This window comes from Neobacillus rhizosphaerae (assembly GCF_050477885.1).
In the GTDB taxonomy this organism is placed as follows: domain Bacteria; phylum Bacillota; class Bacilli; order Bacillales; family Cytobacillaceae; genus Neobacillus; species Neobacillus rhizosphaerae_A.
In genome coordinates this window covers 1-96948 of sequence record NZ_JBCNAC010000148.1, presented here as the reverse complement: position 1 = coordinate 96948, position 96948 = coordinate 1, and the positions used below count along the sequence as shown (strand labels likewise).

The window sequence follows — 96948 nt, the reverse complement described above, 5'->3', positions numbered from 1 at the left end:
AATCAACAGGGTGTAAAAATTAAACTGTTCTTTAATAAGCCATAGTTTTTTAAAAAGGCTAACTTACGAGAGAAATACTCCGCCATATATTAGTGCACAAAGAATTAATAAAGAGGGATGAATTTTGAATCTCATTAAAGCAAAATAACTGACCCCAGCCAAGAAGAGTAAATGGAAAATCCCACTATTTTCAAATGCTGTTAAAAAGAACTGATAAGCCATAATGGCAAGTAAGATGGCAATTATAGGCTGTACTGCTCTTGTCATTAAGGTTACCTTTGGAGATCCTTTAAATAGATTTACAAATTTAAATAATAAGATGACAGCAATTGCAGAAGGTAGTATGGTAGCAATCAGTGCAATAATGGCCCCAAAAAATCCTCCTAACTGAAAACCAATATATCCCCCCATCTTCGTTGCAATTGGACCAGGCAAGGCATTCGCTATTGCTAAAACATCGCCAAACTCTGATAAGGTCATCCAATGGTAATGATTAACCACTTCATTTTGAATTAGAGGAATGGTCGCAGGCCCCCCTCCGTAACCTAGTAAATTAGCAATAAAAAAAGACCAAAAGATGTGCCAATAAATCATGAGCTTTTTTCCTTTCTCTGAATAAGTACCTCAGTGGTGCCTGCAGCAGCTTTTTCTTTTCGATCAGCTATCAAGTAAGCAACCATTAGAAAAATAGCTATTAAGATTCCAGGATGTAACCCAAGGAACTGAACAAAAACCAAAGATACTACTGAAAGAGTAGCCATTTTTTGTAACCCTAACCCTTTACGACCATTTTGGAAAAATCGATATGCCATCTCGACTAACATAAAGCCGATAACAGGAGTAACTCCTTGGACCATTCCGCTGACAATTGGCGATTCCTTGTAAGAATAAAGAACACTTAATAAAGCGATCATTGCAATAATAGAAGGGAGAATGTGAGTTAGGATGGCTACTACTGCCCCAACAGCTCCTTTAACTTTATATCCGATATACGCCGCCATTTTAGTGGCGATCGGGCCTGGCATGGTATTGGCTAAGGCTAAAATCTCAACAAACTCTTCTTCTGTCATCCATTTATACTTTTTGACAGCCTCAAACTCAATTAACGGTATGGTCGAGGGGCCGCCTCCGTAACCGGTAACACCAGTGCGGGCAAATCCAATTGCTAACTCCAGATAGGCTTTCAGTTTACTCTCCCCCTTTTTATACCTATTCATTTCATTAAATAGAGAGTAGTAGTTTGAAGACCCCATTCAGACATCACACATCCCCTGAATGAGGTCCTAATACTATTATTTTTTTATATCCGCCGACGTGATTACCTCGAGTCCAGCACTAGCTACATAGCTTTGTAAGGCTTGTAATGCAGCCGTTCCTACAGCCGTATCTTGCTCACCGTTTCCACCACTTACACCAATTCCACCTACTACTTCTCCATTTACAACAATAGGAAACCCACCTACAAAAATAGCGAATTTTCCAGGGAGCATCATTTGAATTCCAAATGCTTCATTTCCTGGTAGTGCAGGGCCATTAGGTTCTTTGTTAAATAAATGAGTGGAGCGTTTATGTCCTGCAGCAGTGTAGGCTTTAGCAATTGCAATTTCTGGTCCTGTAATTCGTGCTCCATTCATTCGTTCAAGAGCAAGTAGATTCCCCCCGTCATCACAAATAGCAATTGTTTCGAGGACATTGATTTCTTCTGACCTCTTTTTCGCTGCCTCAATCATTACTTTAGCTTCTTCTAATTCTAATTTTAGAACTGATTTCATGTATGATCTCCTCACAATAATAATTATTTAAAAGCCCATATAGACAGTTTTTAATTGAGTAAAGAATTCTAAACCAACTCTTCCTGACTCCCGGAAGGTGGACGTACTTGATTTTTTTAGACCTCCAAAAGGTGCATTCATTAAATTTCCGGTTGTCGTGCGATTCACCTTTACTGTCCCTGCTTGTATATCCTTTGTAAATTGGTTTGCAATTCTTAGATTATTCGTCACGATCGAGGCAGACAAGCCATACTCGACATCATTAGCAATGGCGATAGCTTCTTCATATGTATCTACTTCTATCACAGCCACAACCGGACCAAAGATCTCTTCCTTCGCAATTCTGGAATTGGAGTTAACATTTGTAAAAATTGCTGGTTTCACATAGTATCCCTTTTGGTATTCACCAAAAGTTAAATGGTCACCACCGTATTCCAATGTCGCTCCATCTTGTTTTCCATATTCCACATATTTCAAGACATTTTTCAATTGCTTTTCATTAGCAAGCGGCCCAATTTTAACACCAGGCTCGAAACCATGTCCTATTTTAAGGGCACTTGTTTTTTCTACAAGTTTTTGAACAAATTCATCTTTAACATCTCTTAAAACAATGACCCTGCTCGTTCCTGTACATGCTTGCCCCGTCAAGGAAAATCCTCCGTTAACAACCAACGTAGCTGCTAAATTGAGGTCGGCATCATCCATGACAATTAATGGATTTTTCCCTCCAAGCTCCATTTGTGTACGCGTCGTAAATCCTGCCTTTTTATGAATATCTTCCCCAGCAGCTGTTGAACCTGTAAAAGTAACTGCACGGACAGCTGGATGAGTCACCAACAAGTCACCCACGTCAGATGCTTTTCCTGTTACAAAGTTAATTACACCCTTAGGAATACCAGCCTTATCTAAAGCTTCGACTAAACGTAAGGCAATCAGTGGAGTATCAGAAGAAGGTTTAAATACTACCGTATTTCCTGTGATTAAAGCAGGAGCAATTTTTCTAGCAGGAATAGAAAGTGGAAAATTCCAAGGAGTAATTACACTCACCACTCCAAGCGGTTCTCTTTCGGTTGAAACTTTCATATTTGAGTCATCATTTGGATAGGTTTCCCCTGTAAAGCTTTGACCTTCTACTGCATAATACCGAAGAGTTTGCGCGGAACGTATCACTTCATTCTTCGCATCATCGACGTGCTTACCTTCTTCTCTAGTTAACTCTTCAGCAAGGGCTTGAACATTTTGTTCTAAAATGCTTGCCGCTTGATTTAAGATGGACGCCCGTTTTGATGGTGCGGTTTGAGACCAGCCGGGAAATGCCTTTTGGGCAGATTCAATTGCTAATTGAACATCTTGTTCGTTTGATGCTTGGAATCTACCGACAATATCTTCATTATTGGCTGGGTTCACACTATTAAACGTTTTATTGCCTACTGATTCTTTCCATTCTCCATTTACATAATTATTGAAGGTTGCTACTTTTGTTGTAAGCACTACGATCACCTTTTTCATAATTAATTTAATCCTATAAAACAAGGGTTATTTTATAAAAATGGCCGTCAATTAAACCTTTAAACTACAAGATTATAATGACGGCCTGTCAAATAGGGACGGATTCAGAGTGATTCAGTTAAATCCGTTATATACGATTATTATTTCGCTTCTACTAATGCTCCTAAATCTTGTTCTAAATACTCTCTCCAAAGCCCATCCATGTACATACGGCGCATTTTTGCTCCAGTCCGGACAACTTCTAGGCAGCGTTGCTGCAATTCAGGAGTATCTGCATGATCTAAAACAATTTTGTATCCACGCTCACCATGGATCTCATCAGAAACGATGTGTAAGTCGAAGAACTCAATTTCTTCATCCGTAAATCCATATTGTTCACGTAATGCTGGAGTCTGCTTTCTATAGATATCAGGAACTTGAGATTCTAACCCTACAACTAATGCTGCTGTTGCTACAACGAAATTTTCCCTCGCGGCAACCGCGTAGCACCAGCTTTGCAACCCTAAAGTAGTTGGCGCCATATTGGCTGGATCGATAATGCGTTCTCTTGTTGTACCACATGCTTCAGCAAAACGAATTAATAAATCTGTATGGCGATCTGCTGCAATTTCTTCTTCATACATATTTTGTAATGTGAAGTCTTTTGCCGCTTCGAATTTTGGATCGCTTGGAGTATTGTGATAAATATAGGCTAAGTAATCTGCAAACGGTCCTACATAATGGTAATGATTTTCAGCCCATCTAGCAAAATGTTTTCTTTCAAGTCTTCCCTCGGCCCAAGCTACTGTAAATGGAGCCTTCTGGCTATGATTTCCTTTAATAGCATCTTCTAATTCCTTGCGAAATTCATCTTTTGATAATAATTCTGTCAACTGAAACTCCTCCTCTTTTTTATGTAGGTACCCAAGTTTCTTCTTGGTATTTGATATTTTGTATACCATATTAGTTTAAAAATAAAAAGATTGTTGATTTATTCACTGTCCAACAGCCTTTTAATCTATGAAACTATCCATTTGGTATACCTTGATTTAATACTATCAAGAAGTTGTTTATTTGTAAATATAATTTTTAGAATTTTTTAAAGATTATTTATATTTACGTTCGCACATCTACTTTAATATCGATTAATTTATAAAGTTCTATTGTAAGTTGATCTAATGCCTCTTCCACAATCTGGCGTCCTATATCCCAGCTTGCTTTTGTTCCATCGCCAATACAACCATTATTGGTCATTTCTTCGTAGAAATAAAACCCTTGAATTGCTTTACCAGGTCTAAGTTGCTTCCATCTTCCTCCTTCATGAATATCACCTTTCTCTAATTGTTCCGGACGGACAAGTTCTGGTGCTAAATAGAGTGCTTCTGATACTTCTCTTTCGCAACTATGGCCAAATAGTGTGGATGTCACATGCTCTTTAATTGCCTCTTTTGCAGAAGCTGTTGTTTTGGCATAATAAACTTCAACATTCAATTCTTGTGTTATTATCATTGAAGCAACATTAAGCGTCGATTGGTTTCCGCCGTGAGAATTTAATAATAAAAACTTTTTCACACCATGATGCTTTAAAGATGAAATGACATCCTTCAAGATGGCTATTAACGTCGTTGGCTGCAACGATATGGTTCCCGGAAAATTCAAATGATGTGGTGAAACACCCATATTAATTGTAGGAGTAACTAGCGCATAAGGAAACATTCGCTCACCTAGTTTCTTCGCCATTCTTTCTGCTAAAACTGCATCACAGCTTTCTACCATATGTGGTCCATGCTGTTCATGTGCCCCAATTGGAATAATAGCAAACTTAATAGTCTTTAGTGATTCTTCTACTTCCTTCCATGTCATGGCTGTAAGATCATAACTATTCAACAATCATTCACCTACCTATATAGATTGTATTTTGTATACCATTATTTCTTTAAAAAAAAGCAAATTATGCTTGGGATGCTGATTTTTTCTTTGGAGCTTGGATCGCAATATTTTCTTGAGAGATTTCAATATCTTGTTGAATCGTTAATTGACATGTTAGACGGTATCCCTCATTTACTTTTTCACCTAGCATTTTTTCTTCTTTCCAATTTGGTGGTGCTAATGACTCTGCTCCGCTTATAACAATACACGTACATTTGGTACATCGTCCCATACCACATCCATATTTTAATTTTGGCAATTGGCGTGTTCCCGCTAGCACCACTAAATTGGCATTATCTTTTACTTCTTGTTCAATTGTTGTCCCATCTACATGAAGAATTACTTTAGGCATAAGATTTCCCCTTTCCATTTATTCTAAAAATTTCGAAACCTTTTCTGAAGTATACAATCTTTTTGTGAGAGAAGCAAACTGGATTTTGTAATTTTATCAATTATTTAAATATTTAGAATATAACTTGAACAATTTATCTGTTTAAGATAAAATATACACAAGCACTTTGGTATACAATGTTCCACAAAGGGGTGGTAAAAACATTTTTTTAATCATTATACTTAGTTACAAATGGATTAATACTTACTTAAGGGGTGTTTTTTATGGGGAAATATATTGTACTAACGAATAAGGAAACGTTTCAAACCATTCTCGACAATGATGGTTTAGAGCCAGTTGAAACCTATCATTTCTATTTCTTTGATAAGTTAAAGGCGAAATACACAATTGCAAAAGTACTTGATGAGAATATGAAAATTCAACTATTTGAAAACTATGAAGGAAAAGAATACGTAAATCATATAGCTGTAAAGTTTTTTGAACGATTTGATACGATTGAAGCCGCTCGAGAAGAATTAAGCGAGATTGTTAAAGCATCTGGTAACAGTGAAGATTCTGTAAATTCTAAGCTAGTAAAATCAGATGAAGTAGCCATTTAACAAAATAGCCATAAAAGAACTTCTTTATATGAAAAATCCGGAGAGAAAAGCGGTGTCTCTCCTTTTTTTTATATATTGTTCATAATAAATGAAAAAACCGCCACATAATGTGACGATTTGTAATAGAAGTTTTTAGAACTTTAATGTTTTTTTAAGTGATGCTAATTTCTTCTCAGCTTTCTCCGCAGCTTTTTTAGATCCAAATAGAAAGTTAAACATATTAAGTCCCCCTGTAACATTATTTATTTGATACTGTAATTGTATTATGTGATTAAAAATAAAACAACATTTTTGTATACCAAATACCAAAAAAATAATTTAAAATATGGCAAAAACGTGACAAATACCCACTTAAAAAACACACTTGGTATACAATTTTAAAAAGTTAGGGTGAAAATATGCTGAGATTTATGCTGTTTTCTGTTATATTATTGTATTTATTCAATGTTCTATTGCCTATGTTCCATATTGGCCCAGTAATTTCCTGTTTAAGTCTTGTTATAGTCCTATGGACATTATTTCAAGCGAAACGATTTGTCCAACTATTGGGAAGTACATTTTTGATACTCGGTTCTGTATTATTGTGGTCAAGCGGAGCCTCTTGGCAGCACTATATCCTTTCCTTCGGTCCAATGCTGGACTTGCTAACTATGTTCACATTGATTCCAATTTTAGGAATACCGATTAAATTAGGAGGATACAGCGGAGGTATACAAACGATTATTCAAAAGAAAGTGAAAACCTCTGGACAACTTTATATGATTACATCAGGAATTTCCTATTTTTTTAGTATCTTTATGAATCTTGCCACCTTACCAATGACTTACTATTCAATAAGACCTGCATTAGATATCATTCCAGTAAAAAATAAAGAACGCTTCATGAGCAGAGCCATTACGCGTGGATTCGCAATGCCTTTACTGTGGGCCCCTGTTACCCCTATTGTCGGTATTGTCATTACAATGACGGACGTAAGCTGGGTATCAATTTTGCCTTATGTTGTTCCCTTAAGTATCTTTGGTATAGGGATGGACTGGTATATTGGTTCTCGTAAAGCAAAAATTATGGCCCCTAATCAAAAAAACACGGCCATCCATGAGACTGCTGCTACGATAGAGTCTAGTCAGCCCCCTCGTTCTGGTAGAGTCATTCAAATTTTTCTAGCGATTATTATTTTTAATGTTGTTATTTCATTAGTAGAAACTAAGTTTCCTTATCCGTTTTTAATTCTAATATCCTTGATGGTCATTCCTTTTGCTCTTACTTGGTCTTTATTCTTAAAAAAGGGTAAAGAGTTTTGTTCACACTTAATTAAGCATTTTCAATCCTTTTCTGTAAGTATGAAGGACCAATTCTTTATATATCTATCAGCAGGTTTTTTTATTTCAACTATCAACGTTTCACATACCAATGTCTGGTTGGACGCGATAGTCAATCATTTTATTAGTTTTGCAGGTGTGGAAATCTTTTTACTTTTACTGCCCTTGATCCCTTTGGTTTTTGCTTTCCTAGGACTTCATCCTGCTGTTTCTCTTGCATTAATGCTAGAAGGCTTAAATCCAACAGTCATTGGGATATCTCCTCATATATTAACTGTAGCTATGTTAGCAGGAGCAGTTTCATCCTTTCTTGTTGGACCATATAACGCGACGTTAGGCCTCATGTCAAACATTGTAAAGGAGAGTTCCTACAAAGTGTCCAATTGGAATTTATCCTTCACTGGGCTTTATATTGCATGCGTTATGTTGTATTTAATTGTGTTACAATTGTTCTTCGGGTAAGAGCATCAAAAAAAGGTGTCAGTCAAATGACACCTTTTTTTACGTATTCTTCTCATTCTCTTCTTTTATTTCTTTCACAATTTCTTTGGCAAAATGTCCAAGACTCCCCTCACCATACGAACGGATCACTTCAGGAGCAAGGGATGTTAATGCTCTTTGTAGATACTCTGTTGGTAGCCCCTTTTTTGCAAATTCATTTTCTAAATCTATTGCAGTTTTAAGTGCGTAAAAAGTTGCTATTTTATTTACTTGCGTTAAGCAATCTTCACTGTCCACTACTATCTTTCCAAGAAAATTAAAATATTCTTCTACAATGGGGGGTAAAACGGTTTCTGAAATAAACAAGCCATTTCCATGTTTTAACAAATCTCTCGCATGCCCCATATATTTTATTCCATGCACATTTAATGTTGAATACATGTTCCTAATATCAAACGTAGAGAGGTTTGTAGCCATATTAATGATATAGGGTAAATGTTGCGTCTTACTTTGGATGTTTAATCTTGATATGAATGGGATTACCTCCATCGCAGGAAGGGCTAGGATTAACACATCTAATTCCGATAAATCTTCTTCCTTCAAAAGATAGCTAGTTTGATAATGCTGAACACATTGTTCTGCTTTCGTTCGATTAGGGTGGTAGAGACCTATTGAAATTCTTTGTTGATGCCAATGAGTTAGCATGGCAGTGCCTAACTTACCAAGTCCTACTAAACCGACTTTTTTTCGATTCATTTTGTACCTCCTCTTTTTTCTATCATCCTATGAAAACCGTCCCACTAAAATAACTACTGCATCTTCCTTCATGAAAATAAGGGCCTCCTATTAATCAGTATTACTGACATTTAGGATAGCCCCCTATTTATAGATACTGGTTTATTATTTATTTTACCAAATGATTACCGCTATTATTGTAGCAAGAATAAGACCTGTCATAACTGGAATAAAGTTCTTTCTGGCAAGCTCTATTGGTGAGATTTGTAGGAAGCCGGCTACTGCTACTAATGATGACCAAGCAATAATTGTGCCCCCACCTCCCCAGATAGCACCCATTTGTCCAATAGCTGCCATAGTAGAAGCATCTAGTCCGCTACCACTAGCTAACGCTCCAGATAAAGCTCCTGTTAAAGGAAGCCCCGAGAATCCAGAGCCATCTAATCCAGTAACTAATCCTACGATCAAGATACCAAGTCCTGCAAAAAACGGGTTATGCGGGATAAAATCTTGGCCAGCTTGAATCATATCAAATAAAAAAGCAGGCTTTGCGGCATCTTCCCCTAACGACAGAATCGCCGGTGTAAAATCACTGCTACCCATAAAGAAGAACCCTGCAATCGGAATTACGGGAGCCATTGCCTTAAAAGCAAAGACAAAACCTTCTGTAATATGGTCGCTTATTTTATCGAGAGAATGCAATCTGTTAAATGCAATTGTAGCTAATAGTAACAGAATGGTTGCGACACCACCTATAAATGCAGCTCCATCTGTACCTTCAAATCCGGATCCGCCACCTAATTTGGTCTGGAACATAAATACCATTACAGCTAACATAGATAGAGGAACAATAATCGAAAATACTTTGCCCCATGTTTGTTTTCTTTTGAGAATCTCTTCACTATCTACTGCTGTAGCGGCAAGCTCATCTGCTACCTCGAAAAATGCCTTTTCACCTTGATTAAATCCAATTCCTGTTTCTGATGTAGATTTTTTTGTAATCGTTTTGCGCTGCTGTAAATACACCATTGTTAGTGCACTAACCCCTGTAATAACTGAGAGGATTAATCCCTTATCTGCAACTGCAGCTTTATCAATTCCTGCTGCCTTCGCACTTAGCATAGGTGCAACCTGCATAATATAATCGGAAGAAAGTGCCATACCTTGACCTGCAATAACAATAACCATTGCTGCCGTCATTGGTTGTAGACCTGCACTTACTGCAGCCGGTACTAGCAGAGCACAAATGAGCGGTACAGCAGGGGTTGGCCAGAAAAAGAGTGAAATCACATACGTAGTAACCATTAGCACTAAATAAGAAACATGTCCATTCACCATAATTTTTTGTATAGGAACAACCATTTTTTTATCCGCGCCGATATCTTTTAAAGAGTTAAGAAGACCAATCATAATAGATATAATGAGGAAAATACTAAATAGTTCCTTAGCAGCTACAAGGTTCGCGTTAAATACTGCTTGAAAGCCAGCTATTAAACTACCTTTATAGACGACTGCCACTAAAAAGGTTCCAATGATAATAGGTAAAACAACACCTTTTCTAAAAAGCATGGTGACGATGACAGCTAAAGTTACAATTAAATAAATCCAATGAGCTGCAGTTAATTCCATAGTTCCCCTCCGTTATCTTAAATAATTTAAAACAATACGAAAGTCTTCCATAATTTCATGGAAAGGAGTGCAGGAGAGGAATTAGTTTAATAATGCTTCTTTACTCTTGGTGTTTTCCTCTACTTTATACTTTATAAATCTTTTGTCACCTTAGAGCTTAACAAGTGCTATTTTCATTATTTAGAGATACTACAAAAGAAATATTTTGTATTTTGTGGATTGTATACCATGGTTTTATAAAGAAAAATACATAATACCCTATTTCATTCTACTTTGTATGAAATAACTTATAACCAATCATTCATACCATCCTAAAGAATTCTTTCCACCAACAAACTAATAGTAAAAGATGTTTTGGTAGTATGATCCCAGGAAAATGGCCACTCTCCCCTCCTTTTTACACTATGTAGACCTTGTTAACTGTAAGGTTGAAATAAATATAACATTATTCTTTTTATTTTGCAAAACAATTTTGAAAATTTAGAAGTTTATATATATTCATAATTTAAACCTTGATTTCAAGACATGTTTTCGATAGAATAAAGAAAATTATTGGTATACGGTATACAAAATGCGACCGTATAAAGATTCATTGTTTAAAAAATTTATAGTTTGTTAAAATTTAGACAAGAGGAGAATAAATATGCTTAGAGCTGGTATTATAGGTTTTGGCACACTTGGTAGAAGTATTAGCGAATTAATTGCTTCCGGACAGGCAGGAAATGTAAAACTTCAAGCCATTTTAGTTAGAACCCCATTAACCCATACTGATACTCCCCCCGTACATTGTACTGTTACAACGGAGGAAGAAGTTTTTTTCAAAGAAAATTTAGATATCATTATTGAAGCGGCTGGCCATCACGCCCTCCAGCTTTACGGTGAAAAAGCCCTTACATCAGGGAGTAACCTAGTTATACTTTCCGTCGGTGCCCTTGCAAATATTGACTTCTATGAGTCATTGATGAAAACAGCCACTACCCAAAACAAACAACTGATAATCCCCTCTGCGGCTATTGCTGGCTTAGACCGAATAGCTGCAGGTATTTTAGGTGAGATTGATGAAATAAGACTAATTACGAGGAAACCACCAAAAAGTTGGTATGGAACAATAGCAGAGGAAAAAGTAAATCTTGAAACAATTCAGGAGCCCTATTGCATTTTTGATGGCAATGCTAGAGACGCCGCTAAATTATTTCCAGAAAATGTAAATGTCTCCGCTGCATTAAGTCTTGCTGGGATAGGGTTTGAGGAAACCAAAGTTCAAGTGTATGTAGACCCAACAATCAATAAAAACACACATACAATCCTAGCAAAAGGCTATTTTGGTCAGGTGGAAATTTCGGTGCAAAACAATCCCTATATTCAAAACCCAAAATCTAGCCCCATTGTTTCAATGAGTGTAGCAAAGGTTTTAAAAAATCTTACCTCTTCTCTTGTCATTGGGGTATAAAAAACAAAAAAGTGAAACTCCATCCGGTGATGAAGTTTCACTTTTTATTTGTTTTTCTTTCCTAAATTAACAGCTTCAATATACGCTTTACGTGAATTTTCGATATGAATTTTGGTTAAATATTCAGCCATCTCCACTTCTTGATTTACAATGGCTTCCATAATTCTTAAATGTTCTTCCATAGACTGTTTTGGGCGGCCTGGATTTTTATATCCCGTTTTTGCAAATGCCCTAATATAATCAGACAATCCACTCAGCATTTCATATAACTTGTTATTTTTAGCAGAGCTGTAAAGGAGATGATTCAATTCACCATGTAGATGAGAGAAATCCGGGTCATTTTCATCCTTGAGACAGTCTTCAATCTTTCTACTGTATTCAATAAATTTACTTTTCGTATCATCATCTAACTTTTGAGCTGCTAATTTTGCTGCCAATACTTCAAGGGACGAAAGAATTGTAAATACTTCTATAATTTCCTTCTCAGAAATATCTGCAACGATTACACCTTTCCTAGGAACTGTTTTTACAAACCCTTGTGATTCTAATCTAAATAGCGCTTCACGAATAGGTGTTCTACTTATATTCAACCGTTCAGCCAGTTCACGCTCCACTAAACGATCTCCTGTTTTAAATTCACCTTCTAAAATCAAGTCTTTTATGTGTATATAGACCCTTTCGCGCAAAGATATTAGGTCTTCCTCTACCCAATTATTCCCCACTTTTTCTCCTTCTTTCTCCGTATACATTGTACCAATTATATCGTAATCTATTTGTAAACATCAACTTCTATGGATGAATTTTCCACGATTAAATTTCTTGCATTTGCCCTAAGTATAGCTTAATTAGGCACACTAGATTCATCAAAGACAGCATCCGTAATCATCTTTGTCATCATTTCAGCTAGTCTCATAACGACAAACAACCTTGTATTATTAAGTGATTGGGCGGGTGATAGCGGGTCCAGGTAATTAACTATTGCTTTCAAATGATAATCCCCAACATTAGGTAATGATTTGTTTAAAGCCATTCCCGGTATAAACGGACCTTCTTTTAGCAAGATGTATCCTATTTGCCTTTCATCACCCAAACAGGCATCAATACCCAATATAAATGGCTCATGATGAGTTTGAAAAATATCCTTCATTATTTTCTTTATATTTAATGCATGCACTGGTTCTTCTAATGTTCCATAAACAGGATAAGGAATTTTTCTATCTTTTAACATCGTACCCACAAGTGGCCCGAGTGAGTCTCCTGTTGAGCGATCGGAACCCACACACAAAATAATGAAGGGATTGGAGGTGTGAGATAACAATTCTTTCAATTTATTAACCATTTCTTGAAACTCAATTCCTTCAGTGGTCTGTTTAAGGGAATAATAATATGGCCTTTCATCCCTTACAAACTTCTTTTTCTTGCTATCAAAAGGCCACATACCCATCCACCTCAGTTCTAGTTTTGTTTTCTCTTCCTTAACAAATGCACATTTTTCACTACATCGGTATTGTATATTCTTTATTTTATGATAAGTATGACAAAACCTGCTATATTCGTGTTAATAATAATCACTTAAAAACACTTGTTCGTTCACAGCTTTGTAACATTTATAGTCTTATATTGAACTGAACAATCCATTTTGCCAAGCTACCTCTTCACTAACTGGTCCCAAAAGCAGAAAAGTCAGATTTTTATTTAAGAATCTGTTATACTATTAGTATCCCCAAAAATCAAGTAGGGAAAATACTTATTTGCTCTTGTTCCCCCTATGTTCTTTTTTATGAGATCTATATTTCATTGCAGGAGGTTTGCTATGTACAAGATTAAAGAAAAAGAAAAAATATTTATTTACACTGGACCAGATGGCTCTGGAAGAAAAACCATCGCCAAAATGGTGGCAACTGCGTTTGATATGGAAACTGTGCTCTCCTACACTACTCGTCCTCCCCGTCATTATGAGCAAAATGGTGAAGACTACCATTTTATAAATGAAGAAGATTTCAAAAAAATGCAAGAAAACCATGAGTTTCTAGAAAGTGTAGAAATAGATGGATTCTATTATGGTATTTGTGAACAGGACATTGTAAAGGCATTCGAGAATCATAATCTTGTTTATTTAACTTTAAATCCTGAAGGTACAGAAAAATTGAAGAAGTTATATGGAGACCGAGTCATGCGTTTCTTCATTTATGCAGATCGAGATACAGTTGTTGAAAGACAAAAAGAACGCCAAGATAATATAGCCGATATCAATCGTCATATGAGCCATTATGATGAAATTATGTCCTATAAATCTAGTTGTGAACATGCCTTTGAAAACTATGACTTACCACAAGCTTCTTTTCAGATTAGTGAAGTCATCGAAGCTTTTCTTGAAAGAGGTTTTGAAGTAACCGATTATTAAGCAAATATCACATAGGACCCTTGAGCAGGATATATGTATCCCATTATTCAAGGTCCTATTTTACATGGATCGATTTTCCATTAAACCCATTTCATTGATTTTCAACTTTAGTAAATACTATACTTATTTTTAATAATTACAAGGAGGCAACAGATATGAAAAGCTTACACGATACAACCACATTACATAATGGAGTTAAAATGCCATGGTTTGGACTTGGTGTTTATAAAGTCCGCCAAGGAGAAGAAGCACTTCATGCAGTAAAACATGCTCTAAAGGCAGGCTACAAAAACATTGATACTGCTGCACTTTATGATAATGAAGAAAGTGTAGGACAAGCCATTAAAGAGGCAGGTATTCCACGGGAAGAGTTGTTTATAACTACTAAAGTGTGGAATTCAGATCAGCGGAATGATACCGTCCTTGAAGCATTTGAAACAAGCTTAAGTAAACTTGGTCTTGATTATGTTGATTTATATCTGGTTCACTGGCCTGTAAAGGAAAAGTATAAAGAAACTTGGAAGGTTCTAGAAACATTATATAAAGAGGGCCGTGTGAGAGCGATTGGTGTCAGCAATTTTAATATCCACCATCTTGAAGATTTAATGTCTGTTGCTGAGATCAAACCAATGGTCAATCAGGTGGAATTACATCCCCTATTAGCACAGCCAGAATTGCGAGAATTTTGCACGAAGCATGAGATACAAATTGAGGCTTGGGCTCCTCTAGGACAAGGACGTCTACTTGATCACCCTGTATTACAGGAAATTGCTTCAGCTCACCATAAATCAATCGCGCAAGTTATCTTGCGCTGGGATCTACAAAATAGAATTGTAACCATTCCAAAGTCAATAAAAGAAAGCAGAATTATTGAAAATGCTAATATTTTTGACTTTACGTTAAATGAAAGTGACATGGAGAAAATTAATGCACTTAACGAGAACAAGCGATTTGGAGCAAATCCGGACAATTTTGATTTTTAAAAGATAAAAAGAGGCTGACTGAGTCGGCCTCTTTTTGAATGACTTCAGCTTTTTTTATTTCATTGAAATCATATTGGGATTAGTTGATGAAAACGTTTTTGTTGCTCGACTTATGAGGATGTTAGCTGCAAGAAGCCCTAAAATAATTGCAACTACAATTGTAACAATAGAACCAATCATAGTTAATTTTACTGTCATTAAAAACAGAATTGAGATCGTTAGCATCGTCATTATCAAAACAGAATTCCATAGAATTCGATCTCTCACTTTTTCCAACAATCCCGCTGACGGGATTAACTCCGTCTCAACTATGGCACCATTTAGAATTGACTTTAACTTGCGCAAATTAATTATTGGCCCCATAAATGTCATAATAAGCAACAAAGCTAACGAAATGTCTACCCATGCATTCCCCCATCCCCACGAAGTAAATACCAAGTATAGACCTGGGACTAAAATCAAAATCACGCTGAATGGAAGTAAGCCATCCAACTTAACCGCTAAGGCAGCCCAATTTCGCAATCCTTCCGTTTTTGTAGAATAAAGCATCGAAATCATAGCCAATAAGGTAAAAGCAACGGCTACAAACATGATAACAGCCCCTAAAATATGTATAAATAATACAATATTATATAACAAAACTCCTATTCCCTCCTTTTGATTTTCTAATTTTAACATATAGATATTGAAAATAGAGGTAAAATGTCCTACTTTTTTTAAAAAATGTAAACTATGCGGATTCATTAAAGTAGATTAGGTACCTAACTAATGATTTATTAGGAATTGGCTAAAACTAGGATTATTATGGCTCATATTTATTTTCTGGAACGAAGCCAAACAATTGAAATAAAGGTTTTAAAGGAGGAACTATGAAAGTAACGGACGTACTCGTACATTGCTTAGAAAATGAAGGTGTGGAATATGTATTTGGCATCGTTGGTAAGGAATCGCTTGATCTAGCTGATTCGTTATCAAAATCAAAACAAATTAAGTTCATAAATGTCAGGCACGAACAAGGTGCTGCATTTATGGCGGATGTATATGGCCGACTGTCAAAAAAAGTGGGTGTTTGTTTAGCGACATTGGGCCCAGGGGCTACAAATTTATTGACGGGTATTGCTAGCGCACAGCTTGATCATTCACCTATGGTGGCATTAATTGGACAAGCTGGAGTGGAACGTCATCATAATGAATCTCATCAATATTTAGATATAGTAAAAATAGTAGAGCCCACAACCAAGTGGAGCACTCAAATTAAGGAAGCTGTGTCTGTACCTGTCGTTATTCGGAAAGCTTTCAGAATCGCAAAAATGGAGAAACCGGGTTCGGTAGCTATTATATTGCCTGAGAACTTTTCTCCCCAAATGATTCACAATACTCCCTTGCCGGTGACGCCTCTACCTGAAAGTATCCCTTTTTTAGAAGCAATCAAATCAGCTAAAACTTATATTCAAAAACATAGAAAACCCTTTATTATTATCGGCAACGGAGTAATTAGGCAAAACGCAATCTCAGAGCTACAAACGTTTATCAATACCCTTCAATCCCCAGTTTCTCACAGCTTTATGGCAAAAGGTGCGTTAGATAAAGAAAACCCACTAAATTTTTTTACATTTGGATTTAAAGAAAACGATAAGGTTTTACAAGGCATTAATGAAGCTGACCTCCTAATTGTAATAGGTTTTGACTTTGTAGAAAAGCTGCCCAAGGATTGGAATGCTAACAAACTTCCCGTTTTACATATCGACAGCCTCCCTGCTGAAATAAATGAATTTTATCCAGTAGATTGTGAATTGGTCGGAAATATACAGAAAACTCTTCAGTTACTGAATCAAATGGAAATTCCAGCTAAATCATGGGTGCCTTCTGGCAATCTTAAGGAAGAAATTAAAAAAGCATACCAAATAAGTAATAAACCTGAAAATCCTATTACCGAGCCTTTAACCATTGAAAATGTTCTTCATATCATTGAAAGACATACTTTGGTTAACACGATTGTAATTTCAGATGTCGGGTCTCATAAAGTTTCAATTGCTCGTACCTATCAACCTAAAAAGCCAAATAGATGTATCATCTCAAACGGTCTTGCTTCAATGGGAATTGCATTACCAGGTTCAATAGGAGCCAAACTTGCTTGTCCATCTGATCCCGTAATCTGTATTACCGGCGATGGTGGTGTGCTTATGAATTTTGCAGAAATTGAGACGGCTAAACGCCTTGGTCTCTCCTTTATCATCATTGTTTTAAATGACTCGATGTTAAAACTTGAGGTGCAACAGATGGAAAAAATGTTTGGAAAAAGTTATGGAGTAACCTTCAAGAATCCAGACTTTGTCCAATTAGCAGAAAGCTTTGGAATAAAAGGAAGAAGAGCAAGTAACCTCATTGAATTTGAGACGATACTCAAAGAAGAATTACAGTCTTTAGAGGGAATTGTCTTAATCGATATTGTCATGTAAGGTTACCAGGCTTTAGTTTTCTTAAGTCGTTTAAAACAAAATAAGCCAACTTCTACCCAAATCCAATTATAAAGGAAGGAAAATAAGAAAATACCACTTGTTATAAAAAATGAAAAAGATTTAGATACAATTGGACCAAGAACGGGGAAATGAAAAACATATAAAAGGCTAAGAATTCCTAACGTTAGGACAATAGCACCAGTTATAATGATGGTCAGTCTCATCTTAAAAAAATGAAAAGCAGCCCCGACACTAAGCCCTAACAAGCCAGTTGTGAAAGGAAATACCATTAATTCACTTGTTTGAAGGATGAGTAATAATAGATTTGTTAGAATATAGGACAAAACTCCAAGTGGAAATGAAAGCATGGCGCAGAGTAGGATGGGTGCTGTTGCAAATGGACTTATAAAATATCCCACTCCAGGTAAAAGACCGCCCGCTGCTTGGAGAACAGCTGCCAAACTGGCGAATAGTGCACCAAAAACAAACTGTCTTGTTTTTGATTGCTTATGGAAGGTCAATTGGCTAGGTGTAACCTCATCAGAAATTAATTTTAAAAAATACATAGGTTCCACCTCACTTTTACTACAATATATTATAGTATGAGTGGAACCTATGACTACCCATCTCTTTTTAAAATTGAAAATCTTTGGGCAGGTACTGTCCTTTATTCATTTATAAAATTGACAAATCGTTCAATGACAACATCAAGAAATGAAAGTGTTGCTTCATCTACTAACTTTCCTGTTTCTTCATCAAACTTTGCAGATGCTTGATTAATTAGAATCTCGTTGCCAACTGGCGACAAAAGTTTTACCTGTAAAGCAGTCAAGATTTGACGCAAATGGAGCTGTGCACGAAGTGTACCCATAAGTCCAGTAGCAGCCCCCGCTGTCATTACTGGTTTTCCAATTAGCACCTTATCAACTCGGGATAGCCAATCTAATGCATTTTTTAATACGCCTGGAATAGACCAATTGTATTCTGGAGTAATGATGATTACCCCGTCCGCCTCTTTTACCTTCCTCTTAAAATTGCTTACAGATTCAGGAGGATTATTTTCAATATCCTGATCAAAATGTGGAAGCAAACCAACGTCCAAAATTTCTAAATCAAATGTTTGACCGTTTCGCTCCTTAATAGTGGCTGCTAATTGCTTATTATATGAGCTTTTCCGCAAACTTCCTACAATCGCTACTAATTTCATAATCTGCTCACACCTTTGTATAAAATCATATTATGTAACACTACGATTATAGAAAGAAAAAAATGAATATTCAATAAATGTGCCTACCTCTTAATTTGGACACTTGCTATTTCTTATTGAAAGCCTCTACAGATATAAATAAATCACTATAAAATGATTCAATTTTTTTTATTACAATACCCTGCGCTTGTAATAACTCCAGGGTATTCCGATTTAAACAACAGCCATCACAGACTTTTTTCCAGGCTGGAGTTAACCATTCCTGGAGAGCACCTAAATACTGATTTTTCATTTTCACATGTTCAAATAGTAGTATACTCCCATCTGGTTTGCAGACTCGCTGCAGTTCTAACAGAGCTTTCTCTGGATTGGGAATCGTACAAAAGACAAGCGTTGCTACAACAGTATCAAAAGTATTATCTGCAAATGGCAATTCCTCTGCACTTTCCTGGACTATTTCAATAGGAACAACTGCCTGCATCATTTTCATTGCTGAACGTTTGACCATATACGGACTTGGCTCGATAGCAGTTACCTTATCTACGTCCTTATATAATGGAAAATTAATTCCTGTTCCTGCTCCTAATTCCAAGACATTTCCTCTAGCCTTTGAAATAAGTTCGTTTCGAATCCGTTTAAACTTCTTTTTCTCTAGTGGGTTCATAAAAAAGTCATACCATTTAGCAAATAAACGACTCAAATAACTCAACTCCAAAAATGTAAAATGTAATTCTATTATACTGTTTTTATATTTAAATGACTGACTTAATGTTTTAATAACTGACTCGAGTTAACAATATATCCCTTGTGACAATAAGTATGCTATCTTTAGTAAGATGAAATAGATATGTGAGGTGTTCATCCTTTGTTTCGCAAGGAAAAAGCAGTAATAATTGGTGGAGGGATATCTGGAAAATTAGCAGCACGTGTATTGTCTGATTTTTTCCAAGAGGTACTCATCATAGAACGTGATCAAGAACCAGAGGGACCTTTCCCAAGAAAAGGTGCTCCTCAAGGAGAGCATATACACGCTCTACTACATGCTGGTGAAGCTGGACTCGAGTCTCTATTTCCTGGTATTACTGAAAAATTTTACTCCAGTGGTGCGATAAAAATAAATTCGACTAAAGATCTTGCATGGTTTCATCATGGTGTTTGGAAGCTCCGATTTGATGGGGAGTTCTCCACAATTCTTCAAACACGTCCGCACCTAGAATGGCATATAGATCAATATATTAAGAGTATTCCTAATGTAACAGTACAGTATAACCAAGTGGTGCGCGACTATATTTGTAAGGAAACAGAAAATATAATTGCTGGTGTTGAAGTTGTAGATGGGAGTGGTCATGCAGAAAACATTTTAGCAGACTTAGTAGTAGATGCAAGTGGAGCCAGCAGTATTACATCGAAGTGGCTTGAAAAACGAGAAATACATATACCCGATAAAAAGGCCAAAATAGGCTTAAGTTATATTAGTAAAACCTTTCAACTTGCTAAAAATGAAGACAGAGACTGGGCGATAAAGATTGTATACCCAAACCCGCCTGTCGAGAAAATGGGAGGAACCATCTCAAAGGTAGAGGGAAATCGGTACCTTGTTACAATTAATGGGTACCATAATGTAATAAATGAAAAAGAAGCACTTCTTAACGATAAAAGCTTTCTAGAGCTAGCAAAAAAATTGCCAAAACTAGACATCTATCAAGAAATTAAGGATGCACCCCCCTTAACTGGTACCTCCATTTACCGGGTACCACAAATTACTTGGAGGCAATTTCAAAAGGTTAATCTACCAGATGGACTTTTACTGATTGGTGATACGATTTGTAGAATTGACCCTGTTTTTGGACAAGGCATGAGTATTGCAGTTTTAGAAGCTCTTGCACTGCAACGACTTTTCCAGAAGAGTGACCATTCTATTAAAAAAATCACAACTACGTTTCATAAAAAGGCAGCGAAAATCATTTCTCCTATCTGGAACATGGTTATTATTGAGGATTTTCGTTATCCAGAAACAACGGGAAAAAAGCCGTTAGGACTCTTCATCCAACAATGGTACGCAAAAAATATCTTTCTTATATCATCGCAGGATCAACATGTTTATAACTCGTTATTTAAAGTAATGAACCTTATTCATTCAATGACAACACTCATGCACCCTAGAATACTAAAAACTGTCTTGAAGCGGACTTTTCTTAAATAGTAAATGCTGCAGCCTGATACCAGACTGCAGCACTTTTAACTTTTCCATACCGGAGCTAAAGTACTTTCTCCATATAATAGCGATCTTCCCCTATTCCAAATTCAGAGTATCTTGTTTCTTTAATTTCAAATCCTTCTCTTTCATATAGCTTTACGGCAGGAAGGTTTTTTACACTAACCGTTAGGCAAACTACAGCAATCCCGTCATTTTTTAGAATAGAACTTACTTCCTGCAAGAACATTTTTCCGACTCCCTTGCCTTTATAATCGGAACGAACATAGTAGCCAAAGATATAGGCTTTATTAGGATAATTATAATCTCTCATACACTCGCAAACTGCCACAGGGCGATCATCACTCGGTTGTTTATATAAAATAAGTTTTCCATATCGAGCTAACGGCACAAGTGTCTGTTCATCAACGGCACCCGTACCAGGAAATGCATCAACTTCTAGCTCCATCATCATTTTTTGTTCTTCCGGTGTTAATTTCTTGGGAATATTAATATAAAAATTCTTTTCAATAACTGTCATATCTTATACCTCCATAAATTCAGTATAATCTATATCTTTAAGCGGCCAGATTTCATCTGGGATATGTTTATAAGAAAAATTCTTTAAATCATTTGATGCCACTCCTGGTGCATCTACATAAATGACCTTACTAATTAAAGGATCAAAAGCGGCCCGAAAGTGATTTTTTACTTTTAACCCTAAAATAGAATAGGAGGTTGGCTCAATACCAATATGTCGAAACATTTCTGGGTCATTGGCTGACATAGGACGGCCGATGAGAAGAATATCAACTTCTCCTGCTGTTATATAAGCTGCAGCCTTCACATCCACTCGTAAATGCTGGTTAAAAGGACCGCTATTGTAAAAAACTCCATCTGAAAGAGCCTTCACCTTTGCATTTACATGAACAGGTCTTCCAAACTCAGGAGAAATTTTACCTCCTAGTTCAAGCATGACCATATTTCCAACTCCAGCCTTCCTACATCTTTCAATCGATTCCGGATCAGTCAATCCGCCAAATAACGTGTTCGGTTGATTCGTGCAAATAAACTCTTCTAATAAAAGGGTCGTATCTCCGCTTCCACAGCTTAAAGGATTATCAGAGATATCAGCCAAAACAATAGGTTTATCTTCCTTTAATGACAAAGCTTGCTTGATTCCCTCTTTAACTGTCGGGAGCTGCATTATGAAATCATTACGAAGCTCCCAAAATTGATTGGCTAACATTTTTGCTACTCTATCTGCATTGATTTGATCCCTTCCAATAACAAGAACACTAGCCCCCACCATTGGAATATCGGAATACGGAAATCCGCCAAATACTGAAGCATTTATAATAGAAGGTTCTCCTTCAAGTTTTAAAGCTAGTTCAATCAAATGATGCATGGGCCCTTCTTCTGTTCGCATGTTAATAGAAGGTGGCATCATTGGTAGCTTGATGAAAGAAGCGACATATTTTTTTTGTTCTAATAAGACCTCGATGAGTAATTTAGCTGCATTAACTCCTTGATTATACATATCAACGTGGGGATAGGTTTTAAATCCAAAATGATAAGGTGTATGCTCTAACATAATCGCACTTACATTTGCATGCATATCTAAAGTCGTTGCAATCGGAATATCCTTCCCTATGACTTTTCTGATTTCCCTTAACAGCTTCTCTTCAGGGTCAAAGAGGTCTTCTACGACCATTGCGCCATGTAGAGCTATTAACAAACCGTCTAAATTGTCGGCCTTCTCTAATTCCGTAAGCATTTCTTTTTCTATTAGCTGATAGGCTTCATTCGTTACCGGTCCTGCAGGTGTTGCCGCTGCACATAGAAGTGGAACCACTTCAATTTGCTCTTCCTTTCTAAGTACATCCAAAAAACCGCCTACTTCTGTTTTCGTTGCTGTATAGGCTGAAAAGATTTCGTCTCCTTTAAAAAATCCTTCATTATAAAATGCTTCGATATCCGTTTTAAGAGGAGCGAAACTGTGAGATTCATGATAGAAAAAAGCAATTCCAATTCGAAGCTTTTTCATTAGACATCTCCCTTATAATAATAAGTAATGCACTAAATATATGAAACTATTTTTGAAGACCTCAATTGTTCATACAATCTAATAGGTCGTATAAATTGATTTCCACTCTGTCATCACATCAAAAGCATGATGGGATACCTCTCGATGTCCGTTTCCAGATTGTTTAGTTCCACCGAAGGCAACTCCAAGTTCCGCATTGGAAGTACCATTATTGATATAAACTAACCCGCTTTCAATTTCTTTTGCTCCCCGATTCGCATAGTAAAGGCTGTTTGTAAATAATGAAGTCGAAAGCCCATAAATGGTGTCATTATTTACTTCAATCGCTTCTTCAAAGCTATTCACTTCGATAAAAGCTAAAACTGGCCCAAAGATTTCTTCCTGAGCAACCGCAGCCCCTTTTTTTACATTACTTAAGATCGTAGGCTCATAAAAGAAACCTCTCTCACATGCGAATCGTTTACCGCCACATTCAATTACTGCCCCTTGTTCAACAGCTAAGGCTACATATTTTTCAACAGTTTCAAGTTGCTGTTTATTGGTTAGAGGCCCAATATCTATATCTGGTTCGAGACCATTACCTGCTTTTAGTTGTTTGGTAAGGGAAACAACCCGGTTTAGTAATTCTTCCTTTACTTCTGATTCAACAATAACCCTGCTCGCCGCTGTACATCTTTGCCCCGTTGTTGTAAACGCAGCCTTTACAATGGCTTCTGCTGCTAGTTTCAGATCTGCATCCTTCAATACGATAACAGCATTTTTTCCGCCAAGCTCTAAAGCTACTCTTTTTAATGTCTTGGCGGCTGTTTCGGATAACTTAATTCCCACTTCCGTTGAGCCAGTAAATGAGATGACTTTTACATCCTTATGTTCAGCGAGCTTAGCTCCAACCTTACTTCCTGAACCCGTAATTAAGTTTAATACACCTTTTGGAAGTCCAATCTCATGGAAAATATCTGTAAAAATCTGGGCCGAAAGAGCAACTTCTGAGGCCGGCTTCCATACAACGGTATTTCCACTAATTAGGGCTGCCAAAATTTTATAACCTGCCAATGAAACTGGAAAATTCCAAGGTGTTATACAAGCGACAACCCCTACCGGTTCACGAACCATCATTATATGACGGTTTTCAGCACCCGCACCGACTGTTTCACCGAATAGTCTTCTTCCTTCTCCCGCCATATATTTGCAGGTTTCAATGACGACTCCAACTTCTCCAAGTGATTCAGTTACTACCTTACCCATTTCCTGTGTCATCATTTGAGCTAAAAATTCCTTTTTCTCTTCAAAAGCCTTAGCTGCTTTCCAAAGAAATTGCGCCCTTTCTGGGAGTGTAGTGTTCTTCCACTTTTTAAAAGCCAATCTAGCACTTTCTACCGCATCATCAACTTGTGATGTAGTAGCAGCCGCACAGTAGCCAACTACTTCCTCTGTCGCAGGATTGATACTTTTAAAAAATTCCTGTTCTTCTTGTTGAACCCAAGAACCATTTATATACAATCCTTTTTTTTCAGCTTGTTGGATCATACCTTTCCCTCCTTAAAGCGTTTCTTTAATAACCTCTTCCAAAATAGACAATCCCTGATTTAAATCTTCTTCATTTATATTGAGCGGAAGCATTAACCTAATTGTTTGTCCCTGTACACCGCAATTCATAATTAGAAGTTTTTGTTCTAAACACTTTTGCTTAATAATGGGAACAGCGTGGCTAGCAAAATCTTCATGAAATTCGATACCAATCATCATTCCTATTCCGCGAACTTCCTTAATTCCAGGTAATCCACCTAGAGATTCCTTTAATCGGACTACAATGTTTGCTCCTAAATCCCTGCTTCGGTCGACTAGTTTTTCCTCTTCAATCACAGTAATATTCGCCAATGCTGCTGCACAGGAAATTGGATTACCTCCAAAAGTCGACCCATGTCCTCCAACTGGCCATTTTTCGTGAAGCTCTCTACCCGCTACAATCGCACCAAGAGGCATTCCGCCTGAAAGCGCTTTTGCTAAAACCATAATGTCAGGAGTTACACTAGAATGCTCAGCAGCAAACATTTTTCCTGTTCGTCCAAAACCAGTTTGCACCTCGTCAAAGATTAAGAGAATGCCATGTTTTTCTGTCATTTTTCTCAGTTCTTGGAGAAATTCAGCCGGGGCTGGGTAGTATCCTCCTTCACCAATCACAGGTTCAATCACAATAGCTGCCACTCGGGATGGATCAATCCGTAATTCAAAGATTTTTTGAAGCTGATGTAAACAATAAGGAATAATCTCTTCTTCGTTCACACCCTTTATTTGTGATGGATAGGGATAGGGAGCATGATACACCTCTCCTAAAATAGGTTCATAGTATTTCCGATATTTAGAGCTAGAAGCAGTAATAGCGGTTGCTCCTAGTGTTCTTCCATGGAACGACCCTTCAAAGGCAATAATCCCTGGTCTTCCAGTAGCTGCCCGAGCCAGTTTTAACGCTCCATCAATAGCTTCACCACCAGAATTCGCAAAGAACACAGTATCTAAATTGCCTGGTGTAATTTCAGCAAGTTTTTCTGCAAGGTTAGCAGCTGATTCATAGTAACCATAGTTCAGACCGAAGTGAATAAATGACTCTGCCTGTTTCTTAATGGCTTGAACCATTGCATTATTGGCGTGACCAACAGCATTTACAGCCACACCGGATACAAAGTCAATGTATTCCTCTCCATCTACAGTCCAAAATCTTGCTCCTTTTGCTTTATCTACAACTAGATCTGTTACCCTCGTTAAAACTGGAGATAAATGTTTTTTTGCTTTTTCTTTAATTTCATCTGATTTATTTTGTAATTTCATACGTTTCTTCCTCCTTTAATTCTTCTATAAAAATCTTCAACGAATTTTCAAGAATTCTTACCATTTCGTCGACCTCATCCGTTGTAACAGTCAGTGGTGGAGAAATTAATAAATGGTCTCCTAGATAACCGTTAATCGATCCACTTCCTGGATAAAACACAGCACCTAGCCCCATTGCGATACTATTAATCCGTTCGGAAGCATGTAGTTTTTCTGGGAAAGGACTACCCTTCTCTCCATCAAAAGCTAATTCAATTCCAACTAAAAGACCCTCTCCACGAACATCAAATATTATTGGATAGTGTTTTTTCAGAGCCAGCAATTGTTCTTTTAGATAATCTCCAGTAACTTGAACGTTGTTTACAATCCCTTCACGTTCATAAATAGTTAATGCAGAAAGTCCAGCTGCAACAGAAACGGGATGGCCGCTGTATGTATAGCCATGAACAAACTTTCCCTTACTGTTTTCTATTAGACTCTCAACCATTCGATCATGTACAACCATACCCGCTAAGGGAGCATAACCAGCAGAAACTCCCTTTCCAAACGTCATAATGTCAGGAGATATTCCGAAGTGTTGAATACCAAAATCTTTCCCCGTTCGTCCAAAGCCTGTCATTACTTCATCCACTATGAGGACAATATTGTACTGATCGCAAATCTTTCGAATCTCTTTAAAATAGACCTCAGGGGGACTGACAGCCCCTAGCTGACTCCCTACAATGGGTTCAGCAATAAAGGCAGAAATATTTTCTGGCCCAAGTTCCAAGATAACGCTTTCAACAGCGCGAACACAGGACCAATTTTTCTTAAAATCACAGTCCTCTTTCTCTCTTTGATATGGACATCTCTTACAATTAGGGGAATGAACATGGCTGAAATTTATTAGGTTTGGTGTATAAACCTGACGACGTTTAATATCTCCACCTGCTGAAAGTGAACCAAACGTGTTTCCGTGATAGGATTGCCATCTGCCAATTACAATGTGTTTTTCAGGTCTTCCTGCATCCTTATGAAATTGCCTAGCTAGCTTGATAGCACTTTCATTTGCTTCCGACCCACCACTTGTAAAATAAACCTTATTCAAAGAATGAGGTGCTAGCTTTGCAATTTTTTCAGCAAGTTGGAACAAAACCTCGGTTTCAAATCTCATCGTGTGTACGAAGGCTGCCTTCTTTGCTTGAAAAGCCATGGCCTCAGCTATTTCTTCCACACCATGGCCTAAGTTTGCGGCGACTGCTCCTGAGCAGGCATCCATGTACCTTTTTCCAGTCTCATCATATAGAAAGATCCCCTTACCATGCGTGATAATAGGATACGTTTTTGAAAAGTCCCTATGGAACACATAGTCTTCTTCTATTTGCTCTCTCATGATCCTTCCACCACCAATTTTTTATGCCTTTATAAAATTATTCTATAAACCCTTCAAACTTAAAGCATCTATCTGAACCAAGCTGTTCTGAAATACGACTAGCTGTCTCGAGTAGAAAACGTTTGAATTCTATTTGTTTTTCCTCAACATAATGATGTTCAGGGCCTGAAAGAGATATACCAGCAACGACTTCGTTCGAATAATCGTAGATAGGTGCAGCAATTGCAGCTTCCCCTATGGTTAGTTCTCCCCAAGATTCTGCATAACCTTGGTGTCGGATTTTTTCAAGTTCTTTTATTAATAAGTCTCGGTGTGATATCGTTTGTGGTGTAAAGGATGGTAAATCATGTGAGATGAGGGATGAAATTAAGTCTGTAGGTAGATGAGCTAAGATGACTTTTGATAATGCCCCTCCGTATACGGGAAGGCTCTGTCCCACTTTAATTCCCATAAAATAACTTTTAAAGGATTCTATATTGATTAGACATAGGATCTTTCCTTGATCATATATACTTAGGTTGCAATTCTGTGAGGTTTTATTGGAGAGTTCTTGAAGATAGGGCATCGCTATATGAACGAGATCTAGTCCTCTTACAACTATTCCGCCTAATCGAACAAATTGCTTACTTAGTTTGTACCTACTAGAAATAGGATCTTGTTCAATATACCCTCTCGCCATCATCGTTTGAATAAATCGATGGATAGTGGCTAATGATAAAGAGGTTTTTGCCGAAATCTCTGTTAGAGTTAATTCCGAATATTCCAGTGTAAATGCTTCAATAATATCGAATGCTCTATCCAATGCACGGATATTTTGATTTTTTTCTTTTTCTATTTTTGATACCTCCCTAATTTTTATATCACGTTTAAACTTTCACCTAGTGGAAATATTGTTTTCATTTATAAAACCATTATATTATTAGGAAAAATTAATAGTCAATATTTTTTAAAAATTATAAAAAGTCGGCATTTTTGCCGACTTTCATTAATTAACGTATGTAAATGGTCTTATTGCTATATATAATTTGAGACTTCAATTAGATTTCCTTCAGGATCTCGAAAGTAAACTGATAATATTTTCCCTACAGCACCTGTTCGAAAAACAGGGCCTTCTAAAACAGAAACATTAGTTTTTTCCAAGTGTTCCATTACTTTTTCTAAAGGAGTATCTGTTATAAAGCATAGATCCCCTGAACCTGGTGTAGGTTTAAGAGCTTTCGGCTCAAACTCCTTTCCAAAAACATGGAGATTTATTTTCTGCTGACCAAATTGAAGCGCCTTTCTACCCTCACCAAAGGTTTGCAGCTTCATTCCCATGACTGTTGTATAAAACTTACATGTTGCCTCTATGTCATGCACAGTTAAAACGAAATGATCCAAATTTTTTACTTGCATCACTATCTCATCCTTTTATTACCTATCTTTATATTTTTGTTAGTAATAATAACCCACTTTCAATAGGCAATTTCATTGTTTTAAAGTTTGCATTCTTTGACACCAATTCATAGAAATCTTGTAATTCCACAGAATGTGAAATGACATTGTCAACAACAATTAGTCCATTTCTTTTTAAAATTCTACTTAAATCCCCCCACCACTCCTTATTCAAATAATCATCTCCCCATAAAAACTACTATTGATTAAAAATTTAAATTCAGTCCATATTACTATAGTATCATCCTTTTTATACCAAAAGGGGAAATATTCCTTATAATGTATCTATTATTGGGAATATTAAACATGAAAAAATGCATATTTTAGTAAAGAGGTGAACGTGTCAATGGATCAAGATTTCACGGTCGAGCATAGTCAAATGCCTTCTTTTAAAAGCCATGAAGAAGCTAGAGAGTGGTTTAAAGCACAGTTTGGAGATCGTTTTTTACTAAGAATGACTGATATGAAAGATGGAAAAAGAGTGAACTTTTATCATCTCGTTAAAAATCCTGAAGTTTATCAGCCTTATATGGAAAGCTTTGCAAGCTCGGTTAAGCATGAGATCACGAATATGGATGTTTTTAAAAGTTATACCACCATAGAAATTGATGAGAATGGCCAGGTGGAATTCAAGGATTAGATTTTGTAAGAAAAAGGCTGACCTCATATCAATTGAGTCAGCCTTTGCATTTATCCATTTGGATTTGTTCTTAATAATCCTTGAGGGTTATAATCATCCTATTAATTTGTAAAAAGGATTTTGATTTCAGCCTCTGCCTCAATCATCCTTCCAAATCGATATCCTTCTATCAGGACATGACGTTCGTGTTCGCTTAAACGACGATTCCATTTTGATTCTAAATAGTAGATTACTTCATTATAGAAAATTTCTGGATAATTAAATGGTTGATCCATCATCATTTCCTCCTTATTAATCGCCCCATCTCTTAATGTTTTATCCAATTTACTCGATATTTAAAAAGAAGACTGAAAGATTTAATACAAATGTACTCTTTATTTTAAGATATGTAATAAGCTTTTAGCTGGGGAATGTCAAAGGGAGGGCATGGAGGATTTACAGTGAATTTTTTTGGGAACCACTCCTCCTACTCCGACTTTTATGGAACAATCCGTGGTGGGGTGACCGTCTCCTCTTCAAGCACATGAATTCCTCCGAATACTTCATAACCTGAACCTATAGATACAAGTAAATCCCCTGTTATTGCCAGTTTTTGTTGTTGGGACAATTTTAATAAGTCAGTTTCATTTATTTGTTTTGAAACAGACACAGCTTCCATTATTTGGCCAATCGTTCTCAACCAAACACCCGTTAGAATTTGTTCTTCACCAACTGTATTTTCATCCTCCCTCACCTGCAAAATTTCTGATAAGGCTATTAATTCAATAATTTGACCAACCACTTGAATCCAAAGGCCGAATGCAACCTCTTTTTCTAGAGCTAAGATTTTCTTGCTTTTTTCATCACTAAAGCCTTTGCTTTGTTGTTTTAGCATATCCATAAATATCAACCCCGGAGCTAAATTTTTCATTATTGTATGTAAAACACAGGCAATGGTGCTTCTAAAATTGAAGCCTATCTAATATCAATCTTTAAGCGGAACAATAAAAATAGAGGGGCGGCCTCCTCCCCTCCTTCATCATTCTTCATTCCAATCGAATTCCGCTCTTATAAATTTTATCAATAATATGCATAACCTTCTTAGCTTGTTCGACGGTACACTCCTCGACTGTATCATGTAGAATGCTATCAAGAAAAGATTGTACTTCTATTATATGTGAGTCATCATCATAGATAATTGGTTTTATATCGACCAATTTTCCATTAAGTTCACCATAAACTTCGATAGATTTCCCGTCTGTTTTCACTCCAGCATTTGTACCAAAGAGTTCAATTTGAAGCTGATCTTCCTTTATATTCGCTGCCCAAGAAGTTTCTATATAAAGGGTAGAATTATTATCAAATTTAATTAACGCGATTGCCATATCCTCTACATCAACAATTCGATCAGATTTAGATTTTGGAATTGAGTCAATTGCCCATGCCCCACGATTTTGCTGTTCATCCAAATGAGAAAAATGGGCATAAGTTTGCCCGGTAATATGAATCGGATTAGGAAATTCTAGTAAATACATTGAAAGATCAATCAAGTGAACTCCCAAGTCAATGAGGGGGCCCCCACCTGCTAATTTACGGTTGGTAAACCATCCACCTAATCCTGGTATTCCTCTTCTTCGATTCCAAATCGCCTTAATATGATAAACTTCACCCATTTGACCCTTAGTCAGTAATTCTTTTAAGTATTTTATCGCAGTATTAAACCTATAATTCATGCCTACGAAGATCTTTACACCATGGTCTTGGTTTAACAATAGGATACGCTCTGCCTCTTGTTCATTTAAGACTAATGGTTTTTCACAATGAATGTGGACATGATTTTTGATAGCAGCTTCAATCATCGGGAGATGGAGCGCATTAGGGCTACAGATACTGACAATGTCTAATTGGCATTGCCTAAACATTTTTTCATAGTTATCAAATACAAATGGAATTTGATACTTCTCCGCAAGTAATTGTGCCCGTTCGATTTGATGGTTACAGATAGCAACCAATTCAATATTGGGAAATTGAGCATAAGTCTTTAAATGTTTTCGATCTGCTACCCATCCTGCCCCAATAACACCGTATCTAAGCTTTTTCACTATTTGATCCCTCCCCCTATATTGGAAAGTTTACTTTTACAAACCTAAGTTTTTCTTCAGGAGAATGGTCTGGAAAAAACTCGAGGCCTAGTCCACCAAGATATCCGGTATGCTTAAGTGAATCGAATATATAATGATAATTTAATTCGCCAGTACCAGGTTCTTTTCTTCCTGGATTGTCAGCTATATGAATATGGCCAATATAGTTATTATATTGTTCTAACCGTCTTGTGATATTACCTTCAGTTATTTGTTGATGGTACACATCAAATAACATTTTAATATGCGGGTTATTAATCTGGGCAATCAGTTCAGCAGCCTCATCCGACGAAGAAAGAAAATACCCAGGGTGGTCTATTGTTATATTTAAGGGCTCTATTACAAGCATCATATCTGCCCTTTCCAGTATAGAAATACAGGCCATTAATCCATCTTTCAAATTCTTCAGCTGTTTACTTCTAGAAAAGTCAAGCTCATTTCCCGTTTGAGAGATTAATGTTTTCACTCCTAGACGTTTAGCAGCTTCTATACTTTCCATTAAGCCTTGCTGATAGTGCGTTCGTTCCTTTTTATCTACTAAAGAAATAAAACGCGTACACATGGCTGATATTATAAGACCTTCCTCTTTCACCACTCTCTCTAATAAATCAAGATCCTTATCCCACCAGCTCCAAAATTCAAAATGTTTATATCCAGTATTCTTCACTGCTAGGATTTGGTCATTTAGATTAACAGAACGGTTAAAGAAAATAGCGTCAATGCAGGGTGATAAATACATATTCTCACCTCAATTCAGTCTTACCATTAGATTTTCAGGCAACTTACTGGCAGCACCTTCATCTAATACAATGGTAGCATTGCTATGTAGTTGAAGAAACGAGGCTGGAACTCGAGTGGTAACTGGCCCAAGCAATGCTTGTGCAACGATGTCTGCCTTTTTTTCTCCTACCGCTGCAAGCAAAACAGACCCAGCCCCAATAACAGTGCCTAGACCGACTGTAATTGCATGAGTAATGATTTTTTCAGAACCCAAGTCTATCAGTCGAGGACAATTCACTTCCTCCAATTTAACAACATAGGTTGTAGCGGGAATAGAATCCGCTGGTTCAATAAAGGCGATATGACCATTCAATCCTAACCCCATTAGTTGCCAATCAATTCCTCCTAGTTCTTTCAATTGAAACTCAAATAGGCAACACTCTTCTTCAGGATCCATAGTCCCCCCATTGGGGATGAAAGCTCGTTCGTTGGAAACCCCAATTTGTGAGAATAAATGCTTTCTCATGTACATTCGGTACGTTTCAGGGTGATTCTTAGGCAAGCCCACCAACTCATCAGGATTCACAAATGTAGCTTTTGAAAAGTCTATTTCTCCATTGTTTGCCCGCTTTACCCATTCCTGATAGATTCCTAATGTTAACGGAGTGGATCCTGTTGTCATACCTAGCACCGAAGTAGGTTTTTTGTATAACTGTCGCTTTAACGCATCAGTAATAAAGCCAGCTATTTGTTGCGCTGCCAAAACAATTATCTTCATTAAGATCCCCCTTCACTTAATTCCATTTAAATTATTGTGATTTTACAAGGAGAGATAGGAGACAGTATGCCATTATCGTGAACTCCTTGAGCGAAAAATCCCTAACTGGGGGTCAAACCGCCCTCCAATTCCTGGAACAAATTCAATTCGATTTACTCCACCTACCTCCGCATTCAATGCATCCTGAACAGTGTAAGCAATCAGTTCTATTAACAAATTAGTCCTTCATAACAAAGCATCGGCTTTGATCTAATAGATAGGGATGCAGAATAGCTTGGCAATTGGATAGAGGAAGGACTTCGTCTGATATACGGATCCCTAACGTTTCAATCATGAATCTTCTTCTTTGCTTAATCCTTGAATAGGTCTCGGGGTAGTTTACCTGGAGTTGTTCCCTTAATGTCCTATCCGCTAAAATAACACCGTCCTCTAGAATTGCCTGACAAAAGGGATTTTGAGTTGAAGCAATGATATCGCATTGTAAATAATGCCCTGAAACCATGGGGATATCAGAATTCTCATAAACAGGTGATTGGGGCCACTCATCTAAGGAAATGAGATGTCCTGGATTTAGATAGATTCCAAACTTTTCAGAATCACCTAAAATCCCCATTACCTTGTTAAAGGTCTCTCCATACATTCTTCCGATAGCTAGGCTTTCATACCAATCCACAATTGCCCGAAAATAAGGTTTGTAGAAATTCTCTATGAATGTATCAACACCGTTTTTAGTTAAGGTTGCAAATCCGGACCTGGCAATTAAAGAGCCGCGTAACCCATAACATATGGTTATCATTTCTCCTTTTTCAAGCTTTCGATTGTTTGGGCTCCTCAATCCTAACTGAACATGTTTTTCTCCAAAGTTTATTATCGGGAACATGCTGATTGGGAATGCATCATATCCAACTAAACGGGAAGCCTCTAATTCACCCATTCCAGGTTTTAATTCTTTTAATAAACGAATAATTCCATTTGAAGCTCGATGAGAAACTGCTTCATAATAAGCAATTTCTGTCGCTGTCCTTAACTTCATGCGTATTCCTTCAGTAGGATGGGTCATACGATCTGTATAATTGATGACGTTTTGCCACTCGGCAATTTTCAATAGTTCCTCTAGAATATATGCCGGAATGTCCACTTTGTGTAAATGAGCACCGATATGCTCTTTTTCAAAATACTTATGACCAATAATACCCACTTTTGACAAATGGTTTATGCCTGCATCCTGAAAAATTTCACAAAGAGAGACAAGCTTTTCTCTCGGTTGACCCTGCAAGCTAAAATTTTGATAGAGAACTTGGCGCAATGGCAAAGGACTAATTTCTGAATAAGCTATGCATTCATTACCAACAATAAGTGTCAATTTACCTACATGAGATACAATAAGAAGGGATTCCTCAAAACGAGGTTCAAAACCGGTAAGATATTGCATATTCGCAAAGTGCTCTCTATCAGCAAAAACTAGGCAATACGTCATATCGTCCTGTTCCATTTTTTCGACCAGTAGCCGAATTCTTTGTTCATATTCTTCCTTTGTTATTTCAGGTATCGGAACATCCTGATTTAAATCTAACCCATCATAGGGGTTAATAGTTTCTATGTGTACATTTCTCAAATCAATTTCTCTCCCATCCAACCTTATTCTTTTACTGACCCTGCAGTTAGCCCCGCCACAATATACTTCTGTATAAACATAAACATAATCGCAACAGGTATGAGTGAGATAATACCCCAAGCGGTCATTTGACCCCAATTGACGTCAAATTTCTGAACAAAATTATTTAATCCAACTGGGATAGTTGCAGAATTTCCACCGTTCAAGAACATAATTCCAAAGAACAATTCATTCCATGCACCTGTAAAAGCAAACACGAAGGTAGCGATAACTCCCGGCAGCATGACAGGCAGGATGACTTTATAAACGGCTTGGAATCGATTGCATCCATCCATAATTGCAGCTTCCTCTAGTGTCACAGGAATTCGTTGAAAGAAGCTCGACATAGTTAGCAAACAAAATGGAATATTTATAACAGTATAAAGGATAATTAACGAAGCTAAATTGTTAATGAGGCCTATCTTACTAAATAAAATAAACAGAGGAACGAGCATAATCATTGTGGGAACCATTTGAGTAACCAAAAAAGCAATCAGTGTTACTTTTTTCCCCTTGAACTGGAATCTCGCCAGGCTATAGCCGCCCATTACAGAAATGATTAATACAATAACTGAGCTAACCAGCGTCACTATTAAACTATTAAGGAAATAAAGGCTAAAGTCCGCATCTGTAAATGCCGACAAGTAGTTATCAAAAGTTAAATCCTTAGGCCAGAGAGTCAATTCACTTCCGTAAATTTCTTGCCTGGTCTTTAATGAGGTGACAACCATCCAAAGAAATGGGACTAGAACCATTAGCAAAAACATAAATAGGATAAATCGCCGAGAAAGCCCAGCAAAAAAACTTTCCCTCATCAGAAATCACCAGCCTTATCAAACTTTGTAACCTTTAAAAATATGACCGAATAAATAACCAGTAAAACAATCATGATCACACCAGCTGCTGAAGCTTGCCCAAAGTCCATTGTATAAAAAACTGTGCTAAATATATAAGATGGGAGGTTATGTGAGGTATTCGCAGGACCTCCATTTGTCATAATGTAAATAATATCGGCAGAATTGAATACCCAAATGACCCGTAATAAAGTAGTAATAATAAGTGTCTTTTTGATGTACGGAATAGTAATTTTAGTTAACTTTTTAAAACCTCCAGCACCATCAAGAGCAGCAGCCTCATGAACCTCCTGCGGAATCGATTGAAGCGCAGCTAAAACCATAATGGCGAAAAACGGTACACCATACCAAATCATCGCAACAACAGCAGTAAAAATAGAAACATTGGGAAGAGCAAGGAATGGAATGCTATGATCAATGATGCCAAGGGATTTTAGTACATAATTAATTAAGCCATTATGTTCATTAAACATCCATTTAAAGATCATCCCAATCAGGAAACCTGAAACAGCCCAAGGCAGAAACACAATTGCTTGATACAGATTTTTCCCTCTAAAGTTTTTCGAAAGAGCCAATGCAAGTGCAAATCCTAAGACTAATTGGAGCCCAACACTAGCTACTACCCAGATGATTGAATTTTTAAGAACAAGTAGGAAGTTTCCATCCTTTAGTAACTCTTTAAAATTCTCCAACCCGCTAAAAAAAATATTTCCAGGCTCCGTCAAAACATAATGATAGAAAGCGAGGCGCAGTCCGTCGATAATGGGATACCCGAAGAATAATAGAATCAATAAGAAAGCGGGAAAAAGTAAAAGGTATGGCTCCTTTCCCTTCATCCTTTGCTTCTGTACTTTTTGGTCTGTGTTTTCTTTTTGATTGCGACTCATGACTTCACCTACTAATCTTTGAAATATCATGAGACTGACCCTTGGAGTTAAGTCAGTCTCATGTTTCTACTGGTTACTTCCCTTCTTCTTTTTCATATCTTTGTTGTGCTTTTTCCAAGAAGTCATTTAAATTTTTCAAAGTTTCTTCTGCGGACTGCTTATTAAGTAGGTAATTTTGAACCTGTTCTACAGCATATGTTCCTATAAATTGAGATTGTTCCTTTAAGTAATCAGCCCAATTCACATAAACAATCTCTGGGTCTGCCATTTGCTCAGCAAATCCTTTTATTGCACCTTCACTAAAGAAAGGATCCTTATAAGATTCAGTATAGATTGGCAGCATACCATTTCGTTTGGAATATTCAAGGTTCATTTCAGGTGAACTCATAAATTCAATAAACTTCCATGCGGCTTCATTCTGTTTGGACTTTGACGAAATAGCATAAGCAGCAGTAGAACCAAAGTGATTGAAATTTTTTCCACTTGGTGATTTCGGAATAGGGATTATTTCATAGGTTCCTTTTTTCATATCTTTTTCCACTGGAATAATAACTTCTGCAGTTTGATTTAAAATACCAGCTTGCCCATTTAGGAATCCCTGCACCATTTCTTTATAACCCCAGTTAATAGATTCCTTTGGAGCATATCCATTTTTATAGACTCCATAAAACTTTTTAAATGCTTCAAGTGCTTCTGGCTTGCTAGTGATCGGTTTTCCGTTCTCATCAAACCATCCTGGTGTTTCAGTTAGCGATGCGAGATACTCCATAAACCGAACAACTCCATTTGGTCCACCACGGAAGGAAATTCCATATTGTCCTTTAGATGGATCGGTTAGCATTTTCCCATATTCAAAATATTGATCCCAAGTGTCAATCCTTGGTGTAAGACCTTTCTCCTGGAACCAGTCAGATCGAATGAACAATGCCTGTAACATAAAAGCATCTGGGATGGCATAGAAATGACCTTTGTATTTAGATGGCCATTTTTCAACAGCTTTTATCAGTTTATCCTTCTGATCCCACTTATCGTAGTTTGATTGTAAATCCTGTAAATATCCTGCAGAAGCCATTGAGGTAAACATGGATTCATCCACATTAAAAACATCTGGAAGTGTACCGGATGCTCCCATAGCCATTAACTTCTTATATGATTCTTCAAAACCAACCGAACTATATTCAACTTTAATTCCTGGATTTTTTTCTTCGAATTTAGCAATCATTTCCTTTAGTAGAGCTGTTCGCTCTGGGCTTGGGATATTGTCCAAGTAGGTGATTTTCACAGGATCATCTTTTGTCCCCTTCCCACCATTACCCGAATCTTTCGAACAACCTGTTACCATCAAACAAAGGATTAAAGATATCGTAAAAAACCAACCACTCAGCCTTTTCACTCTTATTCCCTCCTCGTATTTTCTTTTCTTTGAAGTTGAAGAAATTATTATTCCCAGTTGGTCACCTCCCTAAAAAACTTGTTTAAGCGTAAATGACAATTTGTTTTCTCCAACAATTTTTTGATTATCATTAACGACAAACCGTGTCGCTAAATCATACATACGTTCAATAGTTTCTTTATTTTCGTAGTGTATTTGTTCCAAAATACCAGCCACAATTAAGGGCCAGCTTTCCTCTGAGCCATCTTCTATCTTAAGAGATATCCCCAACCGTTCTTCTTTGAGACCGATGCAGTAGACTCCTTTCGCCCCACCCTTTGCCACAATGTTTCGATCCTGAAGCAATGTAGAGCAAATCTGCTTACTTCCACCAATCATAAGATGGTGGTCATTCATCAGCTGACAAACTTTTCGAATGGCAGCTTCTAGTTCTGCATCTTCCATTAAGTCGGGGCAGGCCAAGCGAACATAAGAAATAGCCATATGTTTAAGTGGTAAAGCATAAACAGGCACTCCACAGCCGTCCACTCCACAGTTAATTTTGTCCATTGGATAATCGGATAATAATGATAGGTATTGAAGAATTTCTTTTTGGACGGGATGTGATCTTTCCCAATAATTTTCAGTTGAAACAGCTAAGAGTTTGGCCAAAGCCATCATGCCAAAATGTTTTCCAGAACAATTGTGGTACAATCGACGAGCCGGTTGATTCATCCAAATTAATTCCGTTTTTGCATCAGGATTTAATGGGTATGTAGGCATACAAAGCAAATCCTGTTCAGTACATTCAATCTTTTTCGCTAAGGTTTGAAGGGCTTCCACGTGGAAATGTTCCCCACGATGGGATGCAGCTAATAATGTACTTTCAATGGGAGTTAAATGAAAAGCAACATCCACTCCTCTACGAAAAGCCGGGATGGCTTGAATTGGCTTGGCTGCTGAGCGATAAAACGTAATAGCATCTGGATTACCGTGACTATAGCGAACCCTGCCCTGATCATCTACAATACAAATCGAACCTCTATGAATATTTTCTAATACATCCCCGCGGTACTCTTTTACTAGAATGTCAGACATGTCTTTTCCCCCCTGCTATCTTTTTTTATTGGATTTGAAAACTCTTGTTTAATGCCATAATTGCTGAGCCTAATACCCTTGAGACCCCTTTCAGTTCAGATAAACATAGTCGAAATGTATGCTCATACGGTTCCCAAATAATCTTTGTTAAATGTTCCTCTACAAGAGGAAATAGCTCTGGATGATTATCGAATAAACTTCCACATAAGATGACTGTGTCAGGATTATACATACATAAAATATTACTAATCGTAATCCCCATATAAATCGTCGCCCGTTGAATTATATTTTGTGCCCATAATTCTTGCCTTTTTGAACTTGTCAAAATATCTTGTATTCCATTAATTTTTGCTACCTTTTGTGCCTCTTGAATTAGAGCCCAATCAGCTGTATATGTTTGGAGGCATCCCCGTCTTCCACATTCACAAAGAATCCCAAAAGGATCGATCGTTGTATGGCCAATTTCACCTGCACGGTTGCTACCTCCTTGAAAAATCTCCCCATTTTTCACTAAAACGGAACCAACTCCACTACCAAAATTAATCATTGCAGTCCATTTAGAGTCCTTAGCGGAACCATAGAAATATTCAGCCAATGCCATCACTTTTAAATCATTTTCTACCACAGTTGGGATTAGAACCCTTTTTTCAATCATTGATGCAAATTCAATATTTCTCCAAGCAAGCTGTGAGGAAAATACGACGATTCCATTCTCTGAATCAATTACCCCTGGTACAGAGACACCGATTGATATAATCTTCTCCCGATCAATTCTGATATCATCAACAATCTTTTCAATCAATTTACAAACCATATTCGCCGTTACTACGGGGTCATAATCTGATTCGAAATATCCCACCTTTTCACTCTTTACTACATTCGAACAAAAATCCATTAAGCCAATCTTAATAAAATTTTTATCAATCTCCACTCCGATGCTATACACCGATACAGGATTAACATCTAGAATAACTGCTTTCCTTCCTACCCCACTTGAAGATGTGTTGGTTTCTTGAATATAACCGTCTTCACACAGTTCCCCTACAATTCTACTAATTGATGTTGGACTCATTTTGGTAATTCGAGAAATATCTGACCTTGAAATTGGCCTCTGCGTCCTAATAATATCTAAGATCATTTTCTTGTTATGCTGTTTGATTGTATCTTGATCTTGTTTCATCTTCAGTCCCCATTTTTCCAGTGGAATTAATAAAGAATGTATATTTAATTAAAATATAGTGGGACTTATAGGTGAAAAGACCAATTTTTTTATTTATTTCACCACTGGAGTAATTAATGTTTTACATAAATAAAAAAGGTAGAAAACTCATTAGAGCTTTCCACCTTAAAATTTATAAATATATATAATTCCAGTAAAAAATTTCTTATTCTACTAAAGGAATTCTGTCCCCTTATTGCTTCTTACAAAATATCGTCTGTATACTCTCGTTGTCAACTTCTTCAAAAAAGTGAACCTTCCAATCTCCAAATTCAGTTAACAACTCTTTAGGATGCAGCTTATACTGATTCGACACTCCCTGATTCTCGGTTTGTGGGGACTGGTAAAAGGTTTCCATAAAAAAATAACCTCCCTCTTTTACGAGGTTCTTAACTAAGGGAAATAACGAGCGATCAAGGAAATATGTGATGACTACTAAATCAAAAGATTGGTTACGCCAATGTTGATTGTTTAATTCCGTAAGGTCACAAACTTTTGGGTGAATTGTGAGATTATCTCTTGAAACCTGTTCTTGAATATAGTGGATAGCGACCTCCGAAATATCAATAGCTTCAACCTCATAGTTCAATCTTGTAAGAAAAAAACTGTTACCCCCAAGACCACAAGCAAGATCAAGGGCCCTGCCACCAGTTAAATAGGCAGACAGATTCTTTAATCTAGGATTTGGTTCAGGTGGCCTCTGTTGATTCAGGCGCTCTTTATGTTTTGAGTTCCATTTTATCCTTGAATTCATTTTCATACTCCATCTCTATATCCTTTTTTCCACAAATCATAAATAACCTCTTTAAAAAGTTCATTCAATCTTGCCCTTTTTTGATTCTTTAGCCATTCAACCTGGTCAATGGGGAGCTTTAATTTTATACTAAATTCTTCATCAGGCATTTCCACTTTTCTTATATCCTCTATTGTGATACCTTCTTCAATATTAGGAAACCATGAATCATTTTCGCTCACCCGATCAAAATCCCTATACTCCTCAATGTCATCCAGTTCGCAGAATAAATTAAGCTGTGGCAATCCACCTGATAGGATTTTCACCTGCATGATAGACTGTATGACTCTACCATCTTCTAGTTCTATCTCAATAATGAGGGTCTCTACTTTTTTATATTTTTTTACAACAACCTCACTTACAATTAAATTCAGCTCCAAGGTAAAGCTCGTACCTGCTTCAAAAATATAGATTGCACTATTAAATACATGGATGCTCTCACCATCAATTTTCACCGATTTTACCACTACCATAAACCGTTCCCCCATACAGTTGTTCCATCTATAAATCATAAATGCACGAAAACCATTCTTTCAATACTCCTATCCATTGTATATCCTTTTTAAAATTTCTGCCACAGCCCATATTGTATTGGACATTCACCCCCCTTATCTCAACATGAATATACTGTATAAGCCATTAGGAGGTGATTATTATAAGCAAACTATTCAAAGATGCCCCCGCATCACGAAACCAACTCCAACAATGGAAAAAAACTGCATTAGAGAAATTCGAAGAGAAAATGAAAGATAAAGAATGTCTATTTCCATGCATACCTGCGACCATTGGGTATTCAACAAACCAATTACGATACGGATTTGTCGGTGACCCAAGGCGTTCACCTACGATTTATGAGGTTGCTTTGTTATTAAGCGACTACACGAAATCTTCTAAAGAGTATGGTGATTTTACATCTCTTATCATTTTTTATGAGACGCCGAACGATTTAAAGGAAACACATAATGTAGAAAAGTTTGAACAATTGTTCTGGGAACAGTTGAGTGGTTTAAGTGACAAAGACGATATAAATTGGCCCAATCAAATTCCTCGTGAACCGCATAATCCTATTTGGGAGTTTTGTTACAACGGAGAACAGTATTTTATGTATTGTGCAACACCTGCCCATGTAAATAGAAGGAGCAGACATTTTGACTACTTCATGTTAGCTATCACCCCAAGATGGGTATTGCAGGAATTTAATAAGAACGAAACTTTTGCAAATAGTATAAAATCTCAGATTCGAAAAAGACTGAAAAACTATGATACCATCCATATCCACCCTGATTTAAACAGTTATGGACAGGAAGACAATTATGAGTGGAGGCAATATTTTTTACGCGATGATGACTCCTCTTTATCAAAATGTCCTTTTCATCAATTTATAAAAAAAAGTGTTGAATAGCCAACTACATGTGAAAAGCGCAAGTATCAATCTTGCGCTTAATTAAAAAGTTGTGTAATAAATTCATCTGTGGCCAATATAGTAGCAAACTCTTTATTTAGTGTAGCTAATTCTATTTTGTGTATTTCATCTGCGGAATGTTTAACCCCTTTGTGATCTGTAATCTCAAATGCAGCAATAGCGTCTTCAATCAAGAAAGTATCAAAACCTAAGTTCGCACTCATTCGAGTAGTAGTTGAAACACAATGTTGCGTAGAAAGTCCTGTGATCACAACTGATTTTATTTGTTGGTTATGTAAATAGGTTTCCAGTTGAGTTCCAATAAATGCACTATTAACATTTTTTTGTAAAACCATTTCTCCTGCTATTGGTCGAATATTCGCTTTAAACTCCGTTCCACTCTTATTCTTATAGTTAAGTGGTGAATCAGGCAAAAGAGATAAATGTTGTGAATAGATGACCGGCCATTTCTGCATTCGCCATTCTGTTAGCAACCTTTGGATATTGTCCTCCGCCTGCAAATTATTGCGTTTCCCCCAATAGGGTTCATCAAAACCTACTTGAACATCCAGAACTAAAAGTGCTGGTGGTTTTAAAAAGTTTTGCATCAAGTATCTCCTTATCTTAAATCTAGTTTTAATCAAATTTAATTTGTGTTAAAAGAAACTTCTGTATTCATAGATAAGTACTGCATTGAAAAGGGTAAGTGCGATTTGCACTTACCCTTTTCTTTCAATCTATTTATTTGTTTGCTTACCTTCTGCATCACGTTCTACCTTCATCTTTGTTACAGGTAAATATCCTTGATCTTTTAATAGATTGTTTTGGATATCATCTGACATCATGTAATCCAGAAATGATTTTGCAAGATCGGTAGCTTCACCTTTTGTATAAGAATGTTGGTACGCCCACACTGGGAATTTACCAGATTGCACGTTTTCTGCAGTTGGTTCTACACCATCAATGGCAAGAGGGGTGACAGAATCATCAGTAAAGTATGAGAATGCTAGATAACCAATGGCACCATCAGTTTCGTTAATAATCTTCTTCACTGTGTTAGAAGAATCTTCGGTGATTCCTTCTGCAGGTGTTGCACCATCAAGAGCGAACTTATTGAATATTGCACGTGTACCAGAAGAGTCTGGACGGTTAACAAGAACAATTTTTTGATCTTTTCCGCCAAGATCTTTCCAGTTGGTGATTTTTCCAGTGAATACTTTAATTAAATCTTCTTTTTTAATATCTTTGATTCCAACTTTAGGATTAACAGCAGCAGTCATGCCAACTACGGCTACTTTATGGTCAACAAGCTGATTAGCTGGGATTCCTTCTTTTTCTTCAGCAAAAACGTCCGAGTTCCCAATTTGAACAGATCCTTCAGCCACTTGAGATAAACCAGTACCTGAACCACCAGCATTTACTTGAATATCTACCTTTGGATTTTCTGACATAAATTCTTCAGCGGCTGCTGCAACTAATGGCTGCATCGCAGACGAACCAGAAATAACTAATGAACCAGAAAGTTCTTTCTTATCTTCAGTTTTTGCTGTTTCTTTTTCTGTGTTTCCTGCTGTTTTGTCTGTAGAAGTGCCGCCTCCACAAGCAGCCATGAATACCATTAATGCTGCAAATAATGTAAGTAGGCTAAGTTTCTTCAAGCTTTTCATGTACCTTGTTTCCCCCTAAAGAGTTAATTTTTAATTTTCCTTACAGATATAACTATAGGACGAAAGTATTAACTCAGTTTAAATGGAGCGTAAAGGTTTTGTAAATAAATGTTATGGAATTATTAACTAACAGGGCACAAATATTATACCAAATTAAAAAATCCCTATAAAAAGGGATTCTTAGAAAACAATCGTTTTATTTTGATGAACAATAATACGGTCTTCTATATGCCATTTTACCGCTCGAGCTAATACGCTTCTTTCAATTTTCCTACCAATTTTTTTAAGGCTTTCAACATTATCGTGGTGATCGACACGACTAATATCCTGTTCAATAATCGGTCCTTCATCAAGGTCATTGGTAACATAATGAGAAGTCGCTCCTATTAATTTTACACCGCGATTAAATGCTCTCTCATAAGGCCTTGCACCAACAAAGGCCGGTAAAAAAGAGTGGTGAATATTAATAATTTTATTTGGATTTTCCTCTACAAATTTCGGTGATAAGATCTGCATATAACGTGCTAATACAACGAAATCAATTTCATACTCTCTTAGTAGTTGAAGTTGTCTTTCTTCGGCTTCCCCACGAATTTCTTTATTTGCTGGAACATAATAAAACGGGATATTCAACCCCTCGACAACCTCTCTTGCATCTTCATGATTGCTTATGACAAGTGCGATGTCAGCCATTAAATCTCCACTTTGCCATTCCCATAAAAGCTCAAGCAAACAATGCAGTTCTTTTGAAACAAAGATTGCGGCTTTTTTCACATGATATACATGAGTAAAATTCCATTCCATTGAGAATTTATCAACAATTTCAGCAAACTGTTTTTCCATTTCTTTCGCTTTTCCATTTAGACCCGGGCATTCAAATTCAATTCGGATGAAAAATGTGCCTCCCTCAGGATTGGTTGAATACTGACTGGATTCAATAATATTTGCATTATATGAAAACAAGAATTTTGATATAGCTGAAACAATACCTGGTTGATCGGGGCAACTAACTAATAGACAACCACGATTCTGATTCTTTTCTTGAAATAATTCGATTTGATTTTTAATATATGAGTTCATGGGCTTGTACCTCTCTATCATTGTTTAAAACATTATACATTAGTTGCCCTTAATAGTTAAATAATTATTTGAAAATTCTTAACTAAAGATATTTAAGCAAAACGGTAGTAAATCAATAAAAAGGTCGCTAGAACAAAAATGAAGTTTAAAAATACAAAGATAAATTGATCTGTTTTTGTTTTATGCATTTTAATTGGCGGGTTATAGAATGAAACACCCTCAATAATGAAGATGACTAAAACAATATGAATCATAAAATGGCCGATCACTTCTGTCATTCCAAAGAGCATCGTTGTTGAAATAAAAATCCCTGTTACCACAAAACCTAGCACACGATTTAAAATACCGACAACTAATAAATAACCTACGACAAATTCGATAAAAGCTGCCATAACAACAAATAACCCTGGTTCAAAGCCAAATGTAGGCACATGATGGTTAGCGACAATATCTAATGCCATACCTGGATATACCCATTTTTCAACGGCAACCCAGCTAAGCGATAATCCTGTACCTAGATAGAGAAATGGGAACCCCGCTTTCTCGAGCCTTGTACTTCCCACTAATAGAACACCAATGATTGCTACATAAAATCCGTAGTCTAGCATATAGAAAATTCCATGATGGATGGTTACATAAATAAATAAACCTAAGAGAATAGAAGCACCAATTTTAGTTGAGATATGATGCGGAATCAATAAAAATCCAATGGTCACCCACGTTATAACGGTAATGAATGTATTACTGACATGGAACTCAGGAGCAAATAGTGTTCCATTTATCATTTGAATCATTAGCGCAATGGCAGTTCCGTATTTTAATAAATATCGAGAATACTTTCTTAAACTAGAAAGACGATCCTCCATTTTTTTCACTGGGCCCCATTCACCCATTTTTGGAATAATCAATGTTAATGTGGCCAAAACAACAGCTGCAAGTAATGTTAAAAATAAAAACATCGGTGAAAGTATATGTTCAATAGACTCTTTATGCGGAGCAACATTTGTGAACCACTTCACATGAGCTTGTGCAAAAAAAGGTGTCATAATAAGTCCTGCTACCAATAATATCTGAAATATCTTTTTCATCAGTAATCCCCCTAGTTATATAAACAATGTGACTATAGTGTTAATATACAGGATAAATCAGTTTCATATCTAGCCTATTATTGAACGTTTTGTGAAATTATTCACATGAAGTATTATCGTGTTTGGTTTTTGAAGATGAAGTTGATTGATAGAATTATCATTCTCTTTAAGAGATAACTCCAATCATAAATTATATCTTTACTTTACAAAAAAAACGCCCCGAAGGACGTTCTTGTAATAAATCTAGGAGTTTTGCTGTGCCCTCATTGATAGAGGTATTTTTAGCAAGCTGGCCTATTTCAAAGCTGTAGCAACAGAGACTTCGGGTGATGTTACCTTATCATAAAAATCTACGAATTTATCACGATCAACGCTATCGCGGTAAGCCATGGCAACACGTGGATGTTCATTAAGTACACCAGAAATCATATAAGGAATGATATATCCCCATTCCCACTTTTGACGCATTTCAAGCATGTGCTTTTCAATTACGCCAAGAACAGGTTTTATCTCATAACTTGATTTCTGTATGTAGCTAACGAGCAGCTCAGTGTTACAGTTACCAGCCGCACGACCCATGCCATAAACAGAAGAATCAAGAAATGTAACCCCATTTCGGATCGCAGTTAATGTATTAGCGAACGCTAACTGCATGTTATTATGTGTATGAATTCCAAGTTGTTTGTTTGGTAGCATCGTTTTGAACTTTTTCACTTGGTGTTCAATATCTACAGGGTCTAGGCTTCCAAAAGAATCAACGATATATACAACATCAACAGGACTTTCCTTCACTAATTCAAACGCTTTAATAAGCTGTTGTTCAGGGACACTTGATAAAGCCATAATGTTTAGTGAAGTTTCATATCCCAAATCATGAAACATTTGTACAAGTTCTAAGCCCTTATCTACTTCTCGAATATAGCAAGCAACTCGAATCATGTCTAAAACACTATGCTCACGAGGTAATATGTCATTGGGATCAACTCGCCCAATATCTACAAGTGCCGATAGCTTCGTGAACTTTTTCACAGGGATAATTTCTTTAAGAAAGTTATCATCAAGAAATCTCCATGGATTGGGTTCAGTTGCTTTAAGAAGCTTAGGAGAATTCTTGTAGCCAATCTCCATGTATTCCACACCCGATTCACTTAGACCATTATACAAATCTTGAACAAATTCAATGCTGAAATCCCAATTGTTAACTAAGCCTCCGTCACGAATGGTACAGTCTAAAATTTTGGTATGATTGTCCATGATAATAAATCCCCCTGTTTGTCCCATTTTTATCAATATTATCTTTTACGCTTTTAAGTACTAAAATATCTTATTGTGTTTATATCACGGTTGTTTACCAGAGTCAATCTTTTTCCGAAAATTCGACTTATTAAAAGTAAACCTTTTTAACTGGGATGTTGATTTCTAATCCAAACAACCTATAAAATCAACATTGGCCTTTAGCATAGTCAATTAAGTAAAAAAAGCGGGGCAGGCTGTAGACAAAAGGTTTATCGTCAGCCTGTCCTGCTTTTTAATTTAAAATTTAGTATGATAGTTATCGATTTCCCACGCATGAACTGCCGTACGGTAGCTATCCCATTCAGCTTTCTTCATAGAAACATACTCACTATATACGTGCTGACCTAATGTTTTTGAAGCAATCTCTCCTGATTCTAATGCTTTTAATGCATCAGCTAAACTTCCTGGCAGGTTATCAATGCCTAAGAAAGCTCTTTCTTCTTCTGTCATGTGGAAGATATCTTCATTAATTGGAGCTGACACTTGTAATCCTTTTTCAATTCCATCCAATCCTGCAGAAGCAATGACTGCAAATGTTAAGTAAGGATTTGATGAAGGATCTGGACAGCGTAATTCTACACGTGTAGCAAGACCTTTCTTTGCTGGAATACGAATAAGTGCTGAACGATTTGAAGCAGACCATGCAATATAACAAGGCGCTTCATAGCCCGGTACTAATCGCTTATAGGAGTTTACTAGCGGATTTGTTACTGCTGTAAAGCTCTTTACATTTTCTAGTACACCTGCAATAAACTGATACGCTTTTTCCGATAATTGTAACTCATCTGAAGGATCATAGAATGCATTTTCGCTTCCTTCAAAGAAAGACATATTAACATGCATACCTGAACCGTTAATTCCAAAAACTGGTTTCGGCATAAACGTAGCGTGTAATCCAAATTTCTTAGCAACGGTCTTTACAACCCACTTATATGTCGTTGCAAGGTCTGCTGCCGTAAGTACATCTGCATATTTAAAGTTAATTTCATGCTGCCCTTCCGCTACTTCGTGGTGAGATGCCTCAATGGTAAAGCCCATTGCTTTTAGCGCACGGTAAATTTCTAAACGGACGCGTTCGCCCAGATCATGTGGTGAAGGTTCGAAATAGCCTGCCTTATCACTGATTTCTTGCGTTGCATACCCATTTTCATCAGTTTTAAAAAGAAAAAACTCTAATTCAGGGCCAACTGAGATGGTATACCCATGATCAGCCGCACGATCAACCGTTTTCTTTAGAACATTTCTTGTATCCCCATCAAAAGGTGTTCCGTCTGGATTGTTAATAGAGCATAAGAATCGACCTTCCGCATAACCCGATTCAACTGTCCAAGGTAGAACAGCAAACGTGGCTAGATCTGGTTGAAGGTAAAGGTCTGATTTATTTATAGGTGAAAAACCTTTAATTGAGGAACCATCAAACATCATTTTACCTTCCACTACATCCTCTAATTGTTCACTTGTAACTGTGATGTGCTTTAGAATCCCTTCGATATCGACGAATTGCAAATGTAGTAGTTCAACGCTTTTTTCTTTGATCGTTTCTTTAATTTGTTCTAAAGTTGTTGCATCTACAGGTGCCTTTGAAATAAGTGTTTTAGCCACGTTAAATTACCTCTCATTTTCATGTTAGATTTTATGACATCATTAATTAATACTATGATTATAGTTAAAAAAAGATAGTTTGACAATCTTTTTTAACTATATTTTTTGAATATTTATACGGAAATTTCAGTAAGCGTTTTCATATTTTTTTGTTAGATATTAATAACTATACTAAATTTGAAAATTAATAAATATACAATAAAATGCAATAATATTTATATTTTAGACGGCATAACGGCAGTAGCCCAATCCACTCTAATTAAAAAAAATGCTTGGATTGATCGACAATCCAAGCATTTTCTTATTGCAATATTAATTAGGTGATTCAATTTTTCTATTGTCCATTTGAATCGTACCATCATGTAGAAATTGTTCTATTTTTTCTTGTTGGTAACCAAGTTTTTCTAATATTTCTTTCGAATTCTCTCCAAGTTTAGGCGGAGCCTGGTGAATCGCTACAGGTGAGTTGCTGAGTTCAAACGGTAGTCTTGGCAGTTTAAAGTCTTGAATAGTGGCATGTGGGACATCGGTCCACATCTCGATAGCTTCTGACTGTTGATCCTGGACTACCTCTGATATTTTTTTCACTTTCGAACTTGGAACTCCCGCATCTGCTAAAAGCTGAACCCATTCGTCAGCTGTCTTTGCTTGAAGAATGTTTTCAATAGCCACACGTAAAACTTCTCTATTCTGAACTCGCTCAGGGTTATTTTTGTAGCGCGGATCCTCTACCCATCCTTCCTTACCCAGCACTTTACATAGTCGCTTAAATAATGAATTATTTGAAATACCAATGATGACGGGTGCATCATTTGCCTGGAAGGCTCCATATGGCGCAAAGGCTGTATGACCTGCACCGTTTTTCTTGGGCTCGACCCCAGTCGCCAACCATGATAACATATGATAGCCAACCCAGAAGACGCCTGTTTCATATAGGGACGTGGTGACTAATTGTCCTTCACCGGTCTTTTGTTGATGGAACAAGGCGGAAATGACTCCAATCGCTCCCCACATTGCACTGCCTTGATCTAATACAGATACTGGCACACGGGCAATTTCCGCTCCTTCCGCTCCTTCCGCTCCATTAATCCCAATAATCCCAGAATCTGCCTGGGCAATAGCATCATATCCGGGTCGATCACAAAGCGGACCATTTTGGCCATAAGCAGATAAGGAGCAATACACCAGGGAGGGATTGAGTTGTTTTAACCTCTCATACCCAAGCCCCATTTTTTCCGCTTTTTGATAGCGGAAGTTTTCTACAAATACATCTGCCTTCTTGACGAGATCATAGACAATCTCACGGCCGCTTTCTTTTTTTAAATCTATAACAATTGATTGTTTATTCCGGTTAATATGAAGGAAATAGACCCCTTCCCCTTCCCAAAATGGGCCCATCCCTCGTGAATCATCACCAATATCAGGCCTTTCAATTTTAATGATTTCTGCCCCTAAATCAGCTAGAATCATCGTTAAACTGGGACCTGAAATATTTGTCGTCACATCCACTACTCGGATTCCGTTTAATGGTCCTGGCATTTTGGCTCCCCCTTTTCCAAGAAAGGACCTATTTCTCTAGGCCCTTCAGATTGTCGATATTAGAATGACCGTGGTAATCCAAGGACATGTTGTCCAACATAGCTTACAACCAGGTTATTGGTAATCGGTGCTACAATAAACAAGCGGGCTTCCCTAAATTTTCTTTCGATATTGTATTCTTTTGCAAAACCATAGCCACCGTATGTGTCCATCGCTGCATTTGCTGCACGCCAGGTAGCTTCTGATGCAAGGTATTTTGCCATGTTCGCTTCTGCACCGCATTCTATTCCTACATCAAACATCTCAGCCGCCTTATCTCTCATCAACTTGGCCGCTTGAATATCCATATAGCCTCTGGCAATTGGGAATTGAACCCCTTGGTTCTGCCCTATAGAACGCCCAAATACGACCCGTTCATTTGCATATTGGACGGACTTATCGACAAAGTACATACCGTCCCCGATGGATTCAGAGGAGATGAGAATTCTCTCAGCATTCATCCCGCCTAAGACATAACGGAAACCTTTTCCTTCTTCCCCGATCAAGTTTTCAATCGGGATTTCAGCCCCTTCAAAAAACACTTCAGTTGTTGCATGATTGATCATTGTATCAATCGGGCGAATATCAATTTTATCCGCTTGCTCTTTCATGTCTAAAATAAACAAACTCAAGCCGTCTGTTTTCTTCGCTACCTGTTCTTTCGGTGTCGTTCTCGCCAATAACATCATTAAATCGGAATGCTCTGCTCTTGAGGTCCAAATCTTTTGCCCATGCACAACATACTTGTCTCCAACTCTTTCGGCATACGTTTGTATGCTAGTTGTATCACTTCCTGCAGTAGGTTCTGTGATACCAAAGGCTTGGAGACGAAGTTCGCCGCTTGCAATTTTCGGTAGAAATCTTTGTTTTTGATCCTCATTTCCATAGCGAAGCAGGGCACCCATTGTATACATTTGAGCATGACATGCACCAGCGTTGCCGCCTGAACGGTTAATTTCCTCTAGAATGATACAGGCTTCCTTCATGCCTAGTCCTGCGCCGCCGTATTCTTCAGGAATTAGGACAGACAGCCATCCTTCTTCTGTTAATGCTTGAACAAATGCCGTTGGATAGGCGTTTTTGTCATCTAATTCGCGCCAGTAATCTTCAGGAAAACGCTCACATAAAGATCCAACGCTTTTCCGAATCATTTCATGTTCAGTGTTTTCCATCATTTTTGTATTAGCCATTTTCATCTTCCCTCCAAATATGTTTCTATGCAAAAAGTTAAATTTGACTCTTTAACCCTTATCGTCCTTTCCACTCCGGCAAGCGCTTTTCGTTAAACGCATAAATGCCTTCAAGCCGATCTTCTGAAATGGCGCATGTATAGTAAGCTTCTAATTCTAAGACAAGCCCCGTAGATAAGTCTGTCTCCGTTCCTTTATTAACAGCCTTCTTTAACGCTTTTAATGAAAGCGGTGCATTATTTGCGATAGTTTCAGCCAAGATCATTGTTTCATCTAATAATGCCTCTCTTTTAAACAGATGATTAATGAGCCCCCACTGCTTTCCTTCTTCTGCGGTAATTCGTTTTCCGGTGTATAACATTTCCTTCGCCAGCCCAATTGGTAGAATACGAGAAAGTAATTGAGAACCTCCGATTCCAGGAATTAACCCCAGTTTTGCTTCTGGAAGACCTAATCCAACACGTTCCGCAGCGGTTCGAATGTCACAACTAAGCGCGATCTCCAGCCCCCCTCCTAGTGCATAACCGTTAATAGCTGCAATCACAGGATAAGGGAATTCTCGGATACTCTCTGTTACCTTTTCAAAAGCATCATGCTGCTTCTTCCAATCTTTTTGAGACATACCATTCCGCTCTTTTAAATCCGCTCCCACACAGAAGCTCTTCTCTCCTGAGCTGGTAATAACCAGAACACGGACCGTTTCGTCATATTTTAATTCCTCAAAGGCTTCGATTAATTCCAACGCCATTTTTGTATTCATGGCATTCATCGATTCAGGTCGGTTTAATGTTACCAAAACAATTCCTTTATGGCCGACGGCACTTTCAACTTTAATGGTTTCATAGGTTTTGACAATCACGCTTTCTCATCCCCTAACTTATTTTATTTGGTACAGGATACAAGCGAGAGCTTTTCCCTGCTTTTGCTACTTGGCCTGGCAATTCATGTTCTAATAATTCTTTCAGCCTGTGGGAGGCTGCAATAAGATCATCTAGATTAATAGACGTATCGACACCCATTTCTTCTAACATGTGAACCACATCCTCCGTACAAACATTGCCTGTTGCTCCTGGAGCAAATGGACAGCCTCCAATCCCGCCTAGGGAAGCATCGAAAATCGTGATTCCTGCCTCTAAACCAGCCAAAATATTGGTAAGCCCCATGCCTCTTGTATTATGAAAATGGCAGCCAAATTCAATATTATGCCATTCATTTACGACTTTTTTCGTTAAATTGTAGACTTGCTTAGGATTGGCCATCCCTGTTGTATCTGCGAGAGTAATTCGTTTGATGTTATGTAAGAGAAGTTTTTCAATGAGAATCATGATGCGTTGTGGTGGGACCGTCCCCTCAAAGGGACAGCCAAATGAGGTAGCAACTGTAACGTTTAAAATTATGTCGTTAGCTGATGCAAATTGAGATAGATACTTAAAGTTTTCCAATGACTGTTCAGTAGTTTGTCGAACATTTTGTTCGTTATGTGTATCGCTTGCTGAAAAAACATAATTGACAGACTTTACTCCAATTTGTTTTGCCAATTCAAGACCTTTTAAATTAGGAACAAGGGCAACAAGCCGCATCTTATCGTATCTCATGAGATGGGAATAAAACGATGCGGTATTCGCCATTTGCGGAACGAGTTTTGGATGGACAAAGGAGCCAAATTCAATTTCTGACACATTTGCCTTTTGCAACATAGAAAAGATCTCTATCTTCTCGTCTACCGTTAGTATTTTTGATTCTAACTGAAGACCATCCCGCAAACCGACTTCATAAATTGTAACTGTATCAGCTAAATTCATCGTATATGATTCCTCCATCTGAAAAATGATTTTCTTTATAATTAGGATACTGTATCCAAAATACAAATTCAATAGATTTTTGAATTTTCATAAATTTATTACTATTTAAATAAAAGACCACCGAACTTAAAAAAATAAGGCTTTCCGATATCTCAATCGGCACCTTGCCCATAATATTGATCCTGAAATTGTTGCTTTCCAAGTTGGTACCAATCATTTCCCTCGCCATCGATGATGACCACGGCTGGAAAGTCTTTAATCGTTAACTTATAGATGGCTTCTGGGCCTAAGTCTCCATAGGCGATGACCTCAACAGATTGAATCGTTCGTGCTAGAAGCGCTCCCGAACCGCCAATTGCAGCAAAATAGATCGCTTTATTTTTCTTTATCGATTCAATGACTTCGCCGCTACGGAACCCTTTCCCGATCATACCTTTCAGACCGAGTTCCAATAAAGCCGGAGTATACTTATCCATCCGACCACTTGTAGTGGGACCAGCTGAACCAATAACATGTCCAGGCTTTGCCGGAGTGGGCCCGACATAGTAAATTGTTTGTCCATCCACATTAAAAGGAAGTTTTTCTCCTTTTTCCAGCGTTTCTATCATTCTTTTATGGGCCGCATCTCTAGCCGTATAGATTGTTCCACTTAATAAAACTCTATCACCCGCTTTTAATTTTGCTATTTCGTCTTCGGTTATTGGATTCGTTATATGAGCTACTGACATCGATGCTGCCTCCTATATTCTGACTTCTTTATGTCTGCTTGCATGGCAGTTCAAATTCACGGCTACAGGCAGAGCTGCGATATGACAAGGTTCAATCTCGACTTTTACATCCAGTGCCGTTGTATTCCCACCCATTCCCTGTGGTCCAATGCCTAGCTCATTGATTTTTTCCATAAGATCCTGTTCGAGCTCCGCGATTTCGCGCAAGTCACTGCGATGTCCAATTGGCCGAAATAACGATTTCTTTGCCAAATAAGCGCACCGTTCAAAATTCCCGCCGATTCCAACACCAACAACTAACGGTGGACATGCATTCGGTCCCGCTTGAGCTACGATACTTAAGATAAAATCTTTAATCCCGTATAATCCGTCAGCAGGTTTTAACATCTTTAAGGCGCTCATATTTTCACTGCCGCCGCCTTTAGCTGACATATGGATCACTAACTCATTTCCGGGTACGAGCTCAATATGAATAATCGAAGGGGTGTTATAACCCTTACTTTTTTCTCTTGTTATCGGATGGTCGACAATGGAATGCCTTAAATACCCCTCTTCGTACCCTTTCTTGACTCCTTCATTTATCGCATCGTAAAGACTGCCGCCGGAAATATGGCAATCTTGACCGACCTTTACGATAAAAACAGAGACTCCTGTATCCTGGCACATAGGAACACGCTCTGAACGGGCGATATCAGCATTTAGTAACAATTGTTCTAAAATGTCTCTACCCGTTTCCGAGGTTTCTTTTTTTAACGCAGATTGAAAGGCTTGAATCACATCTTGCCCCAGTTCAAAATTTGCCTCTTGACACATTTCTGCCACCCGGTTCACAATCTCTTCATAGAAAATTGTTCGCAAAGCCATCTTCTCCTTTAAGCTTGAATTTCACTGATTGTTTGTTTCGTGAATTGAATGGTTTTCCTGTGAATGGTAAGGTTACCTTGCCATTCCTTCTTTTCCGTCTTTACATTTTGCAGGATATGGGCTCCTCTGCTTTCCCTCCTCATGGCTCCGGCGAAAGCTGCTGCCCATGCTGTACGGACTTTATCCTGCAGCTGTAATGCAAGGACTCCTTTTTCTTCCTTTAACTGAATCCCCAAGAGGTTTAATTCTTTTGCTGCCTGTTCCAAAGAATCGGATGTTCTTTCAATACCGACATGGTTCCACATAATTTCTTTTATTCGCTGAGACACTTCCAGTGCTTTTTCTTGCTGTATGGTATTTACGCCAAAAGGTGGAACCTCGATTAGTTTTGAAACCGACGCTCCTTCTAGTGCAGCCATTTTACCTGTGCGTTGTCCAAAAACGAGTGCTTCTGTTAAGGAACCGCCTCCCAGCCGGTTTGCACCGTGGAGGCCGCCGGTTGTTTCCCCGCACGCGTACAACCCTTGTATATTCGTTCTACCCCATTCATCTACTTTAACCCCGCCCATACAATAATGCTGAACAGGGTACATCTTCCATTCACCTTGATATCCTTTTTTGACCAGTCGATATACATACGGACTGTCCTTCGCCAAATCATCTTCGATAACGTCCGAAAAGTCCAGGTATACATTCGTTTGATTAAACATTTCATAGCTTAGAATGTCTCTCGTTTCCAGTTCTTTTCTTGGAAAATTGTCCATAAAGCGTTGGGAAGCCTCGTTTAACAATATGGCCCCTTTTCCAAATATTCTTGTCATGACATCGATATTAGCAGGATGCTGTAAACGATACGGATAAAACTGGACAAATTCCATATCCACAAGCTCGGCTCCATGCCTCCAAGCCATGCCAATGCCTTCTCCGGATACATCCCTCGGATTATCAGTAGAATCATAGAGCCCCCCGAATCCACCTGTAGCTAGGATGGTAGAAGGTGCATAAATAGCAATTAATTCAGCTGACCTTTCAACGATTACACCTGCAATGACTTGATCTACCTTAATTAAATCAATCAGGGTAGATTGTTCATACAATTCAACTCCGATCTCAACAGCATTTTGCCTTAGGACCTTCGTTGTGTTTTTTCCGAGACCGTTTGCGGCATACACCCTCCGTGGGAACGAGTGTCCTGGGGTACATATTTTCCGCTCACGTTCCAGTTCAATTCCATATTTACTTTCCAATTCATTGACCCTCATGGAACATTCCTCGGCTAGGATTTGAGCTAATTTAAGATTAGAGAGATACCTGCCGCCTCGTAGAATATCTTGATAGAAATTTTCAGTCGAGTCTCCAGCTGAAAAAATTGCCGATTGAACACCATCTGAAATAACGGATGAACCGCCAAATCCTGCTTTCCCTTTTGTAATTAAGGCAACATGTCCCCCTTCTTCTCTTGCTGAAATCGCTGCAGCAAGGGCTGCTTGACCCCCGCCAACGACTATGACGTCATAATTCATGGGCATTATTTTTTTCCAACTCCCCATTTTATTTGTTCGATAAGAATCAGAGAATTCTTGTTTCTTATTAATAATGTAATTGGCCAATATGTTGTTTTCTAAGCCATTCTCTCGTTTTGATTTTATCTAATTTAAATATCGCTTCTACCTCTTCTTCAGGGTCGGCAAGTTTGTCTATGGTCAGCGAGATAAACTTCTGAATGAGTTCGTCTTTACTAGCCATTTTTTCTGGGTCTCCCTTTGGATAGTCGGTTCCTTTTTCAAATATCTTCCCGTTTTCAAGGGTAATCTCCACTTTTGCTCCCCATTTTTCCGGGTATGCTTTTTCATAATAGGAATCAACGATTACATCTACTTTTTTCATTAAATTCTCTATCTCAGGGTTTCGTAAGCTTTCATTAGTAAAATCTCGTATTGAAGCAGAGCCCTTTACAGCAGCCAAGCTGGCACAAAACTGACTGCTAAACTTACAAGCATAGACACTGTCTGGATTTGGTTTGTCGGTAATATTTAAAACGGTTTGATACGTCCTAATTGTCATTCGCTTAATTTGTTGAAACGATATGGAGTGTTCATTCATGATGTCGAGGATACAATCGATGGCTGGATGCGTATGGCGGCATGAGGCATGGATTTTAAAGCTATTTTCTGTTATCTTCCACTCATTCCCAAGATTATTGGTGATTTTTAAAGGGTCAGCTGTTTCAGCCATTGCTTCAAAGAACCCTCTTTTTCCTTCTAATATTTTGGTTGCAGACGTGAAGTTCTTTTTTGCGAGCAGGGCAGCGAGAGTCCCGTTATAGGCTGCTTTTGCAGTGTGTAATTGTTTGGTGTTGCCTCCATCTTCGATAAACTCCCACAAGCCTGCCGCCTGGCTGCCTGCATTTCCTAATGCGTACATAGTTTGCTCCACATTTAAGTTTAATAGTTTTGCAACGGCTGCTGCTGAACCAAATGTACCGCAAGTAGCTGTATTATGCCAAAAATAATAGTGAGACGGTGAAACAGCCTCCCCGATTCGGTAACAGACTTCATAACCGACAGCAACTGCAGTAATTAATTCTTTCCCGCTAAGGTCATATGCTTCTGCAGCTGCCACTGCTGCAGGAATGACTACTGTACCAGCATGTATAATAGAAGATTTATGAATATCGTCCAGTTCAACGATATGACTAGAGGCGGCATTGACCAAGACCGCATTGCTGAGGGATGATTTTCCTCCCGTAACAAGACTCGCCTGTTCATGACCACCCCATTCTTCCACAAGCTCTTTGATTGCTTGGATGGGCGGCAGATCTTTTCCAGCTAAGGCAGAACCATACCAATCTAAGATACAAATTTTCGTAAACTCCACAACATGTTCAGGTAAATCTTGAAAACTCGTTTGGTAAACATATTCAGCCAACCTTTTTGATAATGTCATTTTACTTCCCCCACTTTCTTTCCTACTACGGTTTTAAAAACATCAATAATGTCATCGTACTGTTCGACTACAATGGCTCCTGCATGACTAAGCGCTTTCATTTTTAGGGATGGGCGCCCCACATCGCCGGAAATCATTGCACCTGCATGACCAAAAACAGTTCCTTCAGGTAGAATTTCCGTAAATTTTCCAGATACAAATGAAATAAGCGGCTTGGAAAATCCTCCGTCTTTCATAAATTCTGCTGCCTCTTCCTCAAAGGTTGTTCCAGGTTCAGAGAAAGTAACCACGGCTTCTGTTTCTTCATCCTTTTCAAAAAGTGCTAATAAATCTTTAATGGTTGTTCCTATTAAACTATCTCCGCCAATTCCAATACTGGTAGTGACACCAAATCCTGCCCGTTTTATCATCCAGGAAGTTTCAGCCGTCATGCCCCCGCTTCTGGAAATGACACCTACATTTCCTGGAACAAAACAGCGATCAGGCCGGTCACCTCCAATAGATCCCATTTTAATTCTATCCTTGGGGTTAATCATCCCGACTGTGTTTGGACCAATAATGGTCACTCCTTCTTTCCGTGCCACATGCAATAACTTAATAGCATCGTGCTGTGGAATGTTTTCGGTGGTCACAACGATTAATTTAATCCCTTGCTGAATGGATTCGAGTACTGCATCAAGTGCAAACCCTGGTGGCACGATGATAAGACTTGCATTTATCTGATGTTTCTGAACGGCCTCTGCCACCGTATCGTAAACAGGTATTCCTTGGACAAACTGGCCGCCCTTTCCAGGTGTGACGCCTGCATAAATTTTTGTCCCATATGCAAGCGTATGACTGACTACCATTGAGGCTTCTCTTCCGGTAATACCCTGAACGACCAAACGAGTATCTTGATCTATAAGAATAGCCATCTTAGCAAACCTCCTTCATTTTTTTAACCATCTCGGCCGCTGCTTCTTCAATGGTCCGATCTTCTCCAAAATAAGTAATACCTGCCTCTACAAAAATCCGCTTTCCTTCCTCATCATTCACCCCTGCCTGCCGAACGACGATTGGAAAACTAGTTAGGTCGATTTCTAATTCCTTTAAAGCCCTGACGATTCCTTTAGCCATTACATCTATTTGTGTATTGTTAGTGATGTTTTGTGAGACAAAAAGCCCCTCGATACCCTCTTTGGAGAGAATTCCTTTTGTCAGGCGATAAACTTTTTCTTCCGATGGGTTTCCACCTGTTTCTGTATAATTGGCGGGTTCTACACCTAATCGAGTCAATGCGTCAAAACTCAACAGACTCCCGCCCCCGCCTCCGCACATAAATCCAATATTTCCTCCCTCCATTTCCGTATAGCGTGCTGTACCTCGGTAATCGGAATCATTTACCTTTACCATTTCTTTCTCTAACATTGTTAGCGGTCTCCATGACCGTTCACTTCCAGACTCTACTTTCCCAGTAAGCTCAGGCTGACGATAGAGCGCCGAGTCATCTATCCCCATAACCGAAGCAGCAGCCACTACGTTATCATCCTTTGTCAGAACAAGCGGGTTAATCTCTAAAATATAACAATCATATTTTGTAAAAATATCATAGAGCTTACATAATACCGTAGTTGCTTTTACTAAAGGCTTCCCCGTTACTCCCAGCTTGCTCCAAATTTCCTTTGCTTGAAAAGGATATAACGGATGAAAGGGGTCCATATGGTGAACCACCACTTTATTCGGTGCTTCTTTCACCAGCTCTTCCACCTCAACTCCACCTATGGTTGTGGCGATAATAACGGGAAGTTGTTTTTGACGATCAATGGATATCGAGACATACCATTCTTGATTTATATCAATCTTCTCTTCTACTAGAAGCTTTTCGACTGGATATTTTTTGACAGTCATCTTAAGTAGCTTCTCTGCCTTCACCTTTGCCTCCTCAACGGTTTCTGCAAACTGAATCGCTCCCGCTTTACCTCTTTTTCCTACCGGCACAAGTGCTTTAAGTACACAGGGATTCTCGAGATATTGTTCAGTTATTTGATCTGAAGAAGATATAACCCAGTGGTTTGGAGCGGGAACTCCATTTTGTTTTAAAATGGTTTTACTGGCGTCTTCCAACATTCTACCCATCTGAGCACCGCCTTTTTTGGATATTGGATACAAATTTTATTAAAAAAGAGGGGGACTATTTCCCCTCTTTTTTTAAACTCTTAACTAGCATATTACCCGTGCGAGAAATATGGTTAGAAACCAGGTTAGCAGCTGTTTCTTTATCCTTATTTATTACTGCATTTAAGATACTTCGATGCTCGATATTCGAAGTGTCTTTTTGGCCATTTAAAATATGAGGTGTTTGTTGAGGGAGGCCATTCCATAATGTACTGATAAACGAATTGAGGCGCTCCCAGGTACATCGTTTAATTAACAGACGGTGAAATTCGATATTATAGTTGATAAACTCATCCACATCTTCGCTTAATTCCATCTGCTCCACCAAAGCAGTTAATTGCTTTATGTCCTCATCTGTTAAATGCTCGATACTTTGGTATACAGCCATTTTTTCTAGTTCCGCCCGGAGTGCATATATCTCCTCAATATCCCCTACATGTATTGACTTTACTACTGCACCTTTATGCGGTTCCAGCTTGATGAGTCCCTCCGCTTCAAGCTTTTGAAACGCTTCACGAATAGGCATGCGGCTTACACCCATCGCATCGGCAAGATCCGCTTGTTTAAGCCGTTCACCCGGTTTAAAATCTCCTTTTAAAATCGCTTGTCGTATTAAATTGCATACTCTTAGATGTAATGTGTCTCTATTTTCAATCATGAGTCCATTCTTTTCCATAAATTTAACTACCTCACATTATCCCATTTTGGATAGGATACAAAATCCAATTTAAATTGTCTATAGATACTGGCAACTTATCGAAAATATTTCTTAAAGTAGCCCAATCCAATTCCACCACGTAACTGCTGTCAAAAGTACTACGGCACTCATCAGAAATGTTAACAACAGACCTGGCATTAAAAACTCCTTTTGCTTAATCCGACCAGAACTATGAACAATAATATTCGGAGTGGCCTCTACAACAAGAATATACCCATGTAAACATGCTATCGAAGCTGTTAGACAAATAAGCACAGGGTCTGCACCGGCTTTCGTAGATAATCCAATAAAAATGGGGATAAGAGTCACGACTGCAGTCGACACATTTGCTACTGCTAGATGTAGAATATGAGTAATCAAAAGTACTGCAATAACTGCTACAACAGGTGAGTGAAAAAAATAAAGAATCCAGTCCGCACTTAAACTATCGCCAACCAGCTTGGCGGCTCCAGACTTATTAAAGGCATAACCGAGTGAAAGCGTGACACCCATTAGCATAACCGTATCAAAATTGATTTTCACTAAATTATCCCATTTGGTACAGCCAATCCCCGGTAAGGCCATTAATACAACACCTATTAAAGCCGGAACACTTGGATGCAGTCCGTGCAAGGACTCTGTAAACCATAAAGCTACGATCATCAATAGAATCGCTAAACACTTTTTCTCCTGGATATTTAATTTACCTAATTCCTCTAATTTATGTTCCAGTTCTTCTTTTACATGGGGAAAATGTTTCTCTTCCTCTGTTAAGGGAAACCTTTTTAATAACGTAAACCAGACAACCGGAATTAAGATGAGCCATATCGGGAAAGTATAGGTAAACCACTGAATATACGTTATTTTTATCCCTACAAATTCTTTTAGTAATTCAACCGTTAATATATTCCCAATAGCAGCTGTCATTACTGCAGTCCCACTTACCGTTCCACCAAAAGCAACAGCTAACAAAATCATTTTTTCCAGATTTCCTTTTGCTTTTTCCCCAATGGTATCAAGTGACATTGTTGCAATCGGAAGCATTAAGGTTGCCCGGACAGCCGCCGCTGGAATAAAAAACGACTGAATTTGCGGAATGATTAATATGCTCGCGAGCAGCCCTTTTGCATTTCCTCCCCATTTCGATAAGAAAAGATAGGCAATTCTTTTAGTAAGGGTCGTATCATTAACCCCTTTTGCAAGCATCATGCCGCCGATAATGAGAAACACCGCTGGTGAAGCAAATCCACTATATACCACGTCTGTTGTCACCACATGGAACACCAACATTAATACAAGTAAAATTACGGCAGTTAAACCAATAGGAATGGGCTCAAATGTCCAATAAAAGACACTAAGAACTAAGAATGCCAGCATGATTCTTGCTGAATCCGTTTGGTTTGCAGGTAATATAAAATAGACACCCGCCATTAACGCAATGCCAACGATCAAGGTGATGATTCTTTTTAATTCCAAAAAAGACCGTTCCTTAGGTTTTGATACTACATTTACTTTCACCCTTGTATTTGGGAAAGCCATATTTCTCTCCTTTTTTCCGATGAAATAGTATGTTCACTTTAGGAACCTTAAAGTTGATTGGCTGTTTTCTTTGGCTGGCATAGCTGAAAGAACGCAGTTAGATCTTCCACTTCTTCGATGCGCTTGACCAGATTAATCAATTCATTTTTTGCCTCCATGCTGATGATGTCTCCTGTTACATCGATGAATTTCTCTTTAATCTGCTCATCTGTCATCGGAGTATCAGCACTACCAATCGCATGTTCCACAAAGTAAGAAACCTCACTGCCATCCGTTAATTTTACAATTAGATAAACTTGGTCTTCTTTAATCTTCTCATCAATCACTAGTGAAATTTTGTCGCGAAGTTTTTGTACAGCAGGTTCATTCACATATTCATCTGTGAATTCGTAAACACCAGCCTTAAGATTAAAGAACCCGGCAGCGACACAATGATAAACACTGAATTTTCCTTCGAGGCCTGTAGTAATATCGGTTTTCCCAGTAAGCTCTTTAACTAGCGGATGAGCAGTGATGATGATGGATTCTACTTGTTCCGCTTTAAGCATGTGCTCCTTTTGAATCGAAATTATTGCATCGATGGCAGGATGGGTAACAATTCCGCTTGCAAACGGCTTGTAGCTGTTCTTCTCCACTTCCCACTTTTCGCCCCACTTTTCAGTAACAAGTTCAACCTTATTTTCTTCTGATAACACGTTTAGGAATCCTCGCTTAGCTTCAAGAGGCTTTTTGGAAGATGTGAACCCTTGCGCGCCGACCAGTGCAGCTAATAGACCGTTCATCGCCGCTTTCCCTGGGTGATAAGGCTTTGTCATTGTGCCGAACATTTCACGTAATCCCGTCGGATCGGTTGCCGCAATCCCAAGGGCATAGATGGTATTCTCCACATCAAGGCCCATCAGCTTACTAATCGCAGCAGCTGCTCCAATTCCACCCACACTTCCTGTAATATGCCAGCCCCGCCAGTAATGAGACGGATAAACACTTAACGCAAGCCTAGCTTCAACCTCGCAGCCAATGATAAACGCTTCAAGGACATCCCTACCAGTTTTCCTTTGATTCTCTGCATAAGCCAAAATGGCTGGAAAAACAGGTGCCGAGGGGTGCAAGACAGTTTCTAATAAGGTATCGTCAAAATCATAGATATGAGAAGACATTCCATTTAAAAGGCTCGCAAACAGCATATCTACTTTTTCATTTCTTCCTAGCACGGTTGCCTGTGGTTGGCTTGCTGTTAGTTTTGCTACGTTTAACACCATATCCATAGATTCATGGTTAGCAGCGCCAATTGCTACCCCAAGCCAATTTAAAAGACTTCGTTTCGCTTCTCTAACAGCATTTTGATTAAAATGCTCATAAGAAGTATTGGTAATATGTAATGCTAGTTTATCTGTTACCATTCGAATTCCCTCCATTATTCTATTTTTCTATTCATTAAAGTCCAGCTGACTGTAAAAGTGCCTTTGCTTTTTTATAAACCGGATAATCTACTAGTTTGTTACCTACTGCAATTGAGGCAATTCCTTCCTGCTCTGCTGCTTCAAATGCAAGAACAATTTCTAACGCAGCGTCCATTTCTTTTTGATTTGGCGAGAAAATTTCGTGAATCGGGTGTAATTGCTTAGGATGGATAGCGAGTTTTGCATTGAAACCTAGCCTCCTGGCTCTATGTGACTCATTGATTAACCCCGGCTCATTTCCAAGGTCTGGGTATACAGAGTCAATTGGGCTGCCAATCCCCGCTGCTTTCGAGGCATTGACCACTTGTGACCTTGCATAGAGAAGTTCTGTCCCTTCCTCCGTTAATTCACAATTGACATCCAATGAGTAATCAATCGATCCAAATACTAATCTTTTAATCAAATAATGAGCTGATGCAATTTCATAAGCAAATTGTACCCCTCTTGCTGTTTCAATTAGAGGAAGAACAACAAAAGAATTAAGACCTCTATTCATTCTTTCTAAACTTATAAGCGTTGTTTCGCATAAAATCTTCATACTAATGGCACTTTCAGCCTTTGGAACAATTACGCCACTAGCTCCTGCCCTAATAGCAGCCTCCAAATCCTCACGCCAAAAGGTAGTACTCACATCGTTAATTCTGATTAGTATATCTTTACTAGGTTGATTGTTTACAAGAAAATTCTTAGCACGTTCTCTTGCCTCTTGTTTTTCAGAGATGGCAACGGCATCTTCCAAATCAAAGATGATACAATCTGCCTCACTTGATAGAGCTTTTTCAAACATCCTGGTGGATGTTGCTGGAACAAATAAATAAGATCGTTTCAAATTCATAGAACTCCTCCAATTAGGATATTGGATCCACTTGCTGAAAAAGAACAGCTTACTCTAGTAAGCGAGTAAGCGAATACTGGTCAGATTATTTCGCTAAAAATAATGATACCTGTGGGAAAATGACAACGATAACTAGAGCGAGAATCATGAGAGCAAAAAAAGGCAAAACTCCTTTTACTACTTCTCCTACTTTTTCCCGCGTGATTCCACTGACAACAAAAAGATTCAGCCCAACTGGAGGTGAGATCATTGCCAACTCCATATTAATGGTCATAATGATGGCAAAATGAATCACATTAATATCAAAAATTGCTAGAACAGGTAATAAAATTGGCAAAGTGATTAGAATGATGGCTACAGAGTCAAGGAACATCCCTAAAATAAAGAACATAATGTTGACGCCAATCATAAAGATCCATTTATTTGTTGTACTGGTTTCAATCCATGTCGCAAATTCCTGCGGTACCTGTTCTGTTGTCAGGAACATACCGAATATCATAGCCGATGCAATAACTAGAAAAATCATCGAAGTAATATTGATGGACTCCTTCATAACTTCTCTAAATTTAGAAAAGGACATTTCTTTGTATATAAAGACAGAAACGATTAAACCGTAAAAACATGATACAAATGCAGCCTCTGTTGGGGTAACCGCACCAGAATAAATTCCACCGAGAATAAGGACTGGGAGCAAAAATCCCCAAAGAGCCTTTGCTGTCTTTTTCCATCTTTCCTCCATCGACTGTTTTGGCAATTTACCATAGTTATGGATTCTGGCATGAATAATGGCAGAGACTAAAAGAATTCCTCCTAACAATAAACCAGGAATAATTCCAGCTGAGAAAAGTTTTCCTATCGATTCTTCAGCAACCGTTCCATAAATGATCAATGGAATCGAAGGTGGGATCAAAATTCCTAGTGTACCTGATGCGGCTACAAGACCCATTGCATATCTTTTACTGTATCCTGCCTTCACCATCCCAGGGATCATAATACTTCCGACAGCAGCTGCAGTTGCTGGGCTTGAACCTGAAATAGCAGCAAATATCATACAAGCTAGGATAGTGATGACAGCCAGCCCTCCACGTATATGCCCTACCCATGATTTTAAAGCCTCAATTAAATAGTAAGAGATACCGCCTTTTGACATTATAATTCCAGCAAATACAAAACCCGGGATGGCCATTAATGTCGCAGAATTTAAGGAATTAAACATTTTCTGAATAACTGTATAAAGGGTAAAATCCGCCATTGATAAAGCGATTACACTAGATAATCCCAAACTAACAGCGATCGGTACACGAATTAAACATAGTACCGCAAAAATTAAAAACAGCATTAAAACTGGATTCATGCTCCTACCCCTTTCCCATCTGAGCTTCCTTCCGTATTTTGCATCGAATCATATAACTGTTCAATCTCGCCAACAAGCTCACTTTGATCGCCCTTCATTGCTTTGTAAGCCTTTACAAAAAAGTAAAGCCCTAACAGCCCCATTCCGATTGGGAGTACCAGATATGAGATCCAAATTGGAATGCCTACATCAATCGTTTTAATTCCTTGTTCTTTTGAAATCGTTATTAATTCTATTGAAGAATAAGCAAGGTAAAAGGAAAAGCCTCCTCCGATTAAATTACTAATCGTAGCGACAATTCTTTTTAAACTTTTTGGTAACATGTCAAATAGAATTTCTACTTGGATGTGTCGGTTGTCCTTCAGTGCTAGTCCAAAACCAATAAAAATGGACCAAGTAAGGAGAAACTCAAAAATCTCTGTAATCCATGTTTCTGGTGCATTGAGAATATACCTTGTAAAAACTCCGTACAAACTTACGACTACTCCTCCAATAAATAGCACTCCTGCTAATCCTTCTTCGATGTGATCAAGCCATTTAAAGAGTTTCTTCATAAAAATCAACTCCTTATACTGTGGATTGTATCCAATCTACAACTGGACCTAATTTAAAATATACAAGATAGTACAAAGAAAATAAACAGAAAATTTTATTTATTTTATATTTTTTGTGTATTCACAATATTTACCGTTTTTGTTATAGTGGTACTATCAACATTTAGTGAAGACAACTCGGCAGTAGATTGTATCCAAAATCCATAATAATGAGGAGGTAAAAGATGGAATTAGAAATAAGAAAAATTGTGACCATCTCTGATGAAACCTTTATTGAAGGTTTCAAAAAGGCAGATAAGCCTGTTCGGGTAGCTGCTGCCTTAGCCGTCATTAAGAATCCTTATGCAGGCAAATATGTAGAAGATCTTCTTCCGCTCATTAAAGCCTGTTCCGAACAACTCGGTGAGCTTTTGCCAAAGAAGGCTATGGAAGCTTTAGGCGCTTCAGGAGATGAAGTAGAAGGTTATGGGAAAGGAGCACTGGTAGGACTTGACGGAGAAATAGAACATGGATCTGCCATTATTCATACCCTAACCTTTGGAAATCCGTTCCGATCACTTTGCGGTGAGGCGGAAACACTCCTCCCTTCTGCCGAGAAAAGAGGTGCTGCTGGCAGTAGTCTGGATTTAGCAATTAAACACAAGATGGATCCAAAGATTCGCAGCCACCACATGACGTTTGAGACTAGGATTCCTGATGCACCCAGAAATGATGAGATCGTCATCGCGGCCGTCGTCACCACGAGCGGTCGGGCGCACCCACGAATTGGCTCTTTACATAAAGAGCTTGAAGGAATTTTCCCTTCATGATTGATAATATAGGTTTTATTGGGCTTGGTAAGATGGGAATGCCTATGGCAAAAAACCTATTAAAAAGCGGATATAATGTTTTTGGCAGCGACGTAAATGAATCCGCTATCAATGAATTCCAGAGCCTCGGTGGGAAATCAGGTAAACTGTTGGATTGGATTCACAACGTACAAACTATTATTCTCATGCTTCCCTCATCAAAGATCGTAAATCAAGTTATTTACGAAATTATTGACCTTTACGCCTCGGACCAACACTCTCACCAAGATCATTTAGTCATCATTGATATGAGTAGCTCTTACCCTGATGAAACGAGAAGGAATTTTAACAAGCTTGAAAAAAAGAACATTGACTTTTTAGACGCACCTGTTAGCGGAGGAGTCAAGAAAGCTGTTTCTGCAACATTAACAATTATGATTGGCGGCAAGATTGAGACATTCACCAAATGTAAGCGTTTGCTAGGTTCAATTGGCAGTAACCTCTTTCATGTAGGCCCGATTGGAAGCGGTCACTTAATAAAGGCGATTAATAACTATCTCTCTGCCACACATCTATTAGCTAGTTGTGAGGCAGTCCAATTGCTACAAAGTTTTGAGGTGGAACCGGAGTCAGCTATTCATGTATTTAACCAAAGTACAGGACGCAGTGGTTCAACCGAGTATAAGTTTCCATCCTTCATCCTAACTGAAAGTTTTGATTCAGGTTTTAGTCTAGAGCTGATAAGGAAAGATTTAGAGATGGCTAAGCATCTTTTTTCTCACGCTGGGGCCATGACAAACCTACCACAGCTTGTTTTTGACAGATTCGATAATGCCTCTCATAAACTTGATCAGGATGCAGACCATACAGAAATATATAAATTTGTATCAAGCTATTTATTAAAAAGGGGGAAATCAAATGAAAAAGATTCAGAAATTATTTGTGGTAGCAGTAACTCTTCTATTAGTTTTTAGCCTTGCAGCCTGCGGCTCTTCCTCAAAAGAAACAAGCGGCAGCTCAGCTAGTGGTGAAAAGGGCAAATCTAGCGACGGTATTCAAGAAATTACGATTAAAATCTCCCATGTTGTGGCAGAAACCACACCTAAGCAAGCCGGTGCGATTGCGATGAAAGAGTATATTGAGAAAGAATCCGGCGGTAAAATCAAGGTTCAGGTTTATCCTAATAGCCAGCTTTTTGGTGATAAAGATGAATATCAGAACTTAGTAGCCAATAACGTCCAGTTCATTATTCCTGATATGTCTAAGTTAGTAGGTAATGACCCTGGTTTTAATGTTCCTGCTATGCCATTCTTGTTTAAAGATGATGCAGCCGCAAACGCATTCTGGGATGGTGAAAAAGGAAAAGAAATCTTTAAGCGTTTAGAAAAGGACGGCGTCCTTGGTCTGGCGATGTGGCCAAATGGTGCAAAACACATGACTAATAATAAGAAAGCCATTACGAAACCGGAAGATTTAAAAGGATTAAAGATTCGTACCCAAGGCGGCCAATTACTTGAAGAAATTTACGATAAGCTTAATGCTGGTTCCGTATCCATTCCATTTAACGAACTTTACACTGCCCTACAGCAAGGTACAGTTGATGGAGAAGAAAATACTTACAGTAATATCGAATCAAAGAAATTTGACGAAGTACAGAAGTATACAACTGTAATGGGTCATACTCGAGTAGACTACGCTTTATTAACAAATACGAAATTCTGGGATAGTTTAAATGATGCAACGAAAGCCATTGTCCAAAAAGGTGTAGAAGAAGGAACAAAGGTTGCACGTGACTCTGCCGAAAAGCTAAATAATGAATCTTTGAAAAAGTTAAAAGATCGCGGTCAAACCAAGATTAATGAGCTTACTCCAGAACAAATTGAGGTATTCAAAAAAGCACTAGAGCCAGTTTACCAAGAGTGGGCTAAGAAGATCGGTGAAGATATCATTAAAGATGCTGAGAGTAAAAATAAGTAAGGTTCGCAAACCCCTAATCTATGTATTTTCAAAGATTAGGGGTTTTTCATTTACAAGCCCCATCCTCTTGTAACTATAATAGGCAGTAAAAAGAGGCTGCTCAAAATCGTTGTCGCGTCGTCGCGTCACACACAACATTTTGAGACAGCCTCTTATATTTGGATTATTTATTTAGGATACGGAGCAAACCTTTTTCAAACGGTTGCAGATAGCTTCCCCCACCTCAGTGGTTGAGGCTGTTCCGCCGATATCAGGTGTTTTAATTCCGTCGTTTGTTACCTCTTCTACTACATCCAAAAGCTTTTGTCCTAGTTCATACTCCCCGAAATGATCAAGCATCATTTTTGCAGTCCAAATCTGACCAATAGGGTTTGCAACTCCTTTGCCATAAATATCTGGCGCCGAACCATGTACAGGTTCAAACATAGATGGGTATTTTCCATTTAAATTAATATTGGCGGCAGGAGCAATCCCGATACTACCCATGATTGCTCCGCCAATATCGGTTAAAATATCACCAAATAAATTACTTGCGACAATCACATCAAAGATTTGCGGCCTTGTCACGAAAAAGGCTGCTAACGCATCGATATGGTAGGAAGCTGTTTGAATATCTGCATAGTCCCCTTTAACTTCATTAAATACCTCATCCCAAAATGGCATTGAGTGGAAAATGCCGTTTGACTTTGTCGCAGAAGTGACATGGCCTCTTCTCTTTTTAGCAAGTTCAAAGGCATACCGCATCGCACGTTCTGTGCCCTTTTTTGTAAATATAGCATTTTGAATGGCGAGCTCATCTTCGCCACGGTGAATTCTTCCGCCCACTTCACTATATTCACCTTCACTATTTTCCCTCACAACTATTAAATCAAAGTCATTTGGATTGATTAGTGGTGATTTCAAGCCTTTAAAAAATTTAGCTGGGCGAATATTAATGGATTGTTCGAATTCTCTGCGAATTTTAATCAAGAGTCCCCATAACGATACATGATCTGGAACAAGCTGAGGATTCCCAATAGCTCCAAGAAAAATTGCTTGGAAGTTTTTTAGGATATTCAAACCGTCTTCCGGCAGCATTTTACCATGCTCCATGTAGTAGTCACAGCTCCACGGGAACTCTTGGTACTCAAATTTTAAACCACCGTGAATTTCAGCTACTGTATCTAAAACTTTAGTCGCAACTGGTACGACTTCTTTCCCAATTCCATCCCCCGGAATTACAGCAATTTCTAGTTTCTTCATATTATATACCTACTCCCTTATTGGCATTATTATTAAAATTCTCATACTTGGCAATTTCTTGTTCATACAAATCTTGACCGTGTGCGTCATAGGCAACCAGTAAAGGAAAATCTTCTACCAGAAGCCGTCTGATTGCTTCAGGTCCTAGATCTTCATAAGCAACTATCTCAACTTCTTTTACTCTTCTGCTTAAAATCGTCGAGAGGCCTCCGACTGCTGCAAAGGAAATGGCCCCAAACTGACTACAGGCTTGCTTTACCATGTCTCTTCTCGGCCCCTTTCCAATCGTGCCTTTTACCCCGTATTCATACATAGCAGGAGCATAAGGATCCATTCGGTAGGCTGTTGTCGGCGCAACTGGGCCGATTATTTGCCCGGGTTTTGGAGGACATGGGCCGGCATAGAAAATAATTTCTCCTCTTAAATCGACTGGCAAAGGCTGATTGACTTCTAGAAGATCTACCATTCTTTTATGTGCGGCATCGCGTGCCATATAGATGGTCCCTGTTAAGAGAACTTGGTCCCCAATTTGCAGTTTTTGAATATCCTCATCTGTTAGCGGTGTAGTTATTCGATATTCTGCCATCTCTTCCCCTCCTATAAAATAGCCGTCTTTTTACGGGCAGCGTGACATTGAATGTTTACCGCAACCGGTAATGCGGTTATATGACAGGCATAAGTTTCAATTGGCACCCATAGCGCAGTATTCGTCCCGCCTAAGCCTTGTGGACCAATACCTGTGTTGTTTATTTCCTCTAGAAGTTCATTTTCTAGCTGGGCAATATGAGGTTCGTGATGATGAACACCGATTTCCCTCAGTACAGCATGCTTCGCAAGTGAGGTTACTTTATCAAAGCTTCCTCCGATGCCAACACCGACTACTACAGGCGGACATGCTTTTCCTCCTGCTTCCTTAATCGTTTGTAAAACAAAATTTTTAACCCCTTGCATCCCTTCCCCTGGAAGTAGGAATTTCATCGCACTCATATTTTCACTGCCCCCACCTTTAGGTAGTACCGTGAATTTGATTTGATCACCAGGAATGATTTCAGTGTGAACGACTGCTGGTGTATTATCCCCTGTGTTTACACGAATGAGAGGGTCTCCAACCACAGATTTTCTCAAATAACCTTCTCGATACCCTGTTCGAACCCCTTCTTGTATAGAATCTAAAAAGTTCCCTCCTGTAATATGGACATCTTGACCTACCTCGACAAACACAACGGCCATTCCTGTATCATGACAATAAGGCATATGATTCACCTTTGCTTCTTCAGCATTTTCAAGAAGCTGTTGCAAGATGGTTTTTCCTATTGGAGAAGCTTCGGTCTTTTCAGCACGTCTAAATCCTGCTACTACATCTTCAGGTAAGTAATAGCATGCCTCCCAGCAAAGTTTGGCAACGGTTTCAATAATTTGATCTACATGAACAATCCGCAAAATTTATCACTCCTCTAAATGTTCAATAATATGAACCAAATTTATTAAATCCTCTTGCGTATGCTCTCGTAATCTATCAGCTGCTTTTTTCGGATCTCTATCTTTTAATGCTTGGTAAATGTCCATATGCCCTTTTAAAATCGTATTCACTCTGTCTTCTCCTTGAATATTTAAAACACGGTAATAATAGATTAAACCATTTAAATCCTCAACAAGCTTCATTAATCTGGCGTTTCCACTGAATTGGATAAGTTGTTCGTGAAAACGTGCATTACATGCGACAATACTATCTGATTTTGATTCTTTTATGGCTTCGGCGGTTTCTGCTAACGTCTTTTCCAGCTCTTGCATTTGCTCCTCTGTTGCTCGTTCCGCTGTAAGTTCTACTGCTTTAGATTCTAAAGAAATCCTGCATTCGTAAATATCTCGAACATCTTGTAAATTTGGTTTGTAAACGGATATTTGTGACTTTTCATCCATTACCAGCAAACCCTCAATTACGAGTCCACGAATTGCTTCTCGTACAGGGCTTCTGCTAATATTGTAAAGCTTCGCAATTTGGGCTTCATATAATCGATCCCCTGGTTTGTAAACACCATTAAAGATACTCTCTTTTAAGGATTGTTGGATTTGTTGGTAATACGGTAAAGGCTTTTGCAATGGACTGTAATCAAACATATAATCACCTCTTTTTACGTTTTTATATTATGTAAAGTTCTTTGTAGTCAGTTTTCATTCGTGTCGGCTGCCGACACGATACATGTTTATTATAATAATAATAGTCAGATATTTCAAATTATTTATTTGTCGTATTATATCATCTTTGGGATTAAATTATTAACCTTATCAATAAAACTGGCATCATCCAATGTAGACGACGCCAGTTTTATTGAAGAAACCATACTAAAAGCTAATACCAGATTTTTGTGAACATATTGCAACCGATTGATTAGTGTTCATTTTCAGCCATTGATAAATGGCTAGGGACAAGCAAATATAGGATTTACGTACAAATAAAAAAACGCCTGTTGGCGCTTCCTACTTGTACTTCGGACCAGATTGATTCTGGTCTTTACCATTTTTCCCTTTATCTATTTCTTGCTTACTCATTTTATTTTTCCATTGTTCATAGGTGATTCTAGAATATCCTTCATCATTCAAGTATTGGATATAATCTTTACCATAAGGATAGATCAATTACATCACCTCCAGTGCTTATTAATAAATGTATGCGCTTACATATTAATAAAACACTGTGTTTACTAAATATTTCTTTAGATCAATATTACATCCTTTACGTCAATTTCCTTCTTTTTTCGATTATTTCTCCAAAAAAATAACATACTTTTCATTTCCTACTAATATATTTAAAAAGAAAAAGATGAAGGGTGGAGACTAATAAATGGAGAACAATTCGCATGTTTTTTACAATGGCAAGAGATATGTAATCCTTTATAAGTATACTTCAGGTTACTGCGAGATTAAGGAAGTCGGAAGCTTATATTCTATTGAATTGGTACATATAACAGAATTAATGGATGTACCATAGATAATTCAGCTGGAAATAAAAAAAGCAGTTCAATCTAGTCTAATAGAATGAACCGCTTTTTGAATGTAAACTCAAATTGGGATATTAATAAATTTCCGGTTTACGGTTATTTAGACATGGAAGCTGCCGTCTTAATTTATTAATATATTCTTTGTTTACCTCAGCAACAATAAAACCCTCAACATCAGATGCTCTAGCTATTACAATTCCCCAAGGATCAATAATCATTGAACTTCCAAAGGTAGTTTGACCTTCTTCAAATGAGCCTATTTGCCCTGCAGCTATAATATAACATTGATTTTCTATTGCTCTAGCTTTTAGTAGTGTTTCCCAGTGATGAATACCAGTTCTTTGATTAAATGCTGCCGGAACAACAATGATTTCAGAGCCTTGGAGCATTAATTTCCGGTATAATTCAGGAAATCTAAGATCATAACAAATACTAAATCCAATTTTGCCAACAGTAGTATCTGCAGTGACAATCTCTTCCCCAGCCTTAATCAAATTGGACTCTTTATATGAAGCTACCCCTTCAACATCGATATCAAACAAATGTATTTTCCGATACTTTGCTTCCATTTCTCCTTGATCATTAATTAAAACACTTGTATTAAAGGCTTGCTCATTATTATAGCTTTCTAACATACTACCACAATGAATAAATACATTCAGTTCCTTTGCTATTTTCATTAATCGATCAGTAGTCGGCCCAGGAATTGTTTCTGCATATTCTAAGGCTGCTCTTTTACTGCTAATGTAATTCATGTATTCAGGTAGGACAATTAGCTTTGCTCCTGCAGAAGCAGCTTTTTCAATAAAATAAATTGCCTTTGTTATATTCTCTTCCTTATTTTGTTTGGAATTTAATTGAACAGCCGATACTAACATTTTAAAACACCACCTGGATATAAATTTACTTACCTAGCGATTCGATTTCCTTATAAATTTCTTCACCAAAAATCTCAGTTGCCAGTTTTTTCGTTGTTTCACGTGATTTATCTTTAAAGCTACTAATATCTGTCTTTACGAATTTCATCCCTTTTTCTTTCAATTGTTGCTTATAATCCGATTCCTTTTCGGAATATAACTGATCAATATATTTCGCTATTTCAATCCATTTATCTTCTAGAATCTTTTTCTCATCTTGAGATAAGGAATTATATTTTTCCTTATTCATAATGAGTGTACGGACAGGGAAGTTATGATATGTTTCATTTAATGTATCTTGAACTTCATAAAAACTATTATTTAAAATAATTTCATACGGGTTCTCTTGACCATCAACCACACCAGTTTGTAGTGAGGTAAATAATTCAGTAAATGAAATTGGAGTTGGGCTTGCACCTAATTGTTTCCATCCTTCTACAACTGCTGGTGTCTCAGGAACACGGATTTTTAACCCTTTCAAATCATCTGGTGTTTTTACTTCTACACCTTTGGTAGTCAACATCCTAGCTGCAAAAGGAACAAACCCGATTACTTTTACGCCTGTTTCTTTTTCAATTAACTTTTTAATCTTCTCCCCCGTACTACCAAAAATAACTTTCTTTAAATGATCCGCATCTTCAAATAAGTAGGGAATATAAAATGCACCTGCGACTTTACTACCTGGAATCGCACCTTGGAGGGCGAAATCAATACTTCCTTGTTTTACAGATTCAAAAATTTCTGCATCTGAACCTAATTGCCCAGCAGGGAAGTGTTCAAGTGAAAATTTCCCATCGGTTGCAGTTTTAAGTTCATCTGCGTATTTTTGCATTCCTTTTGTATAAGGGCTATTTATATCAACCACATCTGCAGACCTAAATTTAATAGATTTATTTTTTTCTGAATTTGTTTCAGAGCTAGTATTTGCTTTATTACCACAGCCAGCAATTAATCCAAGAAGCATGAACAATACAATTACATTTTGAATGATCTTCATTACTCTCAGCTCCCTTACATTCAGTTAATTAAATAAACTCGGTACAAATAGGGAAATACTTGGCACAAAGGTAACAAGAACTAAAACAATCATTAGTACGAAAACAAATGGAATTGATTCTTTAATTACTGCTGTTATTGGTACTTTTGCAATCGAGGAAGTAATAAATAGGTGTAAGCCAACAGGCGGTGTAATGAGTCCAATCATTAAATTAACAACCATAATAATAGATGCTTGCACAGGATCGATTCCTAAATCCCCTAATATTGGAAGTAAGACTGGAACAGATAGTAGAATAATTGGGATTGCTTCTAATACCATTCCTAGTAGGAGTAACATTATGTTAACTACAATCAAAATAACAAATACATTATCACTGATTGAAAATAGGAGGTTCTTTACAAGGTTACCTAAATTGTAATAGGTTGCCAGCCAACCAAAAAGAACACCACTTGCTGAGACTAATAAAATGGTTCCAGAGGATACGGTAGCTTCGATTAAGGTTTGATATAATCCTTTGAGCGTGAGCGAACGATAGACAAAGATAGTTACAAAGAGTGCATAAATTACACCAAGAACTGCTGATTCTGTTGGACTTGCGATCCCAGTTAAAATACTTCCGATGATTATTATTGGTAACAATAATGCTAGAAAAGCACTTTTTGTAGCTGAAACCTTTTCTTTAAATGTAGATTTTTGTTTCAACTCCATTTTTGTCTTTTTGGCGTGAAAATAGATATAGACCATGATGGTTATTCCCATTAACAAGCCTGGCACGATCCCCGCCAAGAAAAGTTTACCCACCGATATGCCTGCAATCGATCCTATAATAATCATCGGTATACTTGGTGGAAAAACGGGTGCAATAGTCGATGCACTTGCGATAATAGCCGCTGCACGTTCAGGTTTATATCCATCCTTTTCCATAGCAGGGATTAATATGCTTCCAGTTGAAGCACAGTCCGCAACCGCAGAACCTGACATACCGGACATGACTACATTTAGTCCTACACCCGTCTGTGCTACACCACCTGGAATATGCCCCAAGAAAGTTTGAGAGAATTTCACCAGTTTGTCAGTAATCAATCCTCTATTCATAATTTCTCCAGCAAGAATGAATAATGGAATGGCTGTAAAGCTAAAGTTATCTACTCCACTAAAAAGATGCTGGGAAACAGTTTCAATTAATAAAGGAAAATCACTGTATTGACTAAAGAATACAACGATCGCTGCACTGCTTAACATGACTAGAGAAATATCCATTCCCAAAAGCAATAATACAAAAAGTGATATAAAAAGAATGACTAACATTCCATCCCTCCTTCCTACAGCTCTTTAGGTTTAACAACTCCTATTATATTTTTATATAACTTGATAAGAATTAGTAAAAAACTAGTTGGAATTGTTATGAAAAAAATCCCCTTGTTTAACTGTAACGCTACTGTAGGAGAACCCCAGATGTCCCCTAAAAATTTTATACCACTGAAGACTACAACTATTGTAATAGCTATAGAAAGGATGGATATGATTAAATCATTCCATTTACGCAAGGCTGGTGGAAATAAGTCTATTAATAACGTAATCTTAAGCTCCCCTCCTCGATAGTAGGCAAGTGCTCCCCCTATGAATGTAAGACAAATCAATGCTTGCCTTGCTAGTTCTTCTGACCATGGAACAGATATCGTCAATACTCTAGCGAATATTTGAAGGGTAACTATCAGGGCTAAAATTACTAGCAAAATTGCTGAAATGATTCCCAGTATCTTTTCAATTTTTTTCACCATATCCCCAACTTTCTTCTAAAAATTGAACGATACGATCTACTGATCTATCAACAAGTTTTTTTCCTTTCTCTGGTGTTCCGGCAGTCGCATCACCGATCGTTCCGGATTTACTCAGGTCACCGTATTTTATATATTGAATTACATCTGGAAAAGCGTTCGATGTTGTTGGATGTTCATCAACTACCAAATTCATATCACAGTAATCTGGATATAAGTACAATAATATAGATGTACCTACTTCACTTGCGTGTCCATGAGGAACTTTTGTTTCAACGATACCTTCATCTACTGATTGAACAAATCTCCAAAAATCAATTTGTGCACACCTCATTTGATCGTCCCTTTGTAAATCACGAGAAAGTTGATCAATAATAGGAACGTTTCCGAGGTGGTTATTAATAAATAAGAAATCTTTAAATCCCCATTTTTTCAAACTAACTAAAATATCCCACAAATAATTTTTAAAACTCTCTGGGCGAATAGTTATCGTTCCTGGAAAATCATCAAGCATTGATGAATCCCCCACTTCCATTGTTGGACCTACTATGCCCCCTACTTTCTCAGCAATCATTTCAGAAATTTTAACAGCAACCAGCGTATCTGAGCCAAGTGGCAAATGTTGACCATAAACCTCAAAGGCACCAGTTGGAATAATCACCAAATCCGTGTTTTCTTTTAATATATAGAAATTTTTCCAGCTCATATTTTTTAAAAATACTGAAGTCATATTGTTTGTCTCCTTTATAGTAGAATTTATGAAAAATTTGTTTTCCCTTTGTTTATATGTTTTTCAAGAATTTTTGCACTTAAATGGTTTGAACTTTTATTTAGATTTTCTAAGATATCTTTATGATCATCTATCAGTTCCTTTAGGACATCAGAACGTGAACTCAATAAGTACTTTGCACTTCGTATTGTCATTAGTCTTTCCCTGCAATTTTTATAGACTTTTAAAAAATGAGAGTTTCCATTTACTTCCAATAAATACTGATGAAAATCCATATCTAATTCATTAAATTCCTGATAATCTTTATTTTCAAATGCAATATGTTGATTTTTAATATTTTCATTAAGGTAAGATATATTCTCATTTGTGAATACACTTACTTGTTTAATTGCATGAGTCTCAATTGCAATCCTTAAATCAAATAACTCATTTCGTTCTTCCACAGTTGGTATAGTAAAAAATATACCTTGATTAGAAAAAATCTTTAAGAATCCTTCATTCTCTAAACGGTGTAAAGCTTCTCTTATTGGGGTTCTACTCATACTTAATAGATTTACTAAGCTGCTTTCAGATGTAAATTCCTCCTCCCCTTTTACAATAATTTCTTTGATTTTCATATAGGCTATATCTTTTAACTGGGGTTTATTAGAAACTTTAATAATTCTCCACCTCCAAAAACAATAATGCTGCTTATATACAAGTTGAATTCCACTTGAATACAACTGGTATACTAATTAATATCCCGAATTTCAAAAATAATGATTGAATTCTAAAAATAATTTTATTTATTGAATTTTTTTAGTTTTTAAGTTTATTAATAGAATTCCAAGCATAAAAATAAACGGTTCAATCCTTTCTTTTGGATTGAACCGCTTTAAGTATAATTGGGAATAATGTCATTTATTGAATGATATAACCTTTATTTCCATTTCAACAAAATCTAACATAACCCTCTAAAAAATTATATTTTATCTGAATTTGGATTTTGTGCCTCACCCATCACTCTAGATGAGACTTAGGTTGGAAGAAACCTTGATGAATAATTCTTCTAAGATGTACAAAGAACTACAATTTGCCCAATGGAACAGTCAGGTGAATACCATCCTTCATATATGATAGTCCTATATTTTCAAAAAAATCCAATTGGTTCTATTTTTACTTCGGTCCAGATCAAGTCTGTTCTTTTGCAGCTTTATCCTAATCAATTTCCTTCTTTTTTCGATAATTTATCCAAAAAACTAACATGCTTTTCATTTTCTTCTAATATATTGAAAAAGAAAAAGATTGAAGGGTTGAGACTATTAAATGAAGAACAATTCGCATGTCTTTTACAATGGTAAGAGATACCTAATTCTTTATATGTTTACTTCAGGTTATTCCGAGATTAAGGAAGTCGAAAGCCTACGTAATATTAAATTGGTTCATTTAACAGAAATAATAAAACTAGACTAAATAATAGGGCTGGATAAGGTAATTTTCCCTTTTTCCATCTGAATTCTCTCGAATAAGAAAAATTTCCTAATTGACGTCCATATTCGTAATAAAAAGCCCTAAACTAGGGCTCTTTATATGATGGATACCATTTTCTATTTCACATTATATTATTTAACAATAAGATTACTTTATCAATTTCTTCCTTAGTTGTATTCCTGCCTAAACTAAACCGGATAGCTCCCATCCCAACCTCTACAGGAACATTCATCTCCTTCAATACAGCTGAGAGTTCTATGCTTCCAGCATGACAAGCTGATCCAGTTGATGCTGCAAGACTAGGAATTGAATCTAATAGTTCTTGGCCCATTTTATTTACAAAACTTACATTCAAAGTATTCGGCAGCCGTTCCTCAGGATGTCCATTCAGGACAACCTGTTTCCCGAACACCCCCTTTAGCCTCCCCCAAAAATAGTCGGTCAAATCTTTGATTCTATTTTTACCTACTTCTTTAGAAGCGATTTCACATGCCTTGCCTAATCCCACTGCTAGTAAAGTATTTTCGGTGCCAGCACGAAGTCCAAATTCATGCCCCGCTCCGTGTATTAGAGGTTCAAGTTGGATTCCATCTCTTTTATATAAGGCACCAATTCCTTTTGGTGCATATAGTTTATGACCAGCAATCGTTAGCATGTCTACTTTTAAATCATTCACTTGGACAGGGACTTTTCCAACGGATTGAGAAGCATCTGTATGAAAAGCAATTCCTTTCCTTTCCGCTATTGCCCCAATCTCTTTTATCGGCTGTAACGTACCTACTTCATTATTGGAGTGCATGACTGTAATCAGAATTGTTTCTTTTGTAATCGCCTTTTCGATTTCTTCAGGTGATACTCTTCCATACTGGTCAACACCTACGTAAGTTATCCGTGCCCCAACTTGTTCAAGAAACTTACAAGGACTTACGATAGCGGGGTGTTCAACTTTTGATGTAATGATATGGTTGCCTTTATGCTTATTTTTAAAATAATACCCTTTTAAAGCAAGGTTATTTGCCTCACTTCCACCACTTGTAAAAATAATTTCCCCAGGAGAACAAGCAATTAATTCAGCTACCTGTTCTCTTGCTTTATGTAATAATTCCTTTACTGGTTTTCCTGCCCAATGTAAGGCTGAAGGATTCCCATAATAATCCAGTAGCAGTGGTTGCATCGCACTTACTACCTCCGGAGCTAGAGAGGTACTAGCATTGTAATCCATGTATATCTTTTCCATATAGCCCTCATCCCTTCCAGGATTATTTCATCTATGTTTATCTAATTCTACCACATGTTGTATTCGGATTTGCCCTCCAATAGTCTTCTATTCCTCATATCTCGACTTAAACTATCAACCCCTTCATTAATAAAAAAGAGCCTTTTACATGCAGCTTTGCAAATAAAGGGCTCTCTCTATCTTGATTTGTTAAAGTGCTGGAGCATCCATTCCCATGTGAGTCCATTCTTCTCTTGCAGGCCCATAAATACCAGGAACTTTCAATCCTGCCTGACGCATGAGCACTGTCATTTGACCACGGTGATGAATAATGTGCTTGATGAGCAATGAAAGTGTTACTGCTTTTGGCATCGTCATACCAAACACATTAACCATTTCCATTAGGGACTCATCCGTCCATTCCTGTTTCACTGCGTCAATTGTTTCGGCACTAACCTTTCGAAATGTTTCGGCCAATTCCTTTGCTAAGGAAGGAACAGTTCCTGAATTTTCTACTGGTTCAACCTTGATTCCGAACTCGATAAGCATTCCAGGAGTACTTGTTACAATGTGCCAGGCAATTCGGCCTAAGGTACGGTCTTCCGATGAAACCTGTTGTTGAAGGGAATTGTCGGTTAACGCATCTAATACTTTTTGTGTAGACCCTGCTTCATGATTCCATTCTTGGATAAATTCATCTATTGAAGTATACATTTTGACCTTCCTCCGTTTTTCGTATTTTTAAGCTCCATAGGATTTAAATGATCTGACAGGACATAATTAAAGCATAAAAAATATACCATTCATCACCATAATGACAAATTTCACTTTTATATTCTTACCTAATTGAGCTCTACCTAATATTAAATTTCTAACTTTTCCAATTCAATAATCTTTATATCCCTTTTGCCCAAGTATGTCAATTTCATTATTGGTTGCTAGAAGAAGCTGATCCCTGCACTTAGATATTCTTTGAATCATTGGGTGGATTGTTTGACTTGATACAAATTTATCCTTTTATAAGCAAATTCAACAAAATCTACTCTAACCCTCTAAAAAATTATATTTTGGTGCCTGTCCCCCATCACTTTAAAGGATTAACGTCATGTGATTAAAAAAAAGGACTTCCATCATGGAAGTCCTACTCTCGTATAAACCAAACCTTTGATATTAAATTGTTCTCTACTTCATAAATGGCCATTAAGCTTGTACTTTCTCCCGTAAGCCCGCTCGTTGCAATTTCCCAATCTATTACTTTGTTGCCGACAATGGAACGATTTTTTATGTCCGCAAAATTCTTCTTTTTAAATGTTCCTGTATACCTTTCAATCAATTCTTGTTTTCCACTTAAAGTTATGGTGTTATCCGGAAATGTGTAAACCGTAATATCATCTGCATATGTACTGGCAAACCCTTCAATATCCTGTTTGTTGTAGTATTCAATTTGTTGTTGAACAACTTGTTCAATCGACATAAACTTCCACTCCATTACTATTTATTGATTTTATATTATAAGGGTGAGCGTTGGTTGTAAACTTTTTCACTCTAGAATGGGGCATCTCAGTATCGCTTATGAAGAACGATTTACGTGTAATTCATGAAGCATCATCCTTCCTTTTTATAAAAACTTTATCAACATACTTGTACTTTCAACACAGAATGGGAAAAATATAGACAAATGATAAAAAGGGGCGTTTAAATGTGAAAGAAAAAAAAAATGAGGCAGTTGAAGCAAATCAACAAATGGATCAATTATTTTATGACTTTGGGTCTAGGAGCTACGTTTCAGAGGGTTCTGAGGAAGATATGGCAAATAACGAAATCCAAGAGCAGTTCTATGGAAATGACAAAGCAGATAACTCTCTTCCGTTTCATGTAGACGTAAACAATCCACCAATCAAAAAGTAAACAGAACAGCATAATAAAGGGCACGGTTTTACCGTATGCCCTTATTAGCTATTCATTATTCCTTTATTCCTCTGCAACTTTCACTAGCTGTTTTCCAATGTTATCCCCTCGGAAAAGCCCTAAAAAGGCTTCAACTGTATTTTCAAAGCCATCCACTATATTCTCACGATATTGTATTTTCCCTTCTTTTACCCATTGTGATAACTGAATTAATCCTTCCTTATTATGAGCTGCATAATCAGATACAATAAAGCCTTTCATCAATGAACTAGTTGTCAGCAATTGTCCCGCTACCCTTGGTCCTATCTCCGGCTTTTCTAAGTTGTACTGCGAGATTTGTCCGCAAATAGCTGTGCGAGACTGAAAATTTATCAAAGTCATTACAGCATCGCTTACTTTACCTCCGACATTGTCGAAATAAACATCGACTCCTGAAGGACAAACCTCCTTAAGTGCTTTGCGGAGATTTTCTTCTGTTTTATAGTTAATAGCAGCATCAAAACCTAATTCTTCTGTTAAAAACCTACATTTATCATCTGCTCCTGCAATCCCTACTACACGGCAGCCTTTTAACTTCGCAATTTGGCCAACAATTGTTCCAACGGCGCCAGACGCTCCAGAAACAACAACTGTTTCCCCTTCCTTCGGCTGTCCTATGAATATTAAGCCAAAATAGGCAGTTAACCCTGGCATCCCTAGAACATGAAGGGCCGTGGTAATTGGGGCTAACTCAGGATTGACCTTCCGGATGGTACTACCATCTGACACATTGTATTCTGCCCACTCCAGGCGCCCTTCCACGTATTGTCCCTCTTGAAACCTTGTATTTTTAGATTCAACGATCTCCCCAACCATGCCTCCAATAAATGGTTCTCCCACCTCATAAGGTTTCGCATAGGATTTTGCATCCGACATCCTACCGCGCATATAAGGATCCACTGACAGATAAAGAGTACGGATGAGTACCTCTCCCTCACTAATTTCCGGAATCTCGCTCTCAACTATGTCAAAATTGCTTGCATCTGGCATTCCTTTCGGACGACTAGCTAATAAAATCTTTCGATTGACATTCTTGCTCATCCAATCACTCCATTCATAAAATACATCATGTAGCTACCGCTAGTTGCTTAGTTTACAAGTTCGATTTTGTATATTCATTTCCCTGCTTAATTCTTTCATGATTTAATATTTTCAAACTGAGTAATACTCTTACCTAAAGCCTTCTTTTACGTGATTGAAGACCAATGTGTTATACTGTGCTTATACTTTGCATAACCCACCGAGAATACATTTTAGGAGAGAGTTTATGAATTACAAGTTAGTCATCTTAGATGTAGACGGAACCATCCTTCCTCATGGAAAAACAAAATTGAGCCACGCTACTAAGGCTGCGATCCAGCAGTTGAGAGAGAAAAAGTTACAGGTTATCATTGCTACGGGGAGAGCCCCCTATTTTTCAGATTCCATAATTCAAGAAACTGGAGTAGAATCCATGGTCTTTTTTAATGGATCCTATGCCTATCATGAAGGGATAGAAATATATAAGAGCGCTATAGATAAACAGATTTTAGAGAAAGTACATCTCTTATCAAATGATTTTCAGCATCCACTTACTTTCTTAAGTGGCACAAGCTTTAAGTCCACAGATTTAAGCCACCCATACGTGATTGAAGCGTACCAACATGATCCATGGAAACCAGAGCTTGCACCCGCTCAATTTTGGACAGATGAAGACATATACCAATTGTTCTTACATTGCGATTTGGAGGAAGAGCTTCATTATCAAACCAATGTACCAGAGTTAGATTTCAGAAGATGGAGTTCAGGCGCTAGAACCTGTGATGTTAATTTGTCTAACTCCAACAAAGCAGTAGGTATTACTAAACTATTAGAAAAGCTAGGCATAGCACCCGACGAGGCTGTTGCATTTGGAGATGGCCTAAATGATATCGAAATGCTGTCCTTGGTAGGAATGGGAGTGGCTATGGGGTCAGGTCGCAAAGAATTGAAACAAGTGGCCAATATGGTTACACTCTCAGCCGAAGAAGACGGTGTACGATATGGTCTAGAACGGCTTGGAATAATCTAAAAACATTTCTCTTCCATAATAAAAATAAAGGGAGGTTATCTATCAAGATAATCTCCCTTTATTTTTTATTCCAATACATAGAAAGGGAAAAATATGTAAACATATAAAATATAGTTTTTTATGTGGTTTGGAGGTTAGATTGTGCAATTGAGTGCTTTCCTAAAAATACCGCTAATTTTTACCTTTATAGTTGTAATCGTATTGGCCAATGGTGACCAAAGCAAAGAAATACAAGCATTCTCAACTCAAGTCCTACAACGAGGTGCTGCGGGGGAAGATGTAATTGAATTGCAAACACGACTTACATATAATGGTTTTTACAAAAGTAAGATAGATGGTGTGTTTGGTTGGGATACCTACTGGGCGGTTAGGAATTTTCAAGATAAATTTGGATTGCCTGTTGATGGAGTTGTAGGCGCCAAAACGAAAGAAATGCTGGTGAGAGCGACAAAATATGAACAGAAAGGAAATTCTGCTAATAGCTCAAATGTTCCAAACGGCTATTCCCAAAATGACATACAGTTGATGGCAAACGCTGTTTACGGAGAATCACGTGGAGAACCATATGAGGGCCAAGTAGCTGTAGCTGCCGTTATCCTTAATAGGGTCCAAAGTGTATCTTTCCCTAATACCGTCGCAGGCGTCATCTATGAACCTGGAGCCTTCACAGCTGTTGCGGATGGACAAATAAATTTAACACCAAATGAAACAGCAAAAAAAGCGGTTCTTGATGCTATAAATGGATGGGATCCTAGTGGTGGAGCTCTATATTATTTCAACCCCGCTACTGCGACGAGCAGTTGGATCTGGAGTCGACCCCAGATCAAAAAAATTGGGAAACACATATTTTGCAAATAAATATAGCTGTCATATACAACGAATCATACTTTGTATATGACAGCTTTTTAATTATTTTAAATTGGCTTTACTACTGACTTATCATATACTTTTAATAGCTATTAATTACCACTTTATTAATATCTAGAAAGGAAAATTATTGATGGCTATCCAATACGAAGTGATTTCTGAAGATAATATTAGTTGCCTAAAGAATCTTGTAAATGAATTAATGGCTTATCAAAAATCTAAAGCAACGATTCATCCAGAGTTTTTTGATAACATGAATTTTGAAACTAGAATGATCCCTTCTGTCAACAGCGCCAAATATAATTACATAGTAGTTGCAAAAGATAATGATGAAATTGTGGGATATGTGTATAGCAACATTTCGTCAAAGGAAACCTATTCAAATGATTTTGCTACCTTTTTTGATCTTGACTCAGTTAAAAATGAAGATGTCGGTTGTCTTTCTCAGTTTTATATCAAAGAAGGTTATCGTAGTAGTGGAATTGGATCCGTTCTATTCGAAATGTCGAAGGGTTGGTTACGTTCATTTCCGTCCATTGATGATTTGTTTATTTTTGTATCAAATGGCAACGATCAGGCCTTAAAGTTCTATCAAGGTAAAAGTTTCAAAATAAGCCACCAGATCCTTGATGGATTTATTACTGTTTTAAGGAATGCTTAATCAACACAATTAAAAGCTTGTAGAATCGGGTCCCTATGGACTGCTTTCTACAAGCTTTTTTTGTTTTTACTATACATTTTAGGAACTAACAAAATGATAACGTTCGCTATTAGATAGCTAGCAGGTAAATAGGTTGTGCTAAACTATTGTGTTTTTTCCCACTCGGCAATTTCCTCTCGAACTCTAGGCGCTACCTCTTTACCCAACAGCTCAATAGCTCTCATGACATCTTCATGAGGCATGGTACCTACAGGAACGTGAAGGAAAAAGCGTGTGATTCCAACATTCTTCCGAAGGTGGATGATTTTTTGAGCAACTGTTTCTGAATCACCTACGTACAACGCTCCTTCAAAGCTTCTTGCTGCATCGAAGCTTGAACGATCATAATGTCCCCATCCCCGCTCCCTCCCTAGCACATTCATAGCTTGCTGGGTAGATGGGAAAAACTTGTCTGCTGCTAGTTGAGTTGTTTCAGCGATAAAACCATGTGAATGTGAGGCAACAGAAAGTTTCGATAAATCGTGCCCTGCTTGTGCTGCAGCTCTCTTATAAAGTTTAACCAATGGAGCAAATCGAACTGGACTGCCTCCAATTATGGCTAATACAAGGGGTAAGCCGAGGACACCTGCTCGAATAACTGATTCCGTGTTTCCACCACTGCCAATCCATACTGGGAGGGGGTCTTGAACAGGTCTTGGATATACGCCCAGGTTATTAATGGCTGGCCGATAACTCCCTTTCCAAGTTACTTTCTCTGACTCGCGTAATTTTAATAAGAGGTCCAGTTTCTCCTCGAATAATTCATCATAATCCCTTAGATTGTAACCAAACAGTGGGAATGATTCAATGAAGGAACCTCTGCCCGCCATGATTTCTGCTCGTCCATTTGAAATGGCATCTAGTGTAGCAAAATCTTGGAATACTCGTACCGGATCTGCAGAAGAAAGCACCGTAACGGCACTTGTCAATCGGATCCGTTTCGTTTGTGATGCTGCGGCAGCCAGAACAACTGCAGGAGAGGAAGCTGCATAATCCTTTCGATGATGCTCCCCGACGCCAAACACATCCAATCCAATTTGGTCGGCGAGAACAATTTCTTCTACTACTTCACGTATTCTCTGTGCATGACTTATTACTTCTCCGGTCTGAACGTCCGGTGTGGTTTCTATAAAGGTACTAATTCCTATCTCCAAAGTTCAATCCTCCTATTTTACACTTCTGCTCATTGAGACTATGTAAGTATATACCATTACCAGTAATTTTTTTATTTTTTAGCACTGAATTTAGGTTATTAAAAACATATCAGAGAAACAATAAGTTTTAGTTTATTGGAAAAAGGGTGCATTGCATGGATTTTTTTCAAAGCCAAGAATCACTAACCTCAATTGAATGGGTTTTACGTGCTGTTGTTGGTTTTTTCTTCTTGGTCATCGTTGGTAAAGTTTTAGGACAGCGTGCCATCTCTCAATTAAGACTGCTTGATTTTGTAATCGCTCTAGTTATTGGCAACATTATTGCCCATCCATTGTCTGACCAACATCTTGGGTTAAAAGGGTCCGTCATTTCCACCATTGTATTAGTAACCTTATATCTTGGTGGTATATTCATTATACTTAAATGGCCATGGTTGAGAATGCTAATTAACAGTGCACCAATCCCACTCGTAATAGATGGAGAGATTTTATATAAAGGCCTTAAAAAGGCAAGGATTTCTTTAGATTTGTTATTAGGTGAATTACGAAAGGAAAAAGTAGCAGATGTCAAAAGCGTGGCAATAGCTTTTTGGGAGGCAGATGGGACAATATCCATTTTTCTAGATCCTAAATACCAACCCATTACACCATCGACCATGCAAATAATGACAGAACCTTTCGATTTACCAAGGACGATTATCAAAGAAGGTAAAATAATTTCTAATGAGTTACTGCAAACACAAAAGGACGAAGATTGGGTTATATCTAAATTAGAAAATTTATATAAATCTGATATCAAAAACGTCTTGCTAGCAACGGTGGATAAGAATGATAACCTTAAGATCTTTTTATATAAGTAGTTCTACTAACATTCTACTGTTTTGTGTTAAGTAAAGAGAACCAGGTTTTTATGACCTGGTTTTTTTAATCCTATCCATACCTTAGCTATTTCTTACAACCATTCATCCGGTACTGAACTATTATCAGCAATGGTGAAAGCTGCATTTGTGATTGCTTCTGTTAACGTTTCTCCTGTTTCACAAACATCATTAAAGCAAACCTCAGAAACGCCATTTGTTTTATATGTAAACCCCAATTTTTTTAATCTCTCAACGATAACCATCGCATGGTCAAGGTTATGTTCAGGTTCAAAATCTGAAACAGGAATAAATGCATCCATTTCAAAATCATACCATCGATCCCAGCTATTTAATTTCCATCCTAGTATTCTTCGAGCGATAATTTCTGTTCTGTTCATATGTATTGGCTCCTTTTCTTTAGACATTATTATTTTACCATTTTAGTTTTTCAGTCCTACATTATTTATTGTCTATTTTTTTAATAAAATTTGCTATCATTGTAAAGGTGTAAAGGTTTTTCACGATTAGAACCCCGTGTGAAGGGTATTTTAATAGTTAGAGGTGATCATATTGAAAATAAATCTAACAAAAAACGCATATATTCAATTAAAAACGGTTCTCCCTGAGAAAACTTCTGTTAGGATTATTGCTCATCAAACTAGTGGTTGAGGTAGCACTATTGTGTACGAACTTGCTCAGGATGAGCAGGTAGAACATGATGAAGTGTATCTATTTGAGGAGATTACTATCCTTGTTAGCCCGGAAGTACAAGCATATCTCGATGGAGATATCGTTATCGACCATACAAAAAATTATGGGTATGTGCTAAAGAATGATTACGAAATCTTAACTTTTGGTATGAAGCTAAAAAAGAGTTAATGAGCCCCTGTCATTGCTATGAAAGACAAAATACAATGTATCTTTATAAAAAGTGTCCTTCATCGCATTGATGAAGGACAAACTTCCAACAACATCGATCAAAAATATCTTTCATCCTGCCAATGAAGGACAAATCTCTTACTCAATAAATCAGAAATGTCTTTCATTCATCTAAAAAGAAAAATATTCCTGTAAATCAGTTTACATAACATATTTATAGTAACTAATGAATCACTTACTTTAATTCTTCCTTTCCCTCCACCGCTCTACTACCATCGCAATTCCTTGGCCCCCTGCAATGCATAATGTTGCCAGTCCGTAAGTTAACTTAGTCTTTTGCAATTCATGTAGAAGGGTAACCAGGATTCTTGCGCCTGAACAACCTAGTGGATGACCTAAAGCAATCCCTCCACCATTAACGTTTACCTTTTTTCGGTCTATTTCAGGCCAGCGCTTTAGACATGCAATTGCTTGTGCAGCAAATGCTTCATTCAATTCAATGAGATCTATCTCTTCTATCGTTAATCCAGCCTTCTCTATAGCTTTATCACTGGCAGAAACTGGACCAAGGCCCATCTCTTTAGGCGACACTCCAGAAACAGCCCATGATTTAACAGTAGCTAAAGGTGTCAGTCCCAGTTTTTCTGCTTTTTCTTCACTCATCAGCATTAAGACCGCTGCCCCGTCATTCCGACCGGATGAATTACCAGCTGTCACTGTGCCCCCTTCCTTAAAGGCAGGCTTAAGGGCGGATAATTTTTCTAGAGATGACCTTCTAGGATGCTCATCAACAGCGAAGAACAAGCTTTCACCCTTGCCAATTGGAACACTTATTGGCACAATTTCAGCTGAAAAACGCTCGTTCTCCAAAGCTCTTAGGGCTTTTTCTTGACTATCAAGTGCAAAGAGATCTTGTTCTTCTCTAGAAATCTCAAATTTTTCTGCTAACCATTCAGCTGTTTGGCCCATGTTAAACGTTCCATATAAATCTTGAGGCTGGGAGCAGACTTGGCTACGAGTATTGGAATCATATAAAGTTAAATCCCCTGGTTTTAACTCCTTTCTATTACCAACAAAGTAATAAGGTGCTTGAGACATACTTTCCACTCCGCCTGCCAAAACAACCTCCGATTGACCTATCTCGATGGACATGATTCCATTTATTACAGCTTGAAGTCCTGAACCACATTGCATTTGTACTGTATGCCCAGTCACCTTTACAGGAAATCTGGCTTTTAATGCTGCTACCCTTGCGATATTAGGTGTTTCAGCACTCTGTTTTGTTTGACCAATGATTACTTCATCTACTATAGAAGAATTATAACCAACAGAAGCTAAATTATTATTCATAACAGTAGCTAAGAATTCTTCTGGTGGCACTGTCGAAAGCGCACCACCAATTTTCCCGACCGCCGTTCTAAGTGCACTTACAATAACGACCATTATTGTGTCACTCTCCATTCATTCTCCTTACAATCCTTACAGCTTAAAGCAATCCTAAATCGCGCGTCAGTCTTTGCTTTGACAGATTCGATAGTTTGACCAGGTAATACTTCAATAAGAACTAATCCTTCCTCATCCACCTCGAAAACTGCCAGTTCAGTTATGATTAGATCCACTTTTCTTAGTGAGGTGATAGGGTACTGTAATTCTTTTACTATTTTAGATTCGCCTTCCTTGGTGGTGTGTAAAGTGGTGACAATGACTTTTCTTGAGCCCTCTAACAAGTCCATTGCTCCACCAACACCTAAAACACTCTTCCCAGGGACAGCCCAGTTTGCCACACGACCTTTTTCATCTACCTGGAGGACACCTAAAATGGACACATCTACATGGCCTCCGCGAATCATCGCAAATGAAGAGGCACTGTCAAAGAAGGAAGCTCCGTCTTCAACCGTAACGGGAAGCTTCCCGGCATTCACCAAGTTCTTATCGACTTCATCCGGTTGAGGGGTCGGTCCTACACCTAAAATTCCATTTTCTGAGTGGAGGTAGACTTTAATCCCCTCGGGAACAAAATCAGCAACCAATGTCGGTATACCAATGCCAAGATTGACAATATCACCATCTTCTAAAGCTAGACCTGCCCTTTTGGCAATGACGTGTTTATCACTCATACTATTTCTTCCTCCTTCAATACAAGATAATCTACAAAGAGATGAGATGTAACGATTTCTTCGGGTGATAACTCACCTTTTTTCACTATTTGATCAACCTCCGCAATTACTACTTTGGCTGCAGTTGCCATAATAGGATTAAAATTTCTAGCTGATTTTGTATACACTAAATTACCTAATTCATCAGCTTTATGTGCTTTTATTAAGGCTATATCAGCCTTTAATGACGGCTGTAAAATATATTTTTTACCTTCAATTTCTCTCTCTTCTTTTCCTTTTGTAATCTCCGTACCAGCACCAACTGGTGTATAAAAGGCTGCAATTCCTGCTCCTCCAGCACGAATAGCTTCCGATAGCGTTCCTTGTGGGAGCAATTCAATATCTAACTCCCCCATTTGGTAGGCTTTTACCACATCTGGATTACTTGTAAAATAAGAACCAATTCCTTTTCGAACTCTCTTTTCCTTAACAAGCATGCCAAGCCCTTTTCCAGGCTCACCAAGATTGTTACTGATTATTTCTAAGTTTGCTGTTCCTGACTGTTGTAAAGAACGCAATATGGATAATGGACAGCCTACTAAACCAAAACCTCCAACCATGATCCTATTTCCATCTTTAATCATTGATGCTGCTTCCATTGCCGAAATTAGCTTATTCATTCTCATTCCCCCAGAGTTATTTACTCTTAAAAACATACAAAAAGCTGAGCAATATTCTAATAAGCTACAAAAATGAACATTTCTGCAGCCTTTCAAATTTGCTCAGCTTTAATAAGACCATGAGAGAGGAAAATCTCCCACTTTATTAAAACCAATCTAGATTTTATTATTAATATGATCCCAATACCTTTGTACGGCCGATTGCAGTGCAACTATGATCGCCTGTTGGGAAGGAGCAAAATAATGGTCCTTAATTTTTTGGACTAAAGTCTCAATCCCATCCTTCAAACAGTAACCAATTAATATTTTCTCGAAAAATTCTTTAGTTAGACCAGTCACAAAGGTGAAATCCGCTTTTTCTATTGTATGACTATGATAGTTTATTTCCAGAACAATTCCTGCATGTTTATATAGTTCATGCATGGATGTCCCTTGAGGGGCCTTAGCATAACCCGTAACAATTACTGTTTCTAATTGAGATATAATAACCCCCTCCTTGAAAATATTATAAATAGGACGGCATTAATCAGTCAATATTTTTTCTGAATATTTTAGAAATTGAATCAAGTAGGTATAATACTAATTATTTACCGCCATTCGACCAAGAGGACCCTTTTCGTCTATTATTTCCTGTATATCATAGATTGAAATCGGAAACATAGGAAATCCAAACACATATGGAGTTATTTCATATAGCTGAAAATAGATAACCAGTGACTTATCAGCAATATAATAGTCTTGGTCCGGTTTAATTACTGTAAAGTCTGTAATCAGCTGAATCTTTCGGTCTACGATTTGCTCTTTAATTAATGTTGAGAGCCTCTGAATATAATCACTTCCAGGCTTAAATAAGTCTTTCAATTCACTTGACTTCGCTTTTTCCAAGTCAAATGTTAGAGACTTTATATACGTCATTCCATGTGCGGCATGGTAATGGTAAGTATAATTTGAGACTGACAAACTTAGAACATTACGTTGGTTGTTTTTAATTTCATATAAGCCAAGCATTTCCTCAACTGTTGTCGGCATATTCCCCACTTGTTGATCAATTAGTTCCTGAGTTTGATTAACGATTGTATGATTGATTAATTTTGCCGTTTCATGATTCTGCATCCCAATGACTTGTGGATAAATGACCCTTTTATTGGGTCCCCCACTAATTGAAGCTGTTTTAATATTTACAGGCAGTAAAATGGGCATATGGTTCATCCTCTTACATTTTTTAACCCATTTTATTCTTGGAAAAAATTAATGTGTGCTTCACCCTCTACCTTAACAGGATTTTCACATAAACAAATTTCCTATGTAATCTCAAAGTGTTATTTCCGCTCCAGCATTTTCAATGCACTTTTCATTTAATTATTTCCAATAAAAATACCATACTTTTCGTGAGATTTGTCCAAGCCTCTTCTTCCAACCATGAATAACCTATGATGAAGCCGGCTTAAAAGTCTATAGATGATAATGAAAGGAGACGACATATTTGCCAAAAGCTCTACATTTAAATTTAAGAGTGGATCCGACTCAATATATTTCACAAATACGTGAGGTCCCAGGATATGATTACATTCATTTGGTCCGTCAACCCAAGTACATGACCGACCTTTCTTTGCTCAATGAAAAGGTCCATTATCTCAATGAAATTTTTTCCCCAAAAGGGTACGTTAAAAAAAATGACATCTCACTTTTACATGCACACCACGGCCAACTAGGTATTTTACTCCTCCCTTTTAAAGAGGAAACAAACCTACCTTTAGTCACCAGCATTCGAGGCAGAGATGCAACCTTAGCAAATCAGCCTGTCAGTTATCTAGAAAATATGAAAATGCTTTTTAAACAAGGGGAGCGTTTTTTCCCAGTTTGCCAATATTTAGCTGATAGGATTATTGCATGGGGCTGTCCTCCAGAAAAAATTAGAGTGTTATATGGAGGGGTTGACCTCAGTAAATACCATTACCGTGCACCAAGCCTTGATGGTTCACTAAACATTCTTTCTGTTGGAAGATTAGTAGAAAAAAAAGGTCACAATATTTTAATTAAAGCTTTTCAAAAGATAAGAGACAAATTTCCTAGTGCTACTCTGACTATTATCGGTGGCGGAGAACTACAGGATGAGCTTATATCACTTGCTAAACAATTAAATTTAGGAGATTCATTTCAATTATTAAATCATCTTCATAAAGACAAAGTTAGAGAGTATATGTCAAATGCTGATGTGTTTTGTGCTGCTAGCTTAGAAGCGGCTAATGGAGATGTAGAAGGTATTCCTAATACATTAAAGGAAGCTATGGCACTTGGTGTACCAGTACTCTCAACTTACCATGCAGGCATTCCAGAACTAATCACACATAATCAGGAAGGATTCTTAGTAGAGGAAAATAATGTGGATGAATTGGCTGCTGGCCTTGAATTTATGCTCACCAATAGACAGCTATGGGAAACCTATACAATAGCTGCACGTAAAAAAGTTGAAACCCTTTTTGACTCTAAACAACAGCTGCTGCTACAAGCAAAATATTATGATGAACTACTGATAGGAGGATAGTAATGGCAGATTATAAATCAATTAAAGTAACAAAAGGATTGAAAACATTAGAAATAGATAACCCTACAAACTATCCGCTAATTGGAATGGGTGCTCAAGGTGCAGTTTTTAAAATTTCTGAAAATAAGTGCGTAAAAATTTACACTGATCCCCTACAAGCGAAAATGGAAGCAGAAGCTCTTAAAGCAGGACAACATTTATCCTTTTTTCCTAAAGTCTTTAAAACAGGTTCAAACTTTATCGAGATGGAATACTTTAATGCTCCAACGTTGAAAGAATACCTTAGAAACTGTACGTATATTCCCGAATCAATCACAAAAAAACTTCTAGATGTTTTAAGAGAAATGAAAAAGACTAAATTTACAATGCTCGATGCACCTTTAAGACATATTTTCGTCCTTGAAAATGAAGAACTGAAATTGATTGATCACGTAAATGCGTTCAAACGAAATCACCCAATTCCACTAAAATTATTGAGAGATTTAAATATCATCTTGTTAAAAGAATCATTTTTATCCCAAGTGAAAAAGCTAGAGCCGGAAACTTTTGAAGTCTGGCAAAAATACTTTAACGAAAACAGTTTTGACTACAAGAACATTCCTGTATATTCAGGTGGATCAGGTAAAGGGGTTAAAGTTGAAAGTTCCGTAACCCAAACACTAATAGGTTCAGGACACCAAGGAGCTGTATACCGAGTTGCTGAAGATAAATGTGTAAAAATTTACGGAAACCCAGACCATGCAAAGCAAGAAAAAGAGGTTTTAATGTCTAGTCAAAAATTATCTTTCATTCCAAAAGTCTACGAGACTGGTTCCAACTATGTATTAATGGAATATCTAGTAGGACCGGATTTAAATACGTTCCTAAAAAAGCAATCCAGCCTTTCAAATGACATAGCTAGAAGACTACTAGACATTTTAACCTCCATGAAAAAGAATGGTTTTAAACAAATCGATGCCCCACTAAGGCATATCTTTGTAACTAATAGTGGATTTAAGTTAGTCGACCACGTGTATTCCTTCTCTAGAGTACAAGATAGACCACTTGAGTTATTTCAAAACCTTCATGAAAGAGGATTCTTAGATTCTTTTCTCGAACAGGTAAAGGCAATGGATCCAAAAACACATGAGGAATGGACAAAGACACCTATTCCCCTTACAAATGAAGATGTCGCTAACGAAAACTTAAAGAATTCGAAGAAAACTCGGAGCAGTAAAAAAGGGCATGATCGTAAAAAAGAGAACAACCGAAAGAAAGACCATAATCATAAAAAAGAGTCTAATCGTAAAAATGGACACGATCGTAAGAAGGATTCGAATCGTAAAAAAGACCATGAACGAAAAAAGGGATCGGATCGAAGAAAATGAAGATCTTAGTGACAGGTGCGGCTGGATTTATTGGGTTTCATCTCTCTAAACGGTTGTTAGCTGAAAGTCATCAGGTTATTGGTCTAGATAATCTTAATGAATATTACGATGTATGTTTAAAGGAAGAACGAATCAAAATTTTAGAGAAGCATCCCAATTTTACATTCTACAAAACAGATTTGGGAAACCTGGAATCATTAAAACAACTATTTGCAGATCATTCTATCAGAATTGTCTTTAACTTAGCAGCCCAAGCTGGAGTTCGTTATAGCCTTAAAAACCCTCATGCATATGTTCTATCCAATCTCCTGGGTTTCTTAAATGTATTAGAGGCTTGCAGAGACTACTCGGTAGAGCATTTAATTTATGCCTCATCAAGTTCCGTTTATGGCTCGAATACAAAAATTCCTTTCTCACCGAAAGACTCAGTTGACCATCCCGTTAGTATGTATGCTGCTACCAAAAAATCCAATGAATTAATGGCACATACCTATAGCCATTTATATAATATCCCTACAACAGGGCTCCGTTTCTTTACAGTATACGGACCTTGGGGTAGACCAGATATGGCATACTACTCATTTACAAAAAACATTTTCGAAGAAAAAACGATTAAGGTATTTAATCAAGGTGACATGAGTAGAGACTTTACTTTTATTGATGATATTGTTGAAGGTATGATTAGACTTATTGATCATCCCCCTAAATCCAATAACTATTGGGATAGAAACAACCCTGACCCAAGCTCCAGCTATGCCCCATACCAAATTTATAACATTGGTAACAATAATCCAGTAAATTTAATGAAATTTATTCAGATATTAGAGAAACTAATAGGAAAAAAAGCAAAGGTTGAATTTTCACCAATGGAACCAGGTGACGTAAAAGTAACATACGCTGATATTAGTAGCTTACAAAAAGATATTGGATTCTCTCCCTCTACCCCGCTGGAAATAGGTTTGGGACAGTTCATTGAGTGGTATAAGGAGTATCATCTCAAAGAATAAGTATGATTATATTTAAAGTAAAGGCTGTGTTAAGGAACAGTGTTGATTTATACACCCTGTTGATTGGA

102 protein-coding genes and 1 pseudogene are annotated in these 96948 nt (G+C 37.6%); 22 read left to right on the top strand and 81 right to left on the bottom strand.

The genetic code is table 11. The features are described from left to right. Window positions 1–63: 63 nt before the first annotated feature. The 7 genes from ABES03_RS20500 to ABES03_RS20470 form a co-directional block, all read right to left on the bottom strand. Window positions 64–594, bottom strand: a complete 531-nt coding sequence (locus ABES03_RS20500; protein ID WP_430120146.1) for a chromate transporter — start codon at window positions 592–594, stop codon at window positions 64–66. Further along, window positions 591–1253: a chromate transporter gene (locus tag ABES03_RS20495; protein ID WP_430120144.1), complete on the bottom strand. Its 663-nt coding sequence runs from the start codon at window positions 1251–1253 to the stop codon at window positions 591–593. Before ABES03_RS20495 ends, ABES03_RS20500 begins: the two co-directional genes overlap by 4 nt. A gap of 39 nt (window positions 1254–1292) precedes the next feature. Then, window positions 1293–1772 (bottom strand): GlcG/HbpS family heme-binding protein, encoded by a 480-nt coding sequence (locus ABES03_RS20490; protein ID WP_430120142.1) that lies wholly within the window; start codon window positions 1770–1772, stop codon window positions 1293–1295. A 27-nt stretch (window positions 1773–1799) separates the two neighbouring features. Then, window positions 1800–3281, bottom strand: a complete 1482-nt coding sequence (locus ABES03_RS20485) for an aldehyde dehydrogenase family protein (RefSeq protein WP_430120140.1) — start codon at window positions 3279–3281, stop codon at window positions 1800–1802. A gap of 140 nt (window positions 3282–3421) precedes the next feature. Next, a complete protein-coding gene (locus ABES03_RS20480; RefSeq protein WP_430120138.1) occupies window positions 3422–4153 on the bottom strand; it encodes a TenA family transcriptional regulator in 732 nt (243 codons plus the stop codon). Between the two features lie 223 nt (window positions 4154–4376). Beyond that, window positions 4377–5147, bottom strand: coding sequence for a creatininase family protein (locus ABES03_RS20475; protein ID WP_430120136.1), 771 nt, complete (start codon window positions 5145–5147; stop codon window positions 4377–4379). 64 nt (window positions 5148–5211) lie between these two features. Beyond that, window positions 5212–5541: a 2Fe-2S iron-sulfur cluster-binding protein gene (locus tag ABES03_RS20470; RefSeq protein WP_430120134.1), complete on the bottom strand. Its 330-nt coding sequence runs from the start codon at window positions 5539–5541 to the stop codon at window positions 5212–5214. Between the two features lie 263 nt (window positions 5542–5804). Here ABES03_RS20470 and ABES03_RS20465 point away from each other — a divergent pair, with 263 nt between their 5' ends. Both ABES03_RS20465 and ABES03_RS20460 read left to right on the top strand, forming a co-directional pair. After that, window positions 5805–6140 carry a hypothetical protein gene (locus tag ABES03_RS20465; RefSeq protein WP_430120132.1) on the top strand — a complete coding sequence of 112 codons (336 nt, stop codon included), beginning with the start codon at window positions 5805–5807 and terminating at the stop codon, window positions 6138–6140. 398 nt (window positions 6141–6538) lie between these two features. Beyond that, window positions 6539–7921, top strand: coding sequence for a hypothetical protein (locus ABES03_RS20460; RefSeq protein WP_430120130.1), 1383 nt, complete (start codon window positions 6539–6541; stop codon window positions 7919–7921). A gap of 39 nt (window positions 7922–7960) precedes the next feature. Here the strand turns inward: ABES03_RS20460 and ABES03_RS20455 are convergent. After that, window positions 7961–8662: pseudogene (locus ABES03_RS20455) on the bottom strand (NAD(P)-binding domain-containing protein); the annotation flags it as partial. A 147-nt stretch (window positions 8663–8809) separates the two neighbouring features. Then, window positions 8810–10264 (bottom strand): hypothetical protein, encoded by a 1455-nt coding sequence (locus ABES03_RS20450; RefSeq protein WP_430120128.1) that lies wholly within the window; start codon window positions 10262–10264, stop codon window positions 8810–8812. A 643-nt stretch (window positions 10265–10907) separates the two neighbouring features. On the opposite strand from ABES03_RS20450, the gene ABES03_RS20445 reads away from it, so the two are divergent. Further along, window positions 10908–11714, top strand: a complete 807-nt coding sequence (locus ABES03_RS20445; RefSeq protein WP_430120126.1) for an aspartate dehydrogenase — start codon at window positions 10908–10910, stop codon at window positions 11712–11714. Between the two features lie 44 nt (window positions 11715–11758). On the opposite strand, the gene ABES03_RS20440 is transcribed toward ABES03_RS20445, so the two are convergent. Together ABES03_RS20440 and yyaC are read right to left on the bottom strand one after the other, a co-directional pair. Beyond that, on the bottom strand, window positions 11759–12436 hold the full coding sequence (locus ABES03_RS20440; protein WP_430120124.1) for a GntR family transcriptional regulator: 678 nt from the start codon (window positions 12434–12436) through the stop codon (window positions 11759–11761). Between the two features lie 119 nt (window positions 12437–12555). Continuing rightward, window positions 12556–13152, bottom strand: a complete 597-nt coding sequence (yyaC, locus tag ABES03_RS20435; RefSeq protein WP_430120122.1) for a spore protease YyaC — start codon at window positions 13150–13152, stop codon at window positions 12556–12558. 375 nt (window positions 13153–13527) lie between these two features. Between yyaC and ABES03_RS20430 the strand changes: the two genes are divergently transcribed. Both ABES03_RS20430 and ABES03_RS20425 read left to right on the top strand, forming a co-directional pair. Next, window positions 13528–14118 carry a guanylate kinase gene (locus ABES03_RS20430; protein WP_430120120.1) on the top strand — a complete coding sequence of 197 codons (591 nt, stop codon included), beginning with the start codon at window positions 13528–13530 and terminating at the stop codon, window positions 14116–14118. A gap of 155 nt (window positions 14119–14273) precedes the next feature. Continuing rightward, window positions 14274–15101: an aldo/keto reductase gene (locus ABES03_RS20425; RefSeq protein WP_430120118.1), complete on the top strand. Its 828-nt coding sequence runs from the start codon at window positions 14274–14276 to the stop codon at window positions 15099–15101. Between the two features lie 54 nt (window positions 15102–15155). Here ABES03_RS20425 and ABES03_RS20420 read toward each other — a convergent pair whose 3' ends face one another. Beyond that, the gene (locus ABES03_RS20420; protein WP_430120116.1) at window positions 15156–15740 is read right to left on the bottom strand and encodes a hypothetical protein; all 585 of its coding nucleotides are present in this window, start codon (window positions 15738–15740) and stop codon (window positions 15156–15158) included. Between the two features lie 230 nt (window positions 15741–15970). Here ABES03_RS20420 and ABES03_RS20415 point away from each other — a divergent pair, with 230 nt between their 5' ends. After that, window positions 15971–17560, top strand: coding sequence for an acetolactate synthase large subunit (locus tag ABES03_RS20415; protein WP_430120114.1), 1590 nt, complete (start codon window positions 15971–15973; stop codon window positions 17558–17560). 2 nt (window positions 17561–17562) lie between these two features. Here ABES03_RS20415 and ABES03_RS20410 read toward each other — a convergent pair whose 3' ends face one another. From ABES03_RS20410 to ABES03_RS20400, 3 genes are all read right to left on the bottom strand, one after another. After that, entirely contained in the window at window positions 17563–18126 is a 564-nt protein-coding gene (locus ABES03_RS20410) for a hypothetical protein (RefSeq protein WP_430120112.1), read from the bottom strand. A gap of 101 nt (window positions 18127–18227) precedes the next feature. Next, a complete protein-coding gene (locus tag ABES03_RS20405; RefSeq protein WP_430120110.1) occupies window positions 18228–18767 on the bottom strand; it encodes an NADPH-dependent FMN reductase in 540 nt (179 codons plus the stop codon). A gap of 106 nt (window positions 18768–18873) precedes the next feature. After that, window positions 18874–19467, bottom strand: coding sequence for a class I SAM-dependent methyltransferase (locus ABES03_RS20400; protein ID WP_430120108.1), 594 nt, complete (start codon window positions 19465–19467; stop codon window positions 18874–18876). A gap of 165 nt (window positions 19468–19632) precedes the next feature. Between ABES03_RS20400 and ABES03_RS20395 the strand changes: the two genes are divergently transcribed. Beyond that, on the top strand, window positions 19633–20970 hold the full coding sequence (locus ABES03_RS20395; RefSeq protein ID WP_430120106.1) for an NAD(P)/FAD-dependent oxidoreductase: 1338 nt from the start codon (window positions 19633–19635) through the stop codon (window positions 20968–20970). A 55-nt stretch (window positions 20971–21025) separates the two neighbouring features. On the opposite strand, the gene ABES03_RS20390 is transcribed toward ABES03_RS20395, so the two are convergent. The 8 genes from ABES03_RS20390 to ABES03_RS20355 form a co-directional block, all read right to left on the bottom strand. Continuing rightward, window positions 21026–21502 (bottom strand): GNAT family N-acetyltransferase, encoded by a 477-nt coding sequence (locus ABES03_RS20390; protein WP_430120104.1) that lies wholly within the window; start codon window positions 21500–21502, stop codon window positions 21026–21028. 3 nt (window positions 21503–21505) lie between these two features. Further along, on the bottom strand, window positions 21506–23008 hold the full coding sequence (locus tag ABES03_RS20385; RefSeq protein ID WP_430120103.1) for a M81 family metallopeptidase: 1503 nt from the start codon (window positions 23006–23008) through the stop codon (window positions 21506–21508). 78 nt (window positions 23009–23086) lie between these two features. Further along, complete coding sequence (locus ABES03_RS20380) at window positions 23087–24535, bottom strand: aldehyde dehydrogenase family protein (RefSeq protein WP_430120101.1); 1449 nt, start codon at window positions 24533–24535, stop codon at window positions 23087–23089. A 12-nt stretch (window positions 24536–24547) separates the two neighbouring features. Beyond that, on the bottom strand, window positions 24548–25834 hold the full coding sequence (locus tag ABES03_RS20375) for an aminotransferase class III-fold pyridoxal phosphate-dependent enzyme (RefSeq protein WP_430120099.1): 1287 nt from the start codon (window positions 25832–25834) through the stop codon (window positions 24548–24550). Continuing rightward, entirely contained in the window at window positions 25818–27206 is a 1389-nt protein-coding gene (locus tag ABES03_RS20370; protein ID WP_430120097.1) for an aspartate aminotransferase family protein, read from the bottom strand. The genes ABES03_RS20375 and ABES03_RS20370 overlap by 17 nt, the downstream gene beginning before the upstream one ends. Window positions 27207–27243: 37 nt before the next feature. Continuing rightward, window positions 27244–28008, bottom strand: coding sequence for an IclR family transcriptional regulator (locus ABES03_RS20365; protein ID WP_430120095.1), 765 nt, complete (start codon window positions 28006–28008; stop codon window positions 27244–27246). Window positions 28009–28220: 212 nt separating this feature from the next. Then, on the bottom strand, window positions 28221–28601 hold the full coding sequence (locus ABES03_RS20360; RefSeq protein WP_430120093.1) for a VOC family protein: 381 nt from the start codon (window positions 28599–28601) through the stop codon (window positions 28221–28223). A 28-nt stretch (window positions 28602–28629) separates the two neighbouring features. Continuing rightward, window positions 28630–28815 (bottom strand): hypothetical protein, encoded by a 186-nt coding sequence (locus ABES03_RS20355; protein ID WP_430120091.1) that lies wholly within the window; start codon window positions 28813–28815, stop codon window positions 28630–28632. A gap of 171 nt (window positions 28816–28986) precedes the next feature. Here ABES03_RS20355 and ABES03_RS20350 point away from each other — a divergent pair, with 171 nt between their 5' ends. Then, window positions 28987–29280: a hypothetical protein gene (locus ABES03_RS20350; RefSeq protein ID WP_430120089.1), complete on the top strand. Its 294-nt coding sequence runs from the start codon at window positions 28987–28989 to the stop codon at window positions 29278–29280. Window positions 29281–29381: 101 nt separating this feature from the next. On the opposite strand, the gene ABES03_RS20345 is transcribed toward ABES03_RS20350, so the two are convergent. The 14 genes from ABES03_RS20345 to ABES03_RS20280 form a co-directional block, all read right to left on the bottom strand. Then, complete coding sequence (locus ABES03_RS20345) at window positions 29382–29555, bottom strand: hypothetical protein (protein ID WP_309862233.1); 174 nt, start codon at window positions 29553–29555, stop codon at window positions 29382–29384. Window positions 29556–29758: 203 nt separating this feature from the next. Next, on the bottom strand, window positions 29759–30160 hold the full coding sequence (locus ABES03_RS20340) for a hypothetical protein (RefSeq protein WP_430120087.1): 402 nt from the start codon (window positions 30158–30160) through the stop codon (window positions 29759–29761). A 145-nt stretch (window positions 30161–30305) separates the two neighbouring features. After that, a complete protein-coding gene (locus ABES03_RS20335) occupies window positions 30306–31361 on the bottom strand; it encodes a Gfo/Idh/MocA family protein (protein ID WP_430120085.1) in 1056 nt (351 codons plus the stop codon). A gap of 16 nt (window positions 31362–31377) precedes the next feature. Further along, a complete protein-coding gene (locus ABES03_RS20330) occupies window positions 31378–32139 on the bottom strand; it encodes a TIM barrel protein (RefSeq protein WP_430120083.1) in 762 nt (253 codons plus the stop codon). A 9-nt stretch (window positions 32140–32148) separates the two neighbouring features. After that, window positions 32149–32898, bottom strand: a complete 750-nt coding sequence (locus tag ABES03_RS20325; protein ID WP_430120082.1) for a glucosamine-6-phosphate deaminase — start codon at window positions 32896–32898, stop codon at window positions 32149–32151. Window positions 32899–32970: 72 nt separating this feature from the next. Further along, window positions 32971–33114 (bottom strand): hypothetical protein, encoded by a 144-nt coding sequence (locus ABES03_RS20320; RefSeq protein WP_430120080.1) that lies wholly within the window; start codon window positions 33112–33114, stop codon window positions 32971–32973. A 1-nt stretch (window position 33115) separates the two neighbouring features. Continuing rightward, window positions 33116–34513 carry a hypothetical protein gene (locus ABES03_RS20315; protein ID WP_430120078.1) on the bottom strand — a complete coding sequence of 466 codons (1398 nt, stop codon included), beginning with the start codon at window positions 34511–34513 and terminating at the stop codon, window positions 33116–33118. A 23-nt stretch (window positions 34514–34536) separates the two neighbouring features. Then, window positions 34537–35367, bottom strand: coding sequence for a carbohydrate ABC transporter permease (locus ABES03_RS20310; protein ID WP_309862221.1), 831 nt, complete (start codon window positions 35365–35367; stop codon window positions 34537–34539). After that, window positions 35367–36293 (bottom strand): carbohydrate ABC transporter permease, encoded by a 927-nt coding sequence (locus ABES03_RS20305; RefSeq protein ID WP_430120076.1) that lies wholly within the window; start codon window positions 36291–36293, stop codon window positions 35367–35369. The genes ABES03_RS20310 and ABES03_RS20305 overlap by 1 nt, the downstream gene beginning before the upstream one ends. Window positions 36294–36366: 73 nt before the next feature. After that, entirely contained in the window at window positions 36367–37686 is a 1320-nt protein-coding gene (locus ABES03_RS20300; protein WP_430120074.1) for an ABC transporter substrate-binding protein, read from the bottom strand. A gap of 69 nt (window positions 37687–37755) precedes the next feature. After that, the gene (locus ABES03_RS20295) at window positions 37756–38763 is read right to left on the bottom strand and encodes an asparaginase (protein WP_430120072.1); all 1008 of its coding nucleotides are present in this window, start codon (window positions 38761–38763) and stop codon (window positions 37756–37758) included. Between the two features lie 25 nt (window positions 38764–38788). Continuing rightward, a complete protein-coding gene (locus ABES03_RS20290; protein ID WP_430120070.1) occupies window positions 38789–39943 on the bottom strand; it encodes an ROK family transcriptional regulator in 1155 nt (384 codons plus the stop codon). A 232-nt stretch (window positions 39944–40175) separates the two neighbouring features. Then, the gene (locus ABES03_RS20285) at window positions 40176–40736 is read right to left on the bottom strand and encodes a class I SAM-dependent methyltransferase (protein WP_430120068.1); all 561 of its coding nucleotides are present in this window, start codon (window positions 40734–40736) and stop codon (window positions 40176–40178) included. Window positions 40737–40738: 2 nt separating this feature from the next. Then, a complete protein-coding gene (locus ABES03_RS20280) occupies window positions 40739–41248 on the bottom strand; it encodes a hypothetical protein (protein WP_430120066.1) in 510 nt (169 codons plus the stop codon). A gap of 269 nt (window positions 41249–41517) precedes the next feature. Here ABES03_RS20280 and ABES03_RS20275 point away from each other — a divergent pair, with 269 nt between their 5' ends. Further along, window positions 41518–42177 (top strand): YqcI/YcgG family protein, encoded by a 660-nt coding sequence (locus ABES03_RS20275; protein WP_430120064.1) that lies wholly within the window; start codon window positions 41518–41520, stop codon window positions 42175–42177. 38 nt (window positions 42178–42215) lie between these two features. On the opposite strand, the gene ABES03_RS20270 is transcribed toward ABES03_RS20275, so the two are convergent. The 22 genes from ABES03_RS20270 to ABES03_RS20165 all read right to left on the bottom strand — a co-directional run bounded on the left by ABES03_RS20270 (window position 42216) and on the right by ABES03_RS20165 (window position 66611). After that, complete coding sequence (locus ABES03_RS20270; RefSeq protein ID WP_430120062.1) at window positions 42216–42785, bottom strand: cysteine hydrolase family protein; 570 nt, start codon at window positions 42783–42785, stop codon at window positions 42216–42218. Window positions 42786–42914: 129 nt separating this feature from the next. Then, window positions 42915–43844, bottom strand: coding sequence for a phosphate ABC transporter substrate-binding protein (locus ABES03_RS20265; RefSeq protein ID WP_430120060.1), 930 nt, complete (start codon window positions 43842–43844; stop codon window positions 42915–42917). Window positions 43845–44024: 180 nt separating this feature from the next. Further along, window positions 44025–44924, bottom strand: a complete 900-nt coding sequence (purU, locus tag ABES03_RS20260) for a formyltetrahydrofolate deformylase (protein WP_430120058.1) — start codon at window positions 44922–44924, stop codon at window positions 44025–44027. A 92-nt stretch (window positions 44925–45016) separates the two neighbouring features. Further along, window positions 45017–46012, bottom strand: a complete 996-nt coding sequence (locus tag ABES03_RS20255; protein WP_430120056.1) for a hypothetical protein — start codon at window positions 46010–46012, stop codon at window positions 45017–45019. A 294-nt stretch (window positions 46013–46306) separates the two neighbouring features. Then, on the bottom strand, window positions 46307–47266 hold the full coding sequence (locus ABES03_RS20250) for an aldolase catalytic domain-containing protein (protein WP_430120054.1): 960 nt from the start codon (window positions 47264–47266) through the stop codon (window positions 46307–46309). A 279-nt stretch (window positions 47267–47545) separates the two neighbouring features. After that, complete coding sequence (gene glnA, locus ABES03_RS20245) at window positions 47546–48910, bottom strand: type I glutamate--ammonia ligase (protein WP_430120052.1); 1365 nt, start codon at window positions 48908–48910, stop codon at window positions 47546–47548. A gap of 312 nt (window positions 48911–49222) precedes the next feature. Next, window positions 49223–50449 carry a CaiB/BaiF CoA transferase family protein gene (locus ABES03_RS20240; RefSeq protein WP_430120050.1) on the bottom strand — a complete coding sequence of 409 codons (1227 nt, stop codon included), beginning with the start codon at window positions 50447–50449 and terminating at the stop codon, window positions 49223–49225. Between the two features lie 59 nt (window positions 50450–50508). Continuing rightward, entirely contained in the window at window positions 50509–51678 is a 1170-nt protein-coding gene (locus ABES03_RS20235; protein WP_430120048.1) for an acyl-CoA dehydrogenase family protein, read from the bottom strand. 58 nt (window positions 51679–51736) lie between these two features. After that, window positions 51737–52537 (bottom strand): enoyl-CoA hydratase/isomerase family protein, encoded by an 801-nt coding sequence (locus ABES03_RS20230; protein ID WP_430120046.1) that lies wholly within the window; start codon window positions 52535–52537, stop codon window positions 51737–51739. A 13-nt stretch (window positions 52538–52550) separates the two neighbouring features. Next, entirely contained in the window at window positions 52551–53480 is a 930-nt protein-coding gene (locus tag ABES03_RS20225) for a hydroxymethylglutaryl-CoA lyase (protein ID WP_430120044.1), read from the bottom strand. A 152-nt stretch (window positions 53481–53632) separates the two neighbouring features. Beyond that, complete coding sequence (locus tag ABES03_RS20220) at window positions 53633–54208, bottom strand: Fe-S-containing hydro-lyase (RefSeq protein WP_430120042.1); 576 nt, start codon at window positions 54206–54208, stop codon at window positions 53633–53635. Between the two features lie 12 nt (window positions 54209–54220). Beyond that, entirely contained in the window at window positions 54221–55072 is an 852-nt protein-coding gene (locus ABES03_RS20215) for a fumarate hydratase (protein ID WP_430120041.1), read from the bottom strand. Between the two features lie 8 nt (window positions 55073–55080). After that, the gene (locus tag ABES03_RS20210; protein ID WP_430120039.1) at window positions 55081–56601 is read right to left on the bottom strand and encodes an FAD-binding protein; all 1521 of its coding nucleotides are present in this window, start codon (window positions 56599–56601) and stop codon (window positions 55081–55083) included. A gap of 61 nt (window positions 56602–56662) precedes the next feature. Continuing rightward, complete coding sequence (locus ABES03_RS20205) at window positions 56663–58018, bottom strand: MmgE/PrpD family protein (RefSeq protein ID WP_430120037.1); 1356 nt, start codon at window positions 58016–58018, stop codon at window positions 56663–56665. Then, the gene (locus ABES03_RS20200; protein ID WP_430120035.1) at window positions 58015–58932 is read right to left on the bottom strand and encodes a succinate--CoA ligase subunit alpha; all 918 of its coding nucleotides are present in this window, start codon (window positions 58930–58932) and stop codon (window positions 58015–58017) included. Before ABES03_RS20200 ends, ABES03_RS20205 begins: the two co-directional genes overlap by 4 nt. A gap of 1 nt (window position 58933) precedes the next feature. Further along, a complete protein-coding gene (locus ABES03_RS20195) occupies window positions 58934–60133 on the bottom strand; it encodes an ATP-grasp domain-containing protein (RefSeq protein WP_430120033.1) in 1200 nt (399 codons plus the stop codon). Window positions 60134–60188: 55 nt separating this feature from the next. Further along, a complete protein-coding gene (locus tag ABES03_RS20190) occupies window positions 60189–60848 on the bottom strand; it encodes a GntR family transcriptional regulator (protein WP_430120031.1) in 660 nt (219 codons plus the stop codon). 93 nt (window positions 60849–60941) lie between these two features. Continuing rightward, window positions 60942–62408 (bottom strand): SLC13 family permease, encoded by a 1467-nt coding sequence (locus ABES03_RS20185; protein ID WP_430120029.1) that lies wholly within the window; start codon window positions 62406–62408, stop codon window positions 60942–60944. Window positions 62409–62455: 47 nt separating this feature from the next. After that, window positions 62456–63808 (bottom strand): MmgE/PrpD family protein, encoded by a 1353-nt coding sequence (locus tag ABES03_RS20180; RefSeq protein ID WP_430120027.1) that lies wholly within the window; start codon window positions 63806–63808, stop codon window positions 62456–62458. A 34-nt stretch (window positions 63809–63842) separates the two neighbouring features. Further along, a complete protein-coding gene (locus ABES03_RS20175; protein WP_430120025.1) occupies window positions 63843–64703 on the bottom strand; it encodes an HpcH/HpaI aldolase/citrate lyase family protein in 861 nt (286 codons plus the stop codon). 85 nt (window positions 64704–64788) lie between these two features. Continuing rightward, the gene (locus ABES03_RS20170; RefSeq protein WP_430120023.1) at window positions 64789–66057 is read right to left on the bottom strand and encodes a TRAP transporter large permease; all 1269 of its coding nucleotides are present in this window, start codon (window positions 66055–66057) and stop codon (window positions 64789–64791) included. Continuing rightward, complete coding sequence (locus ABES03_RS20165; RefSeq protein WP_430120021.1) at window positions 66054–66611, bottom strand: TRAP transporter small permease; 558 nt, start codon at window positions 66609–66611, stop codon at window positions 66054–66056. Before ABES03_RS20165 ends, ABES03_RS20170 begins: the two co-directional genes overlap by 4 nt. 224 nt (window positions 66612–66835) lie before the next feature. Here ABES03_RS20165 and ABES03_RS20160 point away from each other — a divergent pair, with 224 nt between their 5' ends. From ABES03_RS20160 to ABES03_RS20150, 3 genes are read left to right on the top strand one after another with little or no spacing between them, the layout of a single operon-like run. Beyond that, entirely contained in the window at window positions 66836–67420 is a 585-nt protein-coding gene (locus tag ABES03_RS20160) for an amino acid synthesis family protein (protein ID WP_430120019.1), read from the top strand. Then, a complete protein-coding gene (locus tag ABES03_RS20155; RefSeq protein ID WP_430120017.1) occupies window positions 67417–68373 on the top strand; it encodes an NAD(P)-dependent oxidoreductase in 957 nt (318 codons plus the stop codon). Before ABES03_RS20160 ends, ABES03_RS20155 begins: the two co-directional genes overlap by 4 nt. Then, window positions 68318–69376, top strand: a complete 1059-nt coding sequence (locus ABES03_RS20150) for a DctP family TRAP transporter solute-binding subunit (protein WP_430120015.1) — start codon at window positions 68318–68320, stop codon at window positions 69374–69376. Before ABES03_RS20155 ends, ABES03_RS20150 begins: the two co-directional genes overlap by 56 nt. Window positions 69377–69547: 171 nt before the next feature. Here the strand turns inward: ABES03_RS20150 and ABES03_RS20145 are convergent, their stop codons facing one another. From ABES03_RS20145 to ABES03_RS20125, 5 genes are all read right to left on the bottom strand, one after another. Further along, window positions 69548–70618 carry a tartrate dehydrogenase gene (locus ABES03_RS20145; RefSeq protein ID WP_430120013.1) on the bottom strand — a complete coding sequence of 357 codons (1071 nt, stop codon included), beginning with the start codon at window positions 70616–70618 and terminating at the stop codon, window positions 69548–69550. 1 nt (window position 70619) lies between these two features. Continuing rightward, entirely contained in the window at window positions 70620–71204 is a 585-nt protein-coding gene (locus tag ABES03_RS20140; RefSeq protein ID WP_430120011.1) for a FumA C-terminus/TtdB family hydratase beta subunit, read from the bottom strand. Window positions 71205–71215: 11 nt separating this feature from the next. After that, window positions 71216–72058 (bottom strand): fumarate hydratase, encoded by an 843-nt coding sequence (locus ABES03_RS20135; protein ID WP_309862151.1) that lies wholly within the window; start codon window positions 72056–72058, stop codon window positions 71216–71218. A gap of 6 nt (window positions 72059–72064) precedes the next feature. Continuing rightward, window positions 72065–72736, bottom strand: coding sequence for a GntR family transcriptional regulator (locus ABES03_RS20130; RefSeq protein WP_430120009.1), 672 nt, complete (start codon window positions 72734–72736; stop codon window positions 72065–72067). 360 nt (window positions 72737–73096) lie between these two features. After that, window positions 73097–73255 (bottom strand): hypothetical protein, encoded by a 159-nt coding sequence (locus ABES03_RS20125; RefSeq protein ID WP_430120007.1) that lies wholly within the window; start codon window positions 73253–73255, stop codon window positions 73097–73099. A 205-nt stretch (window positions 73256–73460) separates the two neighbouring features. Here ABES03_RS20125 and ABES03_RS20120 point away from each other — a divergent pair, with 205 nt between their 5' ends. After that, window positions 73461–73607 carry a hypothetical protein gene (locus tag ABES03_RS20120; protein ID WP_430120005.1) on the top strand — a complete coding sequence of 49 codons (147 nt, stop codon included), beginning with the start codon at window positions 73461–73463 and terminating at the stop codon, window positions 73605–73607. A gap of 84 nt (window positions 73608–73691) precedes the next feature. On the opposite strand, the gene ABES03_RS20115 is transcribed toward ABES03_RS20120, so the two are convergent. From ABES03_RS20115 to ABES03_RS20075, 9 genes are all read right to left on the bottom strand, one after another. Further along, on the bottom strand, window positions 73692–74495 hold the full coding sequence (locus ABES03_RS20115) for a carbon-nitrogen hydrolase family protein (RefSeq protein WP_430120003.1): 804 nt from the start codon (window positions 74493–74495) through the stop codon (window positions 73692–73694). 25 nt (window positions 74496–74520) lie between these two features. Continuing rightward, window positions 74521–75531 carry a TRAP transporter substrate-binding protein gene (locus ABES03_RS20110; protein WP_430120001.1) on the bottom strand — a complete coding sequence of 337 codons (1011 nt, stop codon included), beginning with the start codon at window positions 75529–75531 and terminating at the stop codon, window positions 74521–74523. 24 nt (window positions 75532–75555) lie between these two features. After that, complete coding sequence (locus tag ABES03_RS20105; RefSeq protein WP_430119999.1) at window positions 75556–76842, bottom strand: TRAP transporter large permease; 1287 nt, start codon at window positions 76840–76842, stop codon at window positions 75556–75558. 14 nt (window positions 76843–76856) lie between these two features. Beyond that, complete coding sequence (locus ABES03_RS20100; RefSeq protein ID WP_430119997.1) at window positions 76857–77315, bottom strand: TRAP transporter small permease; 459 nt, start codon at window positions 77313–77315, stop codon at window positions 76857–76859. Then, window positions 77299–78042 (bottom strand): creatininase family protein, encoded by a 744-nt coding sequence (locus tag ABES03_RS20095; protein ID WP_430119995.1) that lies wholly within the window; start codon window positions 78040–78042, stop codon window positions 77299–77301. The genes ABES03_RS20100 and ABES03_RS20095 overlap by 17 nt, the downstream gene beginning before the upstream one ends. 26 nt (window positions 78043–78068) lie before the next feature. After that, window positions 78069–78659, bottom strand: a complete 591-nt coding sequence (locus tag ABES03_RS20090; RefSeq protein WP_430119993.1) for a GntR family transcriptional regulator — start codon at window positions 78657–78659, stop codon at window positions 78069–78071. 974 nt (window positions 78660–79633) lie between these two features. Further along, window positions 79634–80749: a cysteine desulfurase family protein gene (locus tag ABES03_RS20085; protein WP_430119991.1), complete on the bottom strand. Its 1116-nt coding sequence runs from the start codon at window positions 80747–80749 to the stop codon at window positions 79634–79636. Between the two features lie 189 nt (window positions 80750–80938). Further along, entirely contained in the window at window positions 80939–81442 is a 504-nt protein-coding gene (locus ABES03_RS20080) for a DinB family protein (RefSeq protein ID WP_430119989.1), read from the bottom strand. Between the two features lie 427 nt (window positions 81443–81869). Next, on the bottom strand, window positions 81870–82202 hold the full coding sequence (locus tag ABES03_RS20075; RefSeq protein WP_430119988.1) for a nuclear transport factor 2 family protein: 333 nt from the start codon (window positions 82200–82202) through the stop codon (window positions 81870–81872). A 227-nt stretch (window positions 82203–82429) separates the two neighbouring features. Between ABES03_RS20075 and ABES03_RS20070 the strand changes: the two genes are divergently transcribed. Beyond that, window positions 82430–82636: a hypothetical protein gene (locus ABES03_RS20070; RefSeq protein ID WP_430119986.1), complete on the top strand. Its 207-nt coding sequence runs from the start codon at window positions 82430–82432 to the stop codon at window positions 82634–82636. A gap of 63 nt (window positions 82637–82699) precedes the next feature. On the opposite strand, the gene ABES03_RS20065 is transcribed toward ABES03_RS20070, so the two are convergent. Then, window positions 82700–83716: an NADP-dependent oxidoreductase gene (locus ABES03_RS20065; protein ID WP_430119984.1), complete on the bottom strand. Its 1017-nt coding sequence runs from the start codon at window positions 83714–83716 to the stop codon at window positions 82700–82702. 226 nt (window positions 83717–83942) lie between these two features. Between ABES03_RS20065 and ABES03_RS20060 the strand changes: the two genes are divergently transcribed. The 3 genes from ABES03_RS20060 to ABES03_RS20050 all read left to right on the top strand — a co-directional run bounded on the left by ABES03_RS20060 (window position 83943) and on the right by ABES03_RS20050 (window position 86253). Next, window positions 83943–84725, top strand: a complete 783-nt coding sequence (locus ABES03_RS20060; RefSeq protein WP_430119982.1) for a Cof-type HAD-IIB family hydrolase — start codon at window positions 83943–83945, stop codon at window positions 84723–84725. 141 nt (window positions 84726–84866) lie between these two features. Next, entirely contained in the window at window positions 84867–85583 is a 717-nt protein-coding gene (gene sleB, locus ABES03_RS20055; RefSeq protein ID WP_430119980.1) for a spore cortex-lytic enzyme, read from the top strand. A 142-nt stretch (window positions 85584–85725) separates the two neighbouring features. Continuing rightward, window positions 85726–86253 carry a GNAT family N-acetyltransferase gene (locus ABES03_RS20050; RefSeq protein WP_430119978.1) on the top strand — a complete coding sequence of 176 codons (528 nt, stop codon included), beginning with the start codon at window positions 85726–85728 and terminating at the stop codon, window positions 86251–86253. A 143-nt stretch (window positions 86254–86396) separates the two neighbouring features. Here the strand turns inward: ABES03_RS20050 and ABES03_RS20045 are convergent, their stop codons facing one another. Continuing rightward, window positions 86397–87446: an LLM class flavin-dependent oxidoreductase gene (locus ABES03_RS20045; RefSeq protein ID WP_430119976.1), complete on the bottom strand. Its 1050-nt coding sequence runs from the start codon at window positions 87444–87446 to the stop codon at window positions 86397–86399. Between the two features lie 155 nt (window positions 87447–87601). Here ABES03_RS20045 and ABES03_RS20040 point away from each other — a divergent pair, with 155 nt between their 5' ends. Beyond that, window positions 87602–88306 (top strand): DUF421 domain-containing protein, encoded by a 705-nt coding sequence (locus tag ABES03_RS20040; protein WP_430119974.1) that lies wholly within the window; start codon window positions 87602–87604, stop codon window positions 88304–88306. Between the two features lie 92 nt (window positions 88307–88398). On the opposite strand, the gene ABES03_RS20035 is transcribed toward ABES03_RS20040, so the two are convergent. Further along, a complete protein-coding gene (locus ABES03_RS20035) occupies window positions 88399–88704 on the bottom strand; it encodes a BC1872 family protein (RefSeq protein ID WP_430119972.1) in 306 nt (101 codons plus the stop codon). A gap of 283 nt (window positions 88705–88987) precedes the next feature. Between ABES03_RS20035 and ABES03_RS20030 the strand changes: the two genes are divergently transcribed. Further along, window positions 88988–89185 (top strand): hypothetical protein, encoded by a 198-nt coding sequence (locus tag ABES03_RS20030; RefSeq protein ID WP_430119971.1) that lies wholly within the window; start codon window positions 88988–88990, stop codon window positions 89183–89185. Window positions 89186–89425: 240 nt separating this feature from the next. Here the strand turns inward: ABES03_RS20030 and ABES03_RS20025 are convergent, their stop codons facing one another. The 5 genes from ABES03_RS20025 to ABES03_RS20005 form a co-directional block, all read right to left on the bottom strand. Next, window positions 89426–90628: a thiolase family protein gene (locus tag ABES03_RS20025; protein ID WP_430120150.1), complete on the bottom strand. Its 1203-nt coding sequence runs from the start codon at window positions 90626–90628 to the stop codon at window positions 89426–89428. Beyond that, entirely contained in the window at window positions 90628–91302 is a 675-nt protein-coding gene (locus ABES03_RS20020; RefSeq protein ID WP_430119969.1) for a 3-oxoacid CoA-transferase subunit B, read from the bottom strand. The genes ABES03_RS20025 and ABES03_RS20020 overlap by 1 nt, the downstream gene beginning before the upstream one ends. Further along, window positions 91299–91961: a CoA transferase subunit A gene (locus tag ABES03_RS20015; protein WP_430119968.1), complete on the bottom strand. Its 663-nt coding sequence runs from the start codon at window positions 91959–91961 to the stop codon at window positions 91299–91301. The genes ABES03_RS20020 and ABES03_RS20015 overlap by 4 nt, the downstream gene beginning before the upstream one ends. Before the next feature lie 156 nt (window positions 91962–92117). Continuing rightward, window positions 92118–92423: a DUF3870 domain-containing protein gene (locus tag ABES03_RS20010; RefSeq protein ID WP_430120148.1), complete on the bottom strand. Its 306-nt coding sequence runs from the start codon at window positions 92421–92423 to the stop codon at window positions 92118–92120. Window positions 92424–92540: 117 nt separating this feature from the next. Beyond that, entirely contained in the window at window positions 92541–93161 is a 621-nt protein-coding gene (locus tag ABES03_RS20005) for a DUF3298 domain-containing protein (protein ID WP_430119966.1), read from the bottom strand. Between the two features lie 283 nt (window positions 93162–93444). Here ABES03_RS20005 and ABES03_RS20000 point away from each other — a divergent pair, with 283 nt between their 5' ends. Genes ABES03_RS20000 through ABES03_RS19990 form a run of 3 tightly spaced genes read left to right on the top strand, consistent with a single transcriptional unit; the run spans window position 93445 to window position 96880 of the window. Further along, window positions 93445–94506 carry a glycosyltransferase gene (locus ABES03_RS20000; RefSeq protein WP_430119964.1) on the top strand — a complete coding sequence of 354 codons (1062 nt, stop codon included), beginning with the start codon at window positions 93445–93447 and terminating at the stop codon, window positions 94504–94506. A 2-nt stretch (window positions 94507–94508) separates the two neighbouring features. After that, window positions 94509–95873, top strand: coding sequence for a hypothetical protein (locus ABES03_RS19995; RefSeq protein WP_430119962.1), 1365 nt, complete (start codon window positions 94509–94511; stop codon window positions 95871–95873). Further along, a complete protein-coding gene (locus tag ABES03_RS19990; protein ID WP_430119960.1) occupies window positions 95870–96880 on the top strand; it encodes an NAD-dependent epimerase in 1011 nt (336 codons plus the stop codon). The genes ABES03_RS19995 and ABES03_RS19990 overlap by 4 nt, the downstream gene beginning before the upstream one ends. The last annotated feature ends 68 nt before the right edge of the window (window positions 96881–96948 follow it).

Coding starts and splice junctions, on each gene's coding strand:
- ABES03_RS20500 (WP_430120146.1), bottom strand. CDS start 594: ATGATTTATTGGCACATCTTTTGGTCTTTTTTTATTGCTAATTTACTA.
- ABES03_RS20495 (WP_430120144.1), bottom strand. CDS start 1,253: ATGGGGTCTTCAAACTACTACTCTCTATTTAATGAAATGAATAGGTAT.
- ABES03_RS20490 (WP_430120142.1), bottom strand. CDS start 1,772: ATGAAATCAGTTCTAAAATTAGAATTAGAAGAAGCTAAAGTAATGATT.
- ABES03_RS20485 (WP_430120140.1), bottom strand. CDS start 3,281: ATGAAAAAGGTGATCGTAGTGCTTACAACAAAAGTAGCAACCTTCAAT.
- ABES03_RS20470 (WP_430120134.1), bottom strand. CDS start 5,541: ATGCCTAAAGTAATTCTTCATGTAGATGGGACAACAATTGAACAAGAA.
- ABES03_RS20465 (WP_430120132.1), top strand. CDS start 5,805: ATGGGGAAATATATTGTACTAACGAATAAGGAAACGTTTCAAACCATT.
- ABES03_RS20460 (WP_430120130.1), top strand. CDS start 6,539: ATGCTGAGATTTATGCTGTTTTCTGTTATATTATTGTATTTATTCAAT.
- ABES03_RS20450 (WP_430120128.1), bottom strand. CDS start 10,264: ATGGAATTAACTGCAGCTCATTGGATTTATTTAATTGTAACTTTAGCT.
- ABES03_RS20445 (WP_430120126.1), top strand. CDS start 10,908: ATGCTTAGAGCTGGTATTATAGGTTTTGGCACACTTGGTAGAAGTATT.
- yyaC (WP_430120122.1), bottom strand. CDS start 13,152: ATGTGGCCTTTTGATAGCAAGAAAAAGAAGTTTGTAAGGGATGAAAGG.
- ABES03_RS20430 (WP_430120120.1), top strand. CDS start 13,528: ATGTACAAGATTAAAGAAAAAGAAAAAATATTTATTTACACTGGACCA.
- ABES03_RS20425 (WP_430120118.1), top strand. CDS start 14,274: ATGAAAAGCTTACACGATACAACCACATTACATAATGGAGTTAAAATG.
- ABES03_RS20415 (WP_430120114.1), top strand. CDS start 15,971: ATGAAAGTAACGGACGTACTCGTACATTGCTTAGAAAATGAAGGTGTG.
- ABES03_RS20410 (WP_430120112.1), bottom strand. CDS start 18,126: ATGTATTTTTTAAAATTAATTTCTGATGAGGTTACACCTAGCCAATTG.
- ABES03_RS20405 (WP_430120110.1), bottom strand. CDS start 18,767: ATGAAATTAGTAGCGATTGTAGGAAGTTTGCGGAAAAGCTCATATAAT.
- ABES03_RS20390 (WP_430120104.1), bottom strand. CDS start 21,502: ATGACAGTTATTGAAAAGAATTTTTATATTAATATTCCCAAGAAATTA.
- ABES03_RS20385 (WP_430120103.1), bottom strand. CDS start 23,008: ATGAAAAAGCTTCGAATTGGAATTGCTTTTTTCTATCATGAATCTCAC.
- ABES03_RS20380 (WP_430120101.1), bottom strand. CDS start 24,535: ATGATCCAACAAGCTGAAAAAAAAGGATTGTATATAAATGGTTCTTGG.
- ABES03_RS20375 (WP_430120099.1), bottom strand. CDS start 25,834: ATGAAATTACAAAATAAATCAGATGAAATTAAAGAAAAAGCAAAAAAA.
- ABES03_RS20370 (WP_430120097.1), bottom strand. CDS start 27,206: ATGAGAGAGCAAATAGAAGAAGACTATGTGTTCCATAGGGACTTTTCA.
- ABES03_RS20360 (WP_430120093.1), bottom strand. CDS start 28,601: ATGCAAGTAAAAAATTTGGATCATTTCGTTTTAACTGTGCATGACATA.
- ABES03_RS20350 (WP_430120089.1), top strand. CDS start 28,987: ATGGATCAAGATTTCACGGTCGAGCATAGTCAAATGCCTTCTTTTAAA.
- ABES03_RS20345 (WP_309862233.1), bottom strand. CDS start 29,555: ATGGATCAACCATTTAATTATCCAGAAATTTTCTATAATGAAGTAATC.
- ABES03_RS20340 (WP_430120087.1), bottom strand. CDS start 30,160: ATGGATATGCTAAAACAACAAAGCAAAGGCTTTAGTGATGAAAAAAGC.
- ABES03_RS20330 (WP_430120083.1), bottom strand. CDS start 32,139: ATGTATTTATCACCCTGCATTGACGCTATTTTCTTTAACCGTTCTGTT.
- ABES03_RS20325 (WP_430120082.1), bottom strand. CDS start 32,898: ATGAAGATAATTGTTTTGGCAGCGCAACAAATAGCTGGCTTTATTACT.
- ABES03_RS20310 (WP_309862221.1), bottom strand. CDS start 35,367: ATGAGGGAAAGTTTTTTTGCTGGGCTTTCTCGGCGATTTATCCTATTT.
- ABES03_RS20305 (WP_430120076.1), bottom strand. CDS start 36,293: ATGAGTCGCAATCAAAAAGAAAACACAGACCAAAAAGTACAGAAGCAA.
- ABES03_RS20295 (WP_430120072.1), bottom strand. CDS start 38,763: ATGTCTGACATTCTAGTAAAAGAGTACCGCGGGGATGTATTAGAAAAT.
- ABES03_RS20290 (WP_430120070.1), bottom strand. CDS start 39,943: ATGAAACAAGATCAAGATACAATCAAACAGCATAACAAGAAAATGATC.
- ABES03_RS20285 (WP_430120068.1), bottom strand. CDS start 40,736: ATGAATTCAAGGATAAAATGGAACTCAAAACATAAAGAGCGCCTGAAT.
- ABES03_RS20280 (WP_430120066.1), bottom strand. CDS start 41,248: ATGGTAGTGGTAAAATCGGTGAAAATTGATGGTGAGAGCATCCATGTA.
- ABES03_RS20275 (WP_430120064.1), top strand. CDS start 41,518: ATGAAAGATAAAGAATGTCTATTTCCATGCATACCTGCGACCATTGGG.
- ABES03_RS20270 (WP_430120062.1), bottom strand. CDS start 42,785: ATGCAAAACTTTTTAAAACCACCAGCACTTTTAGTTCTGGATGTTCAA.
- ABES03_RS20265 (WP_430120060.1), bottom strand. CDS start 43,844: ATGAAAAGCTTGAAGAAACTTAGCCTACTTACATTATTTGCAGCATTA.
- purU (WP_430120058.1), bottom strand. CDS start 44,924: ATGAACTCATATATTAAAAATCAAATCGAATTATTTCAAGAAAAGAAT.
- ABES03_RS20255 (WP_430120056.1), bottom strand. CDS start 46,012: ATGAAAAAGATATTTCAGATATTATTGGTAGCAGGACTTATTATGACA.
- ABES03_RS20250 (WP_430120054.1), bottom strand. CDS start 47,266: ATGGACAATCATACCAAAATTTTAGACTGTACCATTCGTGACGGAGGC.
- ABES03_RS20240 (WP_430120050.1), bottom strand. CDS start 50,449: ATGCCAGGACCATTAAACGGAATCCGAGTAGTGGATGTGACGACAAAT.
- ABES03_RS20235 (WP_430120048.1), bottom strand. CDS start 51,678: ATGGCTAATACAAAAATGATGGAAAACACTGAACATGAAATGATTCGG.
- ABES03_RS20225 (WP_430120044.1), bottom strand. CDS start 53,480: ATGAATTTAGCTGATACAGTTACAATTTATGAAGTCGGTTTGCGGGAT.
- ABES03_RS20220 (WP_430120042.1), bottom strand. CDS start 54,208: ATGTCAGTAGCTCATATAACGAATCCAATAACCGAAGACGAAATAGCA.
- ABES03_RS20215 (WP_430120041.1), bottom strand. CDS start 55,072: ATGGCTTTGCGAACAATTTTCTATGAAGAGATTGTGAACCGGGTGGCA.
- ABES03_RS20210 (WP_430120039.1), bottom strand. CDS start 56,601: ATGCCCATGAATTATGACGTCATAGTCGTTGGCGGGGGTCAAGCAGCC.
- ABES03_RS20205 (WP_430120037.1), bottom strand. CDS start 58,018: ATGACATTATCAAAAAGGTTGGCTGAATATGTTTACCAAACGAGTTTT.
- ABES03_RS20200 (WP_430120035.1), bottom strand. CDS start 58,932: ATGGCTATTCTTATAGATCAAGATACTCGTTTGGTCGTTCAGGGTATT.
- ABES03_RS20195 (WP_430120033.1), bottom strand. CDS start 60,133: ATGGGTAGAATGTTGGAAGACGCCAGTAAAACCATTTTAAAACAAAAT.
- ABES03_RS20190 (WP_430120031.1), bottom strand. CDS start 60,848: ATGGAAAAGAATGGACTCATGATTGAAAATAGAGACACATTACATCTA.
- ABES03_RS20185 (WP_430120029.1), bottom strand. CDS start 62,408: ATGGCTTTCCCAAATACAAGGGTGAAAGTAAATGTAGTATCAAAACCT.
- ABES03_RS20180 (WP_430120027.1), bottom strand. CDS start 63,808: ATGGTAACAGATAAACTAGCATTACATATTACCAATACTTCTTATGAG.
- ABES03_RS20175 (WP_430120025.1), bottom strand. CDS start 64,703: ATGAATTTGAAACGATCTTATTTATTTGTTCCAGCAACATCCACCAGG.
- ABES03_RS20170 (WP_430120023.1), bottom strand. CDS start 66,057: ATGAATCCAGTTTTAATGCTGTTTTTAATTTTTGCGGTACTATGTTTA.
- ABES03_RS20165 (WP_430120021.1), bottom strand. CDS start 66,611: ATGAAGAAACTCTTTAAATGGCTTGATCACATCGAAGAAGGATTAGCA.
- ABES03_RS20160 (WP_430120019.1), top strand. CDS start 66,836: ATGGAATTAGAAATAAGAAAAATTGTGACCATCTCTGATGAAACCTTT.
- ABES03_RS20155 (WP_430120017.1), top strand. CDS start 67,417: ATGATTGATAATATAGGTTTTATTGGGCTTGGTAAGATGGGAATGCCT.
- ABES03_RS20150 (WP_430120015.1), top strand. CDS start 68,318: ATGAAAAAGATTCAGAAATTATTTGTGGTAGCAGTAACTCTTCTATTA.
- ABES03_RS20145 (WP_430120013.1), bottom strand. CDS start 70,618: ATGAAGAAACTAGAAATTGCTGTAATTCCGGGGGATGGAATTGGGAAA.
- ABES03_RS20140 (WP_430120011.1), bottom strand. CDS start 71,204: ATGGCAGAATATCGAATAACTACACCGCTAACAGATGAGGATATTCAA.
- ABES03_RS20130 (WP_430120009.1), bottom strand. CDS start 72,736: ATGTTTGATTACAGTCCATTGCAAAAGCCTTTACCGTATTACCAACAA.
- ABES03_RS20120 (WP_430120005.1), top strand. CDS start 73,461: ATGGAGAACAATTCGCATGTTTTTTACAATGGCAAGAGATATGTAATC.
- ABES03_RS20115 (WP_430120003.1), bottom strand. CDS start 74,495: ATGTTAGTATCGGCTGTTCAATTAAATTCCAAACAAAATAAGGAAGAG.
- ABES03_RS20110 (WP_430120001.1), bottom strand. CDS start 75,531: ATGAAGATCATTCAAAATGTAATTGTATTGTTCATGCTTCTTGGATTA.
- ABES03_RS20105 (WP_430119999.1), bottom strand. CDS start 76,842: ATGTTAGTCATTCTTTTTATATCACTTTTTGTATTATTGCTTTTGGGA.
- ABES03_RS20100 (WP_430119997.1), bottom strand. CDS start 77,315: ATGGTGAAAAAAATTGAAAAGATACTGGGAATCATTTCAGCAATTTTG.
- ABES03_RS20095 (WP_430119995.1), bottom strand. CDS start 78,042: ATGACTTCAGTATTTTTAAAAAATATGAGCTGGAAAAATTTCTATATA.
- ABES03_RS20090 (WP_430119993.1), bottom strand. CDS start 78,659: ATGAAAATCAAAGAAATTATTGTAAAAGGGGAGGAGGAATTTACATCT.
- ABES03_RS20085 (WP_430119991.1), bottom strand. CDS start 80,749: ATGGAAAAGATATACATGGATTACAATGCTAGTACCTCTCTAGCTCCG.
- ABES03_RS20080 (WP_430119989.1), bottom strand. CDS start 81,442: ATGTATACTTCAATAGATGAATTTATCCAAGAATGGAATCATGAAGCA.
- ABES03_RS20075 (WP_430119988.1), bottom strand. CDS start 82,202: ATGTCGATTGAACAAGTTGTTCAACAACAAATTGAATACTACAACAAA.
- ABES03_RS20065 (WP_430119984.1), bottom strand. CDS start 83,716: ATGAGCAAGAATGTCAATCGAAAGATTTTATTAGCTAGTCGTCCGAAA.
- ABES03_RS20060 (WP_430119982.1), top strand. CDS start 83,943: ATGAATTACAAGTTAGTCATCTTAGATGTAGACGGAACCATCCTTCCT.
- ABES03_RS20050 (WP_430119978.1), top strand. CDS start 85,726: ATGGCTATCCAATACGAAGTGATTTCTGAAGATAATATTAGTTGCCTA.
- ABES03_RS20040 (WP_430119974.1), top strand. CDS start 87,602: ATGGATTTTTTTCAAAGCCAAGAATCACTAACCTCAATTGAATGGGTT.
- ABES03_RS20035 (WP_430119972.1), bottom strand. CDS start 88,704: ATGAACAGAACAGAAATTATCGCTCGAAGAATACTAGGATGGAAATTA.
- ABES03_RS20025 (WP_430120150.1), bottom strand. CDS start 90,628: ATGGTCGTTATTGTAAGTGCACTTAGAACGGCGGTCGGGAAAATTGGT.
- ABES03_RS20020 (WP_430119969.1), bottom strand. CDS start 91,302: ATGAGTGATAAACACGTCATTGCCAAAAGGGCAGGTCTAGCTTTAGAA.
- ABES03_RS20015 (WP_430119968.1), bottom strand. CDS start 91,961: ATGAATAAGCTAATTTCGGCAATGGAAGCAGCATCAATGATTAAAGAT.
- ABES03_RS20005 (WP_430119966.1), bottom strand. CDS start 93,161: ATGCCCATTTTACTGCCTGTAAATATTAAAACAGCTTCAATTAGTGGG.
- ABES03_RS19995 (WP_430119962.1), top strand. CDS start 94,509: ATGGCAGATTATAAATCAATTAAAGTAACAAAAGGATTGAAAACATTA.
- ABES03_RS19990 (WP_430119960.1), top strand. CDS start 95,870: ATGAAGATCTTAGTGACAGGTGCGGCTGGATTTATTGGGTTTCATCTC.